Below are 112,019 nucleotides of genomic sequence, written 5' to 3'. Positions count from 1 at the left end.
CATTGTATGCAAAAAATGAACGCAAAATAAATCTGAACCCAATCAGGAGACAAGCGCAATGGATCTGGCGCAACAGTACATTCCCAATCTGCTCAATGGCCTGGAGTGGTCCGGCTGCGCGCTGGCGATGAGCGGCTCTTTGCTGGTGGCCTTGCACAACAAGGCGTCGCGCTGGGGCTGGATCGCCTACCTGTGCTCCAACATCGTGTGGAGCGTGTTCGCCCTGGTGACCGGCACCTACGGCCTGTTCGTGCAGCAACTGGGCTTTACCGCGACCAGCATCTACGGCCTGTACCGCCACACGCAATTTCACCGGCAGCAAGAGAGCGGGCAAGGTGCCGGACAGCCCACGCCTGATCCGGCCTGAGGCACTGACCTCGGCTACCCCGTTGGTAACCCCGTTGGCAACCCCGCCAGCGGCATCGTCCGCGCGGCAATAGCCGCGCCTAGCCTATCGCCCGCGCCGAACTGCTCACTGCCCGTGCACACTGCAACAGCGGCGGCCCGAGCTTGCGCTCCGCTTCCTCGCGGGTCCAGCGCCCGGTGGGCGCCACCAGATGGATCGCGCCAAGCGGCCGTCCATTGCCCCCGATCACCGGCGCGGCGAGGGTCATGTCGCCAAGGAACAGTTCCTCGCTGTTGACCGCGTACCCGCGCTGCCGGGTCTCACGCAGCTTCTCCATGATGTCCTGCACTGCAGTGCAGGTGTGGACCGTATGCGCGGTCCGCGCCGAGCGCTCGATCATGGCGCGCGCTTCGTCTTCCGGCAGCGCGCTCAGGTAGGCGCGCCCCGAGCCGGTGCAGTACATCGGGATACGGCTGCCAATCGGCATATGCACCGGCACGAAGTGGGCGCTGACAAAGCGCGCGATATAGACCATGTCGAGCAGGTCCGGCTCTGTCAGGCACGAAGTCTCGGTGGTGACCTTGGTCAGCTCGGAAAGGAAAGGGTTGGCCACTTCGATCAGCGGGTTGGCGGCCAGGTAGTTGAAGCCGATTTCCATCACGCGGGGCGTCAGCTGGTAGCGCCGCGTCTGCGGATGCTTACGCAGATAGCCGAGCTGCTCCAGCGTAAAGACCATGCGCTGGGCCGAACTCTTGTTGATGCCGGCCGCATCCGCCACGTCCGCGATCGTCATGGTGCGGCGCTGCGCGCTGAACGCGCGTAGCACGGCAAGCCCTTTCTCCAAAGACTGGTTGAACAGGAGGCTGGCGGAATCGTTGGCTTCAGATTGCGACATATTTGTGCTGCAAAAGTCATTTTATCGTGATATAGAATCGCATATCGATTTCAATAAAGCAATTACTGGTTAACGACAATTAATTTTCGAGCATCTGTAATTGAAAATTGGCATGCTCATTGCATAAGTCGGTGGGTCGCCCCATCCGGGCGCCTTTTGTTCCCTTCCGCTAGGAGTGTCCGCATGTCTCGATTCACCATGTCCCGCCGCGCCGCACTCATCCTGTGCGCCGCCAGCACCGTTTCGCTCACCTGGGCCCAGGGGGCAGCGCCGACCTACAACGTGGGCGCGACGGCCACCGGCGTGCCGTTTACCTTCCTGGACGTGAAGACCAACACCATCCAGGGCATGATGGTCGATACGGTCACGGCCGTTGGCAAGGCGGGGGGCTTCAACGTCAATGTGCAGCAGACCGTTTTCTCCGCGCTGATCCCGTCGCTCACCTCCAGCAAGATCGACATCATCTCGGCTGCCATGCTCAAGACGCCGGCGCGCCAGCAGGTGGTGGACTTCAGCGATCCGGTCTATGCCTACGGCGAAGGCCTGATCGTCAAGGGCGACGACAACAAGCCCTATGCCTCGCTGGACGAACTCAAGGGCGAGGTCGTGGGGGCCCAGGTGGGCACGGTCTTTCTCGACATGCTCAACAAGAAGGGCATCTTCAAGGAAGTGCGCAGCTACGACTCGGTGGCGGACATGACGCGCGACCTGACGCTGGGCCGCATCAAGGCTGGCCTGGGCGACCAGCCCATCATCGCCTACCAGATCCGCCAGAATGCCTTCCCGGGCGTGAAGCTGGCCGCCAGCTACAAGCCGGTCAACGTCGGCGACGTTTGCCTGGTCGTGCGCAAGGGCGACACCGAGACGCTGGCCCGCATCAACAAGGCCATCGCCAAGATCAAGGCCGATGGCACGCTGGCCGGCATCATCCAGAAATGGAACATGTGAGTTCCCATGGATGCCAACTTTTTCCAGCACGCGCAGGAGTTCCTGCCGATCTTGTTGCAGGGCGCGGTGGTCACCGTCGAGGTGACCGTCCTCGCCTTTGTGCTCAGCAGCTTGCTCGGGCTGGCGCTGGCGCTGATGAAGCTGTCGCCTGCGCGTACGCTGTCGTGGGGCGCGTCCGGCGTGATCAACGTGATCCGCGGGCTGCCCATCATCGTGCAGCTGTTCTACATCTACTTTGTGCTGCCGGATGCGGGCATTCACCTGACGGCCTTCCAGGCCGGCGTGATCGGCCTGGGCATCGCTTACTCTGCCTACCAGGCTGAGAATTTCCGCGCCGGCATCGAGGCCGTCGACCCGGGCCAGCGCGAGGCCGCGCAGGCCATGGGCATGCGCCCGGCGCTGGTGATGCGCCGGGTGATTTTGCCGCAGGCGTTGCGCATCTCGCTGCCGCCGTACGGCAACACGCTGGTGATGATGCTTAAGGACTCGTCGCTGGTGTCCACCATCACGGTGGCGGAGATGACGCGCGCGGGCCAGCTGATCGCCTCGTCCACATTCCAGAACATGACGGTGTACACGCTGGTGGCGCTGCTCTACCTGCTGATGAGCTTGCCGCTGGTGTTCGGGCTGCGCCGGCTTGAGCGTCGCCTTGGCGTGGGGAGGAAAAAGCCATGATCCGGATCGACAACCTGCAAAAGTACTTCGACGACCACCACGTGCTGCGCGGCGTGAGCCTGCATGTCGACGCGGGCGAGGTAGTCTGCCTGATCGGCCCGTCCGGCTCCGGCAAGTCCACCGTCCTGCGTTGCATCAATGGGCTGGAGTCCTACGAGGGCGGCGAGATCCGTGCCTTTGGCGAGCGCGTGGACCGCGGCGGCAAGGACATCCACCGGCTGCGCAGCCGCATGGGGATGGTGTTCCAGCGCTTCAACCTGTTCCCGCACCGCAGCGTGCTGGAAAACGTGATGGAAGGCCCGGTGTACGTGAAGGGCGAGAGCCGGGACAAGGCGCGCGGCGAAGCCATGGAACTGCTGGAAAAGGTCGGCCTGGCCGCCAAGGCGCAGGCCTATCCGCCTCAGCTCTCCGGTGGACAGCAGCAGCGCGTGGCGATTGCCCGCGCGCTGGCGATGCGGCCCGAAGCCATGCTGTTCGACGAGCCCACCTCGGCGCTCGACCCGGAGCTGGTGGGCGACGTGCTGGAAGTCATGCGCAACCTGGCGCGCGAGGGCATGACGATGATCGTGGTGACGCACGAGATGGGGTTCGCGCGGGAAGTGGCGGACCGTGTGTGCTTCCTGCACAGCGGGACCATCGTTGAGGAAGGCGCCGCCGCGCAGGTGCTGGGCGCGCCCAGCCACGCCCGCACGCAGGATTTCCTGCGGCGCGTGTTGCACAAGCCAGTGGAAGCCGCGGGGGACCTGGCGCTATGACCTCCAGCCAGTTCACGGCAAACCGGCCGGCCCCGGCCACCGCGATGCCTTTGCCGTCCTCCCTGTGGGCGGCTACGGCCCCGCCTGCGCCGCCCACGCCCGCGCTGCGCGAATCGCTCGCCACCGACGTGCTGGTCATCGGCGGCGGCTTCACCGGCCTGTCGACCGCGCTGCACCTGGCCGAGGGCGGCGCGCGCGTGTGCGTGCTGGAGGCCAACGAGCCGGGCTGGGGCGCGTCCGGGCGCAACGGCGGCCAGGTCAATCCCACGCTCAAGCATGATCCCGACGAACTGGTGCGCCTGTTCGGCGCCGCCCGGGCCGAGCCGTTGCTCGATGCGGTGTCGCGTTCGGCCGACCTGGTGTTCGACCTGATCGCGCGTCACGGCATCGATTGCCAGCCCGTGCGCAGCGGCTGGCTGCAGCTTTCCTATTCACCAGGCGCCGTACCCGCCATGCACGCGCGCGCCGAGCAATGGGCGCGCCGCGGGGCGCCGGTGGAAGTGCTGGACCGCGCGGCGGTAGCACGGCGCGTGGGCACGCAGGCCTTCGCCGGCGGCTGGCTGGATGGGCGCGCTGGCGCCATTCAGCCGCTGGCCTATACGCGCGGGCTGGTCAGCGCCGCGCAGCAGGCGGGCGCCACGGTGCATGGCGGCACCCCGGTGACGGCGCTGGTGCGCCAGGGCACGCACTGGGTGGCGACGACTTCCTTGGGCACCACGGTGACGGCCACGCAAGTCGTGATCGCCACCAACGGCTACACCGGCCCGCTGTGGCCCGGCCTGGCGCAAACGGTACTGTCGGCCAACAGCTTCATCGTGGCCACGCAACCGCTCCGGGATGCCGAGGCGCACGGCATCCTCACGCAAGGCGAGACGGCATCCACCTCGCAGCGGCTGTTGCTGTATTTCCGCAAGGATGCGCTGGGGCGCCTGCTGATGGGGGGCCGAGGATTCTTCGCCGATCCGCGCGGGCCGCAGGACTTCGCACACCTGGAGCGCTCGCTGGAGCTGCTGTTTCCGCAACTCGGTCCGCTCTCCTACGAGTACCGCTGGGCTGGGCGTATCGCGATCACGCGCGATTTCATGCCCCACGTGCATGAGCCCGCGCCGGGCGTCGTCATGGCGCTGGGCTGCAATGGGCGGGGCATCGCGCTGTGCACCAGCCTGGGCCAGCATATCGCGGCACGGCTGGCGGGCAAGGGCGGGGATTTCCCATATCCCATCACGCCCGTGGCCGGGATACCGCTGCATGGCCTGCAGCGCTTCTACATTGCAGCGGGGGTGGCCTGGTACAGCCTGCTCGACAAGCTGGGCGCCTAAAGCAGCAGCGTGGCCAGGGCCGGCACCAACGCCAGTGGCATCACCAGCGCGCCGATGCGCAGGAACTGCAGCGCGCCGACGTGATGGCCCTCGCGCCGCAGCGCGGTCAGCCATAGCAGGGTCGCCAGCGAGCCCGTCACCGACAGGTTGGGCCCGAGGTCGATGCCGATCAGCACCGCGTCGGTGACCTGCGTGGAGGCATGGCTGGCCGCCAGCGCCGAGGATGCGAACAGCCCGGCCGGCAGGTTGTTGACCACGTTGGACACCAGCGCCACCGTGCCGCCGGTTACCCAGACACCGGCCGTGGGCGACTGTTGCGACAGCGCCTGCACGACGTGGGCGAGCTTGCCGATCAGGCCGGTCTGCTCCAGGCCCGCCACCAGCACGAACAGCCCTGCCACCAGCGGCAGCACGCCCCAGGAAATCTCGCGCAGCGCCGGCAGGCACAAGCCGGGCCGGCAGGCGCAGACCAGCAGCAGCGTCGCCACGCCGGCCAGGCAGGTCGGCCAGCCCAGGTCGGCGCCCAGCAGCGAGGCCGTCAGCAGCACCAGGCCCATGACCACGATGCCGGCGGCGGTCAGCTTGGCCTCCAGCGACAGCGGCGGCACCGGCACGTCGGTCGCGATGCGCTCGCGCAGCGCGTCGCGCTGGGTCCAGTAGAGCGCGGCGAAGGTGGCCACGATGGCCACCAGCGATGGCAGCGTGAAGCGCGCCAGCCAGCCCATCAGCGACGGCATGTGCTCGCCGAAGATGACCAGGTTGGCGGGGTTCGAGATCGGCAGCACGAAGCTGGCGGCGTTGGCGATGAACGCGCAGCTGTACAGGTAGGGCAGCGGATGCTTGACCTTGGCGGCGCGGGTGGCAGCCAGCACCGCCGGCGTGAGCACCACGGCGGTGGCATCGTTGGACATGAACACGGTGACCAGGGTGCCGAAGCCATAGACCAGCAGGAACAGCCGACGTGCCGATCCGCCGGCCTGGCGCACCGCCACGCCCGCTACATGGTCGAACAGCCCGGTCTTGCGCGCCAGTTCCGACACCAGCATCATGCCGCCGAGAAAGAGGTAGACGTCATACCCGCGCGCCACGGCGGCCATGGCATCGGGCACGGCAAGCAGGCCGGTGACGCACAGCAGCAGGGCGCCAGCTACCGCCCAGAAGGCCTCCGGGAGCCGGAACGGCCGCGTGATGACGCCAATGGTGGTGGCGGCTGCCACCGCCCAGATCAAGGGGCCGCTGTATGGGGAGAATGGCATCGGAGCCTTGCTTGTGGCGGGTGGTGGTTCAGGTTGTGGGCTGCGACGCGCGGGGCGGCACCCCGGCCGGGGCAGGGCTCAGCGCTCTGACGGACTCGGTGCCGCCGGTGGTGCCCGCGGTGCTTGTCACGCCGGTCGCACTGGTTGCACTGGTCGCGGCGGTAGTGCCGCTAGTGCTGCTAGTGCCACCACCGCCGCTAGTGTCGGTCAGTGCCGTCGCCGCCCCCGGATCGGCGTCCGCCGGCGCGGACGGGAAGCCAAGCGCGGCAATGCCGTGGCTGCCGTCGGCGTATTCCGGGTAGACCCAGTCGTCGCCGTTGCGCACGAGGTTCTTGGGCGCAACGAATTCCGCCTCGGGCTGGCCCGCCAGGCGGCCTTCCATATAGCTGGCCCAGATCGGCAGGGCCGTGGTGGCGCCAAACTCGTGCCGGCCCAGGCTGCGGTTGTCGTCGAACCCCATCCACGCCACCGTGACGATGCCAGACGCGTAGCCGGCAAACCAGCCATCGACCGAATCGTTGGTGGTGCCGGTCTTGCCTGCCACGTCCGCGCGCCGCAGGTAGCGTTCCAGGCCTGCGCCGGTGCCGCTGGTCACCACGCTGCGTAGCAGGCTGTTCATCACATAGGCATTGCGCTCGGGAATCACGCGGTGTGGCTGGGGTTCGCTGTCGGCGGTAAACAGCACGTTGCCCGCGCCGTCGCTGATGCGCTCGATCAGGTAGGGCTCGGTGCGATAGCCTTCGCTGGCGAAGACGCCATAGGCGGCGGCCAGCCGCAGCGGCGTGGTGGTGCCGGTGCCCAGGGCCATCGGCAGGTAGCGCGGCAGGCGCTGCTCGGAGAAGCCGAACTTGCCCGCATAGTCAACCGCATAGGGAATGCCGATAGCCTGCAAGGTCCGGATGGCAGGCAGGTTGCGTGACTGCGCCAGCGCCTGGCGCACGCTCACGGCGCCAAGGAAGCGGCCATCGTCGTTGCCCGGCTGCCAGCGCGACGAGGCATCCAGCGGCGCATCGTTGATCAGCGTGGTGGCCGACACGCCGCGCTCGAGCGCGGCGGAATAGATGAACGGCTTGAACGTCGAGCCCGGCTGGCGCAGCGCCTGCGTGGCATGGTTGAAGCGGCTGGTGGCAAAGTCCGCGCCACCGATCATGGCTTCGATGGCGCCCGATTTGCTGTCCAGCGAAACCAGCGCGGCCTGCGGCGCTGCTTGCTGGCCATGGCGCTTGCCATACTGGTCCAGGCCCGCGTGCACGGCCTCATAGGCCAGGCTTTGCCGCACCGACGATACCGTGGTGTAGACATTGAGGCCGCGGGTATAGGCGGCCTCGCCAAAGCGGTCGTAGGCGAGCTGGCGGGCCAGCTCCGCCACGTACTCGGCGTGCCCGTCAAAGCGGCCGTTATGCGAGCCGGCCACCTTCAGCGTTTCCGCGCGGGCCGCCTGGTACTGCTGGTGCGAGATCATGCCGAGCGCTTGCATGCGCCCCAGCACATATTGCTGGCGCAGCTTGGCGCGCGGGAAATTGACCACGGGATTCATGGTCGACGGCGCCTTGGGCAGGCCGGCCAGCATCGCGGTTTCCGCCAGCGACAGCGCATCCAGCGGCTTGCCGAAGTACGCCTGCGCTGCGCTGCCAAAGCCATAGGCATGCTCGCCCAGGTAGACCTGGTTCATGTACAGCTCGAGGATGCGGTCTTTCGGCAGGGAGCGATCGATCTTCCAGGCCAGCAGGATTTCATACCATTTGCGCGAGAGCGTTTTCTCGCGCGACAGGTAGAAGTTGCGCGCCACCTGCATGGTGATGGTGGAGGCGCCCTGGGCGTAGCCCTCGCCGATATTGGCGAGCGCGGCGCGGAAGATCCCGGGGACATCCACGCCGGCGTGCTGGTAGAACTGATCGTCTTCCGCCGCCAGCAGCGCGTTGGACATCTGCTTGGGCATGCGCTCCAGCGGGACGAATTCGCGGTGCTCGTTGCCGAACTCGCCAATCAGCACGTTGTCGCTGGTAAAGATCCGCAGCGGCAGGTCGGGGCGGTAGTCCCGCAGCGCATCGACGGCGGGGAGTTGACGAAGGCTCACCACGGCGGCGAACCCAACTAACAGGGTGGAGGCTGCAGCCAGCGCCAGAGTGACGCTTGCTGCCTTTACAACGACTCTTTTCATGCGCGCATTCTACCTTGGGGCGAAGATCGGGAAGCCGGGCATGCCATCCGGGGCTTGCGCCGCTGCCGGCTCCACGCCATCGGCCCGGGGCACTTCCGGCGTAACCGGCCGGGCGCCGGGCCGGCCCACCTGCTGTGCGAACTCCGCCAGCGCGCGCCAGGTCTCGGGCTGCTCGATGATGGTGAAATGGTTGGTGCCCGGCATCATCTGCTGCGCTACGTGGCCGGGCCAGGCCGCGATCAGGCGCTCCGAGCATTCGTGGGGCACTACCTCGTCGACCTCGGCCAGCAGCACCTTGGTGCTCTGCACCACCTTCTTGCAGTGGGAGATCGAGTCGAAGTGATGGCGCATCAGTTGCCGCAGCGGCACCAGCGGGAAGCGCTTGCGCACGATCTCCAGCAAGGAGTCGTAAGGCGTGATCAGCTGCAAGCTCTCGAAATCCTGCAGGTCCGCCAGCTGGATGGCTACGCCGGTGCCGAGGCTGCGGCCGACCACATGCACGCGCGTGCCGGGGAACCTGCGGCGCAGGTGCAGCAGGAACTGGCTGGCGTCCGCCACGGCGGCTGCTTCGGAGGGCTGGCCGTCCGAGTGGCCCAGTCCGCGGTAGTCCATGGTGGCAAAGCCCACGCCCGGCGGCAGCCAGGCCAGGTATTGCATGGTGTCCAGTACATCCTCGCCGCGCCCTGGCAGGTAGAACAGCAGGTCGCGCGCGGTTTGTGCGTTCCGCACGGTTTCCCCGGTTTCCGCGTCCTGGACGCCTTGGGCGCCGTAGACATAGCCGCGCAGGAAACCGCCCGGCACTTCGTGCGAGTAAGCGGAAATGCCCTCGGGCAGGTCCCGCGGCGGGCGGCGGCGAGCGTCGAACAGCAGCCTGTCCTGGTTCAGCGTGAGGTAGGTCCAGTAGCAGGTGAAGCCGCCTGCGGTCAGCAGGACGGCGGCGAGGGCCTTGCGTGAATGGGGTGGCATGAGGTTCGGAGGGTATGTTCTGCCTGGCTTTACAGCGCAATGCGTGGGGGCGTTTCCTGGCGCTTCCTGGTGTTTCCCGGCGTCCCCCGGATCATTTTACGGGGGGGCACGGCATTCGACCGGGCAACCCGTGCGCAAGTTCTTGTCCGATTCTTGTACGATACGCCTCACATCAATGGCGGCCGGTGCGGCCGCGCACGGAGCCAAGGGCATGACCGAACAAAACGACCAGAAAGACCAGCAAAACGACCTAGATAACCGCGCGGAAGAAGCCCAGGCGATGGAGCGTGTCGTCAACGCCACCCGCCAGGTGCAGGTGGCCTTTACCGCGCTGCAGGGGCAGTTTGCGCCGCAGGGCAGCGGCAAGCCGTCAAAGATGGCGCTGCAGACCTTCGATGCGTCGCTGCAGGCGCTGGAAGATGCGCAAGCAGCATTTGACGACGTGCTGAACGACCTGCTCGACGGCAAGCGTTGATTCCGGAGGGCGCCGCTTGCGGCGCTCACTCAGTGTGCTGGATAGGCCGCCACTTCGATCAGGTTCCCGTCCGGGTCCCGGCAATAGACCGAGGTCATCGGGCCGAGCGCGCCGGTGCGCGCCGCCGGTCCTGCCTCGATCGGCACATGGTGCGCAATCCAGTGCGCGATCACGCTCTCCAGCGTGTTGTGGGTGATAAAGCAGAGATCGTCGCTGCCGGTGGTCGGGTGAACGCCGGTGAACCACGCCACGGTGTCCGTATCGATCGGGCGCAGGTTGATCTTCTGCTGGCCAAAGCGCACCGAGACCCGCTTGCCGGTGCGCGATTCGAAGTCCTCGCGCTGCATGCCCAGCACGCTCTCGTACCACGCCGCGCTGGTCTCCACGTCCTTCACATTCAGGACGATATGATCGAAGCGATCTATCACAATGCTCATCGTGCGCCTTCCGAGGGAGTGAAACGGCAGAGGCCGGGCGCGCAGCGCGCGTGCGGCAAACATGTACTTTACACCCGACTTCCGGGTGGGGCGTGCGCGTTGCGCGGCCGGCATGTGATAAGGTTTGGCGGCAAGGTCGCCATGCCGCCAGACGGGCCGGCACGAAAGACGGCCTGACCCGGCCACGCCGGGATCCAGAACAGGAGACCTGCCGCCATGAGCAGCACGCTTGCCAGCCGCGCCGCAACGCCGGACGCCGATCCGGAGCGCCGCATCCTGATTGCCCGCGCGCACGCGCGCTCCACCAGTTTCGGCCTCGAAGCCACCCATGCGGCGGACTATCAAACGCTGGGCACGCGCGCGCTGCACGAACTGGTCGACACCAACCAGATGCTGTACAAGCACGCGCTGCCGGTCATGGAAACCCTGCACGCGCAGATCGCCAATACCGAGAGCATGGTGCTGCTGACCGACAGCGGCGGCGTGATCCTGCACAGCCTGGGCGACGGCGATTTTGCCGACCGGGCCAGGCGCGTGGCCTTGGCGCCGGGTGTCTCGTGGGCGGAGTCGAGCAAGGGCACCAACGCCATCGGCACGGCGCTGGCCGAGGCCCAGCCCGCGGTGGTCCACGCCGACGAGCATTTCCTGCGTGCCAACCGCACGCTGACTTGTTCTTGCGTGCCGATCTCCGGGCCGTTTGGCCAGGTGCTGGGGGCGCTCGACGTCAGCGGCGATCATCGCGGCTTCCACAAGCACACCATGGCGCTGGTGCGCATGTCGGCGCAGATGATCGAGAACCATCTGTTCGCCACGCATTTCACCGATGCCGCGCTGGTGCGCTTTCACGCGCGGCCGGAGTTCGTCGGCACGCTGTTCGAAGGCATGGCGGCGTTCTCGGCCGATGGGACCTTCCTGGCGGCCAATCGCAGCGGGCTATTCCAGCTCGGCATGTCGCCCGATACGCTGAACCACCAGAGTTTTGCCGCCTTGTTCGGCATGCCGCTGGGCACCGCGCTCAAGCAGGGCGTCGATGCGTCGGGCCAGTTGCTGACGCTGACCCTGCCAAGCCGTGTGCTGGTGTTCGCGCGGATGTCGCTGCTCGCGCCGCCGCGCCGCGCGCAGGCCGCGCGTGCACCCAAATCGGCAACCACCTCGGCGCTGGCCGCTCTCGATACCGGGGACGCCCGCATGGCCGCCGTGCTGCAGCGGGTCGACAAGGTGCGCGGACGCGATATTCCCATCCTGGTGCTGGGCCGCACCGGTACCGGCAAGGAGTGGCTGGCGCGCGCCATCCATCGCGATTCGCCACGCGGCGCCGCGCCATTCGTGGCCGTGAATTGCGCGTCGATCCCGGAGTCCCTGATCGAGGCGGAGCTGTTCGGTTACGAGGACGGGGCCTTCACCGGCGCGCGGCGGCGCGGCAGCCCGGGCAAGCTGGTGCAGGCGCACGGCGGCACCTTGTTCCTTGACGAGATTGGCGACATGCCGCTGGCGCAGCAGGTGCGGCTGATGCGGGTGCTGCAGGAGCGCGCGGTGACCCCGCTGGGCGGCGCCCACGCGATTCCCGTGGATTTGCGCATCATCTGCGCCACCCACCGCGACCTGCGCGCCATGATCGCGGCAGGCACCTTCCGCGAGGATCTGTACTACCGCATCAATGCGCTATCGGTGACGCTGCCGGCGCTGCGCGAGCGCACGGACTTGCCGGTGCTGGTGCAGCGCATCCTGACGCAGCAACTCGCGCAGGCGGAGCATGGCGAGCACGGTGACGCGCATCCAACCCGCGTTGCCGCGGACGTGCTGGCGCATTTTCAGCGCCATCCCTGGCCGGGCAACCTGCGCCAGATGGTCAACGTGCTGCGCACGGCGGCCATCATGGCCGAAGGCGAAGAAGAGATTCGCGTGGAGCATCTGCCGGAGGATTTTGAGCGCGAGCCAATGTTCGCGCAGGACAGGGACGCCGCGCCAGCCTTCATGCCCCCAACGCCGGTGATGCCAGTGACGTCCGCCGGTACCCCCGAGCGCTTGCGCGATCGGGAAGCCGCCATGATCCACCAGGCGCTGGCGCGCCACGGCGGCAATGTCAGCCTGGCCGCGCGCGAGCTTGGCCTGTCGCGCAATACGATTTATCGGCGATTAAAGCGTGGCTAAAGCGTGGCTAAAGCGTGGCTAATGCGCGGCTAATGCGCAGGTTTCACGTCATGCCGGCGCTTCACGGCGCCGGCTCCCGCTCCAGCCGCGCCGCCTCTTCGTCGCTGAACAATTCGGAGCGCGTCAGGAACCGCAACCCGGTCGGCCCTTCCAGCGAAAACATCCCGCCCGATCCGGGCACCACGTCGATCACCAGCCGCGTGTGCTGCCAGTACTCGAACTGCGCACGCGTCATGTAGAACTTCGCGCCACCGATCTCGCCGAGGCAGACATCGGCCTCGCCAATGATCAGGTCGCCGTCCGGGTAGCACATCGGCGCGCTGCCGTCGCAGCAGCCGCCCGACTGGTGGAACATCAACGCACCGTGCCGCGCGCGCAGGCGCTCGATCAGTGCCAGCGCGGCAGGCGTGGCGACGACGCGCTGCACGGCGTCAGGTGACTGGGGGGCGGGCATCGGGCGGCTCCTTGCCTTCAGATGGCAACTTCAGATAGCAAACGTCAAGCAGCAAAGTCCATCACGACCCGGCCTTCGATATCGCCGGCGCGCATGCGCGTGAAGATCTCGTTGATCTTCTCCAGCGGCGCGGTGGACACGGTCGCCTTGACAGCCCCATGCGCGGCGAAGTCGAGCGACTCCTGCAGGTCGCTGCGGGTGCCGACGATGGAGCCGCGGATGGTAATGCCCTTGAGCACCACGTCGAAGATCGGGGTGGGGAAGTCTCCCGGCGGCAAGCCGTTGAGCGCCACTGTGCCGCCCCGCCGGACCATGCCGATCGCCTGGCCGAATGCCTTGGGCGATACCGCCGTCACCAGCGCGCCGTGCGCGCCGCCGATTTCCTTCTGCAGGAACGCCACGGGATCGGTGGTGCGCGCATTGACCGTGACCTCGGCGCCGAGCTTGCGGGCGAGTTCGAGCTTCTTGTCGTCGATATCCACCGCCGCGACGCGCAGCCCCATGGCGCGTGCATATTGCACCGCCACATGGCCAAGCCCGCCGATGCCGGAGATCACGACCCATTGGCCGGGCCGCGTGTCGGTCACTTTCAAGCCCTTGTAGACGGTCACGCCGGCGCAAAGGATCGGCGCGATCTCCACGAAGCCCACGCTGTCCGGCAGCAGGCCCACGTAGTTAGGATCGGCTACCACGTATTCGCCATAGCCGCCGTTGACCGAGTAACCGGTGTTTTGCTGCTTCTCGCACAGGGTTTCCCAGCCTTGCAGGCAGTGCTCGCAGTAGCCGCAGGCGCTATACAGCCAGGGCACGCCGACGCGATCGCCTTCCTTCACGCGGCTCACGCCCGCGCCTACCGCCGAGACATAGCCCACGCCTTCGTGGCCGGGAATAAAGGGCAGGGTCGGCTTGACGGGCCAGTCGCCTTCGGCGGCATGCAGGTCGGTGTGGCATACGCCGGAAGCTTCAATCTTGACCTGGATCTGGCCGCGCCCGGGCTGCGGCACGGGCACTTCATCGATCGTGAGCGGGGCGCCGAACTCGCGCACCACGGCGGCTTTCATCATCGCTGTCATCTCGACTCCTGATTCTGTTGGCAAGGACGCCCGCGCCGCGCGGCGGTAAGCCGGCGGGGGGGCGGGCGCCATGCCGATCATGTCATGGGCGCGAGCGCCCATTCTTGCGCTGTATCAAAAGAAGCCGAGCGCGTTCGGGCTGTAGCTCACCAGCAGGTTCTTGGTCTGCTGGTAGTGGTCCAGCATCATGCGATGGTTCTCGCGCCCGATGCCGGATTGCTTGTAGCCGCCAAATGCCGCATGCGCCGGGTAGGCGTGATAGCAGTTGGTCCACACGCGGCCGGCCTGGATGCCGCGGCCCATGCGGTGCGCGCGCGCGCCGTCTCGCGTCCATACGCCGGCGCCTAGTCCGTACAGCGTGTCATTGGCGATTTCCAGCGCTTCCTCCTCGTCCTTGAACGTGGTCACCGACACCACCGGGCCAAAGATCTCTTCCTGGAAGATGCGCATCTTGTTATGGCCGGAGAACACCGTGGGCTTGACGTAGTAGCCGCTCGCAAGGTCGCCACCCAGCGCGTTGCGCTCGCCGCCGATCAGGCATTGCGCGCCTTCCTGCTTGCCCAGGTCGATATACGACAGGATCTTCTCAAGCTGCTCCTGCGAAGCCTGCGCGCCGATCATGGTGGCCTTGTCGAGCGGGTGGCCTTGCTTGATCGCTGCCACGCGCTTGAGCGCGCGCTCCATGAAGCGCTCGTAGATCGACTCCTGGATCAGCGCGCGCGACGGGCAGGTGCAGACCTCCCCCTGGTTCAGCGCGAACATGGCGAAGCCTTCCAGTGCCTTGTCGAAGTAGGCGTCGTCGGCGGACAGCACGTCTTCGAAGAAGATGTTGGGCGACTTGCCACCCAGTTCCAGCGTGACCGGGATCAGGTTCTGCGAGGCGTACTGCATGATCAGCCGGCCGGTGGTGGTCTCGCCGGTAAAGGCGATCTTGCTGATGCGCGAGCTGGAGGCGAGCGGCTTGCCTGCCTCGAGCCCGAAGCCGTTGATCACATTGAGCACACCCGGCGGCAGCAGGTCGCCGATGATTTCCATCAGCACCAGGATCGAGGCCGGCGTCTGCTCCGCGGGCTTGAGCACCACGCAGTTGCCGGCGGCCAGCGCGGGCGCGAGCTTCCACGTGGCCATCAGGAGCGGGAAATTCCACGGGATGATCTGGCCGACCACACCCAGGGGCTCATGGAAGTGATAGGCCACGGTGTCGTGGTCGATCTCGGAGATGCCGCCTTCCTGCGCACGGATGCAGCCGGCGAAGTAGCGGAAATGGTCCACCGCCAGCGGCAGGTCGGCCGCCGTGGTTTCGCGGATGGGCTTACCGTTGTCGATGGTCTCGGCCACCGCCAGCGTGACCAGGTTGGCCTCGATGCGCTCGGCGATGCGGTTCAGGATGTTGGCGCGCTCGGTGGTGGAGGTACGGCCCCAGGCGCCCTTGGCGCGGTGCGCGGCGTCCAGCGCGGCGTCCACGTCCTTCTGGTTGGAGCGCGGCACGCGCGTGAAGGGCTTGCCGGTGACCGGCGAGATCGCTTCAAAGTACTGGCCATCGGCCGGGGCCACCCAGGCGCCGCCGATATAGTTTTCGTACTGTTCCTTGTAGGGATACGCAACGCCCAGCTGGGCGATTTCCGCCATGTTCATGTCTGTCTCCGTCTCGTGATGTCTGTCGTGCCGCGTTGTTCGCGCACAAGCATCCATCCGCAAAAGCTGTGCCTGGCGGACACGGCGCAGCGAGAACGGCGAAACCACGTAAAACCTGGCAAGCAGGGGGCTATGCAGGCGGCCGCCAGTGTGCCGCGGTGCGCCAAGGTGTACCAATCTGGAGCAGCGTGTGGCGCCTTGGCACAGGGGATTGCCGCCTAGCTGCCGCTGGCATGGATCAGGAACTCCCGCAGCGCATCGGCTGGCTTGTCCAGCTTGCGCCCCGGTTGCCACAGCAGCCCCAGTTCCATGTCCGGCACGCCTTCGGCGATCGGCCGCGCCTCGATCTGCTTGCCTTCCAGCGACCACGGGCGGTACACCATGTCGGACAGCACGGTCACGCCAAAGCTGTGCGCCACCAGCCCGCGCAGCCCCTCCATCGAACTGGTGCGAAACGCGATCGATGGCGCCAGCCGCTTGCTGCGCCAGTAGCGCAGCGTGGAGCGCTCGCCTTCATCCACCGTCAGCAGGATGTAGGGATGCGCCGCGATGTCCTTCAGCGTCAGCCTGGGCAGCGCCAGCAGGGGATGCGACGGCGACGCCCATAGCTGGCGCCGCGAGCGGATCAGCGTGTGATGGGCAAAGCGTTGCAGCCTCTCGATATTGGACAGCAGCCCGATGCCAAGCTCGATCTCCCCGGCCAGCACCGCGCGCTCGATGCCGGGGCGGTCCATGTCGTGCAGGTCGAAATCGATATCCGGGTAGTTGGTGCGAAACCGCGCCAGCAGGCCCGGCAGCAGGTAGCCCAATACCGTGTAGGACGCCGCCAGGCGCACCGTGCCGCTCAGGTTGTGCGCCTGGAAGCGCGGCTCGCGCAGGGTGTCCTGCACGGCGTCCAGGATTTGCCGGGCGCGCTGATGCAGCCGGTGACCCTCCGCCGTCAGGGCCACGCCGTGCGGCAGGCGGTCAAAGAGGCGCACGCCAAGCTGCTGCTCCAGCATCAGCACGGCATTGGTAATGGCCGATTGCGACACATGCTCGGCCGTGGCGGCCATGGAGAACTGGCCGGTCTCCGCCGCCGCGGCGAAATAACGGAACTGCCGCAGGGTGATTTCCTTGGCGATACGCTGCCCGCCGTCTTCCTTCCCATGCCGCTCTTTCGCCATATGCCACTCCGCTATGTGTTTTTCGGATACCAGCTCTCTGAATTCATGATTTTACGATATCGGCCAGCCTTCCTACACTCAGTGACAGCCCACAAGAGCACACGGAGACAGCATCGATGAATGCCCCCCTATCCTCAGCCCAGCAAGATGCGCTAGCGTCGGTTTCCCTTGACGATAAATACACCCTGGAAAAAGGCCGCGTGTATCTTAGCGGCACCCAGGCGCTGGTGCGCCTGCCCATGCTGCAAAAGGCGCGCGACCTTGCCGCCGGACTGAATACGGCGGGCTTTATCTCCGGCTACCGCGGCTCCCCGCTGGGCGGCGTGGACCAGGCGCTGTGGAAGGCCAAGAAACACCTGGCCGCCAGCGACGTGGTGTTCCAGCCCGGCGTGAACGAAGACCTGGCCGCCACCGCCGTGTGGGGCACCCAGCAAGTCAACCTGTTCCCGGACGCGACCCGCGACGGCGTGTTCTCGATGTGGTACGGCAAGGGCCCGGGCGTGGACCGCTCCATCGACGTGCTCAAGCACGCCAACTCGGCCGGCTCCGCCAAGCACGGCGGCGTGCTGCTGCTGGCGGGCGACGACCACGCCGCCAAGTCGTCCTCGGTGGCGCACCAGTCCGAGCACGTGCTGCTGGCCTCCGGCATTCCGGTGCTCTATCCGTCCAATGTGCAGGAATACCTCGACTACGGCCTGCATGGCTGGGCCATGAGCCGTTACTCCGGCCTGTGGGTGTCGATGAAATGCGTGACCGACGTGGTGGAGTCCACCGCCTCGGTGGAGGTCGATCCTGATCGCGTGCGGATCGTGCTGCCGGAGGACTTCGCCATGCCCGAGGGCGGCCTCAATATCCGCTGGCCAGATCCGCCGCTGGCGCAGGAAGCCCGCCTGCTCGACCATAAATGGTATGCGGCGCTGGCCTATATCCGCGCCAACAAGCTCAACCGCGTGGTGCTGGATTCGCCCAACGCGCGCTTCGGCATCATGACCGCCGGCAAGGCCTACCTCGACGTGCGCCAGGCGCTGTCTGACCTGGGCCTGGGCGACGATACCTGCCGCCGTATCGGCATCCGCGTGTTCAAGGTGGGCTGCGTGTGGCCCCTGGACGCGCACGACGCGCGCGAGTTCGCCACTGGCCTGGAAGAGATCCTGGTGGTGGAAGAAAAGCGCCAGATCCTCGAATACGCGCTCAAGGAAGAACTCTACAACTGGCGCGATGATGTGCGCCCCAAGGTCTACGGCAAGTTCGACGAGCGCGGCAACCACGGCGGCGAATGGTCGCTGCCGCGCGGCAACTGGCTGCTGCCCGCGCACTACGAGCTATCGCCCGCGCTGATCGCCAAGGCCATTGCCACCCGGCTGGAAAAGAGCGACCTGCCCACCGACGTGCGCGAGCGCATCGCCGCGCGCGTGGCGCTGATCGAGGCCAAGGAGCGCGAAGCCGCGCGCCCGCGCATCTCGGTGGAACGCAAGCCCTGGTTCTGCTCGGGCTGCCCGCATAACACCTCCACCCGCGTGCCCGAAGGCTCGCGCGCGCTGGCCGGCATCGGCTGCCACTATATGGCGATGTGGATGGACCGCAATACCGACACCTTCAGCCAGATGGGCGGCGAAGGCGTGGCATGGACCGGGCAGATGCATTTCACCGGCGAGAAGCATGTATTCGTCAACCTGGGCGACGGCACCTATTTCCACTCGGGCCTGCTGGCGGTCCGCGCGTCCATCGCGGCCAAGGCCAATATCACCTATAAGATCCTGTTCAACGACGCCGTGGCGATGACCGGCGGCCAGCCGGTGGACGGCGTGCTGACGGTGCCGCAGATCGCGCACCAGGTGCTGGCCGAAGGCGCCAGCAAGATCGTGGTGGTCACCGACGAGCCCGAGAAATACGGCGACGGCGGCATGCTGCCCGCCAGCGTGACCGTGCACCACCGCGACAAGCTCGATGAGATCCAGGTCCAGCTGCGCGATACCGCCGGCGTCACCATCCTGATCTACGACCAGACCTGCGCCACCGAAAAGCGCCGCCGCCGCAAGCGCGGCACCATGGCCGACCCTGCCAAGCGCGCGTTCATCAACGACGCGGTCTGCGAAGGTTGTGGCGATTGCTCGGTCAAGTCCAATTGCCTGTCCGTGGAGCCGCTGGAGACGCCGCTGGGCACCAAGCGCAAGATCAACCAGTCCTCCTGCAACAAGGACTTTTCCTGCGTGAACGGTTTCTGCCCGAGCTTTGTCACGGCTGAGGGCGCACAAGTGCGCAAGCCGGCCGCGGCGGGCGGCAAGGGTGCGATCGCCGATTTCAGCGCGCTGCCGCAGCCGGCGCTGCCCACGCTGGAGCGGCCCTACGGCGTGCTGGTAACGGGCGTCGGCGGCACCGGCGTGGTCACCATCGGCGGCCTGCTTGGCATGGCTGCCCACCTGGAGCAAAAGGGCGTGACCGTGCTCGACATGGCCGGCCTGGCGCAGAAGGGCGGCGCGGTGATCAGCCATGTGCAGATCGCCCCGACCCCGGCCGCGCTGCACGCCACCCGCATCGCCACCGGCGAGGCACGGCTGGTGATCGGCTGCGACGCGATCGTCTCCGCCTCGCCTGAGGTCTTGTCCAAGACCCGGGTCGACGTGACGGCAGCCGCCATCAACAGTGCCAATACGCCTACCGCAGACTTCATCAAGAACCCGAACTGGAAATTCCCGGGCGCCTCGGCCGAGCAGGACCTGCGCGCCAGTGTCGGCGACGCCTGTGCCTTTATCGATGCCAATGCGTGGGCCGTGAAGCTGCTGGCCGATTCGATCTACTCCAACCCGCTGCTGCTGGGCTTTGCCTGGCAAAAGGGCTGGGTCCCGTTGCGGCGCGATAGCCTCGTGCGTGCCATCGAGCTGAACGGCGTATCGGTGGAGAAGAACCTGCTGGCCTTCGACTGGGGCCGCTATCTGGCGCATCACGGCGAGGCTGCGCTCGCAGCGCAATTGCAGACCACGCCGCGTGCCCAGGTAGTGGCCATGCCGGAGACGCTCGACAGCGTCATCCGCCAGCGCGAAGCCCTGCTCACGGCCTACCAGAACCCGGCGTACGCGGCCCGGTACCGCGCCGCAGTCGAAAGCGTGCGCGCTGCGGAGAAGCGCGTGGGCGCCAACCCGCGCTTGCCGCTCGCCGAAGCCGTGGCGCGCAACCTCGCCAAGCTGATGGCCTACAAGGACGAGTACGAAGTCGCCCGCCTGTACGCCGACCCCGCCTTCCTGGACAAGCTGCGCGCGCAGTTCGAAGGCGAACCTGGCCGCGACTACCAGCTCAGTTTCCACCTGGCTCCCCCGCTGCTGGCAAAGCGGGACTCGCATGGCCACCTGGTCAAGCGCCGCTTCGGCCCGGCCATGCTGACCGCCTTCCGTCTGCTGGCACGCGCCAAGGGCTTGCGCGGCACCGCCTTCGACGTGTTCGGCAAGACCGCCGAGCGACGCGCGGAACGCAAGCTGATCGAGGACTACATCGCGATGGCGGCGGAGTTCGGCGCGACGCTGAATGCGGACCGGCTGGATACGGCGGTGGCGCTGGCGAGCTTGCCCGACGACATCCGCGGCTTCGGGCATGTCAAGGAAGCCAATATGGAGAAGGCGGCGGCGCGGCGGGTGGCGCTGCTGGCGCAGTATCGCGGGGCGGCGGCGCGGGTCGCGGCCTGAGCGGCGCGGGCGCAATGGCTGGCTGGGCGCGGATCGGGAGGGCGGGCGCTAGCCGTAGCGCAAGCGCTCCATCACGCTCCGCGCTGCTTCAACGCGGCTGAAAAACAATCATCGCCATCCCGGCAATCGCCACCGCCACCCCCGCCAGATCCCAGTGGCTAGGCTTCACCCCATCCACCAGCCAGAGCCACAGAATAGCCACCGCAATATAAATGCCGCCATAGGCCGCATAAACCCGCCCGGAAGCATCCGGGTGCAGCGACAGCAGCCAGGCGAACAGCGCCAGCGACAGCGCGCCTGGCACCAGCAGCCACACGCTGGCCCCCTGGCGCAGCCACAGGTAGGGGAAATAGCAGCCCAGGATTTCCGCGCAGGCCGTGATGAGGTAAAGGGCGAAGGTCTTCATGCGGCGCTGATGGGTGCGTTGCCGGCCTGGCCGGCGGCATCGGTGTCGTCGTTCCTGGCGCGCTTGCGCGCGGGCCTGCGTTTGCCGCCGCCCAGCTCACCACCTTTGTATGGCACCCGCCCCGACGGCACCACCGCCGACGCCAGTTCCACATGCCCTTCCTGGTCGTCGAAGAACATATGCGCGCCGAACGCCTGCAGCACTTGATCCTTAGGCAAGCCGCCGAGGAAAAAGGCTTCATCGATGCTGACGTTCCACGCGCGCAGGGTATGCACCACCCGTGTGTGCGCCGGGCTGTTGCGCGCCGTCACGATGGCGATGCGCACCGGGCATTTCCCGGGCGGGAAGTGCGACTGGATCTCCGCCAGCCGGAGCAGCAGCTTGGCGAACGGCCCTTCGGCCATGGCCTTGTGGCGGTGTTTTTGCTCATGCCGGACGAAGGCTTCCAGCCCTTTTTGCTTGAAGATCTGCTCGGACTCCGGCGAGAACAGCACGGCATCGCCGTCAAAGGCTATACGGATCTGGCCGGCGGGGGCGTGATAGTCGGCGGGCGCGGCGTACAGCTGGGCCGCGGCCACGCCGCCGTCGATGGCGGCCTGCACGTCGGTGGCCTCGCGCGAGAGGAACAGGTCCACCTTGAAGGCTTGCAGGTACCGCGAGATCGATTCGCCGCCGGTGAATGCCGCGCGGGTGATGTCGAGCCGGTGGGTCTCGATGGCGTTGAACGCGCGCAGCCCGGTGTCCGGTGAATTGCGCGAGATCACCACGACCTCGACCAGCCTTCGGTCCGGGATCAGGTGATTGAGTCCGAGCAGCGCCTGCACCAGCGGAAAGGCCGTGCCCGGCAGGAGGGGTTCGTCCTCATGCTGGCGCTGGTAGGCGGAGTAGGACGCCACCCCCTCGGATTGATAGATGCCGTTCTCGTGCTCGAGGTCGAACAACGCCCGGGACGAGATGCCGATGACGAGTTTGTCTGTGAGATCGTAGGCCATGCCGCAGTATAAAGGCAGACGATTCGGTGCTGGCGACGCGCCGGGTGGATGCGCCGCTCACCGGATGCATCCAGCGCACGCTGTCGTTCTTACAATCTTTGACATTTCTGCGCTTTGCGACGCAAGTGCGCGCGCGTATGCTGGCCCGCATTTGCGAATGCGCCGGGCATGCCGGGCATAGCCTTCCCCGATTTTCCATCCCCCAACGATGACTCCTGATTCCCTCCGCGCGCGGCCCGGGACCGGCCTGCGCGGCCCGGCCGCGCTTGCCGCCGCGATTGCCCTTTGCTTATCCGCCACGGGCTGCAGTTCCTTGCTGAGCGAGGGCACGGCGGCCGGTGCGGGCATTGCCGGCGCCAGCATTGCCGGTGCGCTGACCGACAACGCGGCGGTGGCGACCGGCATTGGCCTGGGTGTGCAAGCGGGCGCCAGGGCCGCCTTGCAGTACAGCCAACGCAAAATCCACGCGGCGGCGCAAGACCGCATCGCCATGGCCGCCGGCCCGCTGGCGGTGGATGCGGTGGCGGACTGGAGGACCGATCACGCCGTGCCGCTCGAGCCTGCGGAGCATGGCCGGGTCACGGTCAGCCGGGAGATCGGCGGCAAGTCCCTGCAGTGCAAGGAGATCGTGTTCTCGGTGGACGACGAAGCGAAATCCAGCGCGTTCTATATCGCGGCGATCTGCCGGGACGGCCAGACGTGGAAGTGGGCGTCGGCGGAGCCGGCGACCGAGCGGTGGGGGGCGCTGCAATGAGCGGCCCGCACCGGTTGCGGGTCATCGTGCCCGTGCTTGCGGCCGCCCTGGCCACTGGCTGCTCGTCGGTCGGCGACCTGACCGGCGCGGTGGCCGGCGTGGCGACCGGCGCGGTCACCGGCAACCCGGCCCTGGCCGCCGGCGTGGCCATCGGCGTCAGCGCCGCCACGGATGCCGGCGCCAAATACGTCTTGCGCAACTGGCAGCAGGCGGAGCAGGACAGCATCGCCGCCACCATCGGCGCCATGCCGGTCGATGCGCAGCAGCGCTGGGAAATCCGCCACCCCTTGCCCTATGCCAACGAGCATGGCTGGGTGCGGGTGGTGCGCGTCATCCGCACGCCGCTGACGGAATGCCGGGAGGCGCTGTTCTCGGTGGACGACGACGCCAGGCAACAGCGCGCCTGGTTCCTGACCACCGCCTGCCGGCAGCCCACCGGCTGGAAATGGGCGGCGGCGGAGCCGGCGGTGCCGCGCTGGGGCAACCTGCAGTAAGGCCGGGCTTCAGCCCATCGTGAAGCCATCCTTCAGCGTCTCGCGCAGGTAGTCCACAAACACGCGCACGGCGCGCGGCAGGTAAGGGCTGTAAGGGCGGATGGCGAACAGGTGGTCGCCAAAGGCCCCCGCCGGGCGCCAGTTGGGCAGGACCTTGACCAGCCTGCCGGCGGCCACGTCCGCCTGGGCGGTGAAGTCCGGCAGCAGGGCGATGCCCAGTCCGCCCAGCGCCGCCTCGCGCAGGGCCTCGCTGTTGTTGGCGGCAAAGCTGCCGTGGATGGCCACGCTGCGCCGGGGGGCGGCGCCGCGCAGGGGCTCGAAGCTCCAGGTGGGCGATTCGCCCCGCCGGAAGTAATGCAGGCAGGCATGCTCGGCCAGTTCCTCCGGGGTTTCGGGCGAGCCATGGCGCTTCAGGTAGCTGCGCGTTGCCACCAGCACCGTGTTCGTGCGGCATAGCGTCCAGGCGATATGCGTATCCGGCGCTACCGAGGCATGCCGGATCGCCAGGTCGAAGCCCTCCTGCGCCAGCGCGGTGAACTTGTCGGAAAACTCCATCTCGATCCGCACCTCCGGATAGGCCTTCAGAAAGGCTGGGATGCGCGGAACGATCTGCTGCCGGCCCAGCGCCACTGGCGCCGTGACCCGCAGCAAGCCGCGCGGCTCGCCGGCAAGATCGCGCACGCCTGCAAAGCTGCGCTCGATGTCCGCGAAGGCGTTGCGCGTGGCGTCCGCGAGTTGCTGGCCCGCTTCGGTCAGCCGGACGCTGCGGGTAGTCCGCTGCACCAGCGGCACCCCGGCGCTGCGCTCCAGCTCCGCGATGCGCTGGCTCATGGCCCCCTTGCTCAGGCCCAGGCGCACGGCCGCGGCCGTGTAGCTGCCAAGCTCACCCAGCACGACCAGCGAGTAAAGGTGCGCCCAGTTGGGTTCTTTATTTTCGTCTTCCATCGCGGCATTGTTTACTTTGCTAAACAATGAGTCAAGCCGCGCGGCATTGATGGGGGAAGGGGCCGTGACTACACTCGTCGCATTGGCTAATCCCTCTCTTTCCTTGAAGGCAGCAACGTGAAGACTCCCATCGCATACACCGAAGGCGGCCAGCTCGGCCACTACATCAACGGCAGCCGGGTTGCCAGCGCCAGCGGACGCGCGCAGGATGTCTTCAATCCCGCCACCGGCGCCGCCGCGCGCACCGTGGCGCTGGGCTCGGTCGACGAAGCCGGCAGCGCGGTTGCCGCTGCGGCCGCGGCCTTTCCGGCCTGGGCGGACACGCCCCCGATCCGCCGCGCGCGGGTCATGCAACGCTTCCTGCAACTGATGAACCAGAATCGCGACACGCTCGCGGCGATGATCACGGCGGAACACGGCAAGGTCTTTTCCGACGCGCAGGGCGAAGTCTCCCGGGGCATCGACATCATCGAGTTTGCCTGCGGCATCCCCCAACTGCTCAAGGGCGACTACACGGACCAGGTCAGCACCGGCATGGACAACTGGACGCTGCGCCAGCCGCTGGGCGTGGTGGTTGGCATCACGCCGTTCAACTTCCCCTGCATGGTCCCGTGCTGGATGTTCCCGATCGCGCTGGCGGCCGGCAACACCTTTGTGCTCAAGCCCAGCGAGCGCGATCCCAGCGCCAGCCTGTTCATGGCGGATCTGCTGACCGAAGCCGGCTTGCCGGCCGGCGTGTTCAACGTGGTGCAGGGCGACAAGGTCGTGGTCGACGCACTGATCGAACATCCTGACGTCAAGGCAGTGAGCTTTGTCGGCTCTACCCCGATCGCCCAGTACATCAGTGAGCGCTCGGCGCATTTCGGCAAGCGCGTGCAGGCGCTCGGCGGCGCCAAGAACCACCTGGTGGTCATGCCCGACGCGGACATCGAACAAGCCGTGGACGCCTTGATCGGCGCCGGCTACGGCTCGGCCGGCGAGCGCTGCATGGCGATCTCGATCGCCGTGCTGGTGGGCGATGTCGCGGACAAGATCCTCCCGCTACTGGCCGAGCGCGTGAAGGCACTGGTGATCGGCAATGGCATGAACGCCGAGGCCGAGATGGGTCCCATCGTCACGCGCCAGGCCCTGGAGCGGATCGAAGGCTACGTCGGCATCGGCGTGGAGGAAGGCGCCACGCTGGTGGTGGACGGACGCGATTGCCGCGTGCCCGGCCATGAAGCGGGCTTCTTCACGGGCGGCACCTTGTTTGACAACGTGACCCCCGCCATGCGCATCTACAAGGAAGAAATCTTCGGCCCGGTGCTGGGCTGCGTGCGCGTGAAGGATTTTGCCCAGGCCGTGCAACTGGTCAACGACCATGAGTTCGGCAACGGCGTGGCCTGCTACACCAGCGACGGCGGCGTGGCGCGTGAGTTTGCGCGGCGCATCCAGGTCGGCATGGTCGGCATCAATGTGCCTATCCCGGTGCCGATGGCCTGGCACGGCTTTGGCGGATGGAAGCGCAGCCTGTTTGGCGACACCCACGCGTATGGCGAGGAAGGCGTGCGCTTCTACACCAAGCAGAAGTCGGTCATGCAGCGCTGGCCCGACAGCATCGGCAAGGGCGCCGAGTTCGCCATGCCGACGGCGAAGTAATTTTCGGGTAACTACACCGGATGCATCAGGTCCGGTCAGCCCCACTGATTGCAGTTTGAGGGTGCTGAGTACCCGCCTCATCAGGCGCGCTTTGCGTTGAGCCACGCTGGAAGCACCCGGCATGATCATCGTCCCCGCCGGTTTTTGCCGCGTCCGGGCAATCGATAGGCGCGCCGGCGATACGCCAAGCCCATCTGCCACCACTTGCAGCCGGCGTGCCCGTCCCCACAGCACATTGCGCTGCCAGCCGCCCAGCCGCAGCACGCTACGCTGCCGGCGGCCGGCTTCGCCTGCCAATTCGGCAGCTTCTGCCGCGGTCTCCTCCCTACAATCCAATAGAGAAGAACAAAGCCCACGGAGACCGCAATGCGTGCCCTGCCAAAGACAGACGCCATCCAGATTGCCCCTGGCGAAGGGCACGACCCCGACGTTGAGGAAACCAGCGAATGGCTCGACGCCCTGGCCGGCGTCTTTCGCACAGGCGGCGCGCCGCGTGCGCGCTTCCTGCTGGAGCGCCTTGCCGAGCATGCCAGCCATCTCGGCCTTGGCGAACGGGCGCATCCCTACTCGGCCTACCAGAACAGCATCGGCGTAGGCGAGCAGCCGCGCTATCCCGGCGACCTTGCCATGGAGCAGCGGCTGACCTCGATCATCCGCTGGAACGCGCTGGCCATGGTGGTGCGCGCCAACAAGGCCTACGGCGAACTTGGCGGCCACCTTGCCAGCTATGCCTCCGCCGCCGAGATCTTCGAGGTGGGTTTCAATCACTTCTTCCGCGCCGACGATGGGGACCACAAGGGCGACCTGGTCTACTTCCAGCCGCATTCCGCGCCGGGCGTCTATGCACGCGCCTTCCTGGAGGGGCGGCTGTCCGAGTCCCAACTGGCGAGCTACCGGCAGGAAACCGGCGGCGGTGGCCTCTCCTCCTATCCGCATCCCTGGCTGATGCCGGATTTCTGGCAATTCCCGACCGGCTCCATGGGCATCGGCCCGATCAGCGCCATCTACCAGGCCCGCTTCCTGCGCTATCTCGGGCATCGCGGCATTGCCGATACCGCTGCGCGGCGCGTGTGGGGCGTGTTCGGGGATGGCGAGATGGACGAGCCGGAGTCGCTTGCCGCGCTCTCGCTGGCGGCGCGCGAGAAGCTCGACAACCTCACCTTCGTCATCAACTGCAACCTGCAGCGGCTCGATGGCCCGGTGCGCGGCAACGGCCAGGTGATCCACGAGCTGGAGGCGCTGTTTGGCGGCGCCGGCTGGCACGTCGTCAAGGTGGTCTGGGGTTCCGAGTGGGATGCGCTGTTTGCGCGCGACACCAATCACGCGCTGCTGCGGCGCTTTGCTGCGATGGTGGACGGCGAGTACCAGAACCTCGGGGCCAAGGATGGCGACTACAACCTGGCCCACTTCTTCAACACGGACCCCGAGCTCAAGGCCCTGGTCGCCAGCATGAGCAGCGCGGATATCGATGCGCTGCGCCGGGGCGGCCATGACTTTCGCAAGCTGTACGCCGCGTTCCAGGATGCGCAGGCGCACAAGGGCAAGCCCACCGTGATCCTCGCCAAGACCAAGAAGGGCTACGGCATGGGCGAAGCGGGCGAATCCCGCATGACCGCGCACCAGCAGAAGAAGCTTGATATTGACGCGCTGCGTGCCTTCCGCGACCGCTTTGCGCTGCCGCTGGACGACGATGCCGTGGCGGAACTGCGCTTCTACAAGCCGGCTGACGACAGCCCGGAGATGACCTACCTCCATGCGCGCCGGCAGGCGCTGGGCGGCTACCTGCCAGCCCGCGCGCGCACCGCGCCCGCGCTGCGCATGCCCGACCTGATGCAGTACGGTCGCTTCGCCATGGAGCCGGACGAGCGCGCCGTCTCCACCACCACGGGCGTGGTGCGCCTGTTCACCAACCTGATCAAGGACAAGGACATCGGCCCGCGCGTGGTGCCCATCGTGGCCGACGAGGCGCGCACCTTCGGCATGGCCAACCTGTTCCGGCAGATCGGCATCTACTCGCCGGTGGGCCAGCTCTACGAGCCGGAAGATGCCGGCTCGATGCTGTACTACAAGGAAAGCCAGCAAGGGCAACTGCTGGAAGAAGGCATCACCGAAGCGGGCGCGCTGGCGTCGTGGACGGCCGCGGCAACGTCATACAGCGTGAGCGGCGTCGCCATGCTGCCGTTCTATATCTATTACTCGATGTTCGGCTTCCAGCGCGTCGGTGACCTGATCTGGGCGGCGGCGGACCAGCGCGCGCGCGGCTTCCTGATCGGCGCCACAGCCGGGCGCACCACGCTTGCCGGCGAAGGCCTGCAGCACCAGGATGGCACCAGCCAGCTGATCGCCGCCACGGTGCCGAACTGCCGCGCCTACGATCCGGCCTTCGCCAGCGAAGCCGCGGTCATCATCCACCACGGCGCGCGCAGCATGCTGGAAGCGCAGCGCGACGAGTTCTACTACCTGACCGTCAACAACGAGAACTACGTGCAGGCGCCGCTGCGCGAGGACGCGCACGACGACGTGATCAAGGGCATGTACCTTTTCGGCACGCGCGGCCCCGAAGGCGCTGCCACCAGCGTGAGGCTGCTCGGCTCGGGCGCCATCCTGCGCGAAGTCATCGCCGCCGCGGACCTGCTGGCAAGCGACTGGGATATCAAGTCAGAGATCTGGAGCGTGACCAGCTTCTCCGAGCTCGCCAGGGACGCCCGCGAATGCGAGCGCGCCAGCCTGTTCGCCAGCGGCGGCGAAACGCAAAGCCATTTGCAGCGCTCGCTGCCGGGCGCTACCCCGGTCATTGCCGCCACCGACTACGTGCGGGCCTATGCGCAGCTCATCGCCTCGTACCTGCGCGCGCCGTTCACCGCGCTTGGCACGGACGGCTTCGGGCGCAGCGATACGCGCGCCGCGCTGCGCCGCTACTTCGAGATCGACCGCTACCACGTGGCGATTGCCGCGCTGCGGTCGATTTCTCCGGCGCTGCATGCCAAGGGGCTGGAGCGCTATGGCGTGAGGACGGAGGTGGATGCGCCCTGGGCGCGTTAAGGCAGCGCCTGGGCGATAGCCGCCAGCAAGTCTGTGGCGAAGATGCGCGTGGTCGGGGCATGGAGCAGGTTGCGGTCTTCTTGCCGGTGGCCCCTGCTTCAGCCTGCCTCGTCCCTATGGCCCGCCGCCAGCTCGCTCATGACCTGCGCTTCCCGTGCAATCCCGGCTGCCAGCGACAGCACGTCGCTCTGGAACTCCGGATTCAATGCGCCAAAGGTGTCGCTGCAAGCGGCATAGTCGCTGAGCATGAACAGCAGGCTGTGGAGTTGCGCGGCCTTTTCGGCGGCAGCGCTCAAGGGGCTTTGGCAGGGGAAATGCGTGATGAGGAAGAGGGCGGAGCCGGTTTGTTCGGCGGTGATACGGAAGCGGGTGTGCTTAGCCACGGGGCGTTCTCCTCTGCGTGATGGTCTCGGGCCCTCTTGCTCCGGCTCTCACCCCGGGTCGCTGTGGTTGCAGCGACATGCCTAGTATAGCGTGGGTGGCGCATCCTCTTTCAAGTGGCCGGCCTCTCCCTGTGCCTGGAAGCGCCCCGGCTACTTGCGTACTTGATGCGATAGGTGTGGTCGAGGATGTCGTTGTAGCACCGGGTCTCATTGCCCAGCGCATCGGTGATGTAGGTCAGGCGGATGTTCTCGTCCCACGCCAGCTGGTCGCCATCCAACCCATGGAGCGTGAAGGCGCAGCCGTGTGCCTTTTTCAGCCGCGCCCGCTCGTTGATCCGGTAGCCCTTGCCGTCATGGGGGTTGTCGAAGTAGACGGCCGACGACGACTTGCTGAGCCGCCGCCCCAGCGCATCGTACCGGTAGCGCACTTGCAGCTCCGGATTGTAGTAGCCCACCAGTCGGTTGAATCTGTCCCAGATAAAGCGCGCGCCCGTGCCGTTGGTCATGCGATGGGTAAGGTTGCCGCGCTCGTCCCAGCGGTAGTGGGTTCCGGCAGATTTCTTGAAACGCCCCGCTGACATACCTCAACGCTAGCGCTGCACCTGGGCAAGTGGATTGCCGGCGATCAGAGTGGCCCCGCACGCCGTTTTCATTCCATGTAACGCGACCGGCGTCCCACCAATGGTGTAGGCACGGTTGCCTTCGCTGATCGGAAACACGCCTTTGCATTTGGGACACGAAACCATGTGGCCACGTCCGGCGATCTGCCTGCCGTTTAGATTGGTGCCAGCGAATCCCTCCAGCACCACGCCACCGTGGTCGGTCATATCGCCGACGCAAGCAATGCCGTCCATCATGCGTTACTCCCGGAGGCCATCATTCTGCCAACAAACTACGACGAGCTTGCGCCAGCGCTGCCCGGAGCTTCTGCTGACTTTCTGGTGAGACTTTGAGCTTCGGCATCAAATCAACAGACCGGTTCAACGCGTCGAAGATCATCGTCATCTGCTTTCCAGGGCTAGCCTGCTTGAACTCAGCGTGAAGAATGTGCAGGCGAAATTCCAGCGTCCGTCGCTTCAACGACCTTCGTACTATCTCTGGATATGCGTCCAAGAATTTTTCAGAAAGAATGATGGCGATAAACGACCACCTTTCCATATCATCGGAAAACGACAGATCACCCAGCATCCGGTTAACTTCCGGCTCAATTATATTAAACCGTTTTCTGTAATCCTCCGCAATGTCATCCTCCGTTTCTCCTGATATCCACAATTTCATTTCCGCTCCTCAATAGTCATTTTTGTTCAGACGTGGCCGTTCGCCGCCATGCGCGGCCTTGTACTCCAGAATTTTCTTATGCTGCCAACAGTGCATCTCTCGCTTGGTACCTGCTGCCACAGGGATCATTTGGGCGTTCTCACTATTGAGATACTGATCCGTATATCTTGCTTTGCCGCGAGTGGTTTCCCCATACTTGAGGATTTCCCCTGTTGTCCGGTCTCGCAATATGTAGCCGATCGCCGGCACCTTGCTGTCCAGATCATTACCGTGAAGGTCGCATCCCTTTGGCGGTAGTGGGGGCTTGTTCGGGTTCTGGCCCGAGCCAAACCGGCCATTCGAGCTTCTGGGCTGCCCTGGCCACAATCCTAATGGATCAACCCACTCGGTCGGATTGGGTGCATATTGGTGGACGTTAATCCCACCAACCAACCCAATCGGATCCTTGCTAACGAACCGTCCCGACACCGGATCATAATACCGATGCCGGTTGTAATGCAGCCCCGTCTCATGATCGTAATACTGCCCCTGGAACCGCAACGGGTTATGAATCCCCGCCTTGCGCGCCGCATCCGTTATCACCTCCTGCGCCGCACCCCAGGCCTTGTACTGCACACTCCATGCAATCTCACCCGCCTCGTTCGTCAACTCCTGCGGCGTGCCCAGGTGATCGCACTGGTACCACGCGATCGCGTCGAACGCCTGCGGCTCAATGGCCTGCGTCCACAGCGGATCCTCGTCAAGATCATAGTCCTCCGCATAGGCTGGCTGCACTGGCAGGGTGATGGCTTCGCGGCGCACCGCCTGTGCCAGCGGCACGAAGCTGCCCGGCTCATACAAATAGTGCGTGGTGCGTGCCGCGCCCGCAATGACCTGGAAATGATCCCCCACGCCCGCCTCCGGCTCCTGGCGGCTTTCCCATGCCAGTTGATCCCCGTCCCAGCCGTACATCGTGAAGGCGCAGCCGCGTTCCTTGTTCCGCCGCGCCCGCTCGTTGCGCCGGTAGATCGAGCCATCGAAGGCGTTTTCGAAGTAAATGGCTGACGACAACTTGGTGAGCCGCCGCCCTAGCGCATCGTACCGATAGCGCACTTCCAGTTCCGGATTGTGGTAACCCGCCAGCCGGTTGAAGCTGTCCCAGATGAAGCGTTCCCCCTTGCCGTTGGTCACGCGTTCGCTCAGGTTGCCGCGCTCGTCCCAGGTGTAGTGGGTGCTGGCAGATTTTTTGACTAGTTTGACACTAGAATGAGTTCGCTTTCACAACGTAAGGGCATCATAGACTCTGACCTTAACATCGGTATCATTTTTGTATGCAAAGTAGATTATCGTCATGTCACTTTCGGCCCCATCCAAAATCAAATTTAGTTCAATTTTTTTTCTTTTTTCAGATGGCGCCTTTGGATCTATATTCAAAATGTTAGCGTGAATTTTTATATATTCATCATCCGGGCTATTTATCCTGGAAAGATCATCTTCATTAAGAATGTCGCCGCAAAGATACTCCAATATTGCTCTTTTTACGTCGCTAGCAGCACTAACCTCAAAATATCCATCCTTATCGAGAGAATCAAAATTATTCTGCGAAATCAAGTCGCATATTTTTTTTATTTCAGATTTTATTCCAGAATCAATCCACTCGTTCACGTTACCATCTCCTAGTTGAACTGTTTCGGTTTCCTGGCATCCGGGTTACTGTAGAACCACCGACCCCCAAGCCTGAAAAATAGCTATCGCTATGCATGATGTGACACCGAGCTTCTTCAGTCGATAGCCCTGCACGCCTCATCGCTCGATATGCGACCATTCGTTCCGCGGCATAGGTTCCTCCGACACCCTTTTGGCGTTGGGACTGAGTTGCAATATAGTGTTCTGATCCGACCTTACTGGAAGGCCCGCTTAGTTGGATGGCTGGCGCCGCATTCTCATCGTAATCGTTAATGCCTTTTACGGCAGCATTTTGAATAATATGGTGAGAATCTTTCGAAACTTCGTCGTGTCGCCCGTACTCTCGGCCCGCCTGGGATAGAATCTTCGCGCAATCAGCGGGACACGGGCGACATTTGGCTAGGCCAAGTGGATCAACCCAACCCACCGGATTCGGCGCGTACTGATATACGTTGATCCCACCAGCCAACCCAATCGGATCCTTGCTAACGAACCGTCCCGACACCGGATCATAATACCGATGCCGGTTGTAATGCAGCCCCGTCTCATGATCGTAATACTGCCCCTGGAACCGCAACGGGTTATGAATCCCCGCCTTGCGCGCCGCATCCGTTATCACCTCCTGCGCCGCGCCCCACGCCTTGTACTGCACACTCCAAGCAATCTCGCCCGCCTCGTCGGTCAACTCCTGCGGCGTGCCCAGGTGATCGCACTGGTACCACGCGATTGCGTCGAACGCCTGCGGCTCAATGGCCTGCGTCCATAGCGGATCCTCGTCAAGATCATAGTCCTCCGCATAGGCTGGCTGCCTTGGCAGGGTGATGGCTGCGCGGCGCACCGCCTGTGCCAGCGGCACGAAGCTGCCCGGCTCATACAAATAGTGCGTGGTGCGTGCCGCGCCCGCAATGACCCGGAAATGATCCCCCACGCCCGCCTCCGGCTCCTGGCGGCTTTCCCATGCCAGTTGATCCCCGTCCCAGCCGTACATGGTGAAGGCGCAGCCGCGTTCCTTGTTCCGCCGCGCCCGCTCGTTGCGCTGGTAGATCGAGCCATCGAAAGCGTTTTCGAAGTAAATGGCTGACGACAACTTGGTGAGCCGCCGCCCTAGCGCATCGTACCGATAGCGCACTTCCAGTTCCGGATTGTGGTAACCCGCCAGCCGGTTGAAGCTGTCCCAGATGAAGCGTTCCCCCTTGCCGTTGGTCACGCGTTCGCTCAGGTTGCCGCGCTCGTCCCAGGTGTAGTGGGTGCCGGCATATTCCCTGAGCAGGTTGTCCACCAGCCTCGGCCGCCCCGACAGGCGGCTGTGGAACTCGGGCCTGCCGCGCGCCGGGTCGGCTGCGAAGGTGCGCGTGGTGGGGTCATGGAGCAGGTTGCCCGCGGGATCGAAGTCGAAGGTTTCTTCGCCAAGCGCGCTGTTGGCGCTCAGCAGTCGGCCCACCGGGTCGTAGCGGTATTGCAACTCACCGCGCCGGGTGTCGCCGATGCCGCAGAGTTGCCCCGCTGCATCGTAGTAGTACCGCCGGTGCACCATCCGCTTGCCGCCCCGGGCTTGATCCGCTTGCGAAAGCGTCTGCTCCAGCAGCCGCCCGGCCGGGTCGTATGCCTGTTCCTGCGCGAGCCGGTTGCCCTGGGTACGGAACACTTCGCGGTGCAGGTTGTCGCGCTCGAACTGCACGAGTTCGCGGTCATCCAGCATCATGCCGTGCACATGGCCACTGCCATAGGTCAGCATGCCGATTCGGTGCCCGTCCGGGCGCACGGTGGCGATACGCTGGTTCAGCGCGTCATACTCATGCCGCCAGACGGCCACCAGGGGCGTCTTCAGGCAGAGGTAGTGCTGGTGCTCGCGTGTCACGTTGCCGCAGGCGTCGTGGAACCATTGCAGCCGGCTGTCGGCGTTCTCCGCCAGGATCAAGCGCCCGTTGCCGTCGTAGGCAAAGATTTCCACTTGCGGCTCGGCGACCATGCCTTCCTTGTCCTGCAGGCCGGCGCGGCGGCGCGTCAGGCGGCCCGATGCGTCGAAGTCGAACGCCGTCAACAACAGGTCAGCGTCGGTGGCCTGCACAAGCACCCCGCTGGCCGGATCGTAGTGGTAGCGGGTTGCCTTGCCGTCGAACCCGGTCTCGTGCAACAGCCGGCCCACCGGGTCGTACTGGAACGCCGTCCTGGCGGCGTTCTCGTTGGTGAGCGCAGCCAGCCGCCCTAGCTTGTCCCACTGGTAGCCCAGCGTCTGGTTGGCGGCGTCGGTGCGTTCGGCAATCAGGCCCGCGTCGTTGTAGCGCCACACGGTGCGCCGGTGCAGCGCGTCGGTGTGCGCCAGCAGCCGCCCCTCGGCGTCGCGCTCGAAGCGTTCCACCCGCTCGTCGGGGTGAACAATGCGGGCGAGCTGGCCGGCTTCGTAGTGGTACTGTGTGATGGCGCCCGCCGCATCGGTGAACCGGATCAGCTCGCCGCGCTCGCCGTGCTTCCAGGCGCTGGTCTTGCCCGAGCAGTCGGTATAGCTGGCAAGCTGCCCCGACGGGGTGTAGGCCAGTTTCGTCATGCCGCCCTTGGCGTCCGTGATCCCGACCAGCAGGCCCGCCTTGTTGTAGGCGTACGCCGTCTTGTGGCTCAATGGGTCGATCTCTTCGGTCAGGTTGCCGTGCAGGTTGTAATCGCGCTGCCACAGGCCGCCCTCGGCGTCGCGGATCTTGATGAGCTGGTTCTTGTCGTCCCAGGCGTAGTGCACCGCGCTGTCATCCGGGCGGATGTGCTCGACGAGGTTGCCGTTGGCATCGTAGGCATAGCGCTCGACCGCGCCATCCGGGTGCACGTGCTTGACGACGTTTTTCGCATCGTCGCGGAAGAACCATTCGGACAGCCCGTCGGGGTACTTGATGCGATAGGTGTAGCCGAGGATGTCGTAGTAATGCCAGGTCTCGTTGCCCAGCGCATCGGTGACGTAGGTCAGGCGGATGTTCTCGTCCCACGCCAGGCGGGTATCGAAGCTGCCGTCGTCGGCCCATTCGCGCACCGCGCGGGCGTCCGGGCCATCGCCCAGCCACTGCAGGTTCATGCCGCGCCCGGTGCGGTCGGTGTAGCGGGTGACGAGGTGGTGCCGGTAGGTGTAGTCCCAGTGCGCGGCATGCTCATCCTGCGCCATCACCAGATCGCCGGCGGCGTCGTAGGTGTAGCGCGTGAGCTGGCGCACCAGCTGGCCGCCTGCGATCTGCCACAGCTCGGCGATGCGCCCCGCGTCATCCAGGCGGATGCCGACGTGGGCGAGCACGGTCTCGCCCTGGTAGGCGATCACCTCCGAGAGTACCGTGTCACCCGCCGCGTCACCGCCCACGCGATGGTCATAGTGCAGCGCCACCCCGGCGCCGCTGCGCAGCGTGATGCCGGTGAGCCGGAAGCGCTGGCCGTGGCGCTGGTACGCTTCCTGGCTCTCGAAGCCCCGCGCCAGCGTCAGGGTCTGCTCCGAGACCCGCACCAGGGTGACGTCCTCGATGGGATCATGGTGGAACTTGCCGACATCCGGCAACGGATAAGCGTGGCTGCGGCCGTCCGCGCCGTGGTAAAGCACCCCGTCCTTGACGATGTCAAAACGCGTCGTGTAGGGCGTGATCCAGCGCGCGCCGGATTCGCCGTGGTCATAGGCGGCCAGGCTGGAGCGGTAGGTGCGCGTCCATGCGATGGGCAACAGCCCCGGCAGCACAAAATCGGTGTGCGACAGGGTTTCGTCGCCGGTGGCAAAGCTGATGCTGGGTCCGGTCCCGGCTGGTGCCGGGCAGTTCTTGCAACCGGGCGCGCCCTTGGCCGGCGCCTGGTTGTTGACCGTGCCCAGTTCGCCGTCGTGCGCCCGCTTCCTGGCTTCGCCGGTTTGACGGGCAGGCACGTTGGTGCTTTGCCCGGCGCCTTTCTTCTTGCGCCAGCGCGCCACCGCCTGGGCCAGCACCGCCAGCAGCCAGCCAATGCTTTGCTGCGCGGCCGGGTCCCCGAGCTGGGCCATCTGCGCGCGCAGCAGCGGCCCCATCTGGCGAAGTTCGGCCGCGCTGGCGACCACCTTGCGCTGGACTTCGTCCGGCACGGCCAGCCTGACCGCGGTATTCGCGGCGGCCTTCCCGGCCGCCTTGTAGACGTTCCACGCGGCACCGAAGATGTTGACGATGGCCGCCTTGGGATCGTTCACGATCTGCTTGATGGCGGTGCGGGCCTGCTTGCCCGCCCCCTGCGCGTTCCCCGCCGCGTCGAGTTTGCCCAGCGCCGCCCGCTCCAGGCCGCTGGCGATCTCCAGCGTCATCTTCTCGCCCAGCACGCCGGCGTCGTCCAGGATGCCGGCCAGCTTGCCTTGCGCCTTTTGCACGAAGTCGTCGATCTCGCCGACGATGGTTGCATTCAGGTGCCCCACCAGCACGTCGATCAGGCCATCGCCCAGCACGGCCCTCGCGCTCTGGCGCAGCTCCTGGCGCACCAGCGCCAGCGTGGGCCGCAGGCTCATGCGCGCCGCCGCCATGGTCGGCGGCGCGGGCAGCACGCCGATCAGGTTGATGCCCAGGCTCACCCAGTCGACGAGGTGCCGCGACTTGCTGCGCGCGAGCGTCATCACGTCGCCCAGCGCGTCCACCAGCGCCATGATGTTGCCCACCACCGGCAGGCCGCCCGCCACCATCTTGATGCGCGCCAGCGTCACCACGCCGCCGCTGGCGCTTTGCAGCCAGGCATCGACCTTGGCGGCGCCCTTGCCGACGTCCTCGACGGCGATCGTGTTCAGGGGGGCGACTGCGGATTGCGGCTCGCGCGGCTTGGCTGCGGGGGTCGGGTCTGCCATGGATTCAATGCGAAGACGTGAAGGGGGAAGTGAAGGGGGCGCGTCGCTCAGGCGAAGCCGGGCGTGTGCAGGGAGGGGAGCCTGGGATGTTGCGTTGCCTTGGCCAGCGCCGGCGTGCCTGGCGCCGGCATGGCGCCGAGCAGCGTTTGCACACCGGACAGGCCGAGCGCGGCGGGCCCGGCCTTCACCGCCCCCGCTACCTGTTGCGCTACCTGTTGCGCCCCCTGGACCGCTTGCGTGGCCTGCCTGGTGGTGGTCAGCAACTGGCTGGCCAGGGCGTTCGCAGCCGGCGCCGGCACGCCGCCGGTGAGCGCCTGCGCCGGCGGCCACGTCGGCTCGGCGACGTAGCTGCCTTCGGCCCAGGTGTCCGCCGGGTCGATGCCAAAGACCACCTTGGCGGGCCCTGGCGCGATGCCGCTGGCAACCGCGAAACCCTGTGCGTCGAGCTTGCCGACGGTCACCTGGCCCAGCGCGTCCTCGACCCGGAAGTCGCCGCCCTGGATCCCGCGCCGGTTGGCGTAGTGGTTGAACAGTTCCAGGTTGCCCTTGCCCGGCTTGGGCGCGTCGGGGAACTGCGCGGCGTGCGTCTGCGCGCCGATGAAGGCATAGCTGCCTGCGTGGATCGTGTAGGCCGCACCCGTGCGGTGCGTGATGCCGCCCCCGTTGTAGGTCGTGGCGCTGCCGCCCCCGCTGACGACCAGTTCCTCCTTGGCCGACAGCGTGATGCGGTTGGCCGTGGCCGTGACATTGAGCTTGGCAAGCAGCTTGATGCTGTCCTGCAGCGCGCGCAGCTCGATGTCGCCGCCCGCGGCCACCAGGCGCCAGCCCATGCTCTGGATGAAGACGCGCACCCCGCGGCTCACGCTGGCCAGCAGGCGCTGGCCAACGGCAAGGCTGGTGTGGCCACCGCTGGTCAGCGCCAGGTGCTCGCCCGAGGCCAGGTGTGTCGAGCGCGCCGTGCTGGCCTCGATGCCGGCGGGGCTGGCCAGCACCAAGTGGGGCGCTGCCAGTTCGGGGAAACTGCCGGCCTCGCCGCTGCCGCGGATGTCGTCGTTCTGCGCCTTGATGGTCTTCGCCACCTCGGCCTGGTCGGCACGTTCCTGCGCCTGGTTTTCCTGCGCCAGCTCGGCCAGCGTCGCCTGCTGGCCGCGCGCCTGCGTCAGGCGCTCGAGCGTTTCGCCCATGTCCTTGTGGTGGGCGCTGGCGTTGCGGCGCGCCTCGGTGGTGATCAGCATGCCGTTGGCACGCACCACGCCCTGTCCGTCGGTGCGCAGCTCGAACCCCTCGCCGCGCTTGTCCTTGCGCCCGCTGCCGCGCAGCACACGGGTGAGAAAGCCCAGGCCCAGCCACGAAGTCTGGTGGTCGCTCTGAAGCTGGGTCTGGATCTCGCCCTCGGTGTCGTCCTGCACGAAGGTGTTGGTGCGCTCGCCGCGCAGTTCCTTGCTGACGAAGCCCGAGAGCGCATGCTGGCCGGGCATCGGCCACTGCGGCATGTTCAGCTGGTTCGGCACACTGCCCGTTACCAAGGGGCAATCGGGGTCGCCATTCAAGTGTTCAACGATGACCTCCTGGCCGATGCGCGGCACGTGCATCGCGCCAAAGCGCTCGCCCTGCCACGACGAGGACACCCGCACCCAGCAGGAACTGTCGGCGTCGCGCTTGCCCTGGCGGTCCCAGTGCATCTGGACGCGGATGCGCCCGTATTCGTCGGTCCATGTCTCCTCCCCGGCGGGGCCCACCACGGTGGCCGTCTGCGGCCCGTTGGTGCGCGGCTTCGGCTGGGTGCGTTCCGGGCGGAACAACGCGTTGGAAGGCTGGGCGGTGAAGTCCACTTCGCAGCGCCAGGACTGCTGGCCGCCCGAGGCCTCGGGCACCTCCTCGATCCACAATCGCGCAAAGAGAATCAGGTACTCGCGGTTGGCCTCGCTCTGGATGAAATTCGTGAGATGGAAGGTGCAGCCCGGCACCATGGCGCGCACGTTGCCACGGCCACGCGCGCGGGTGCCGTGCTGGCGCAGCGTCTCCATGCGGATGCGGGCAATCTGGTCGCCTTCCTGCCACGGGTCGTTGCCGGTGGCGGCCTGGCTGTGGTCGCCAGGGAACGCATAGATTTCCGCGTTGGCGTGCGCGGTATCGAGCGGATCGCAGGCCCGTACCGTCAGGTCGGCGCGCGGCCTGACGAAGTCGTAGTCCGAACTGGTCCACTGGCCCGATACCATCCGGTCGTGCAACTCGAACTCATGCAGGTGTTCTTCGTCGATCCGGTCGACGGTGCCCTGCCAGCGGATGTCGTGATAGGCGGGGCTGGCAAAGGGCGCGAAGGCGCTGTTGCCATCGGTCAATACAAGCCGGTGCCGGCTCTCGCTGTGTTCAATGTGCCAGGCAATCCCCCACTCCTGCGTCAGGCGCTGGAAGAAATCGAAGTCGCTCTCGCCGTACTGCACCTGGTATTCGCGCTTGGGGTAGCGCGCCACATCCAGGCGCCGCTCCACCGGGAAGGTGTAGTCGGACAGCAGCGTATCGAGGATTTGCACCACGCTTTGCTGCTGGAAAATACGGAAATCCGTGGTGAGGGTCGTCAGCCACAGCCACGGGCGCAGCGTGAGGCGATAGGCAATCTGCCGGCCCATCGGGATCGGGCCGCGCACGTCGGTGACAAGCCCCGTGATCTCGCGCTCGCCCGCACCCACACCGCCGGACGATCCGCTGCCGCTGCCATCGAGCGCAATCGTTACCGTCAACTCCTGTCCGCGCAGCGCCTTGGTATCGAGATCCGCCGCGGGGCCAAAGTGCGCATTGCGATCGTCGGGGGTCTTGAGTTCCAGTTCGTATTCGAACAGGCTGCAGATCCCTTCGTTGCCAGACAGTTTGGAGAAAACCAGGGCGGGTCGCCCAAGGATTTCCGGTATGCCCGGACCCGTCACGCGGACAGTACGAGTGGAAGCCGATGGCAAACGAATACCCATGCGAAAACGCTCCGCCGCAGGTGAAGTAGCAAGATACGCAAGGCCATGAGGCTTGAACCTGATGCGCCTTGCGCCAGTGCTGGCGCACCGATCCGCAAGTGATTTTCATAAACACCAGGACGGTATCGTGCAGCGAGAAACGCTATGCCGCAATCGGACAAGTACGAAATTCGATGAGAAATTTGGCGATGAGGATGGCTATGAAACAATCAGAAAAGCGGCTACCGTTCGGTTCATTCAGCACACTGTGGGTGCTCAGACGCGAGCCGGCATGCTGCACCATTGAGGATGTGGAAGCGTTCTAACCTCCTACGGAACACCCTGCCCCTCACAAATGCGCAGGCGCTAGCTATTCACCGATGGCGCCTGCTTGCGCAACATCGGTTGCACGGCCACTGCCTTGCACCAGGGCACGAACCAGCCCCGGCTCGGTCCGGCTGAGCTTGCTGTACAGCGCGGTGATGGAAACCGGCAGCGCCGGACTGGCTTTGGCATGCCGCATACACCGACGGGCGCAGCCCCACGGCGACCAGCGACATGGTTTCCACCGTCGTCTAGAACAATTGAGAACGCATGACTGCGCCTTGGCGATGTGGGTTCGATAGCCATCCGGGTCTTTCCCGGAGACAGGAAGACTATGCTTCTCGCTGAAAACCGCGGCCGGCTGCCCTGGTGCGTGGGCCGATGCCTGCCTTGCGCATCGGCGCGCGCGAAATGCATCACTCGTTCGCTGGCGACGGCAGCCGTGCAATATCGCGGATGCACTCGGCGATGATACGGCGCAAGGGGGCCGATGGCAGATCGATGAAGGAGGCGAAGTATGTCTGCTTCGGGAACGGCCGGGAGAGCCCGAGCATTCTTAGCGTTCCCGTCTCGAGCTCGTTGCGGATGAGGTCAACCGGTAGCACCGCGTATCCAACGCCAGCGCAGGCGAGACGCAGCATCACGGACAAGGAACTGAGAACGTTCAGCTTGAAGCCGGCCAGGTGCGGCGTGTCAAAGTAGGTGGCAACCGAGGCGAAGAGGTCCGAGTCGACCGGATACGAGAGCAACATCTGCCGTCTTAGCTCCTCGACCGATGGCGATACGTTGCCGGGAATCAGGCGCGGGCTGGCCACCCAGGCGTAGTCAAGCTCCAGCAGTTTCAAATTGACCACGTCCGGTTCGTTGACGCTGCCGAGGAGAAGGCCAATATCGAGCGCGCCGCTCAGCAGCCTGTGCCGAATGTCGGTGCTGGTGAGAGATGGCAGATGGATATTGACGTCAGGCCATCTGGCATAAAGTACGTCAACCAGCGGCTCGAGTATTGCCCCGGCGACCGTGCCGCTCATGCCGATGGTGATCTGGCTGGGCAAGGCATCCCTTGCGGCAAACCGGTGGGTGAACGCGTCCGCAAGGGCAAGCAATTCCTCCGCGGGCGCCAGCATCTCGGCGCCCTCCGGGGTGAGGCACAGTTGCTTTCCCTTTTCCCGGACAAAGACCTTTACGCCCAACTCTGCTTCGAACGCGGCGATGCGCGCGGAGATGGTGGCATCGGTGGCGTGCAGCCGCTGCGCAACCAGGGTCATCCTGCGCAGCCGGGCTGCCCAGACGAATGTTTCAAGAAATCGAAGGTTCATGGGCTGGCATCCTGCGCATGGCTTTCGGCTTACGCTTCCCCGCCTGGCTGCCTCAGGCCTGGAAATTGACCGATGTCTTCGGCCGTTCGTCAACCGTCATTGAAAAGACATCCGGGCGAGAATAATGGCCGACCACGTCAAAGTCGTAGCGTGCACGCACCAACTCGCCGGTATCGATCTCGGCGGCTACCAGGCCTTGCGCATTCAGCAAAGGCCCGGCGATGATGTCGCCCATCGGGCCAATGACCACGCTGCCGCCGCGGATCAGCGGGCGATCTGCCTCCCAATGCGGTATGTCGATGCCGAGCTGCCGTGGCGAGGCCTGGACCCAGCAGATCGCGGCGCCCACGCGCCCGGCGGATGTCTGCAAGACTGGCAACGTCGCGCCGTCTCCCTGGCCCCAGATGAGTCGCTCCGTTCCCGTCGGCATCAGCTTGCGGTGCTTCGCGGCGAGACCAGCGGCGGGATCGAAGAACAGAGCCGTACAGTACAGCGTATTGCCGTCTCGTTCAATGACCCCCACCACGAGGCTCGCGTCCGTGCGCGTGGACAGCGCCGCCAGCGCTTGCGTTTCGGGGCCGGGTACATCGATGGCGTTTTCGAAGTAGCTGGCGAATGCGTCGCGGCCCTCGGGCAGGCGATAGCCCAGCCGCGTACCGAAGATCTCGCCTTTGGGATACCCGCCCAGGAGTGCCTCCGGCATGACGACGACGCTTGCGCCGGATGCGAGGATCTTGTCCTCGAACGCCAGGATCCGGGCCAGGGTTTCGGCCTCTCCCGAGGGGGAGGAACCAATCTGGAGGGCGGCGACGATGGAAGCGGGCATGAGGTATGGCTCCGGGAAGCGGGTTGCGCTATGTTCACGCCCACGCCATCTTGAATCAAGATGGATATGGATGTATCTGATATGAATGCCGTAAATATCGAGGCGATGGACCTCAACCTGCTGAAGGTCTTCGAAGCGCTCTACGAAGAGGGCGGCGCTAGCCGCGCCGCGATCCGGTTGGGCCTGACGCAGTCCGCGGTGAGCGCGGCGATCGGCCGCCTGCGTCGCGTCTATGGGGACCCGCTGTGCGAGAGAGCCGGCCGTGGCATGCGCCCCAGGGCGCGCGCGCAAGAATCGAAGCCCGTGGTCGGTGAAGCGCTGAACCACTGCCGCAAGAGCCTTTCGATGGTGGCGCCTGGCGGCAACGTCTTTCACGAAAGGACGATCTCCATCGGGCTATCGGATGACTACGAGATCGCCGTGGGGCGCCGCTTCGTTGGCCGCCTGGCGGAAACGGCGCCCGGCATCCGCTTGCTGTTTCGGCAGACACACAGTCAAAAGGCCGTGGAGATGCTGGTGGATCGCTCCGTGGACCTCATCGTGGCAGCGGGGGGAAGAGGAAGCCAAAATTTCTTTGTCTGAGCGTAATTTTTATTTGATTTACCAGCGCACCGGCTTACGGCACGATCTCACTCGTCAAGTGTGTTGCTTCATCACACTCATGTCACCGAGATGCCGCATGCCCCAATTGTCCCGCCTCGCCGTCGCCAGTCTCGCTGCGCTGTGCTGTGCGGCGCCAACCCTTGCCGTGTCGGCCGAGTGGCCGGCCAAGCCCGTGACGCTCGTTGTGCCATTTCCCGCGGGAGGAGGAAACGACGTGGTCGCGCGCCTGATCTCCGCCGCCATGAGTACGGCGCTCGGGCAGTCCCTCGTCATCGACAACCGGCCCGGTGCCGGTGGCACGATCGGTGCGGGATTCGTCGCCAAGGCGCCGCCGGATGGCTACACCTTGCTGCTTTGCTCCACCGGGAACCTGGCGGTCGCTACGGCGCTATACCCAAAGCTGTCCTATGGGATCAAGGACCTGGTCCCGGTGAGCCATGTCGTCAATACACCGACCATCTGGGTGGCAGCCCCCCAAATTCCCGCCAACAGCCTCAAGGATTTCATCAACCTGGCCAGGCGCGAGCCCGGCAAGTACAACTTCGCATCCGGCGGCAACGGGACGACACCGCATCTCGCCGCAGTGGCCATGAAAATGCGGAACAACCTGGACATGCAGCACGTGCCTTACAAGGGCTCGACGCCCGCCTATACGGACCTTACCGCCGGCCGCGTCAGCTTGATGATGGATAGCGTCATCTCCGCGTTGCCTTTCGTTGAATCCGGCCGCGTCAAGGGCCTCGCGATAGGGACGGCCAAGCGCTTGCCGCAGCTTCCCGCGGTGCCCACACTGGCCGAGCAAGGCCTGGGCGAGCTGAGCTTTACGGGGTGGGTAGGCATTTGCGCCCCCAGTGGAACGCCGGCCCAGGTGGTGTCCAAGGTCAGCCAGAGCGTGAAGGAGGTACTTGCGCGGCCGGAGGTGCGCGATGCCTTCGCCAGGCAGATTGCCGAGCCGGTTGGCGATGGCCCCGCGAAATTCGCGGAGACGATCCAGCGCGATGCCCTGACCTGGCGAAAGATCGTCGCCACGTCACATGCGGAAATGGACTGAAGCGCAGAGCCGGAAAATGAAAATCGCTGCCATTCAGATGGTGTCTTCGCCGAGCCTGGCGGACAACCTTGCCGTTGCGGAGAACCTGATCGATGAAGCCGTGCACGGCGGTGCCACGCTTGTCCTGTTGCCTGAGTACTTCTGCCAGATCGGTCTTCACGAGACCGACAAGTTCGCGATTGCCGAGGCGTTTGGCGAAGGGCCAATCCAGGCTTGCCTGGCCGCCAAGGCAAGGCAGCACGGCGTATGGATCGCGGGTGGCTCGCTCCCGCTGGCTACCACGCAAGCGCCAAAGGTTACCAACACGACATTGTTGTTCGGGCCCACGGGAGAGGTCAAGGCGCGCTACGACAAGTTGCATCTCTTCAGCTACCTGGATGGCACTCGCGACATCGACGAGAGCCGGACGATGGTTGCGGGCACCGAAATGGTCACGGCGCAGACGGAGTTCGGCCGCGTGGGGCTATCCATTTGCTATGACCTGCGCTTTCCGGAGCTCTACCGGGCCATGCAGCAGGTGGATCTCATCCTCGTGCCGTCGGCATTCACGCAAACCACCGGCCGTGCGCATTGGGAGGTCCTGCTCCGCGCGCGCGCGATCGAGAACCAGTGTTATGTGCTGGCTGCCGCGCAAGGCGGGACGCACGCCAATCAGCGGCAGACGTTTGGCCACAGCATGTTGATCGACCCGTGGGGAGACGTGGTTGCCAGCCTGCCCCAGGGCGAAGGCGTTGTCATCGGCGAAATGAGCCAGGACCGTTTGCGCTGCGTCCGCGAAGCCATTCCGGCGCTCAAGCACCGACGGATTCCGGGGCCGACGGCCCTCGGTTTGTAATACAGCAGGCCGCGCCGGCGCACCTCAAGCGTTCCAATCAAGCGTGCCAATTCTTCCCGCACTCGTTCAAGACGAGGGTGTGGTCCTCGCATTGCCTAACGGTTTGAAATCCATGAAGACAAATACCGCAGCATTGGCTGCAGTGACGGGGCTGAGCATCTCGGTCTGCACCTGGGACGCAAAGGCCGAATCAACGGTCTTTGGTGTCGTGGATATGGCGCTCGATATCTCGAAGCAAGGACTGGGAACGCTGACCCGCCTGCAGAGCGGCAGCGACTGGGGCTCACGTTTCGGCATCAAGGGGGACGAGCGCATCGCGCCGGGCCTGAGCGCCGTTTACTGGCTGGAGAGCGGCTTTGGGGCAGATGACGGGATGTCCCAGCAAGGCGGGAGGCTGTTCGGACGCCAGATCTACATGGGGCTTGCCAGCGAGCAGGCGGGCCGGCTCACGTTCGGTCGCCAGTACTCTCCCGAGAACCGGATGTTCTGGAACATCGATGCGTTCAACGCGGGGCTGGCCGGCGGCCTGCCGGCCATCATTCCCGCCGGTGTGGCGCGTGCAACGCTCGGGCGGGTCGACAATTCCATCCTATGGACGTTCCCGGATCGCTGGCCCGGTGTCACTTACGTGATGTACGCGCCGGGAGAGGTCACGGGGAACCAGCGGGCCGGGCGGATGTGGGGCGTGTCCACGCGGCAGAAGAACGAGGTCGTCGACTTCAACATCGGCTTCGTGACACAGCGCAACGCGACCGACACGGGAAGGCTGCAGGCCTTCACCATCGGGGGAAACTACACGGTGGGGCCGGTGAAGCTGTTCACAGGCTGGCACCGCGACTGGAATAGCCAGGCGAACACGCCGGCAACAAAGGGCCCGGAGCAGGTCTACGACATGTTTCCCTTCGGCGTGAAGTACGGCGTCGGTGCGCACACCACGCTCATCGCCCAGTTCGTGCTGGTCAAGGACCGTACGCAAGGCGTGGCAAACAGAAGCACCAATCTCATTGCTATCGGCGGCCACTACGCGTTATCAAAGCGCACTGTCCTGTTCGCGGCGGCAGGGCGCATTCTCAATAAGAACGGATCACAGTACTCCCTTGGCGGTGGCTTGTACGCCGGCGGCACTGTCGGACCGGGTAACCCAACGGCACGCACTGTCCAGATCGGCATGCGGCACAACTTTTGAGAGATTCCATGATTTCAAACTGGATCGCACAGCATGCAGGATGCATCCGCGTATTTAGATTCGAGGTGTTGCCCGGCCAGGAACTGGCCTACCAGGAATACTTGCGGGATGTGGTGGAGCCCATCGACGAGGTTGCTTTTGCCGATGGTGCCTTCCTTGAGGTGCTTAGCCTGACCCAAGCCCATCCGCGCGCCAAAAGCGCGGTGCAATGCCGTGTGTTCACGTTCCGGGATGTGGCGCAACGCGATGCCTTTCCCGGGCTGATTGCCGAAGCTGCCAGGCAGTTCGATCAGACCGAGGAAGCACGCGATCTACGCAAGGCCTACGCCGATACGCTTCGGACCGTGGTCGGGGTCGACGACTACGAATTGAGCGCGTAGGAAGGGACGCCATCCCGCGACAAGGGGACCGCCGACGCGCGGCGTAGATCAATCCCCGCTCGCATCCTCTGAACGTTCGTGCAAGACGTGCCCGAACTCATCCAGTTCCTTCTGGATCCTCGCCATGCTGGCGTCAATGGTCTGCTGCGTAACTTCACCATCGACGAACTCAACCGAGACGCGGGTAACACGGGAATCCTTGTCGACGATGCCCTGCAGCACCTTGTCAAATAGCTTCTCCCCGGCACGCAAGCCGAGCGGGCGGGGAACAAGCACCTTGACCAGCAGGATCTCCGCCTCACTCTCCGATTTCTCCGTTTGCGCCAGATCGGCAAAGGCAGTCCGCAGATACGATTTGAGTTTCAAGACACTCAGGTTGCCGGGAACACCGATATGCGACACCCGAACCTTTTTCTCAGCCATGCTAGCTCTCCGCCGAAATTGAACGCGAGGACTATACCGCAGGCGGCGTCGGAATTGACGCGAAGCTTGCAAGGCTCGCGCCGCAGAGGATGGGGTGCACAACGGGCGCGCGCGGATAACGCGCCTCGGCGTCGATGGCAACGCTGGTAAATGACTGTTGCAAAATCAAACAAATTGTCAGGTGCCTCGGCGCTACAGTGGTCCTTCCCATGCCTGAAGGCGTTTTTAGGAGGTACACGAATGAAGCAACATCTGGCGAAATCCCTGTTGATGGCTGGCGCGATGATCGCGTCCTACCCGCTGTTCGCGCAGCAGGCCCAGCCCATCCAGCCGGCCCAGCCGATGCCGATGACTCAGCCGATGCAATCCCCCCAGCCTATGCAATCCGCCCAGCCGGTGCCATCCGTGCAGCCTGTGCAAGCCATGCCGGCGGCAGCGCCGTCGGCCCAGGCGACGCTGCCGGCCGCACGCGACCCTTATGCGCAAAGCGCCGAACAGCCGGTTCAGCCGGGCATGGCGAGCGCACCGGTCGACCCGACGCTGGCCCGCAGCCCCAGCCCGGCAATGGACGCCGCCAGCATGAGCCTGGCTCCCGATGCGCTCGGGACGCGTCTGGGCCAGCGCAATCCTTTCCTCGACGGTGCCTGAGCGCCTGTCAGCCTTCCTGAGGCCCAGTCCTTCGGAGTGCAACGTCCCGTGAACCGGGCAGCGCGCCGGCACGTCCGCGCCGGCGCCCTCCCTCAATGGCCCTTGCCCGCTTCCGCGCGTAGCGCCTTCACCTTGTCCGCGCTCACGTCGCCGGGCTGTCCGCCATAGCTTGCCCGCAGGTAGTTAGCCAGGTCGGCCAGTTCCGTATCGCTCAGGCGCGAGGCAAAGCCCGGCATGTCCTGCATGCTCTCCAGCCCGGGGAATTTCTGCGCTTCGATGCCGTCGAGCATGGATACGATCAGGTTGTGCGGGTCGGCGTTGCGCACGGTGGAGTTGCCCAGCATCGCCACCGCCACGTGCGGCTTGCCCTCGCCCTCGCGGCCGTGGCAGCCGGCGCAGACGGCCAGGTATTGCTGGCGGCCGGGCTTGAACCGGGCCGCATCCGCGTTGGCCGGCTTGAGTGGCTGGGGCCGTGGCGGCTGGTCGCCAAGCAGGTAGGTCGACATGGCGGCAAGGTCGGCCTTGTTCAGGTACTGGCTGCTGAGATGGACCACGGGGAACATCTCGCCGTAAGCCGAGCCTTGCGGCGCCATGCCGGTGGCGAAGAAGGTCTGCAGGTCGGCGCCCGTCCAGCCCCGCGCGGCCAGGCCCGCCGGCGTGATGTCCGGCGCGGCCACGCGGCCGAGCGCTGCGCCGGCCAGTGGCTTGGCTGCGTCCAGGCGGCCGAACATGGCGCGCGGCGTGTGGCATTCGGCGCAGTGGCCCAGCGCGTTGGACAGGTAGCGGCCGCGCTGCCAGGCCGAGGTCTGGCCGGTGGAGGCATCGGGCAGCTGGTCTTTCAGGAACAGCAGGTTCCAGCCGACCAGCGCCACGCGCATGTTGTACGGGAAGCTCAGGTCGTGCGGCCGGTTGGCCACGGCGGCTGGCTTTAGCTGCATCAGGTAGGCGTACATCGCATCGGCGTCGCCGCGCGACAGGCCGCGGTACGAGGTATACGGCATGGCCGGGTAGAGGTGCTTGTCCGGCGTGACGCCATCATGCAGCGCCTTGTAGAAATCGTCGGCGCTCCACTTGCCGATGCCGTGGTCCTTGTCCGGCGTGATGTTGGTGCCGTAGAAGGTGCCGAACGGCGAGGCCAGTTCCACCCCGCCGGCAAACGGCGCACCCTGGGCGCTGGTATGGCAGGCGGCGCAATCGGCGGCGCGTACCAGGTAGCGCCCGCGCGCGATCTGGTCGGCGGGCGAGAGCCTGGCGGCGGGCTGCTGGTCGGCGGCAGTGTCGATCGGGGCGCCGTGGTCGCCGCAGCCAGCCAGCAGGGCCGCGCCCAGCGTGGCCAGGGTCGCCAGCGTGGTGCGCGCGTGTCGGAGGAAGTCGGGCTGGCTCATCATACTCATCATCACTTGTCTTCCTTTACCAGGCCCGGGGTGTTGACCACCACGTCCTTGACGGCTTCGAAGTAGCGCACATAGCCGGTGCAGCGGCAGATATGGTCGTTGAGCGCCGCGGTGATGGTCTCATCCACCTTGCCTCTGGCCACCGGCTGGCGCTTCAGGCGCTCCACCAGGATGGTCGCGCCGTTGACGAAGCCGGGCGTACAGTAGCCGCACTGGAAGCTGAAGTGCTCCAGGAACTTCTGCTGCACGAGCGACAGTTCCACCACCTCGCCCTTGTCGTTGCGCTTGGCGTGGCCCTCCACCGTGCGCACCTTCTTGCCCTGGAAGTAATGCGCGCCGGTGATGCAGGCGCGCACTTCCTCGCTGGTGCCGTCGGCCTTGTCGTGGATCACCACGCAGGCGTGGCAGATACCCTGGCCGCAGCCCAGGCGCGACCCGGTGAGCGCAAGGTACTCGTGCAGGAAGTCGATCATCATCAGGCCTTCCGGCACATCGATGGGGCCAACGTCCTTGCCGTTGATATTGAGGGAAAGCGGTTGGGTGGCGAGGCTCATGCCAGGATCTCCTGAATCTTTTCGGCGCTGACCGGCAGGGCGGTGAAGCGATGGCCGATGGCATGCGCGATGCCGTTGACGATGGCGCCCACCACCGGAATCATCACCACTTCGGCGATGCCCTTGGGCGGATCGGTTTCGGATACGGGCGGCAGGACCGTCCCGGTTTGCGTCCATACGGCCACGTCGCTGGCGCGCGGCAACGCGTAGCGGTTGAAGTTCCAGGTGCCGTTGCCGGGCCCGTCCTCGTACAGCGGCAGGAACTCGTGCAGCGCATGGCCGATGCCCATGGCGAGGCCGCCCTGCAATTGCCCGGACACCAGCGCCGGCGACAATTGCGAGCCGCATTCCATGATGGAGTGATGGCTGAGGATTTCCACCTTGCCGCTGGCCGCATGCACGGACAGCTCCACCAGCGTGCCCACCGCGCTGTAGTAGGTCACGCTGGCGTTGTTGCGCTGGGTCGGCGCGATGTAGACCTTCTTGCGGTCCAGCACCTGGTAGCCGCCGCTGGTGGTCATGCGCGCCTTGCGCGCGGCGTCGGCGCCGTCGCCGTAGCGCACCGACAGCCCGTCGATGGGCAGCCGGGTGGCCGTGCCGTCGACGTCGAAGTCGGCTTCGGTCCATTGCCAGCGATTGAACACGTGCACCGTGGCGCCCGTGACCAGGCCGAGCTCGTGCGCCTTCTTGGCCAGTTGCTCGTAGGGCAGGGCTTGCAGGCCGCCGGCGGTGAGCTTGCCTTCGACCCAGCGCGCGTCCTCCACGCGCACCACCAGCGAGGCCGCCTGGCCGCCGCCAAAGCCCTGGCTCCAGATTGCCATGGCCGCCGGCCACAGCCCGTGCATGAAGACCACGCGGGCGGCTTCACGGGTGCTGTGGGTGAAGTAGTAGGCCGAGTTGGTCGCACTCGATGGCGACGCATACGCCGGCGACCAGCGTGGGTTGGCCGACAGCTTGTCCTGGTCGGCCTGGCTCATGATGTAGGGATCGCCGGTGGCGGTGACGGGCAGGTCGGGCCAGTCGGTGAGCGCCACGCGCACCTCGGTGGCGGGCTTGCCCAGCCAGCGCGCCACGGCCACCGCTTGCGAGGTGGACATGCCGGTGCCGATCTCCGCGCCGCAGTGATGCAGCGCGATGGTGCCGTCCGCGCGCATCTCCACCTTGGCGAACGAGGCCTCGGCGCCGGTGCCGAAGTCCTTCTGCACGCAGGCAAAGCCCACGCCGTAGCGCCGGCCGGGATGGCTGGCTTCAAAATCCGCTTTGCGCTTCGCGCGGTTGGTCCACAGCGGATGGGCCTTGGCCGCCTGCAGCACCTCATCCACGCGAATCGCGCCGGCAGGGATCGCGCCCTGCGTGTTCTTCATGCCAGAGCGCAGCGCGTTTTTCAGGCGGAACTCGATCGGGTCGAGCTTCAACTGCTCGGCGAACTCGTCGACCATCATCTCGGTCGCCGCCATGCTCTGCAGCGTGCCGTAGCCGCGCGCGGAGCCCGCGTCGATGGCGCGCGTGGCGATCGCCACCGCGGTCAGGTCATTCTTCGGGAAGTAATAGATCGACTGCGCCGCGGTGGCGCCCACCATCGCCACGGACGGCGAGAAGTTGGCGCGTCCGCCACCGTTGGCCTCGAAGTCGCCCTGGAACGACTGGAACAGCCCGGTGTTCTTGTCCACCGCAATGCGGTAGCGCATCTTGAAGGCGTGGCGCTTGATCGAGGTCTGGAACTGCTCATAGCGGTCGTTGGCCAGCCGCACCGGCTTGCCGTCGGCGTAGAGCGCCGTCACTAGGCCGTAGAAGGGGAAGTTGTAGTGATCCTTGGAGCCGTAGCCCACGGTGTAGCAGGGATGGACAAACACCTGCCTGACCGGGAACGCGCCTTTGGCCTTGGCCATCATCTCCGCCGTGCTGTCGCCGACTTCGATGGGCGACTGGGTCGGCACCACCATGTGCAGCGCCTGGGTGCTGGCGTCGTACCAGCAGTTGGCGTTGTCCGGTTCCAGCGCGGCGGTGTCGATGGACTGCGTGTTGTACTCGCGCTCCAGCACCAGCCAGTCAGCCGGCGGCTGGTCCAGCTGCTGGCGGATCTGCCCGGCATGGAACATGCCTTGCTCGCCAAGCTGGCCGTGGTCCTTGCCATCGGGCCAGACCGGCTCGTGCTTGCGCATCATGCTGGGGAACAGCGGCGCGTTTTTCAGGCTGGAGAACACGTCGTCGTCGAACGGCGTCTCGCCGCCCACCCGCACAAAGCGGAACGTGCCCCACGGATCGCGCTCCAGCGGGCCGGTCTCGGCGCCGTAGCGGATGATCTCGTCGTGGAACTTGAGCTTGTCCTTGGCAAAGCGGAAGCGGGCGAAGTCGTGATAGATCAGGATGGCCACGGCGTGGCCGAGATAGGCCGGCGTCTTGCCTTCCGGCAGCAGCATGTCCTCGCCGTAGAAGGCGGGAAAGGCCACGCCGTCGCGCGCCAGGTCGGCGGCGGTGACCACGCGGTCGGGCTTGAGATCGTCACCCAGCAGCGCCAGGTCGAAGCCCGCATAGCTGCGGTCCGCCCTGGTGGCGCGCAGGATGAAGGCATGCGATTGCGCCTTGGGCCAGTGCGGCATGTCGCGCGAGCGGATATCGCGCGCGAAGACCTTGTCGCCGGTGACCTTGGCCATGCCGTCGATGCGGAACCTGGGGGCGCCGGTCTTGGGGTCCCACTGGACCGGGGTCAGGATTTTTTCTTCGAACAGGGCTGCGAAGGCCTTGCCGCCGATCGGTGCGATATACACCGACACCCCGGCCACGACGCTGGCTTTCAGGAAAGTGCGGCGCGTTGGGCTGAAGTTAGCCATGGATTTTCCTTGAGAATGCGCGGATGCCGCCGCAGCGGCGTCCGGGCGAGATACGCGGCCTGATGCGTCCGGCCTGGGCGGCCGGGCGAACGAGACGGGAGAAACCGGAAGGCGGGGGGCAGCGGCAATCGAGGTCTCCGTGCATGAGGGCGCGGGCACGAAGTACGGCACCGGCGCGGATTACGACGCAAGACTGGGCTGGTGATCTGTGGGGCAATGCAAGGTTTTATTCTAGGCGTGGAAGTGCACGCCGGGGCGCGGATTCTGCGCCGTCAGGGGTGCGGTAGCAACAGGGCGGGCTGAATAATGCTTATCACGGTCGTGTCATTCCGTTTGGGGTGACATTGAGGTAGCGCATTGTGCGGAGCACAAATCCACGTCGCGCCGGCGTGCCACGCCTGCGATCGCCGTCCGCCGTCGCCTGCAATGCCTGATCGTTGTAGCATCGCTGCCATGGACAACCTGCTCAGAAAACTCGACCTGACCTCGCTGCGGCTGTTCGTTGCCGTTTGCCAGGAACAGAACATTGCCCGCGCCGCCGAGCGCGAATTCATTGCGCCGTCGGCGGTCAGCCGCCGCATTGCCGAAATCGAGGCGCTGATCGGCTTGCCGGTGATCGAGCGGCATCCGCGCGGCATCACGGTGACGGCGGTGGGCGAGACGGTGCTGCGGCATGCGCTGGCCATCATTGGCAATATCGAGGCGCTCGGCGCGGAACTGTCGCGTTTTACCTCCGGCGCGCGCGGCAACGTGCGCCTGGTGTGCAACCTTGGCGCCATCGTGCAGTTCCTGCCTGAGGACCTGGCTGCCTTTGGGCGCGTGTATCCCGATATCGGCATCGAGCTGGAGGAGCAGCACAGCCCCGAGGTGCTGCGCATGGTGGGAGAGCGCAGCGCGGACTTCGGCATCTGCAATGCGATCCAGGGCGTGGAGCAATTTGTCTCGCTGCCTTACCGGGAGGACCAGCTTTGCGTGCTGGTGCCGCGCGGGCATGCGCTGGCATCGGCGCAGCAGGTGAGCTTTGCGGACTTGCTGGGCGAGACCTTCGTCGCGCTGCGCGATGAGAGTGCGTTGAGCCGCCTGCTGGCGGAGCAGGCGGCGCGCTTGAACGAGGCGCTCAAGATCAAGATCCGGGTGGCGAGCCTGGATGCCTTGTGCCGCATGGTGCACGTCGGGCTAGGGATTGCTGTCGTGCCGAGGCAGGTGGGCGAGCTTTACCTGAACACCCTGGACGTGGTGGCGCGGCCGCTATCGGACCCCTGGGCGACACGGCAACTGGTGGTGGTGTTTCACTCCCGGGAGCATCTCTCGGCGAGTGCCTTGGCCTTGGTCGGCTTTCTTTGCCGGGAATAGGAGCAAGGTGGGAATAAGGTAGGAATAAGGTGGGCAAAGCGAAGCGAGCGTGGGCAAATAGCCAGCCGTCGCAAACCGAGATGCCTGCCATGCCGACTGCGCACTTTGCCCCGGCGGCGCCAAACCATATAGTGGGATCACCACAACGAGAAACCCCGCAATGGAAGCCACCATCCGCTTCGATGGCCGCGTGCTGTACCTGTCGCAAGACCCCGCCTGCGTGCGCGCCCAGCTCGACGGCAAGCCGATGACCCGGGCCGAGGCCGGCCCGCTGCGCGACAACATCTCCACCGATGAGATCACGCCCGTCACGATCATGCTTACCTACGATGAGCGTCTGGGGCAATTCCCCTACGTGGGGTTCCAGGCGGGGGGCGAGCAGCCGATCGGCCGCGATGCCATCCGCAACGGCGGCTTTGCCGTCACGGTGGCGGGCAAGCGCTATGGCAAGGGCTCCTCGCGCGAGTCCAGCCCGCTGGCGGAGCTGTCGGCCGGCATCCGCCTGATCGTGGCGGAGAGCTTCGAGCGCATCTACCAGCAGAACTGCGACAACATCGGCATCCTGACCACCACGGATTTCACCGTGCTCGACCGCGTGCTGGCGGGCGAGGCGATTCCCATCGAGGCCTTCCTGACCGGGCGCGATGCGCTGACCCAGCAGGTGATCCGTGCCGGCGGCCTGCTGGCCTATAGCCGCGCGGCAAGCTGGCCGGCGGCGGGCGAGGGCGCGCAGGGCACGGAGGCAACTGAGGCAACCGGCAACGCCGCACCGCGCACCTTGGTGGAAAAGATCATCGCCCGCCATCTGCTCCCTGGCACGCCGAGCGCTGAGCGCGGCCAGGGCGTGTTCGTCGCGGCGGACTGGCGCTTCTCGCACGATTACTTCACCGGCATGTGCGCGCACCTGATGCACCGCGCGTTCGGCAAGCCGGCAACGTTGCACGAGCCGGATCACATCATCGCGTTCCAGGATCACCTGGTGCTGGCGGCCCAGAGCTTCCCGCATGTGCGCGACGGCTTGTTGCCAGGGGTGGCCAACCTGATGCAGGGACATAGCCGTTTTGCGCACGACTACCCGGTGCGCTCGCATCACGCGCTTGCGGGCGAAACACCGGGCTCGGAAGGCATTTGCCATGCGCTGATGGCCGAGCAATACGCGCTGCCGGGGCAGGTGGTGGTGGGCACCGATTCGCACACGCCGCATTCCGGCGCGCTCGGCTGCCTGGCGTTCGGCGCGGGCGCCACCGATGTCGCCAATAGCTGGGTCACGGGCTACGTGCGCTGCAAGGTGCCGGAAACCCTGCGCGTGGAGGTGGAGGGCGAGCTCGCCGAGGGCGTGACGGCCAAGGACATCGTGCTCTACCTGCTGCAGATGGAAGCAATCCGCTCGGGCGGCGCCATCGGCGTGGTGTTCGAGTATGCCGGCAGCACGGTGCGCGCCTTGTCAATCGACGAGCGCGCCACGCTGACCAATATGGTCGCCGAGCTGGGCGGCTTCACCGGCATCGTCGAGCCAGACGACAAGACCGTGGCCTTCCTGAAGGCGCGGCGAGGCGTCGATTTTGCGATCGAGGACTGGATGCGCAGCGACGCAGGCGCGACCTACCGCGACGTGATCCGCATCGACGCCGGCGTCATCGCGCCCATGGTGGCGCGCCCCGGAGACCCCGGCAATGGCATCGCGGCCAACACGCTGGATGCGCCGGTGCCGGTGGACATTGCCTACGGTGGGTCCTGCACCGCAGGCAAGCGGGAGGATTTCGACTACTACCACGAGGTGCTGCGCTGGGGCCTGGAGCATGGCCTCAAGGTGTCGCCCCGCACCCAGCTGTTCCTGCAGTTCGGCACCCTCGGCGTGAAGGCCTACTGCGAAGCGCGCGGCTATATGGACACCTTCGCTGCCGCCGGCGCCACGCTGGTCATGCCGGGATGCGGCTCGTGCGCCAACTGCGGGCCGGGTGCTTCCACCACCAGCGAGCAGGTCACCATCAGCGCCATCAACCGCAATTTCCCCGGCCGCTCGGGGCCGGGCCAGGTCTGGCTGGCCAGTCCTTATACGGTGGCCGCGAGCGCGCTGGCGGGGCAGATCAGCACATTCGGGCAATTGCAGGCAAGCCGCGCCGCCCCCGCACCCTAGCAGCACACCCCGGCGTCCACGCGCAAGCGGGGGCGCGGCGGCATCCATAGCCGGGCGACAGATCCCGGCAGCCATCCACAGGAGACAACGATGTTCCCCAATACCTCGCGCGTCCTGCGCGCGGCGGGGCGGCTGCTTGCCGTCGCCGCCATCGCATTCCCCGTCATCGGCGCGCACGCCGTACATGCAGCGCACGCTGCGGACAAGTATCCCGCCAAGACCGTGCGCCTGATCGTGCCGAACTCGCCGGGCTCCACCGCCGACGTGGTGGCGCGCGTGGTGGCCGAGGGCATGGGCCAGGACCTCGGGCAACCGTTCTACGTGGAGAACCTTCCCGGTGCGGCGGGCATCCCCGGCACGCGGCAACTCGTATCCGCCGCTGCGGACGGCTACACGCTTGCGGTGGTGTCGTCCAACCATGCCATCAACCCGGGCCTGTACCGCAATATTCCCTATGACAGCGTGAAGGACATCACTGCCGTAGGGCTGATCGGCACCACCCCGCTGGTGCTGGTGGTGGGCGCGGGCTCGCCGTACAAGACCGTGCAGGAACTGCTCGCGGCGGCGCGGGCGCATCCGGGCAGCCTGAGCTACGGCTCGTCAGGCAAAGGCAGCGTGCTGCATCTGGCGGGAGAGCTGCTTAAATCGAAGGCCGGCATCGATATGCTGCACGTACCCTACAAGGGCGTGAACACGTTGATGACCGATGTGCTCGGCGGACAGATCAACGCTGCGTTCCTGGCCACGCCGTCAGCCCTGCCGCAGATCAAGGCCGGCAAGCTGCGGGCGCTGGCGGTCAGCACGCCGGCGCGGCTCGACAGCCTGCCGGCGGTGCCGACCCTGGCGGAATCGGGCGTCAAGGACTATGCCTACGATGCCTGGATCGCGCTGGTCGGTCCCGCCGGGTTGCCCAAGGACGTCGCCGCCCGGCTACAGCAGGCGCTGGTCAAGGCGCTGGCCGCGCCCAAGGCGCGGGAGCTGTTCGCCGCGCAGGGCTTTGTCGTGAAGAACGGCAATGGCGAAGAAACCGCCCGTCTCATCCGCGACGAACTGGGCAGGAGCCAGGCGCTGATCAGGAGCGCGTCGATTGCGGTGGAGTGAAGGCGCAGCGGGAATCTCTCAATTCAAGCCGTCATTCGCTCGCGTAGTGGCCAGCCACAAAGTTGCAAGCGATGCCGGCTTCTTCGTGGGGGTCGGTGGCACCGTATTGAAGAGTCTGAGGGCTTCACCACCGCGTCCACCCAACACGAAACCATCACGACGTGATGTGTCGTGAATGGGCAAGAATTCTGCTACCGGGGTCGTACCGCGAGACCAGAGTCGTTTGCATGAACGTGGTCATTCGAACCGGTAACGGCATGAGGCTGGTAGAACTCGGGGCGGTACGACGAAACCGGAAAGGCATCCCCACGCCGCTACGCCAACCTCCGGTAAGGATCGTTATTTTGGTTAAATTTCTCCATATCACGCAATGCCTAGCCGCTACAGCGCAACAATTCTAGTAGCGGCGATTGTTACTGCCCAATGCGTAAGAATTGTCGCCACTAACGCCAGGGCTAGCAGGCCGGTTCTCTCGACGCGCGTGCTGAGCACGAACCCCAACGCGCCAAACAGAACCGGTGGAACGGGTATCAGCAGGATCAAGCCAAACAGCATCCGTGCATCAGCAGGGCACACGTCTATTCCAACGCATGTCCCAGGTCGCGGCGTGCATAGGCGCAGGAACAGTTCACAGAGGTGCGCATCGATGACGGAACATGCGACTACACTGGCCAAGCCGACGCCGGAAAATGCTGCCGTCACAACGAAGCGCCGCCAGCCTACTTGATTTCCCAAAATAGTATCTCCGTTGATCGCCCGAGGTCCGACCACCCATAATGGGTGCCGGGAAAGAATGCATCCCATCCCAAGCTGCGACCGAATGTTGAAACGACGCCGGGAGTGCTGCTGATCGTCAGCCGCGACCCATTCCACAGGTCAATGTGACCGCCGCTGGCGTTGCCAGCCGTTTCGCCATCGCGCCTCCAATAGTTCATGAACGCGACGATGCCAGTGCGTCCCGCGATCTTCTTTTGCCAATCAGACCCGGTGATGCTTTCCGGCGCGCCGATGCCAGCCATGGGCTTAAGCCGCAGCCAGTTCGCCATCTCGGAAGCCAGAACAGCGGTGCGCTTTCCTTCCAGGCGAATCTGGCCCTTGCCGCGGAACGACTTCATCTCGATGCCAACCTTGTGCAGGGTGACGCTCATCCGAATCGCACATTGATTTTCAAAGCCCGCCGGCACGTCTCCTGTCTTGGGATCGACGTATGGCGTTCCTCGCGGATAGGCCGCCCACAATTCGGCAAATGTGACCCTCCTGAGCGATACTTCGGCCTTAGAGTCCACTTTTTTATTGGTTGGCACCTCCTTTTTCTTGTTAGCCATCTTCACCTCCAAGGTGCTTGGCGAGCGCTTCATCCCCCCAATAGACCGTCAACAAACCGCTGTCCGTCGTAGCAATGCGAGGCAGCCGGCCCTGCTCATCCGTGTGGCCGAACAATCCGCGGCCATCTGTCGTTTCCACAAAATACGGGTAATCGGCAATTGGTCCGCTCGGGCTCACCGCAATCACCAGCTCGTCGAAGCTCTCCGATACCGGCCCTCCCGTAGCTGTGAATCCCGCATTACCGGAGCCAGGCAACTCGTATGCCCCATCGCGTGTCCATATCCTCAAACCAATTTTCGCCGGCAACCAGAGCAACAACGCGTGGCGGCGTGGGGCACTGGCACAGGACAATATCGCCGTCCAGGGCAATCTCGCCCATGAACTGCATCCGGCGCGGCCCGCCGGACTTAGCGATCGTGCCGGTGCTCTTGCAGGTTTCGCAGTAAGCCTGGCCTCCGATCAGTGCGGCCTGGTGGCCTGGGTCGCCAAAGGTACAAACTGGGCCCGCATAAGGCAGGATCTTCCCGCCGCGCGCCAGTACGTCGCCAACGCAGGCAATTCTTCGCATCATGGTCGAGCCTCCCAAATGTCGATGGGCTGCTTGTCTTCCTGCATACGATCTCCCTCAAGATGGGCTATGTGCGCAAATCGCCCCCCCAATTGTGCCTAGTGCCTCGTCGAGGTCAATGAGACAAGTCCTAATGTGTGATGATTTTTTTTATTAGCAGTGCTGCGCAATTTCTATTTTGCCGCGGGCGCGGTGGCACCGCTTTGACAATCCCGAGACCTTGACCACCGCGCCCGCCCCACCACGAAACCATTGGCGGGCGCAGTGTCGTGGTGCTTCGCGCCGGTAACGGCAGATTGGCGAATGGGCACGGATTCCGCTACCGGGGGCCGCACCACGCATCCCGGAAATTGGCAGCGTCGTGGCCCTTCAAACCGGTACCGGCAGATGCCAGCAGAACGATGGCCATACGACGAAACCAGCGCCCTGTGCCCTCGCGATTGCTCTGCGCCCGGCAGGGTCGGCTTTCTTCTCGTTAGTCTTCTTTGCCGACGCAAAGAAGAGTGACCGGCAGCCCCCGCAGGGGGATGTCGTATGGCACTTGGGTGCTTAAACCAACGCCGACGAAGTAAACAGCGACACCCCCAGCAGGGCAATGTCGTAAGGCACCTTGGGCGCAAAATGCCAACACCGCTCAAAAAAACAGCAACACCCTCTATACCTCCACAAACACCTCCCCATTCTCAACCCTCACATCAAACACCTCAATATCACTAGTCAGCGGCTCACACATCGCCCGCCCGGTGCGCACATCGAACTTGCCCTGATGCAGCGGGCATTCGATTTCGTGCCCATCGAGAAAGCCATCGCACAGGCGCGCGTTGCCGTGGCTGCAAGCGTTGTCCGTAGCGTAGACTTCGCCGTCCACGCTATACAGGGCGATCTCCCTGCCCCCCGCATTGACTGCCACGACATCATCCTTGGGAATTGCGACCAGCTGTATCACTTGAATCCACTGCTTCGACATGGCACACCTCAAATCGGATAAATGATGGAATTGGCGATCATTTCGCTATCGAATACACATAGCCGGGACTCGAACTTCAAGCCCTCCCCGGTGCGCCGGATCACATCGATATAGCGGCCCACGTTGTACACGGTGGATTGCCCATCCGGCTTGATGCGAAAGACGGCGTAGCTGGCCTCGGCGTCGATCCGCTCCGCATCGGCCTTCAGGATGCGCGGGATGCCGACCACATGCCGCTGATAGTAAGGATCATGGAAGATGGTTTCGGTCGCCCCGTAGATGCGGTCCTTGAGCATGCCGCGGCTCTCGAAGGAAAGCGTGGCAAGCGGAAAGCCGCCATCGTAGTTCTCGCGCGGTTGCAACTTGTAGACGCACGCCTCGGTGAAAAAGTCCGGCCACTTCTCCCATTCATTGTTGTCAAGCGCCGCAGCGTAATCCGCATACAGCGCCAGCACTTGCGAGTAGGTTTCAAAGTCGAGCATGTCTCAGGCCTCCATCACGCGGCGCCAGTAGTTGTACATCCCGCGGATCAGCGTCTCGGTCACCATGTGGTCCGTGTCGCCGATCTCGCGCCCGCCGAGTTCCGCCACCGTCCGGTGGAACGGCTTTTGCTCGAAGCCTTGCTGGGAGAACTCGATCACCTCGCCGTCGTCGGCCGAGACAAAGCCGGCCGGGCCGAACAGGTTGGCCTGGCGCAGCCGGCGCCGGGTCATGTCGGCATCGTCGCCCTCGAAGCCGAAGTGCGTCCACACGAAGTTGAACGAGCCGTGGCCGGTGGGCTGGATATGCCGCGTCGACACCGAGTTGACCTGCTGCTGGATGATCACGCTGGGGAACAGCGTCATCATCACCGCCGTGGGCTCTCCCCACCAGGGTTCCTGCACCACGTCGAGGAAGCGGTCGTCATGCAGGCTCATCTGCTCCTTGAAGCTGGACACGCCGCTGGTGACATCGCCCTTGCCGCCCTGGCCGCGCGTGGAGATCATCGCGGCGTGGCGGAAATGCTCGTCCATCTTGAGCGCCGACTTGTTGTCGGCGCGCCAGAGCCCGAAGGTCACGAACCACGTGTGCAGCAATCCCGGGTGATACGGGTCTTTGATGTTCTCCTGCATCAGCTTCCAGTTGCCGGGAATCTGCTGGCGGCTATAGCCGAGGATGGTCAGCTTGCGGCCGTCGAAGACACGGTCGAAGTAGGCCAGGATGGTCGGGCCGAGATAGTCCTCCAGTGCCGGCACCTCATGGTCGAACGAGGCGAAGATCACGCCGTTGCGGCGCGCCACCTTGAGCTTGGTCAGGCCGTGTGCCTTCGGGTCGAAGTCGGCAGGCATGCCGCCATTGACTTTGCCGTCGAGCTTGACACCGCGCCGGAACGGCACGCCGACCAGGTTGCCCTTGAGGTCATAGTTCCACTGGTGATAGGGGCAGGTGAAGTCCTTGCGGTTGCCGGAGCGCTCGCGGCAGAACTGCACGCCGCGATGCGCGCATACGTTCTCCACCACGTAGATATTGCCATCCGCCGCGCGGCTGGCAATGACCGAGCGCTCGCCGATGACGGTGCGCTTGAAGTCGCCGGCGTTCGGGATTTCCGCTTCCAGCCCGATGTAGCACCAGTGGCCGGAGTAGAAGAAGCGCTCCAGCTCCTGCCGGTAGACGTCGTCATCGGTATAGGCCCAGAAGGGGATCCGGCTGGAGCCTTCGTCCTTCCATTCTTTTTTCTTGAATACAACAGCTTGCTCGCGCATGGTTTGTCTCCGCGATGTTCGTGATGTGGGGCTCAACGGGTCAGACGCCGCTGGCGTGGAAAGCGTCGGCATGGATGTGGTCGGGGTCCATGCCTCTTTGGCGGAGCAGGATGGAGGCGGCGTCGACCATGACCGGGGCGCCCGCCAGGTAGGCGCGCCAGCCCTGCATGTGCGCCCAGTCGTCGGCCACCGCCTTGGTCACCACGCCGCCCCGGTAGCCGTTGCCGTCGCCGGCCGATGCCACCACCACGTGCACATGCATTGCCGCATGGCGCGCCTGCAGCTCGCGCAGCCATTCCAGGCCATAGAGGTCGGCATGCGTGCGAACACCAAAGTAGACGTGCACCTCGTTGCGCATGCCGCCGTCGAGCATGCCGCGCAGGATCGACAGGATCGGGGCTAGCCCGGTGCCGCCCGCGATGCAGATCACGGGCCCGTCGAACTTGCGCCGCAGGTACGCCGTGCCCAGTGGGCCGGCAACGCGGATGGCGTCGCCAACCTTGAGTTCCGACGCCACATAGGACGTCACGCGCCCGTCGGGCACCAGCCGGATATGGAATTCGAGCTCGTCGGCGCCGTGCGCCACCGCCATCGAATAAGGCCGGATATGGCGCGGCGTGAACTGCAGCGTGGCGTACTGTCCCGGCGAGAAGTCGAGCGGCTTGGGAATCGCCACGCGGACCCGCTTGATGTCATGGGTCAGGTCGTCCAGGGCGGTCACGGTGCCCTTGAGGATCCTGGCGGGATGCACCACGACCTCGTCGAGTTCCGGGATCTCGATCGCGCAGCTCTCCACCAGCGTGGTCTGGCACGCCAGCACCGACGCGCCGGCGGCCATGGGCGCGCGCGAATCCTCGGGGCCGCTCGCCTGGGTGCGGCCGGCCAGGACCTTGCAGCGGCAGGTGCCGCAGCGCCCCGCCATGCAGCTATATGAGATGGGCACCTGGTTGGCCCGCAGCACGTCCAGCAGGTTGTCGCCGGCTTGCGCGTGCAGCGTCCTGTCCAGTGGGTGGATGGATACTTCCATGGGGGGCGTCTCCAGCTAGTTCTTCTTGGCATCCGTTTGCCGATGGGCGTATGTTGGCGCCGCAGGTAGAATTAATAAATAGAAGGAAGGTGATACGTCATATCACTGTGAGTGATAAAGGGGGCTGGGATGGAGTTGCGGGAGATCGACCTGAACCTGCTGGTCGTGTTCAATGAACTGCTGCGCCTGAGGCGGGTGTCCGCCGTGGCCGAAACGCTAGGCACTTCGCAGCCGGCCATCAGCAACGCGCTCAATCGCCTGCGCAAGCTGCTGGGCGACGAGCTGTTCCTGCGGACCTCCAAGGGCATGGTGCCCACGCCGTTCGCGGAGAACCTGGCGGAGCCGATCGGCTACGCGCTCGGCGCCATCCACAACACGCTCAATGCGCAGTCCGTGTTCGAGCCGGCCACCAGCGCGCGCGGCTTCACCATCGCCATGACGGATATCGGTGAGATCTATTTCCTGCCCGACCTGATGAAACGGCTGTCCGAGGTGGCGCCCGGCGTGACCATCAGCACGGTGCGCAACCACACGGTGAACTTGCGCGAGGAAATGGAAAGCGGCCGCGTCGACCTGGCGATCGGCTTCATGCCCGACCTCAAGGCCGGCTTCTTCCAGCGGCGGCTGTTCCGCCAGCGCTACGTCTGCCTGTTCCGCCAGGGCCATCCGCTGGCCCGAGAGGGCATGACCCTCAAGTCATTCAGCAGTGCCGAGCACGTAGCCATCGTCGCGGCAGGCACCGGGCACAGCATGGTGGACGAAGTGATCCAGCGCGCCGGCGTGCCGCGCCAGGTCCGCCTGCACGTCCCGCACTTCGTGGCGGTGGGCCATATCCTGCAGACGACCGACCTGATCGCGGTGGTGCCGCAGGCCTATGCCGAGCGCACGTTAAAGCCCTTCGGGCTGGAGACGGCGCCGTGCCCGGTGAAGATCCCCGATATCGTGATCAACGTGCTCTGGCACGCCAGGAACAATCGGGAGCCGGCCAACCAATGGTTGCGGCAAGTGGTATTTGAGGAATTTTCGAGGTAGCGGTGCGAATACCAACGTTACGTACGTTTGTCACGCCCCCAGCACTTCCTCGCAAACCGAAAACCACGCCCGCGCCGCATGCGATAGGTAGCGGCCCGGCGACCAGATATGGGCGAGCGCCCAGTCCATGGCCGGCTCCGTCAGCCGTGCCACGGCGAGCTTGTCGCGGATATCGAGCTTGTCCAGCAGCGGTTGCGGCAGGAAGGTGGTGCCCAGCCCGGCCGCGGCCATCGAGGCGAGGAAGTCCCAGTGCCCGCTTTGCGCCACGATGCGGGGCTCAAGCCGGGCGTCGAGAAAGGCCTGCCGCAGTTTTCGGGTCAGGGAGAAGTCTTCGGTCAGCATCAGCAGGGGCTCGTCGCGCAGCGCGGCCAGGGTGACGGTCTTGCCCTTGGCCCAGCTGGCCTTGCGGGGGCCCGCGACCCAGATCGGGTATTTGGCGAACTCGCGCGTGGCCAGTTCCAGGCCGCTGTCCCGGGGCAGTACGGTGGCGCCGACTTCGAGTTCGCCACTGGCCACTTGCTGCTCCACCATATGGCCGCCGTGTTCGGCCAGGCTGAGCTCCAGGTTGGGATAGCGCTGGCGGAAAGCGCTGACGGCCGGCGAGAAGAACAGGTTGGCCATGGGCGGAATCCCCACGGTCAGCTGGCCACGGCCTAGCGACGAGAGATCGGCCACTTCCAGCGTAAGCCGGTGCACCACGCCAAGCGCTTCCTGCCCGCGCTCATAGACCACGCGCCCCACGTCGGTCAGCCGCACCTGCTTGCCTTCGCGGATCAGCAGTGGCTGGCCGATCTCGTCTTCCAGTTGCCGCACCATCTTGCTGATGGTGGATTGTGTGACGAACAGGGACGTCGCCGCCTGGGTGAAGCTTTTCAGGCGAACGGTTTCAACGAAGTAGCGCAGGGCGCGGATGTCGATGGGCATTGGGTGCTTCCTTTCCCATGAAAAAAGCGAATGTGATTTGCAATTTTAAATCATGTGAGGAATGTCTGCCAGTTGGCTACACTTCGGGCCTACGCTCTTTCCAATGGATATTCGCGTCATGGCTAGCTGGCCCAGCGCACGACAGTGGCTCTTTTCACTGAAGGCGTTTGCCGCCTCGATGCTAGCGCTCTATATCGCGCTCGCGCTGGGTTTGCCCCGCCCTTACTGGGCCATGGCAACCGTCTATTTTGTTTCTCACCCGCTGACCGGCGCCACCCGCTCCAAGGCCGCTTATCGCGTGGCGGGCACGGTGCTTGGCGCGACGGCCGCGGTGGTCACGGTGCCCTTGCTGGTCAATGCGCCGGTGTTGCTGATGGCCGCGATCGCCCTGTGGACGGGAGGCTTGCTCTATTTCTCGCTGCTGCAGCGCACGCCGCGCAGCTATGTCTTCCTGCTGGCCGCCTATACGCTGCCGATCGTGGCGCTGCCGGCGGTCAGCGAGCCGGCGCAAGTCTTCGACATCGCCGTGGCGCGCATCGAGGAGATCGTCATCGGCATCCTGTGCGCCGGCATGGTGGGCGCCATCGTCTTCCCGGCCAAGGTAGCGCCCGCGCTGCGCGCCCGCTCCGCCACCTGGCTGGCCGACGCGGCATTGTGGGCCACCGACATGTTGTCCGCCGATCCTGATGCCAATGCCACGCGCCACGGCAGCCGCCACCGGCTGGCCGCCGACATCCTCGCGCTGGACCAGCTCATCACCCAGCTCTCCTACGACACGGAAAGCGCGCACACGCTGCGCCACGCCCGCGCCTTGCGCGAGCGGATGACGATGCTGCTGCCCGTGCTGTCCTCGCTGGCCGGCGTGCTGCAGGCATTGCGGCGCCACGCCGAGGGCATACCCGATAGCCTGGCGCGCCATATGGCCGCCATGTCTGCGTGGATTCGCGCGGGCTTCGACGGCCCGGCGCCCGCGCTGGAGCCGGAAGCGCTCCCGTGGGCGGACTATGCGCGCGCGCCGGGCTGGCATGGCGGGCTGGTCGCCACCGCCAACGATCAGCTGCGCACGCTGGCCGCGCTGTGCGAAGACTGCCACGCCCTGCAGCATGGCATTGGCGACCAGGCGGCCAGCGCCGCCGCGCCCTCCGTGCGCGCGCTTGGGCGCGGCGCCGAGCGCGCGGACCGGGCGCATCACCACGATCACGCCATGCTGCTGTTCTATGCCTGCTCCACCAGCCTGGCGGTGTTTTGCGCGGGCATGCTTTGGATCGCCTCGGGATGGGAGGACGGCGCGGGATCGGTCGCGGTGGCGTCCATCGCCTGCTGCTTCTTTGCCACCATCGAGGAGCCCCGGCCGGTCGCGCATTCGTTCTTGCGCTGGAGCGGATTCTGCTTTGCCGTATCGTCGTTCTACCTGTTCCTGGTGGTGCCGAACGCGCACAACTTCGAAACCCTGGTGGGTATGCTGGCGTTGCCCTACATGGGTATCGGCATGCTGATATCGCGGCCCGGCTTCAACCTGATCGCCATGCTGCTGTCGGTCAATACGGCGTCGTTCGCCAATGTGCAGAGCGTCTACGACACGAATTTCCTGACCACCTTCAACGGCAGCCTGGCCAGCATTGGCGGCATGCTGTTCGCGCCTTTGTGGGCCATGGCGACGCGGCCGTTCGGCGCGCGCGTGGCGGCGCACCGGCTGATCCGCGCGAGCTGGAAGGACCTGGCGCAAGCCGCCACGCGGCGCGAGCCGGACGAACACGCCCGGCTCGGCGGCCGCATGCTGGACCGGCTCAGCCAACTGGTGCCACGACTTGCGGCCAGCGATGACAAGATGGCTTCGGATGGCTTTGCCGAGTTGCAGGTCGGGTTTGGCGCGCTGGCGCTGCAGCGCAGCCTGCCCGGGCAGCGCCCGGCCGCGCGCCGCGCCGTGGCCAGGGTGCTCAACGCGGTTGCCTTGCATTTCCGCGCGCGCCTGAAGGCCGGCCACGCGATGGCGCCGCCGGATGCGCTATCCGAGCGGATCGACAAGGCGCTGCGCGAGGTGGCCATGCAAAGCGGCGCGTCGCAAAGTCCCGGCGAGCATGCGCGCAGTGCGCTGGGCGCGCTGATTGCGTTGCGGGTCACGCTGTATCCGACGCAGGCGCAGGCACTGCCGCAAGCCGCGGCGCCGCAGGTGCAGTTGTCGCGGGCCGTGCCAATCCCGTTACGCGCGGAGCCCCGATGCTAAGCGCGGAAATCGATCTCTACGGCGTCTTCGTGCCCGGCTTGCTGGCGTTGATGCTCCTCACCTTCGTCATCACCGCCTGCCTGCGTGCGGCCCTTGCGCGCGCAGGCTTTTACCGGCTGGTCTGGCACCGGTCGCTTTTTAATCTGGCTCTTTACGTCATCGTGCTGGGTGGCGTGGCCGCCATGGCCCGCTGGCCGCAATCATGAAATTCAAGTTCCGTTTGCTGGTCCCCGTGATGTTGACGCTGCTGGCCACCGTGGCCGCGCTCTTTGTCGGCAAGCATCTGTGGGATTACTACACCGTGGCGCCATGGACGCGCGACGGCCACGTGCGGGCCGACGTGGTGCAGGTTGCGCCGGATGTCTCGGGGCTGGTGACGCAGATACTCGTCAAGGACAACCAGCGCGTGCGGCGCGGGCAGGTGCTGTTCGTGATCGACCAGGACCGCTACCAGCTGGCGTTGCAGCAGGCCATGGCGGGTGCCGCCGCGCAGCGCGCCACGCTGGCGCAGGCGCGCCGGGAGGCCATCCGCAGCCACGCCTTGTCCGAGGTGGTTGCCACCGAGGTGGTGGAAGAAGGGCAGGCGCGGGTGCAGCAGGGCGAGGCAGCGCTGGCGCAAGCGGAGGCGGCGGTGGCGCTGGCCAGGCTCAACCTCGCCCGCACCCGGGTGGCCAGCCCGGTGGATGGTTTTCTCAACGACCGCCTGCCGCGCCTGGGCGACTACGTGGCTACGGGCCGGCCGGTATTGTCGATGGTCGACCTGAACTCCTTCCACGTCGAAGGCTATTTCGAGGAAACCAAGCTGGGGGGCATCCGCATCGGCAACCCGGTCTCCGTGCGCATCATGGGCGAGCGCACGATCCTGCACGGCCATGTGCAGAGCATCGCCGCCGGCATCGAGGACCGCGACCGCAGCAATGGCGCCAACCTGTTGCCCAATGTGAACCCCACGTTCAACTGGGTGCGGCTGGCGCAGCGTGTGCCGGTGCGCATCGCGCTGGATGACGTGCCGGCGGATGTGCGGCTGGTGTCGGGCCGCACGGCGACGGTCTCCGTGGCCCAGCCGCGCAAGACCATCGCCGTGCTGCGCGACGAGACCACGGAGGAGGGCGCGCAATGAGCAAGCTCAGCCTTGCCCTGCTGCCAGCACTGGCCCCGTTGCTGTTCGCCTGCACCACCGTGGGCCCTGACTACCACGTGCCGGAGCAGGCGGCCGTGCGTGCGCCCGAGGCCAACGGCCCCTTGCTCGGCACGGAGGGCCCGGCCGTCTCGGTGGCGCCGGTCCCGGACGACTGGTGGCGCCTGTACGACGACCCCAAGCTCGATGCACTGGTGCAGCAGGCGCTCAGCGCCAATACCAGCCTGCGCGTGGCCGCCGCCAACCTGCGCCGGGCGGTGGCGGCCTATCACGAGGTGGAAGCGGAGAACCTGCCGCAGGCGGCCTTCTCCGCCAAGGCCGAACGCGCGCAGATCGCGGGCGAGAGCTTCCTGCTCAAGGAGAAGGTGCCGGTCTTCAACCTGGGCGATGTCGGCTTCTCGGTGTCGTATCTGGTGGACTTCTTCGGCAAGCTGGCCCGCGCCGACGAGGCCGCGCTGGCCAGCGCGCAGGCAAGCCAGGCCGCGCTGGACATGGCGCGCGTGAGCGTGGTCGCGCAAACCGTGCGCGCCTATGTGCAGGGTTGCGCCGCCACGCACGAGCTGGCGGTGGCGCAGCAGCAGCTCGCGCTGCAGACGCGCGGCGTGGAGATCGCCGGCAAGATGGTAGCCGCCGGCCGTGGCCAGCCTGCCGACATGCTGCGCGCCCGCGCGCAGGCCGAGACCTTGCGCGCGGCATTGCCGCGTTTCAAGGCGCAGAAGGAGGGCGCGGCCTACCGGCTCGCCGTCATGCTGGGCCAGCCGCCGGCAGCGTTGCCGCAAGCCGTATCCGAATGTCATGAGGAGCCGACGCTGCGCCAGGCGATGCCTGTTGGCGACGGTGCCGCGCTGCTCAAGCGCCGCCCCGATATCCGCCAGGCGGAGCGCGAGCTTGCAGCGGCCACGGCGAAGATTGGCGTGGCCACCGCCGATCTCTATCCCTCGGTCCGCATCGGTGCGTCGGCCGGCCTGAGCGGCATCCTGAGCGATCTCGGCACCGGCCCGACCGCGCATTGGGGCATGGGCCCGCTGATCACCTGGAACCTGCCCACCAATGGCGTGCGCCCGCGCATCCACGGCATGGAGGCTGGCGCGGACGCGGCACTCGCCCGCTTCGACGGCGTGGTGCTCAAGGCGCTGGAGGAGACGCAGAGTGCGCTAAGCGCCTACACGCGCGAGCTGGAGCGCAACCAGTCCTTGCGCGTGGCGCGCGACGATGCCAATGAGGTTGCACGCCAGCACCGGCTGCTGTACCAGTCCGGCCGCGTGCCGTATTTGTCCAGCCTGGATGCCGACCGCACGCTTGCCGGGGCCGAGGCAGCACTGGCGGCGTCGGACAGCCAGGTGGCCCTCAACCAGATCAACCTGTTCCTGGCGCTGGGCGGCGGCTGGCAGAACAGCCCGAAGGTGGCAGAGCGTGCCCCGATGGAATAGGGTTTGACAAAGACTACCCTCCTCTTGTCTGCGGCACGGAAATGCGTACTCTCCGCAGAATCTGCTCTGTCGAGTGCTCGGGATGCTTAGCGGAATCCTTCATTTGCTGGAACTTTTACCCGAACATAGCTCAGTCAGCGCGTTTCCATACGATTTTCCGGGTTCCGCCCGTTGCCACCAATAGTTAAGTATCCCTCTGGTGCAGGGCCGTAAGGCTCCGATGGCTTGTCTGCGTCAATACTCCTGACCGACACCAACGTCCAGCCACCAATGAGTTGCTGTCTCAACGAGCTGGACTTTTCCGCCACAGAGCATGACAACATCACTGGCAGCAGAATGCTCACCAGCCATACGATGCCGTGACGTTTGGCAATGAATGTCGTCATAGCGTTTTCCGTGAGCATCTGAACGTTGAACTGACTTGTCGCCAGCACGCTATGATCGAATCGGCGGAACGATCGATATCCTCTTCGGTCGTCGCCCAGGAAATGACAGAGAAGCGCATCACAAGACGATCATGCCAGGTAGCCTCGGCAACGTAGCAAGTCCCTGCAGCCTGGATGTTTTCGATGGTGGCCCTCGTCAAATGATCACGGCGCTCAAGTGGCTCCCCCACGCCGAACTGTACGACAAACTGATTCAGCTCCACCTGATTGAGTACCGACACACCGGCTTCGGATGTCAGGCGCTTCGCCATGCGTCTGGCGAAAAGACAGTGCCGTTCGATCATTGCTGCAATGCCACGCCGTCCGAACGCGCGGATAAGTGCCCAGGTCGCGAAGCCGCGCGCACGTCTTGAAAGTTCGGGTACGTAGTGAAAGGGCTCCCTGCATTCCCCGCCTGCTGTCGGCAGATAGCTCGCTTCGTACGCCATCGCGCGCCGATGGGCATCCGAGTCCCGGACGATCGCGTACCCACAATCGTAGGGTGTCTGAAGCCACTTGTGGCCATCGGTCGCCCAGGAGTCCGCTTGCTCAACGCCCGCGGTCAACTGGGCTAACGCCGGGCACGCGCGCGCCCACAAGCCAAACGCACCGTCGACGTGAAGCCATCCACCATAGCGATGAACGACGTCCGCAATTTCATTGAACGGATCGAATGCACCTGTGTTGATTTGACCGGCCTGCGCGATGACGATGAGCGGCCCGCCGCACAATGCCAACGCACTGGACAGGGCGGGAACCAACATGCGGCCTGCATCATCCGTCGGGATTCGCATGACACGATCGTGGCCAAGTCCCAGATAGCGCAACACGGCAAAGATCGCGGCATGCGCATCGTTGCCGATGCATACATCGACCGGCGGCGCGCCGAACAAGCCATCTGCGTCGGCATTCCAGCCCGCCAGGCGCAATACTTTGCTCCTCGCCGCAGCGAGGCAAACGAAACTTGCCATCGTCGCACCCGTCGTGAAGCCTATCGAGCAGTCCGTGGGTAGCGCTAGCAAATCCAGAAGCCATGCTGACGCGACTTGCTCGGCGACGGCACCTGCGGGGGACCCGTGGTAGCTCCCACTGTTCTGCCCCCACATACTTGTCATCCAATCGACCGCAACGCCGACTGGATGAGAGCCTCCCATGACCTTTGCAAAGAACCGAGGCCCTGCCGCCCCCATGAGGCCGGCATCTACCCCTGCGGCCAGTTGCTTGATGACTTCGGTAGCTGTCACCCCCTCTTCCGGCGTTGGTACGTACAACGCCGCCCACAATTCTTCGAAGCTAGCTGTCGCCGCGGGGTTTCGGGACGCGCGGGAGTCATGAAAAGCGAGGGCCCGCGAATACGCCTGATCGAATGCGGCGCGAAACTCGTCTGTCATGGTGCCCCCCCTTGCGCGTCAAGCCTTTTATTTATAGCCGCTGGGGAATGCAAATTATAGGCAATTCTGCCCGCCAGGAATGTTGGGTATTGGCCGATGCAGCCGCCCAATCCGGCGACCGCTTTCGACCGAGGCACGGTCAGTTGACAGCCAATAGCGAATGACGTTTCCCGACTGCGGATTCAACCGGTCGAGCCGTCAGAAGTTCAACGGCAGGTTTGAACCCCACACCGGACACGTTCGAGAGGGAGACGCACACGTGCCTTGCTTCGTTTCGTCCATCTGGCCTGATATTTGTTAGACATTGGCGCAGCACCTGCCATCGGCGCCGTTACCGAAGTGATCGTCCTCCTGAAAAAAAATGCTTAAAGGTCTCCGGGGGGGGCTTATTCGGTGCGGCGGACTCCGCCTTACTGGCCCTCGATCCACTGAATGGCGAAGCGCATCAGCTCCTTGCCGCTAGGAATATCCAGCTTTTCCTTAATGTTGGCCTGATGTGCCTCGATGGTCTTGACGCTCCGACTCAGTTTCTCGGCGATCTCGCGGGTGCTGAAGCCGAGTCCGATCAGGTGCAGGACCTCGAACTCCCGTTCCGAAAGGCTCGCGATTGAGCCCGCCGGAATCTTCTGGGGAACCGTCAGAGTCCGCGCCAGCTTTTCATGCATTGCGGCGCTCAGGTAGATATTGCCCGCCAGCACCTCGCGGATGGCGTTCATAATCTGCTCTGTGGCCTCGAGTTTCATCAGGTACCCGTTTGCTCCGGCCCGCAGCGCGCGTTCGGCAAACAGGGTTTCGTCATGCATGCTGAGGATGAGGATTGCCAGCTTTGGATAGTGTTGCCGGAGCGTCTTGACAAGATCCAGACCGGAGTTCGAGTGCAGACTGAGGTCCACAATGGCCATATCAGGCTGGCAGGCCATCACCGCCAGGGCATCTTCGGCACTGCCGGCCGCACAGCAGACGTGCAGATCCTCATGCAGATTCAGCAAGTGTGTTAACCCCTCCCGGACGATGGGATGGTCATCCACGATCAGGATCTGAGTCGCGTGGCCCGGGCTAGATGGCTTCATGTCCCGGACTCTCTGGTATCGGATAGCTGATGGCAACCGTGGTGCCGCCCAAAGCATTGCGGGTGACCATGCAAGAGCCGCCCAGGAGGCTCGCCCGGTGGCGCAGGCTGTGAAGTCCCAGTCCCGAAGCACGCTCCATTTGTTCCAGATCGACCCCCATCCCGTCGTCACTGATGGAAAGCCTCTGCATGCCGCCGTCGCGCTCCAGGTCGATCCAAATGTGGCGGCCCTGGCTATATTTCAGCGCGTTATTGACGGCTTCCTGTGCCGCACGGTAAAGGTTAATCTGCATCGGCGGATCCAGTAAGTCCACATTTGACTCGATGCGGAGCGTGCAGCCTATGCCATTCAGCGCGCGGGTCGTCTGCGCCAGCCCTTGCAAGGCGACCGTGAGGCCACCAGATTCCATGGCGACCGGGTCCAGGCCATGGGCAATCTTGCGGGTCATCAAGGACGCCTGCTTCACCAATTCGACGATGGTAGCCGCCTTCGCGGCGGCTGGGTGGCTATGCTTCTGTAGTTCTTGATTCAAGGTGGCGCAATAGAAGCCCAAGCTGGTGAGGTGCTGCCCGAGGCCGTCATGCAGTTCTCGGCCGATGAGTCTTTGCTGCTGATCGCCGAATCGGATCAGTTCTGCTTCCAATAGACGACGTCGCGCCATCTCCTGCTTCAGTTCATGGTTTGCTAGCTGCAAGTCCTGGGTTCGCTCTTGCACGCGTCGTTCCAACTCGACATGGGATGCCAGCAGGAGGCTATGGATGCGCTTTTCCTGAGCATGTGCCGCCACCAGCAGCAGTCCGGTTACTGCCACGACATTCGCGAAGGCGCACCATCTCACGAGGCTATCGACCGGAGATTCAGCGGCAAAGGGACCGGTGCCATTCGTGGTGCCCCAGATGGCCACGATTGAGGCCAGCAAGGTTAGGAGGCTGGTGCCCAAGTGATCGAAGCGCAGAGCCGCCCAGATAATGAACGGAAAAATCGCCAGGGCTGCCGGATAGTAGCTGTGCCCGGCAAGTTCGGTGGCGCCGAAAATGACGTAACTCACCCAGAAGATCGCAACGGTCAGTCCGCACGCTTCCACGGCCTGCTTTGCGGAGCGGATAGGGCTCGGATACGTGAACAAGCTGAGCAGCGGCGGGGCCACCACGAGCACCCCCATCATGTCACCGAGCCACCATTTCACAAAGGCCGCGCCGTACTCGGCCACTGACACCAAGCCCCCTCCAAAGAGGGCGGTCGCACCGATCAGCGCACTCACTGCCGTGCTGACCGTCGCAGCCAGGATGATGAAAGCTAACACATCCTTGATGCGGTCCAGGGTGTTCTGGAATCGGGCTACCCGCTTTAACAATAATGCAGCCGTCAAGGCAGCAGTCGTCGCGCCCAGGCCAATCACCGCGGCCACTGGCAGGGGCACCCCCGCCGACATGTTGGCCAAAATGGAACCAATGGCAATGCCGGGGGCAACGGCGAAGCCCATAACGAGCAGCGCAACGAGGGCGATGCCGCTGGAAGGCCACACCAGGGACACCGCACCGCCCACTACCGCATAAGCAAGTCCCAGCTTTGCACCTGCGTAGTACGCCAATGCGACAAATCCGGTGTGAACGAAGAGGCTAAGCCTCGAGTTGCTCGGAATGATGACCATGGTTCGCTTCAAATTCTGGGGACAGTCCCTGCCACATCCAGCCGTTTTCTCGTTAGCCGCAGTGACAATACGCTTGCGAAAGTTGGTGTCCGATGCACCTGTGGCAAATCACTAGTTTGCCCCGAATCGGTGCTAGGCGAAGTGCTGGGACGATCCGTTGAATTCACCCTATGAATCTACGTCAGAACTCTCCTGTGCGGTAAGCGTAGCCGATGGATTCGATGAGATACAGCCCGGGTTGGACGCCAGATTCCGTATGAGCGCGAGCATTGTCGTGCCGGGTTTCGGGTCCTCGGCCAGAATCCAGGCGCAGTTGGCCCTTGGCACCCGGATGCGGTCGACGTCGTATCACCCGCAGATTGCTCAGGACAGATAGCACATGCAGTTGCGCATGGGCGAACGGATCGCTCCCCTCGCCATGCAGCAATGTACGCGGCTGCGTGACATCGTTGACCATGGCTGCCGTGCCCAATAGGGCAATCCCCTAGGCCCTTTTCGGAAGAAGACCTTATTCATGCGCTTGCCTTCAGCGCATACATTGGAGTCGTACAAAGTGGCGGCACTGGAGCGAAAAGGAATGCGTTTCGGTGTTCTTGCAACCACCTGAAAAGGAGGTGAAAGAAATGGTAAAAACAGTCTTACTGCTCGCTGCGGCGGGTGCGGCGCTTGGCGCCGGCGTAGCCTATGCCGGCATCGGGGCGCGAGATGTCTACACCGACGGCGCCAGTGTGTTGGGGCCGCGAGACCCATACTCAGATGGGGGGATGAGCACAAAGTTTGATGTCTATTCAGATGGGGCGAGAGTCACAGATAGACGAGACGTATTCACCGATGGCGCGAGAATCACCAACCGCGATGGGCTGGTTGAGGACAGCATGTAAGCAATGGCAGAAGGGTCCGCAAAAGAACACGTCGTCAGCGCTCAGCGTTCACCGCCGCGAATCAAGCATCTCCCCCGAATAACAGCCTCGGGGGATTCCTTTTTTTACAGCGCCCCCCCCCGCCGGAGACAGGTCAAACCAGCAGACCGCTAGCGTTTGCGGCGTGCCTATTTCGTCAGTTACTGCACCAAGCTGTTGCAGGACTGAAACAGCTTGTGCGGTGAGCCAAGCCACTTGTGGCTCCGGAATGAGTTGCTGGCGACTGCTGCACGCGTGGCAGAAGCCCGGCGTTTGGGATCGTCTCCACCAAGTGTTGTTGGCCATGTTACGTGCGGTGGATAGCATCGACGGGTCACGTGTGATCGCCGATTCCTCTTCCGTTCGTGTATGACTGCTTGATGAAAATCGCAAGCCTTCGTATTACCGCATGATTCCGCTAGAGGAAGGAAGCGGCTACGTGCCATACCCGCTTGCGCAGAAGCAGAATGGACGCAGGCAAGTTCTGATTCTTCCTGGGGGCGCGCAAATCTCGCAAGCCATGTGCGACACGCAGCAGGTGGTGGCGGACACCTGGAGTCACCGGCGTATGGTTGCCGAGAGAGCCTGGAGGTTTTTACGATCTGTATTCCTCCGGGGTAGGCAGAGCACAGGATCAGCGAGGCACACTGAGTGGCTGCGGCCCTATGGCTTGCCGCGTGCGTGTTTTGCCTTGGTGCAGGTGACATGCCGGACCGATTCGATAAAGCGTTGCACGCGTGGCGAGCGGTGCGCTGCCGAATATACGAACTCGATATCGACACCATCGGTCAGGTCGGCCAGCGCGATGAAGGCGATGGTGGGCGGCGCGTGCAGTTGTGAGCTGGCGGGCACCAGCGCGCAGCCCATGCCGGCGGCGACCAGCCCCAGGATGGTTGGCGTGTCGGTGCCGATCTGGACGATATGCGGCGTGAACCCGGCCTTGGCGCACGCCGCAATCAGCAGGCTGTGCTGCGCGCTCGACTTCTCGCGGTTGAACCACACAAAGCGTTCGCCGGCGATGTCGGCCAGCCGCCGCGCGCGCTTCGCCGGCGAGACATGCTGCGCCGGCACGGCCAGCACAAAGCGCTCCCGGTACAGGGCGATGCCGCTCAGGCTGGCATCGTCCGGCGTGCGCCAGGCCATGATGCCGCCGTCCAGCTCTTCGCCGCGGATTGCCTGTGCCTGCTGCAATGACAACAGCGGCTCGATGGAGAGCAGGATCTCCGGGTTGTGCTCCCGGAAGTGCGCAAGAATCGCCAGCGTCACCGGCGAGGCCAGGTAGCTGGGCATGATGCCGAGCGAAAAGGAGCCGGTCTGGCCCTGTGCAATGCGATAGGCCCGGTCGCGTGCCTGTTCCAGCTGCAGCAGCGACTGCTTCGCGTCGTGCAGCAAGCTGGTGCCGGCATCGGTGAGTTGCACGCCCTTGGCATGCCGCTCGAACAACGGGGCGCCGATCACCCCCTCCAGATCCTGGATCTGCCGCGACAAGGCCGGCTGCGTGATGTTCAGCGCCCGGGATGCCGCGATGATGCTGCCTTCTTCCGCGACGGCGATGAAGTAGCGCAAGTGCCGCGTTTCGATGTTTCGCATGCTCTGCCAGTTGCCCTCTGAATATTGCCATGCCTTGCAAGTATAGCCTTCGGGATTGATAGGCATTTGACCGCATAGGCGGCAGGCTTCTAACATTCAAGGTTCTTCATGCCAGAACCAAGAAGCGCCACCATGCCCCATGCTGAAAAAGCCCTGCCCGTGAGCCTGCACATCGTCACCCCGCTGCTGCGATCCACGTCCTACTCGGCACGGCTGGGGCGCTCGGTGTGGTTCAAGATGGAGGCCTTGCAGCCCCCGGGCTCGTTCAAGGCGCGCGGCGTCGGCCATGCATGCCAGACCTACAAGGAGTGGGGCGCAAAACGCTTCGTGTGCTCGTCGGGCGGTAATGCGGGCATTGCCGTCGCCTACAGCGGGCGGCTGCTTGGCGTGCCGGTGACCGTCGTCGTGCCCGAGACCACCTCGGCCGCGGCGCGAGAGCGTATCGCGGCCGAAGGCGCCGATCTGGTCGTGCACGGACGCGCATGGAGCGAGGCCAACGATCACGCGCTTTCGCTGATGCGCCCGGAGTATGCGTTTATCCATCCGTTTGACGATCCCCTGCTGTGGGAAGGCCACGCGACGATGATCGACGAGGTGGCCGCCGCCGGCGTCAAGCCGGGCGCGGTGCTGCTATCGGTAGGCGGGGGCGGCTTGCTGTGCGGCGTGCTGGCCGGGCTGGAACGCAATGGCTGGCACGATGTGCCCGTCATCGCGGCCGAGACCGTTGGCGCGGATTCCTACGCCGCTTCGCTGGCGGCCGGCGCGCAGGTCGAGCTGCCCGCCATCACGAGCATCGCGACCTCGCTGGGTGCCAAGAGCCCTTGCGCCAAATCGCTCGAGTGGTCAAAACTGCATCCGATCGTCAGCGAGGTGGTCACGGACAAGGAGGCGGTGGGCGCGTGCCTGCGTTTTTTGGCCGAGCACCGGATCGTGGTGGAGCCGGCATGCGGCGCGGCGCTGGCCGCGCTGGAGCGCAAGCCTGCCGCGGTGACGGCGGCGAGCGACGTGCTGGTCATCGTCTGCGGCGGCGCCGGTGCCACGGCCGAACAGCTGCAGGCCTGGGATCGCGCCGCCTGACCGAAGCCCGGTGTATGGCCCTGGCGCCTCAATACTCGTGGCGCAGGTGCCTGGCCTGGCGCGGCAGGCGCAGGCTGACCCCGAACGCCAGCGCCATCATCGCCGTCACATACCAGTAGAACACCGATTGATGGCCGGCTGACTTCAGCGCCAGCGCCACGTACTCGGCCGAGCCGCCAAAGATCGCATTGGAGATCGCGTACGCAAGCCCCACGCCCAATGCGCGCACTTCCGGGGGAAACATCTCCGCCTTCACGATGCCGCTGATCGATGTGTAGAGACTCACGATTGCCAGTGCGATCGAGATCAGCACGAAGGCCGCGAGCGGCCTGGAGACAATCTGCAGGGCGCTCAGGAGCGGCACGGTGGCAACCGTCCCCAGCGCGCCAAAGGCAAGCATATTGCTGCGCCGGCCCATGCGATCGGACAATGCGCCAAACAGCGGCTGCATGCACATATAGACAAAGAGGCAGCCGGTCATCACCGTGCTTGCCGTCTTGATGGACATGCCGGCGGAGTTCACCAGGTACTTCTGCATATACGTGGTGAACGTGTAGAAGATCAGCGAGCCACCGGCGGTATAGCCCAGTACGGTAAGGAACGCCGCCTTGTGATGCCGGAACAGCGCGGCGAGGCTGCCTGCCTCCTTGTTGCCGCGCGTAGCCGCGGATGACGTTTCGCGCAGCGTGCGGCGCAATGCCAGTGCCACCACGGCGGTGAGCGCGCCGATCACAAACGGAACGCGCCAGCCCCAGCTCCGCAGCTGCGCCTCATCCAGCAGTTGCTGAAGCACCACCACCACCAGCACGGCCAGCAACTGGCCACCGATCAGCGTGACGTACTGGAACGATGAGAAGAACCCGCGCCGCCCCTTGAGCGCGATCTCGCTCATGTACGTGGCCGTGGTGCCATATTCCCCGCCGACCGACAAGCCTTGCAGCAGCCGCGCCAGCAACAGCAGCGCGGGCGCCCAGTTGCCAATGGCGCCGTAGGTGGGCAGGCAAGCGATCAGCAGCGAGCCGAAGCACATCATCAGCACCGAGATCAGCATCGAGTTCTTGCGTCCGTGGCGGTCCGCAATCCGCCCGAACAGCCAGCCGCCGATCGGCCGCATCAGGAAGCCCGCGGCGAAAACGCCGGCGGTATTCAGCAGTTGCGCAGTGGGGTCGGACTTGGGGAAGAACGAGGGGGCGAAGTAGATGGCGCAGAACGCGTAGACGTAGAAGTCGAACCACTCGACCAGGTTGCCGGAGGATGCGGCAACGATGGCGTAGATGCGCTTGCGGATGTCTTCAGGGGAGGGCCGCTGGAGCGGTGCAGGGCGAGGAGAGTCTGTCATTCGGGGGCGGCCGGGAGTGTTCTGTTTCTTGTGATGGCAGTCTGGGGCCAGGGGAAGGGCGTGCAGAGTGTACCCATGCCATACGCGCGGACAACATGATTTAAAGTCGCGCGGGCCAGTCGGGTTTTGCATGCGCCGATGCGGCCATGGCGCGATCCATCACCGTACACGCGCGGCTCGTGCGGTTTTGTGTTGTGAAAAATTCGACTGGAAGTGAGACGTTTAATTCATCCCAGGAATGATTCGCCGTGGCTACACTGTGTGCTTGTACCGCGCTGCTCAACGCATCGAACGCATCGAACGCATCGAACACGCGGTGCAGATCAAAAGGCGAAACAGACGACATGCGGGACGCAAGAATCCGCCTATCCCGCTCCACACCCAGTGGAAAGTGCCGCCCAATCTGGAATTAAGCAGCAATCATGAATAAGAAGCGCTTCACGACCCTTGTTTCCGCAGCCGCCTTCGGCGTCTGCCTCCTGGCCGCAACGCAAGCCGGTGCAACGGGTCCGAAAGATAGCACCAACGCCGGCGACAAGTACGGCTACGCACTCCACAATGGCAAGCGCGACCCCTTCACCGACGGTGCCCGCGTTGGCGACCGCCGCGATCCCTTCACCGATGGCGCTCGCGTTGGCGACCGTCGCGACCCGTTCACGGACGGCGCGCACGGCAGCGCAGCTGCGGCACTGAACCTCGCCGGGCGCGACCTGACCGGCGTGTCGGCCCCGCCGGCGCATGGCGCGGCTGACAACCGCCAGGCCAGCGCCTGATACAGCGCTGCCGGTCCGGCCCCGGGACCCCTCCACCCACGGCCGGACCGGCAAGTATGCAAATATCAAGATCCTCCACGCATTGCCATTGCCATTGCCATTGCCAATTCTGTCTCAAGACAAATCATGAAAACCATCGTGCTGGCGCTGCTGAGCGTCACGACCCTCGCTGCCTCGCTGCCCGCCTTTGCCGGTCCCGACTGGAGCGTTATCGAACGCGCGCGCGCCCAGAAGCAGGCGCAGGCAAAGCAGCAAGCGCAGACGCCTTGCGCACTGAAGTCCAACCAGGCAACGGCCACGTCCGGCCCCGACGGCAAGCAAGGCTGAGCCTTACCGTTATCGCTAGTTATCGCTCCCCCGTGGGCCGGCTCTGCAGCAGCGCCAAGCCCACCGGGCAACCGAGCGTATGCCCGAAGGCCGCCGAGGTGACAAAGCCCGCCGGGCGCACCGCGCCGCCGCCGCTTCAGCAGTGCCTCGCGGCCACGGAACGGGATCGGCTTGTCGAGCTTGCAGGCGAAGGATAGCCCCGCCTCGAAGGGGTTGATGTCGGTGGTCAGCTCGCAGCTCCAGGCGCGGTAGCCTTTCTCGATGCGCAGGGATTCGATGGCGTAGTAGCCGGCGTTGGCCAGGCCAATAAAAGACACAATATGCAGCATAACGAGCAATGAAAAAAGCCACGCCGGAATGACCGGCGTGGCTTGGCTCAGTCTGATGCAGCGCGGCTCAGGACTCCAGGACGATGACCATCCACATCAAGCCGAAGCGGTCGGCCGTCATGCCAAAGCGTGGCGAATAGAAGGTCTTGCCCAGTGGCATCATCACCTGGCCGCCCTCGGCCAGGGCGTTGAACACGCGGTCGGCGCTGGCCACATCGGGCACGGTCACGGACAGCGAGAAGCCCTGGAAATCGGGCTTGCCCGTGCACCGGCCATCGGACATCATCACCGTGGTCTCGCCGATGCGCATGGACATGTGCATGATCTTCTCTTCGGTGCCGGCCGCGGGCGCGCAAGCGCCTTCGGGCGGGGGAGACTCCGGCGGAGGCGCCTCCTTGAAGCGCATCATCATGACCACCTCGGCGCCGACGGCGCGCTTGTAGAACTCAGCCGCCTCCTCGCAACGGCCTTCAAAGAACAGATAGGGTTGGACTAGCATCTTGTCTCCTTTCCACTTCCAGGGTTGAAACGCGTCAGGGGTTGAAACTCACCGGCATCGATGCGTGCTCATGCACTACCAGCCATCGGCCAGCGATCTTGCGAAAACAAATGGTGGCGCGCACCCAGGGTCCGCAAGTGCGCGGGCGGCGCCACATCGAAGATGACCACGTCTTCAGCATAGTTGCGCATCATGGCAACGGCGTCTTTCGCGCGCATGGCGTTGACCCAGGTGTCGACCAGGGCACGCACTTCGGCTTCGCTGGCAAGGTGCGAAGAGGACGAGGGCGAGGGCGACGAGGGGGACGATGTGGAGTTTGCCATCCTTGCTCCTTGAGCGACGGGGGGCCGCAGGGTCATGGCGACGATCCGGTCAATCATTGTGTACACTGTCCACTACAATAGTAAAGAAAATGGACGCTGTCCACATGGTGAGGAAATGACCGGCGCAAAGCGCTCTTCAAGTATCCCGCGCACCACGCGCATCGCGAGCCCAACGGATTCGGCCGACGCCGGCGGCACTGCCGTTCCCGCCGTTCCCGCGGATGCGGCGGCAGCCACCACCCCAGCGCTACGCAGCACCTACCGGCACGGCGACCTGCGCCGCGCGTTGCTGGAAGCCGGCATGGAGCTGGCGCGCGATGGTGGCCCGGATGCGGTCGTGTTGCGCGAGGCCACCCGGCGCGCCGGGGTCGTGCCCAATGCCGCCTACCGCCACTTCGCCGGCCGCCAGGACTTGCTGCAGGCGGTACGCGCCGCTGCGCTGGCGTCGCTGGCGCAGGCCATCGAGGCTCAACTCGCCGCGCTGGACGCCAGCGCGGCGCCCGCGGACTTCGCGCGCGCCAGCCTGCGCGCGGTCGGCACCGGCTACATGCAGTTCGCGCTCGCCGAGCCCGGCCTGTTCCGCACGGCATTCTCGGTGCCGGACGAACTGGAAGGCGTGCCGGTCCCTGACAAGGCGGGCGACAGCGGCCTCAACCCCTACCAACTGCTCGGCGCGGCGCTGGACCGGATGATGGAGGCCGGCGTGCTGTCCGCCGCGCGCCGTCCCGGCGCCGAATACCTCGCGTGGTCCGCCGTGCATGGCTTGTCGATGCTGGTCATCGACGGGCCGCTGCGCATGGTGGCGATGTCGCCAGGGCAGGCACACCAGATCGGGCAGCGGTTGCTGGATATGGTGGAGAAGGGGCTGCAGGCGGCCGATGAGCTGTGACCGGTAACCGGTAACGCGCCGGGATTGCCTCGCGCATTGGCGCAGCTTGTCCGTTCCCGACCTGAAAGCGGCGCGACGCCAGCGTATCCGGCGCAGCAGTCCTTTCCCTCCTCCGGGAACCAAGTGCTAAGAAGCCCTAACAAAATGCGCATCAAGGTGTTAACTTCAAATATCTTTTGTTAGCCTTTGCGTTGCTTCGCGCGCAAAGGACGTGGCCAAACCAATACTTGACGACGGACCGTGGGCGCTTATCCAGCCACCGCTATCGCCGGCTTGTCAGGGATGGAAGGGGAGCATCGCATGAGTCCTGACAATGGGGAACAGAATGGGGAACAGAAAGCTGTGGCCCTTGCATTGCAGGGCGGTGGCATGCATGGCGCGTTTACATGGGGGGTCCTCGACCGGCTGCTCGAGGACGGGCGACTCGGCATCGAGGGCGTCAGCGCGACGAGTGCGGGCGCCATGAATGCCGCCGTGCTGGCTTACGGGCTGTTGCAGGGAGGGCGCGACGGCGCGCGCCAGGCGCTGCATGACTTCTGGCTCGCTATCGCCCAATCGGCTGAACGATACAGTCCATTGCGCTGGGTGCCGTGGATCAAGGGGACACACACCCTGGGCCTGGACCATTCTCCGCTGTATGCGATGGCCGACATCGTTCTGCGTCTCCTGTCGCCATACCAGTTCAATCCCAACAACATGAACCCGCTGCGGGATGTGTTGGCGAAGCAGGTAGATTTCGAAGCGTTGCGCCAGCGCTGCCCCATTCATCTTTACCTGTGCGCGACCAATATCGAGACCGGAAGGATACGCATCTTTTCAGGCGAGGACCTGTGCATCGACGCGGTACTGGCATCAGCCTGTGTGCCAACGCTGTTCCAGGCAGTGGCCATCGATGGCCAGCACTATTGGGACGGCGGCTATGTTGGCAACCCGGCAATTTTCCCGCTGATTTATCACTGCAATACCCACGACGTCGTGATCGTGCACATCAACCCGATCGTGCGCCGTGGCGTGCCGACCACGGCCGCGGACATTCTCAATCGCGTCAGCGAAGTCAGCTTTAACTCATCCCTCATCCGAGAGATGCGCGCCATCGCATTCGTGACTTCGCTGATCCAGCAAGGCAAGATCGACCGGAGCGAAATGAAGGAGATGATGATCCACTCGATCCGGTCGGATGAGACGATGGCCGCGCTGGGCGTGTCGAGCAAGTACAACGCTGACTGGGCCTTCCTTTGTTCGCTGCGTGACAAGGGAAGGACTGAGGCCGGGACGTGGCTGGAGGCGCACTACGACCACATTGGCCAGCGTTCGACCATCGATATCAGAGGGGAATTTCTTTGATGCAAGACGAGGCCCCGGATGCCGCCGGCTGCGCAAGCCGCCACGCCAGGTTGCGGCGTGCGCGCGCTTCATAGCGAGCATGGAACAGATCGGTGTGATAGATGCGAGGGCGATCAAGCAGGGCGCGCAGGAAAGCCCGTTCGGCGCAATCATAGGCAACCTCATCCAGGTCAGGACGCTCGGCCCGCAAGTGCGCGCCGTTCTGGCGAAAGCGCGCGCGGGCACAACCCAGCACGGCAAGGTCGATGTCGGCGGTAAATTGGCCTGCCAGATTCGCGGCCATGCCGGCATGTGAGGTGCACAGGATCATCCCGGCGATGCGCTCCGTTGCGGCAATCCGGCCTCCGGCCCAGTAGCGGAGCCACTCAACGCTGCGTTGCTCATTGTCTTGCGCCCCGGGAATATAGATGACGTCGTGGCACCAGAGCGCCAGCTCGACGGCGTCAGTATCGGGAATCGCGCTGCGCGCCCAGTCCAGATCGCGCAGGCAGCGGCGAACATGGTGGAGCGTGTGATAGTGCCGTGCCGGCTCGGCATAGCAGCGCGCAAGATCCGCATAGGCCTCGACAGCCTGCGTGCCGCCCGAACGCGACCACAGTGCCAGGAAGCGGGTTTGCATCTGAGTCATTCGGGAGAAGGCACCGGGGTCGTGCCATCCTGCCGCGTCAGATCATCCAGGAGGGCTTTGGCCTCTTGCCAGTCTGCGGTATCGGAGCCCTCGCGGAAGCTGCCATGGATTACCGCCAGCGCACGGCGCGCCGCGCTCAGCTTTCCTTGCCGGCGCCATAGGCCGGCCAGGCTCAGCACGGCTTGCAGTTCCAGTGACCGGGCACCCTGGTCGCGGGCGACCGCGATCGCTTTCTGAAAGCACGCTTCGGCTTCATCGCTGCCGGTGGGCGACAAGGGTGCCAGGCTTGACTGCCGGAGTATCAGTTCTCCCTTGAGGCGATACAGCGTCGCTTCGTCAAGCCGCTCTCCCGTCTCTTCTGCCAAGGCTTGCGCCTCGGCCAGCGCAGCTAGTCCGGCATGGATTTGCCCCGCCTTTCCGTAGGCATCCGCGAGCAGGGCCAGAAGATTTGGCTGTCCCAGCGCTGCGCCGGTCTCCTGATAGGCGGCCAGGCCCCGCTGTATCTGGGCTATCCCCTCCGCATGATTCCCCTGTTCGGCAAGCACCCAGCCAAGCAGGACGGTTCCCCACGCCAGGTAGATCGGGAATCCCTGCTCGCACGAGACCGCGATGGCGGCCTCAGCGTACTCGCGGGTCAGTTGCACCTCCCTGCGGCACAGGTGCACTTCAGCCGCAAAGACAAGGCAAAGTGCGAGGTTAAAGGCGTCCGGGCGTGTCCTGGCCATCGCCAGGGCCTCCTGGCTGCGCGTGCGGGCCTGATCCGGCATGCCGAGGTACCACAGGATCCAGCCCAATGTGCTCGTGGCGTGGACGGCCGGATCCCGCCCGTATCCGAGGAGAAAGTCATACACGGGCGGGTCCGGGCGCTGCAATGCCAGCACCTGTTCTATATGGTCGCGGGCCATGTCCAGCTTGCCAAGGCGGAACACCGTGGCGCCGATCGCGCGATGCGCCTCGGCAAGCTGCTTAGGCTTCTGCGTTTCCAGGGCGAGGCCAAGCAACCGTTCCCCAAGGGGGTGTGCAATCTCGTACTGCGCACGCAGCTGATAAAACGCCCACAGTCCGAGCTGAGCCGAGAAGGCGTATGGTGTTTGCCTCTCCTGCTCGCACAAGGCCAGCGCGCGCTTGTAGTTTGCCTCCACATCCGGGGAGGCCTGACCGCGAGCGGCCATCAGGGCCGGGCCGAGGGTGAGCAGCAGCGTGAGTTCCTGGCGCGTGCGTTCGGGGTTGTCCGGCATCCGCTTGAGCAGTTCGATGGCGGTACTCAGGTGCCGGATCGCTTCAGCCTGGGCCGAACGCTGGAGGGCCTGCTGGCCGGCACAGTGGAGGTAGGCAACAGCCTTTGGAATATTGCCACTACGGCTGTAGTGGTGCGCGAGCTCGCTGCAGTAGTCTTTCAGCCGACCATGGAAGAGGGCCTCGATGGCCTGGCCCGTACTCTCATGCAGCGCGCTGCGTCGCTCGGTGAGCAGCGAATTGCCGGCAACCTCCTGCGTCAGGGCGTGCTTGAAGGCGTACTCGATTTCCGGGAATGCGGGCCGCTCGTAAATGAAATCCGCCGCCTGCAGGTCGGCCAGAAGCGGGCGCAGCTTGTCTTCGGCCAGGCTGGTGACGTGCAGGATGAGACTCAATGGAAACTCCTTGCCGATTACGGCCAGGGTTTGCAGCAGTTCTTTCTGGGCGAGCGGGAGCCGGTCGATACGGGCCGCGAGCACGCCTTGGACGGTGGTCGGGATGTGCAGCAAGGCGGGCGCCTTCTCGATGCGGTAGCAGCCGGGCTGGCCGAGCAAGGCGGTCTCCTCGACCAGAGTCTGGACCACTTCCTCCATGAAAAACGGATTGCCTTCGGTCTTGTCCAGGATGCGTCGCTTCAGCGGCACCAGGCTGCGATCATCACCGAGCAGCGCGGTGAGCAGTCCCTGGGCTTCGGTCGGGCCCAATGGCTGCAGGCTCAGCTGGGCGTAGTTGTCTTTGGAGCCCCAGTCATGGGAATACTCCGGGCGGTAATTGACCAGCAGGATGATCCTTGCCCCCGGCACATGGTCGATAAGCAGATTGAGGAAGGCCTCGGTTTCGCTGTCCAGCCATTGCAGATCCTCGAAAATGACCTCGAGGGGCTGATTCAGGCTCTCGCGGACCAGCAGGCAAGCAATCGCTTCGAAGGTGCGTTGACGTCGGATCGAAGCGTCCATGGTCGGCAGTGCCGAGCCGGGTTCGATGCTCCCGAGCAGATAGAGCAAGTAGGGCAGATGACTTTCCAGGGAGCGCTCCAGCGTGAGCAGCCTGCCGGTCACCTTCTCGCGGCAGCTTCGGTCGCTGTCCTGTGCGGTGATCTGAAAGTAGTTCTTCAAGAGCTCGATCAACGGTAGATAGGCGAAGGCCTTGCCGTGCGAAACCGAGAAGGTCTCCAGCGCCAGGCAGTCCGCCTGCGATCTCGCTTTGAACTCATGGAACAGCCGGGATTTTCCGACCCCGGCCTCGCCAACCACCGCAACGACCTGCCCGCGGCCCGCCTTGGCCAGCGCCAGCGCGTTGTGCAACTGTTCCAATTCGGCCTGGCGGCCCACAAACCTGGCCAGGCCACGGTGCGCCGCGACTTGCAGGCGCGTGCGCATTGCCCCGAGGCCCATCACCTCATAGACCGCCAGCGCATCCCGGACGCCTTTGACATGTGTGGTGCCCAGGGCCTTGAACTCGAAATACCCCTCCGTCAGCTTATGGGTGGATTCGCTGACGAGGATGGACGCCGGCGTCGCGATACCTTCCATGCGCGAGGCGATGTGGATCGTATGCCCGACCGGATCGTAGTCCGTGTGCAAGTCATCCTTGCGAATCGAGCGCACCACGACCTCGCCCGTGTGGATGCCGATCCGGATCTGAAGCGGTATGCCTTGCTCCAGACGGACCCGGTCACTGTGCCGGCGCATCGCTTCCTGCATGCGCAGGGCTGCGTACAGGGCCCGCAGGGCATGGTCCTCGTGGGCAATGGGGGCGCCGAACAGCGCCAGGATGCCGTCGCCGAGGAACTTGGCCACGTAGCCTTCGTAGTGGTGCACGGCCTCCATCATCAGCGTCACCACGGGGTCGATGAGGCGGCGCGTTTCCTCGGGGTCCAGGTCCTGGGTCAAGGCCGTCGAGCCCGCCATATCGGCGAACAGGGCCGTGATGGTCTTGCGCTCACCGGCCGTTTCGCCCCGGGCCTCCATTGCCGCCTGCTCAGCCAGGATGCGCTCGGCCAGATGGGGAGGCGTGTAGTGGACAGGGGCCGGGACTGCTGGCCCGGAAGGCAGAGGCGATCCTGACGGGGAATCCATGAGCGGAACGCCACAGGCGCGGCAGAATTTGGCAATGGGGGTGGCCTCCGCGCCGCACTGCGGGCACATGCGCGCAAGCCGCGCCCCGCACGCCTCACAGAAGTTGGCGCCTGCGAGGTTCGCGTAGCCGCAATTCGTGCAGCGCATATCGCCCTCCTGCCGCCTCATCTTGAAACAGCCTCCAAATGATTAGACGCGCGATCGGCGCTTGTAGCAAGCCAGGCGTCTCGGCGGATCCGCGTCCCTAAGTCCCCATCTCCACCCGCTCCGCCAGGAAATCCAGCAGCGCCCGCACCCGCGCCGGCAAGTGGCGGCCCTGGCCCAGGTACACCGCATGCACCGCCTCCAGGTCGCCGGGGTTGAACGCTTCCAGCAGCGGCACCAGCCGCCCGGCGGCGATGTCCTCGCGGACCTGGAACACGGCCATCCTGGCCAGCCCCAGCCCGCCGACCACGATCCGCCGCAGCGCGTCGCCATTGCTGGTCATGGCATTGCCCAGCGGCGCCACCATGGTGGCTTGCCCGCCTTCGAGCATCGGCCAGCCTTCGATCGCGCGCGCGTAGCCTAGCTTCAGGCAGTTGTGCCCGGCCAGGTCGGCGGGCACGCGGGGCGTGCCGCAGCGCGCCAGGTAGGCGGGCGCGCCCACCACCACCATACGGGTCTCGCCCAGCTTGCGGGCCACCAGCTGCGAGCTCTTCAGCTCGCCGGCGCGGATCGCTACGTCTGTGCGTTCCTCCATCAGGTCGATGACCTGGTCGGTCAGCACGATATCGAGCTGGATGTCCGGATACAGCGCCAAAAATTCCGGCACCAGCGGCAGCAGGAAGTGGTCGCCAAAGGGCACGTTGGCATTGATGCGCACGCGGCCGTGGGGCACGGCGCTGGCGGCGGCACCGCGCTCGGCATCGTCCAGGTCCGCCAGCACGCGCACGGCGCGTTCATAGAAGGCACTGCCTTCCGCCGTGAGCTCGATGCGGCGCGTGGAGCGGTTGACCAGGCGCGCGCCGAGCCGGGCCTCCAGCCGCGCCACCAGCTTGCTCACGGCCGACGGCGTCATGCGCAACGCGCGCGCGGCGGCGGAGAACCCGCCCTGTTCCACCACCCGCACGAACACTTCCATCTCGCCGGAGCGGTTGACTTCGAGCCTCGACATTGTGAATTCAATTCATAAATGTTGTTCGTGTGGGCAGTCTACCGCACCAATCTCCCCGTCCCCATACTTCGCAGCATGCTGCTCCGGCTTCCTGGATTGCATGTAACCCATACCGCATACCGCATACCGCTTCACATACTCCCTATGCCACTCGCTCTCTATGCCTTGACCGCCGGCGCCTTCGGCATCGGCGTCACAGAATTCATCATCATGGGCCTGCTGCTGGAGGTCGGGACCGACCTCGGCGTCTCCATCGCGGCGGCGGGCCTGCTGATTTCCGGCTATGCGCTCGGCGTGGTGGCCGGCGCGCCGGTCATGACCGCGCTGACCGCCCGCTGGCCGCGCAAGACGGCGCTCCTTGGCCTGATGGTGATCTTCACCATCGGCAACGCGGCCTGCGCGCTGGCGCCAAACTATGCGCTGTTGATGGCCGCGCGGGTGCTCACCGCGCTGGCGCACGGCACGTTCTTTGGCGTGGGCTCGGTGGTTGCCACCGGGCTGGTGGCGCCGCACAAGCGCGCCTCTGCCATTGCCGTGATGTTCACCGGGCTGACGGTGGCGAGTGTGCTCGGGGTGCCGTTCGGCACCTGGCTCGGCCAGGCCTACGGCTGGCGCGCCAGCTTCTGGGCGGTGGCCGCCGTCGGCTTGGTGGCGGTGCTGGTGATTGCCTTGGCGGTGCCGGCCGAACGCGAAGCACCGCAAGCCCCGGACCTGCGCCGCGACCTGCGCGCGCTGATGCGCCGGCCGGTACTGCTGGGGCTGCTGACCACGGTGCTGGGCTATGCCGGCGTGTTTGCGGTGTTCACGTATATCGCGCCAATTCTGACGCAGATCACCGGCTTTGCCGACAGCGCCGTCTCGCCCATCCTGCTGGTCTTCGGCGTGGGCCTGGTGGCCGGCAACCTGCTTGGCGGCAAGCTGGCGGACCGCCATCTGCAGGCCACCGTGCTTGGCAGCATGCTGGCGCTGGCCGTGGTGCTCGGGCTGATGAGTTTTGTCCTGCACAGCAAGGTGCTGTCCGTGATCTTCATCGGCCTGCTGGGCGTGGCCGCCTTCGCAACCGTGGCGCCGCTGCAGATGTGGGTGCTGGAGCGTGCCCGCGGTGCAGGGCAGAGCCTGGCTTCGAGCTTCAATATCGCGGCCTTCAACCTGGGCAATGCCATTGGGGCGTGGCTGGGCGGGGTGGTCATCACGCGCGGGCCAGGGCTTGGCGCCGTGACCTGGGTGGCGGCACTGGTGCCGGTAGCGGCAGTGGCCGTGGCGCTGCTGGCCATTCGGCTTGATCGCGGGACGCCGGCGGATGGTGGAGTCAAGCTGGCCTCGCCGCCTTTGCATTGATTTCGGCGCATTGCGTTGCGGTCGCGCGGAGGGTCGCTTATGCTGGCGGCTGTCCTGCCAACGGCCATCCGCCCTTCGTTTGATGCAAACCGCTCTGATCGTGATTGACGTACAACGTGGCCTGTTCGACGACGCGCCACGGCCGGGCGATGCCGATGCCGTGCTCGGCCGCATCAACGGCCTCGCGGCACGGGCGCGCGCAGCCGGCGTGCCGGTGGTGTTCGTGCAGCACGAGCAGGCTGGCGGCGCGCTGTCGTTCGGTTCGCCAGGCTGGGAGTTGGAGCGCACGCTGGTCGTAGCGGCTGACGACCACCGCGTGCGCAAGACCACGCCCGACTCCTTTCTGCATACCGAACTCGCCGCGCTGCTGGACCGCCTCAGGGCGAAGCACCTGGTCATCTGCGGCTATGCCACCGAGTTCTGCGTCGACACCACCGTGCGCCGCGCCGCCGGGCTTGGCTATTCGATCACGCTCGCCGCCGACGCGCACACCACGCACGACAAGCCACATGCCAGCGCCGAGCTGATCCGGCGCCACCACAACGCCACGCTGCCAGCCATCACCAGCTTCGGCCGGCCAATCCGGGCGCTGGCGTCGGAAGTCATCGGGTTTGGCGGCGGCGCGGCGGGCGGCTAAGGTAAAAGACAGAAAAAGAGAAGGCAGCATCGTTAAAGCAAAATCAACCCAGGACAACCACCCCACCATGATCACCTGCTACCTGCGCTATATCGTCGACCCCAACAAGCTCAAGGAGTTCGAGCACTACGGCAAGCTGTGGATTCCGCTGGTCGAGAAATTCGGCGGCCAGCATCATGGCTACTTCCTGCCGTCGGAAGGCGCCAACAACGTGGCGCTGGCCTTGTTCTCCTTCCCCAGCCTTGCGCTGTACGAGGTCTATCGCAACCAGTCCTTCGAGGATCCGGCGTGCCAGGCGGCGTTCCGCTACGCGCAGGAAACGCAATGCATCGTCAGCTACGAGCGTAGTTTCTTCCGGCCGGTATTCGAGTAAGGCGAGTAAGGCGAGCAAGGCGAGCAAGGCGATTAAGGCGGGTAGGGCGGGTAGGGCGGAGCAAACCAACGCATCGCGTGCGCGGCCGCGCCGTGCGCCTTCACCGGGCCGTCACCGCACCATCGCCTGCCCGATCAACTGCCCCAGCAGCTTCACTCCTTCCTCGATCCGCTCTTCCGCAATGGCCGTATAGCCCATGCGCAAGTGCGGCGACGGCGCATCGGTAGAAAAGAACACGTCGCCCGGCTCGATGATGACGCCGTGCGTGAGCGCGATCGCGGCCAGCTTGCGGGCGTCGAGCCCGGGCGGGCCTTCCACCCAGAACGATGACGCGCCGGGCGAGTTGCGCGCGCGCGCCTGCGGCAGGTGGCGCGCCAGCATGTCGCGCAGGATCTCGGCGCGGCGCTGGAAGATGGGCGCCACGCGCCGCAGCAGCGCGTCGTGGTGGCCCAGCGAGATGAACAGCGCCGTGGCGCGCTGATTGTTGGCGGGCGGATGGCGCAGCATGAAGCGGCGCAGCGCGCGCGCCTGGCGGATCACGGCGGCAGGGGCGACGATGTAGCCGAGCCGGATGCCGGGCACGAAGGATTTGGACAGGCTGCCCACGTAGATCACGCGGCCATCGCGGTCCAGGCTTTTCAGCGCGGGGATGGGCTGGGTCAGCGCGGGGTTCTCGGTGTCGTAGTCGTCCTCGATCAGCACCACGTCGTGGCGGCGGGCTTCGCGCAGCAGCGTCTCGCGCCGTTCCAGCGGCATGGTGACCGTGGTGGGGCACTGGTAGCTGGGCGTGATGAAGGCGTAGTCGCACTGGGCCAGCGCGTCGTCGGGACACAGGCCGGACTCGTCCACCGCCAGCGGCACGACCTCGCGCGCGCGCATGCCGAAGATGTGGCGCGCATCGTTATAGCCCGGCTCTTCCAGCCCGACCCGCGCGCCTTGCATCAGCAGGTCGGCCAGCAGGTAGAGCGCGTTTTGCGCGCCCATGGTGACCATGATCTCGTCGGGGTTGGCCCACACGCCCCGGCGCGGCAGGATGTGCTTTTGCAACTGCTCGATCAGCAGTGGATCGTCGCGGTCGATCAGGTCCGATGCCCAGCCGCGGATCTCCAGCACGGCCAGCGCCATGCGCGAGCATTCGCGCCAGTCGGCGGTGGGAAACAACGCGGGGTCGAACTGGCCGTAGATGAAGGGGTAGGGATAGTTTTGCCACTCGCTGGGCTTGACGATCGCACGTTTGCCGGTCATGTCCGGCAGCCGCGCGTCCCAGTCCGGGCCGCCTTCGCCTGCGTCCTCGGGGATGGCCGCGCCAATGGCCCGGGCCTGCGCTGAGCCAGGCCTGGCGGCGCTGGGCAACTGTTCCACCACGAAGTAGCCGCGCCGCGGCTTGGTCTCCAGGAAGCGCTCCTCGACCAGTTGCTGGAAAGCCAGGATCACCGTGTTGCGGGCGATGCCCAGCGTGGCCGCCAGCTCGCGGCTGGAGGGCAGGGCGCTGCCTTCCGGCAACTGCCGGGCGAGAATGGCCGACACCAGCTGCTGGCGCAACTGCGCCTGCAGGCTGACGCCGGAATCGGAGGAAAGCTGCAGCAGCCGGTTCCAGAACGTGTTTGCCTTGCCTAAGCTTGCCATGCCGCTCCCGTTGCTGTGGCCATTGCCGTGGACGCCGTTGTGGAGGTGCGCCGGGCCGTTGTCATGTGCGGCAGATTATGGGCGAAGCCGCGCGCCGGGGAAATGCGGGTTGCCCGCAGTCCGGCGCCACGGCTTCTCAGCGGCCGAGGATCCATCCCGCCAGGCTTTGCAGGTCTTCCTTGGAGAGTGCGGCATAGGCCGGCATCGGCACTTGCCCCCACTTGCCCGCGCCGCCCGCGCGGATGTTCTGCGCCACCAGCGCCGCAGCGCCCGGCTGGTTCGCGTACTTTGCCGCGACCTCCTTGAACGCGGGCCCCACCACCTTCTTGTCGACGGCGTGGCAGGCGGTGCAGCCATTGGCCGCGAGCAGGGCCTGGGGATCATGGCTGCCGGCAATCAAAGCTGGGGCAGCCGGCGCTGGCGCGCTGCCTGGCGCCGCGGGCGCGGCAGCGTAGGCCGTGCGCTCCGCGCCGTAGGTCTTGGTCAGGTAGTCGACCATGGCAGGGATGTCTTCATCCGCGAACGGCGCGCCGAAAGGCTTCTTCATCTTCTTGACCGTCGCCTCCCAGTAGCCGCGCGGCGACGATGGCGGTTGCGTCAGCACGTACTGCGCGGAGTGGCAGGCCATGCAGTTCTGCTGCACCAGGCGATAGCCGGGCAGGTCGCTCGGCGTGTAGCGCGCGGTCTCTGGCGGCAGCGTGATTTCCAGTGCTAGCGCGGCGCTCGCCATGCCGGCAGCGCACAGGGCAAAGGCGACTATCCCGCCGTGGCGGCGCAAGGGCTTGGCGAGTTGCATGGCGGCCTCCTTCATGCTGCCACCACGCGCGTGGTTTCCACCACGTTGCGCATATAGCCGGCGGGGTTCCACAGCGCGGTGAGCGGCTGGCTCTGGCCGATGCGGTTGCTGGCGCGCACCTTCAGTTCGTATTCGCCCTTCCTTGGCGGTGTGAACGCCGCGGTCCATTCGCGGAAGGAGTAGCGGCCCAGATCCTTGCCCAGTTGCGCCGCGCGCCAGGTGCGCCCGCCGTCCGTCGACAGGGCCACCTCGTCAACGCCATGGCCGCCGTCGAAGGCGATGCCGCGCAGCACGGTCTGGCGCCCGGCCTGCACCCTGGCGCCATCGGCCACGCTGGTGATGAAAGAGCGCACATTGAAGCGGTTGATCGGCACCGTGCGCGCGGGGGCCGTGCCGGGCGCCACGCAGGCGCAGGGATTGTCGGGAATGCGATAGGCCGCGTTCATCCAGAACCCGTCGAACGGCTTGTCCAGCACCTGGATATCGGCCAGGTGCTTGACCCAGTAGGTGCCGTAGTAGCCCGGCACGATCAGGCGCAGCGGATAGCCGTTGAGCATGGGCAGGTCCGCGCCGTTCATGGCCCAGGCGAGCATGACCTCGCCGTCGAGCGCGTGGTCGATGGCCAGTGCCTTGACGAAGTCCGGGCTGCCTTCCAGCGGCGGGCGGTCCATGCCGTCAAAGCTCACCTGCATGGCGCCGGCTTGCACGCCGGCCTTGTCCAGCAGCGCTTTCAGGGGCACGCCGGTCCAGCGCGCATTGCCCATGGCGCCGTTGCCGAGTTGCCCGCCGTTGGCGCGCGGCGAGAAAAAGCCCCGGCTGTTGCCCGAGCACTGGTTGACCGCCACCAGGTCCACCGGGGTGGCCAGGCGCTTGATCTCGTCGAGAGAGAGTTCCAGCGGGGCGTTGACCTTGCCGCCCACGCGCAGCCGGTAGGTTTGCGGATCGATGCTGGTGGGGATGCCGCTCCAGTGGTAACGCACGAAGAAGGCATCGTTGGGCGTGATCGGGCCCTCGTTGAACACGCCAAACGGGGTCTCCAGCTGCGGCGGCCGGCTGGTCAGCAGGATCAGCGGGCGCTTCTGGGGGAAGGCCACCAGTTCGCGCTCGCCGTTCTCGAACGGCATCTCGATGCGCGCATCGGCGGCGGCCGCCAGCGCTTGCAGCGCCGGGTGGGTCAGCGCGGCGCCGGCGCCGAGTGCGCCGAGCGAGCGCAGCACGCCGCGGCGGCCTGGCTGCGGGGGTACGGATTGATGGCCTCGGCCCATGCCTGGCTCCTCGTCTTGAGTGGGATAGCGGTTCTTGGGGGACCCCGCATTTATTAACCTTCAACCTTCAACCTTCAACCTGCAGCCTTCCAGGTTCAGATCACTTCATCCTTCATGTGATACCAGCGATACAGGAACCACTGCCCGAAGCGGCGGAACGGCGCGAACGCCTGCGCTTCCACCATCTCGCGCACATTCGGGAACGGCAGCGCCGAGCGGAAGATAGGCAGTTCCGGCCCCGCGCTCTTGCCCGCGATCAGCGCCGCCATGCGCTTGCCCGCCTGCGCGGAATACATCACGCCGTTACCGCCGTAACCCATTGCGTAGTAGATGGTCTGGGCCGGGTCCGGCTGGAAAATGCGCGGCATCATGTCATGGCTCACGTCGACCCAGCCCCACCAAGAATAGTCGATCTGGATGCCTTCGAGCGCAGGGAACTTGCGGTGCAGGTCGGCAATGAGCTTGTCCTTGTACTTATGCTGCGGCGCATCGTTGCCGGTGATGGCGCTGCGGCTGCCGATCTGCAGGCGGCCGTCCGGCATCAGGCGGTAGTAGTGCCGCAGGATGCGGGTATCGGTGATGACCTGCGTCGTGCGGAAATTGCACGCCTCGCGCTCCGTGGGCGTCAACACGCGCGTGACGATGGAGTTCGACAGGATCGGGAACAGCCGGTTCTTGAGCTGCGCGTGCAGGCTCGGCGAGGTATAGCCGCCGGTGGCCACGCCCACCGCGCGGGCGCGCACGATGCCGCCAGGCGTCTTGAGGTAATGCACGCCACCGCGCGTCTCCCAGCTCAGCACCGGGCTGGAGGGATGCACCTTGGCGCCCAGCGCGCGCGCGCGGCGCAGGTAGCCGAAGGCCAGCTTGCCGGCATGGATGCCGATGCCTTCGGGCTCATGCATGGCGCCGGCGGCTTCCTTGTCGTCGACGTACTCGCGCTTGACGGTGTCGGCATCCAGGATGCGCGCGTCGTACTTGAACACGTCGCGCAGCACCTTGGCTTCCTTTTCCAGCGCGGGCATGACCTTGGCGCGGTGGGCGATGTAGAGGTGGCCACCGGGCTGCGGTTCGCAGTCGATGTCCTTGATCAGCCCCTTGAAGGTCTCCATGCCGTCGCACACTTCTTCATGCAGCCGCAGCGCGGTGTCCAGGCCGTAGCGCTGGATCCACTGCGAGCGCTTGAGCCGGCCCGAGGCGCATTGCGCCTGGCCGCCGTTGCGCGTGCTGCAGCCCCAGCTCACGCGGTTGGCCTCCAGCACGGTCGCCTTGATGCCGTGCTCCTGCGCGAGGAAGATCGCGCAGGTCAGCCCGGTGAAGCCGGAGCCGATGATGGCCACGTCCACGTCGATATCGTGCGTGATCGGGCCATCGTCGGGCGGCGGCTCGCCGGCCGTGCCGATCCAGTAGGTGGGAGCGTACTCGCGGCCCTGGCCGGGCGTGGGCGCGACCAGCGGGTCGTAGGCCGGGTCGTACGGCTTCGAAGGCGCGGTGGCGTGGCCTTCGGGCAGGATCAGTCTTGCGGCGGTGGCGTCCATGTTTGTCATCCTCAAATGCCCTCTGGCGGGGCTGGAATCAGTTGGCGGCGACGGAGCCGGCGGCGGCAACGGGCGGGCGATCCTTGCGGTACGCGTTCTTCACCGCGATCTTGCCGTCGCGGAAGGTGAACACGTCCACCATGCGCGCCTCGATGCGCGTGCCGTCCGCCTTGGTGCCGCGGAAGGTGGATTCGCTGACGCCGCGCTCGCCAGCGACGAAATGCTCGCCGTCGAGCCACGCTGCATCGGGAAACGCCTGCCAGGCCAGCTGGAAGCCCTCGCGCACGGCGGCGCGGCCTTCGAAGCTGCGGCCGAACAGTTCGCTGCCGGCCACGGCGTGGAACACGCAGTCCTCGGCCATGAAGCCCATCAGCGCTTCGATATCGTGGCGGTTCCACGCGTCGCTGAAAGCTTGCAGGGTGGCTGCGGTTACCTGGGGGTTTGCCATTTGCGTCTCCTTGATGTCCTTGTTGGTGCCGGTGATCCGGGTGCCGGACCTGTGCGGCTTATGACTGCAGCATAGAGAGGTGAAGCGCAATGCTGTAGGGCCAGATCCGATGAATCGTTTGGGCCAGTGCGCTCCTGGAATGCCGTGCATCAGGTACACGGCCGGGCAGGCGCGGGCGGGCGGGCGCGGAGGATGGCCGCGGCGGCCTGCAAGGCGTTGGGAGGCGTTGGGAGGCAGCGGGAGGCCGCGATGGCACGCATCGCGGCAAGCCGGTTCAGGCGCTGGGCGTGTCAGTCAGCCCGCCGCACCTCGCCCAGCGGCGCGGCGGCCGCGTGCTTTCGGAGCTGCTGGCGCACGGCGTACGCCAGCACCAGGATGCCAAGGCTGGCCACGCCGAGTAGCAGCGGGGTGCGCTGGTCGGGGATAAAGGCCATGGCCACCACGATCCCGACCATGCCAGCGATGGCGACCCAGGTCAGGTAGGGGAAGGCCCACATCCGCACCTTGAGCCGGTGCGGCGCCTCGCGCTCCAGGCGGGCGCGCAGGCGCAACTGCGAGATGGCAATCAGGATGTAGACAAAGATGGCGACGGTGCCATAGGAGTTGACCAGGAAGGCAAAGACCTTGTCCGGCGATACATAGGACATCACCACCGCGCCGTAGCCGAACAGCGTGGCGAACAGGATGGCCCTGACCGGCACGCCGTTGCGGCTCAGCCTGGCCAGCCCCTTGGGCGCATCGCCGCGCTTGGTCAGCGCGAACAGCATGCGCGACGAGGCGTACAGCCCGGAGTTCAGCGCCGACAGCACGGCGGTGAGCACGACCGCGTTCATGATCTGCGCAGCTGCCGGGATGCGCATGGCATTGAGCGCGCTGACATACGGCGTGGCGATGCCGGCGGAGTTCCACGGCACCAGGCACACCACCAGCAGCACCGAGCCCACATAGAACACCAGCACGCGGGTGATGACCGAGCTGGTGGCCCTGGCCACCGCCTTTTGCGGCTCGGCGGTTTCCGCCGCGGCGATGGTGACGATCTCGGCGCCGAAGTAGAACCCCGTCGCCGCTACCGCGCCTGTCAACACCGGCATGATCCCGTTAGGCGCAAAGCCGCCATGCACGGTGAGGTGCGCCACGCTGGCGGTAGCGCCCGGCCACATGCCGAGCACGAACAGCCCGGCCAGGAACAGGAACACGACAATGGCAGCCACCTTGATCGAGGCGAACCAGAACTCGAATTCGCCAAAGGACTTCACCGAGATCAGGTTGGTGAGCGTGAGCATCACCAGCAGCACCAGGCTGATGCTCCACGCGGGAACGTCCGGGAGCCAGAACTGCACCAGGCTGGCCCCGGCCACGGCCTCCAACGCGACCACGATCACCCAGAAATACCAGTACATCCAGCCGGTCAGGAACCCGGCCAGCTCGCCCATGGCCGGGCGGTCGCTCCAGGCTTCGCGGGCGTATTCGTAGAAAGAGCCCACGGTGGGCAGCGCGCACGCCATTTCGCCCAGCATGCGCATGACGAGCACCACCAGCAAGCCGGTGATGAGAAAGGAAATGACAGCCGCCGGGCCGGCAGACTTGATGACGACGCCACTGCCGACGAAAAGGCCTGCGCCAATGACGCCGCCCAGCGCGATCATGGTCATGTGGCGCTGTTTCAGCCCGTGCTTCAGGCCGCTGGATTGCTGCTGCTGATGGTGAATCACTTTGCTTGTCTCCTGCTCTGCCCAGGGGTCACGCGCCACGGCTTATATAGTAGTTCGTAGGTTGGCGAATGGCTCGCCGCCGGGTCCGGATCATCCCCTGCCCGGCATGTCCGGGCAAGGGATGGTCACGTGCTTGTCTGCTCAGCGCTCAAACGTAGTCCTTGTACTTGTCGAGCATGCGCACGGGCTTGGCCAGTGCGTCGCGGCGGAACGGGTCGCCGAGCTCACGGGTGCACATGATCTCGATGATGGTGGTCTTGCCGTGGTGCATCTGCAGGTCGATGGCGCGCTTGAGCGCCGGGCCGACGTCTTCCAGCTTGTCCACCACGATGCCCTCGGCGCCCATGGCGCGGGCGATCTCGGCGAAGCTCTGGTTGTCCAGCTCGCCGGCGACAAAGCGGCGGTTGTAGAAGTCCACCTGGTTTTTCTTCTCCGCGCCCCACTGGCGGTTGTGGAACACCACGGCCGTCACCGGGATGTTGTGGCGCACGGCGGTCATGGTCTCCATCAGGCTCATGCCCCAGGCGCCGTCGCCGGCGTAGGACACGGCCGGGCGGTGGGGTGCGGCCACCTTGGCGCCCATGATGGTGGGGAAGGCATAGCCGCAGTTGCCCCAGCTCATGGCGGCAAAGAAGCTGCGCGGCTTGTTGAAGCGCAGGTAGCTGTTGGCCACCGAGTTGATGTTGCCGATGTCGGTGGAGACCATCACGTCTTCGGGCATGGCCTTCTCCAGCTCGCGCAGGACCTGGCGCGGATGCAGGTAGTGTCCGCCGGTGGGCGTGCGCTCGTGCTTCTGCTCCTGGATCATGTCCAGGCTGTAGGGGTCGCGCTCGTGGGTCCACTCGTCGAGTTCTTTCTCCCAGGCGGCCTTCTCGGCGGCGATCTGTCCGGCGCGGTCTTCGCGGGAGGCGTCGCAGGCCAGCGTGCGGCCGGCCAGGCGCTCGGTCAGTGCCACGGCTGCGGCCTTGGCATCGCCGCAGATGCCCACCGAGATCTTCTTGACCAGGCCGAGCATCTTGTGGTCGGCATCGATCTGGATGATCTTGGCGTGCTTGGGCCAGTAGTCCATGCCGTGCTGGGGCAGGGTGCCGAAGGGTCCGAGGCGCGAGCCGAGGGCGATGACGACATCGGCGCGGGCGAGCAGCTTCATGGCCGCCTTGGAGCCCTGGTAGCCCAGCGGGCCGCACCACAGCGGGTGGCTGGCGGGGAAGGAATCGTTGTGCAGGTAGCTGTTGACCACCGGGGCGCCCAGCCGCTCGGCCAGCGCCTGGCATTCGTCGATGGCATCGGCCATGACCACGCCGCCGCCGGAGATGATGACGGGGAACTTGGCCTTGGCGATCAGCTCGGCGGCTTCGTTCAGGCGCTGGTCGCCGCCGGGGCCGCGGTCCAGGCGCTGGGGCTGGGGGATCTCGGCCTTGATCTGGCCGTAGAAGTAGTCGCGGGGGATATTGAGCTGGGTCGGTCCCATCTCGGCCATGGCGCGGTCGAAGCAGCGGCCGGTGTACTCGGCCATGCGCGCGGGGTGGGTGACGTGTCCCTGGTACTTGGTGAACTCCTGGAACATGGGCAGTTGCTTGGCTTCCTGGAAGCCGCCCAGGCCAATGCCCATGGTGCCGGCCTCCGGGGTGACGATGACCACCGGGCTATGTGCCCAGTAAGCGGCGGCGATGGCGGTCACGCAGTTGCTGATGCCGGGGCCGTTCTGTCCGATGACGACGCCGTGGCGGCCCGAGACGCGGGCGTAGCCGTCGGCCATGTGGCCAGCGCCTTGCTCGTGCACGACGGGGATCAGGCGGATGCCGGCGGGGGCGAAGATGTCCATGGCGTCCATGAAGGCCGAGCCCATGATGCCGAACATGTCGGTGACGCCATTGGCGGCCAGGGTCTCGACAAAGGCTTCCGACGGGGTCATCTCCTGCGGGCCGGTGGTGGCGGGCAGCGCGGTGGTCTTGAGGGCTTCAGGCAGGTGTTCGCTCATGGTGTGTCTCCGGTATGGTTGTCAAAACGGAACTAATCGTCCCGAAAAATGTAATTTCCAGAAATGTAGGACGCATAAAGTCGAAGGTCAATAGGTGAAACCAATAAACGAGATGATTTGTATCTAAAAACGAAACTGCTCTATCATGGCCGAAAGGGCGGCGCCCAAAGGAGACCAACGTGATGGATATCGTGACTGGCAAACCGGACAAGATGGTCGCGGCGCGCGCCCTGTTTGGCATCGACTCTGGCCTGATGGTGCCGGCATTCAGCGAGCGCGACGATCATGTGCCGGAGATCGACGAGGCCTACCGCTTCAACCCCGAAGTGACGCTGGCGATTCTGGCCGGCTTCACGCGGGATCGCCGCGTGATGGTGCAGGGCCTGCACGGCACCGGCAAATCCACCCATATCGAGCAGGTGGCGGCGCGCCTGAACTGGCCTTGCGTGCGTGTGAACCTGGACGGCCATATCAGCCGGCTAGACCTGGTCGGCAAGGACGCCATCGTGGTGCGCGACGGCCGCCAGGTCACCGAGTTCCAGGAAGGCATCGTGCCGTGGGCGCTGCAGCGCCCGGTGGCGCTGATCTTCGACGAGTACGATGCGGGCCGCCCCGATGTGATGTTCGTGATCCAGCGCATGCTGGAGCGCGACGGCAAGTTCACGCTACTGGACCAGAACCGCGTGATCCATCCGCATCCGGCGTTCCGCATGTTCGCCACCACCAACACCGTGGGGCTTGGCAACCTGAACGGCCTGTACCACGGCACCCAGATGCTGAACCACGCGCAGATGGACCGCTGGAACGTGGTCGCCACGCTCAACTACCTGCCGCGCGCGGAAGAGGCCGGCATCGTGCTGGCCCGCGTGCCGGAGCTGGCGGACGACGCCGGCCGCGCGCTGATCGCATCGATGGTGAGCGTGGCCGAGCTCACGCGCAAGGGCTTTGCCACGGGGGACCTGTCCACGCTGATGTCGCCGCGCACGGTGATCAGCTGGGCGGAAAACTGCCAGATCTTCCGCGATCCGGCGCTGGCGTTTCGGCTGAGCTTTCTCAATAAATGCGACGACGCCGAACGCCCGATCGTGGGCGAGTACTTCCAGCGCTGTTTTGGCCGGGAAGTGGAAGCCGCGCTCGGCGAGGCGCCGCAACCGTGCTGATGCCGCCGCCCCGGCAGGCAAGCCGCCGCGGCCAGCAGCGCGAGGCCCTGTGCGCGGCGGTGGTGCGCGCGCTCACGGGCGACCGCGCGCTGCATTATCGCGACGGCCGCCTGTGCCGCGACCTGCGGCCGCTGCCGCTGCATGCGCCGCACCTGCGCACCGACCCGCAGGCGGACGATTTTGCCTGCCTGCGCGGCGCGGCGGATGGGGCGGCACTACGGCTTGCGCATTCGGACGCGGATCTGCACAAGCAGTTGTGCCCGGCGGATCCGGTGGAAAGGCTGGTGTTCGAGCTGTTGGAACAACTGCGCTGCGAGTCGCAACTGCCAGCCGGCATGCCGGGCGTCGCGCAGAACCTGCGCCACCGCTTTGCGGCCTGGTCCCGCGACTTCCATCGCAGCGGCCTGGCCGAGAGCCACCTTGGCATCCTGCTGTACACCGTGGCGCAGATCGCGTGGTCGCGCCTGTCGGGCTGGCCGGTGCTGGAAGACACCGAAGACCTGATCGAAGCCACGCGCGCGGCCATCGTGCCGGTGCTCGGCGTGCCGCTGGCGGGCCTGCGCCGGCACCGCGCGGAGCAGGGCGCGTTTGCGATCCATGCCCTCGAACTGGCACGGCTGGTGGGCGAGATGCTGCGCGCCACCCGCACGCACGGGATGCAAGCCGATGAGCAAGAGGCCGAAGACAACGAAGCCGTGCGCGTGGCGTTCTCACTGGCGCTCGGGTGCGAGGATGATGAGCTCGAGGCCATGGCCATGGCGGCCACAGGCAACAGCCGCGTGCTGCATGCGTGCGGCCAAGGCTACCGCGCCTATACCACGCGCTACGACCGGGAGATCGCCCCCGGCACGCTGGTGCGCAAGGACCTGCTGGCGGAGTACCGCGAACGCCTCGACCGGCGCATCGCCGAACAAGGCATCAACGTGGCAAGGCTGGCACGCGCGCTGACGGCATCGTTCGCCGTGCCGCAGCGCGATGGCTGGTCCTTCGGCGAGGAAGACGGCCGCATCGATGGCCGGCGCCTCGCGCAGCTGGTCACCTCGCCGGCCGAGCGCCGTCTGTTCCGGCAAGAGCGGCACCGGCTGCAGGCGGACTGCGCGGTGAGCTTTTTGATCGATTGCTCGGGCTCGATGAAAGCGCATATCGAGCAGGTAGCCATGATGGTCGACATCCTCACGCGCGCGCTCGACCAGGCCGGCGTGGCCAGCGAGGTGCTGGGCTTTACCACCGGCGCGTGGAATGGCGGCCGCGCCCGGCTCGACTGGCTGGCCCGCGGCCGGCCCGCGCATCCCGGGCGGCTGAATGAAGCCTGCCACATGGTGTTCAAGGACGCCGCCACGAGCTGGCGGCGTGCGCGCGCCAACATCGCCGCGCTGTTCAAGGCCGACCTGTTCCGCGAAGGCGTGGACGGGGAGGCAGTCGACTGGGCGTGCGCGCGGCTGCTCGCGCGTGCCGAAACCCGCCGCATCCTGATCGTGGTGTCCGACGGCAGCCCGATGGACAGCGCCACGGGGCACGCCAACGATGCGTTCTACCTGGACAACCACCTGAAGGAAGTGGTGGCGCGCAACGAGACACTGCGCGACGTGGAGGTGCTGGGGCTTGGCGTGGGGCTGGACCTCAGCCCGTACTACCGCCGCTGCCTGGCGCTGGACTTGTCGGTGCCGATGGATATGCCGGTGTTTGGGGAGCTTGTGCGGTGGATTGGGGGGCGGCGATGAGGGGCCTTCTCACCGCTCCCGCCGCTTTGCCCTTCCGGGCGGCTACGGGCAGGCCATCTTCGTCGTGCCGGCGCCGGCCTCGTCGCCAGGCTGTTTATGCTTACCAAGATTACCAAGATGAGGTACCCCCACGTGCCCTAAGCAGTTTCCCTTCAAAGTGCGCAACGAGAAAGTCGAGGAACGCCCGGACCTTGGCCGACATGTTCAGCCGCTCCGGAAAGACGGCAAATATGTCGGCTGGTGGTAGGGCATAGTCTTCGAGCAGCAAGACTAGGCGGCCACTTCGGAGGTACTTGGCAAGGTCCCATTCCGCGCGCTGCAAGATCCCTTGCCCGGCCAAGCCCCAAGTCAGCGTCACTTCGCCGTCATTGCTGCTCAGGGCGCCGCGTACCTTTACCGTTTCCGTCTTCTTCCCCTTGGCGAAGCGCCAGATGCCATAGGCAGAGTCGTTCTGGCGCAGCACGATGCATTGATGCTGCGTCAGATCGTGCGGCGTGACCGGCGTGCCGTGGGTTTTCAGATACGAGGGCGCGGCGCAGACCAAACGCCGGTTGTCGGCGATCTTCCGCGCCATCAGGCGCGTGTCCGGGATCTCGCCGAACCGGATCCCTATGTCAAATCCCTCATCGCCCAGGTTCATTGGCCTGTCCGTCAGATGGAGTTGCACCTCCATCTGTGGATATCGCTTGGCGAAATCGGATATGGCGGGCGCAATGTAGGTGCGCCCGAACCCCAGCGGAGCGTTGACCCTCAGCGTCCCTCGCGGCGCCACATGGCTGCTGGAGATCAGCTGGTCGAGATCCTCGATCTCCGCGAGCAGGCGCCGGGCGTGCTCGAGGTAGACCTCCCCCTCGGCGGTCAGGCCAATGCGCCGCGTCGTCCGGTTCAGCAACCGCACCCCAAGCCGCTTCTCCATTTGAGCTAGCCGTTTACTGACGGCTGCGGGGGTGACGTCTTGCTCACGCGCTGCGGCCGACAGGCTGCCCGCCTTGGCCAGGCCGGCGAAGAAAGCAAGTTCCGAAGGCTGTCCCATCTTCAACCTCAAGTTAATATTAGTTTGAAATACAGTTCATCTTACTCCCTCGGTTTTCAACGATAGTTAGGTCACAGAAGGACGCCGGCATACCTGGCGGTGGAAAGCGGCCTTCGGTGTGTGGAAAACAACGAGAGGAGCAACGCGATGCGTGAATACAAGATTGCAGCCATCCCTGGCGATGGCATTGGCCCGGAAGTCATCTCTGCCGGTCTGCAAGTGCTGGAGACCCTGGCGGGGCAAGATGGCGGCTTCAAGCTGAGCGTCGAGCATTTCCCGTGGAGCTCCGACTACTATCTGGAGAAAGGCTACTACATCCCCGAAGGCGGGCTGGAGCGCCTGAAGCAGTTCGACGCCATCTTCTTTGGCGCGGTGGGCGCCCTGAACGTGCCCGATCACGTGTCGCTGTGGGGCCTGCGCCTACCCATCGCCCAGGGCTTCGACCAGTACGCCAACGTACGCCCCGCACGCGTACTGCCAGGGGTGAAGAGCCCGCTGGCCAATGGCAAGGACATCGACTGGGTCATCATCCGCGAGAACTCGGAAGGCGAGTATGCCGGCAACGGCGGTCGTACCCACCGTGGCCTGCCCATCGAGACCGGCACGGAAACCGCTGTCTTCACACGCGCCGGGGTCGAGCGGATCCACCGCTTCGCCTTCGAGATCGCGCAGAAGCGCCCCCGCAAACACCTCACCCTGGTGACCAAGTCGAACGCGCAACGCTTCGGCATGGTGATGTGGGACGAGATCTTCTATGAAGTCGCCAAGGACTATCCGGACGTCAAGGTTGACCGCGAACTGGTCGACGCCGTGACCACGCGCATGGTGTTGAAGCCCCATACGCTGGACGTAGTGGTCGCGACCAACCTGCACGCCGACATCCTGTCCGACCTGGCTGCGGCGCTGTCCGGCAGCCTCGGCATCGCACCGACCGCCAACCTGAACCCGGAACGCGTGTTTCCGTCGATGTTCGAACCGATCCACGGCTCCGCTTTCGACATCACGGGCAAGGGCGTGGCGAATCCCATCGCCACCTTCTGGACCGCGGCCATGATGCTCGAGCATCTGGACGAGAAGCCCGCGGCGGACCGCTTGATGGCAGCCATCGAGCAGATCACCGCCAACGGTGTCTTCACCCCGGACCTGGGTGGCAATGCGACTACAGCGTCCGTCACCGAAGCCATTTGCAAGGTGCTGGCCAATCAGGTCAGGAAGGCGGCCTGAGGCTAAGCAGGAAGCGCGGCTCGCCGCGCCGCAGCAAACAGCTAGCGGGTTAGCACCGGCACAGGTGACCCGCACCGAGTTGGCCCCGGGTGGGCCGGCCAAGAAAGTATTCCATCAGGAGACAGGCATGCAATCCGTGATCCGGACTGCGGTGATAGCGTTCGGCCTCGTGCTCGGCGCCGGCACCGCTTTCGCCCAGGCATATCCCACCAAGCCGATTCGCCTCATTGTCCCGTTTCCCCCGGGGGGCACCACCGACGTCCTTGCCCGCACCGTGGGACAAAAGCTCACGCAGGCGCTGGGCCAGCCCGTCATCATCGAAAACCGGCCGGGTGCCGGTGCCACCATCGGAGCGGACGCCGCGGCAAAGTCTGCGCCAGATGGCTACACGCTGCTTATGGGCGCGGTGCATCACACCATCGCACCGAACGTCTACAAAAAGCTCTCCTACGACGTCCAAAAGGATCTGACACCGGTCTCCGTCGTTGCCATCGTGCCGAACGTGCTCGTCGTCAGCCCAAGCTTCCCGGCCAGGAACGTGCAGGAACTGGTCGCTTATGCCAAGGCCAATCCCGGCAAGCTGACGTATGCGTCCAATGGCAACGGCACGGCCCATCACCTCATCGGCGAGCAATTCAAGGCACAGACCGGCACCCACATCGTCCACGTTCCCTACAAGGGAAGCGCCCCGGCTATCACGGACCTGTTGGGCGGCCAGGTATCGATGATGTTTGACACCGCGTCGTCCGCGCTGCCTTACATCAAGGCGGGCAAGCTCAAGCCGCTGGCGGTCGCCACGGCCAGGCGCTCTTCCGCACTGCCGGATGTGCCTACCCTTGCCGAATCCGGCTTGCCCGGCTTCGACATCGCGTCCTGGTTCGGCATCCTTGCCCCTACCGGCACGCCGCCTGAGATCGTGAACCGGCTTAGCACTGAAATCACCAAGGCCCTGGCACTCCCCGATGTGAAGAAACAATTCGCTGCCATCGGCGCTGAGCCGGTCGGCAATACCCCGGCCCAGATGACGGCCCAGATCAAGGACGAAGTCATCCGCTTCGGCAAGCTCGTCAAAGAGGCGCGCGTAAGCATGGACTGACCAAGCGGCACGGCCGTCGCGAAGACGTCGGCCGCATTCAGTTGATGAAGGCAAGACAGGCAGCGCTGCAAGTGCGTCGCCACAGGAGACATCATGAAAAGGCGACTCATAGGCTCACTGTATATCCAGGTGCTCATTGCCGTGGCGGCGGGCATCCTGCTGGGTATCTTCATGCCCCATATCGGCAGCGAGCTCAAGCCACTTGGGGATATCTTCATCCGCCTCATCAAGATGGTGTTTGCACCCATCATCTTCGCGACGGTCGTGCTCGGCATCGCCAAGATGGAAAGCATGAAAGACCTTGGCAGGGTAGGCTGGCGTGCCTTGCTGTACTTCGAAGTGCTGTCGACGTTTGCGCTGCTGCTCGGCGTCATCGTGGTCAACGTGGTACAGCCCGGTCATGGCATGAACGTCGACCCGGCGACGCTCGACACGAAGAGCATTGCCGCCTATACGGCACAGGTAAAGCACGAAGGCGTCATGGACTTCCTGCTCAACCTCGTGCCGATGAGCATTGTGGATGCGCTCGCCAAGAACGACATCCTGCAGATCCTCGTGTTCTCTGTATTCATGGGTGTGGCCCTGGCCCATCTGGGAGAGCGCGGCAAGCCGTTCGTCGCCGCCCTGGACGCGTTCGCCAATGCCATGTTCGCGATCGTCGGCATGATCATGCGTTTCGCGCCGGTTGCCGCGTTCGGCGCCATGTCATTCACGGTGGGCAAGTATGGCTTTGGCTCCATTGCATCGCTTGGCAAGCTGGTCGCCACCATGTATGGGACCTGCGCGCTGTTCGTGCTGATTGTGTTGGGTACGATTTGCCGCATCTGCGGATTTAGCCTGTTCAAATTCCTGAAGTACATCAAGGACGAAATCCTGACCGTGCTGGGCACGAGCTCGTCGGAATCCGTCATTCCGCAGTTGATGCGCAAGCTGGAGAACGTCGGCGTGTCGAAGCCCGTCGTCGGGCTGGTGGTGCCGGCGGGCCTCACCTTCAACCCCGATGGCCAGTGCATCTACTACACCATGGCAGCGATCTTTATCGCACAGGCAACCAACACGCCATTGACCCTCACCGACCAGTTCGTCGTGCTCGGTGTGCTGCTGCTGACTTCGAAGGGCTCCGCGGGCATCACCGGCTCGGGCTTCATCACGCTGGCGGCGACGCTCGCGTCGCTGGGGAAGATTCCGGTGGCTGGCATGGTTCTCCTGCTTGGGGTGGACCGCTTCATGTCGGAGGCGCGCGCCATCACCAACACCATCGGCAACGCGGTTGCGACCATGGCGATTGCCAAGTGGGTCGGCGCACTCGACGAGGACCGCGTCCAGCGCGTCCTCAATGGCGAAGCCGACCCGGAGGACCTGGAGCAACTCTACGAAGGTGTCGCGCCGGAACCCATCCCGCTGGTGCCGTTGCAGCCGAACTATGCCGCCGACGCCCGCAAGAGCGCCTGACACCAGAACGGAAACAGGTAGCGCATCGTGAAACACCTCACCATTGAAAACCCCCGTGCATTCCTGGCGTCGCTTTTCCGGACTGCGGTATCCGCGGCGGACCCGCAAGACTGCCTGGCGTGCGCATTACCCGAGCCGCCTGTCGGCCGCACCATCGTCGTCGGGGCCGGCAAGGCCGCCGCCAGCATGGCCCGGGCGCTGGAGCAGGCGTGGCCAGGCCCGCTCGCTGGCCTGGTTGTGACGCGGTACGGCCACGCCGCGCCGACCTCGCGCATCGAAGTCGTCGAAGCCGCGCATCCGATACCCGACGCGGCTGGCCAGCGTGCCGCGGTTCGCATGCTGGACATGGTCTCAGGGCTGTGCGAGGACGATCTGGTCATTTGCCTGATCTCCGGCGGCGGATCCTCGCTGCTTAGCCTTCCGTTGGCCGGCATAAGCCTGGAGGAAAAGCGCGCCGTCAACCAGGCGCTGCTGGCCAGCGGCGCGACCATCTCGGAGATGAACTGTGTGCGACGGCATCTCTCCGGCATTAAAGGCGGAAGGCTTGCCGCCGCGTGCCATCCGGCTCGCGTCGTGTCGCTGTTGATTTCAGACGTGCCCGGTGACGACCCGGTCAATATTGCATCCGGGCCAACCGTATGCGACGCGACCACATGCCAGGACGCGCTGGATATCGTCCGGCGCTACGGGATCCTGCTCCCGGCCAGCGCAGAGCGTCTGCTGGCGTCCGGCAGCGGGGAGTCCGTCAAGCCTGGCGACGAACGGCTCGCGCGCAGCGAGGTGCGCATGATCGCGACGCCTGCCATCTCCCTTGCCGCCGCAGCGCAGGCAGCCGCCGCCGCGGGCATCCAGCCCTATGTACTGGGCGATCGCATCGAAGGCGAGGCCGCCGACGTCGGCAAGGTGATGGCCGGCATCGCCTTCCAGGCCGCGCAGGGAACGGAGCCATTCCAGCTTCCGTGCGTGCTCCTGTCAGGGGGCGAGACCACCGTCACGGTCAAAGGCGATGGCCGCGGCGGGCGCAACGTGGAATTCCTGCTTTCCCTGGCCATTGCGCTGGACGGCCACCCGGGTGTTTTTGCGCTGGCCGCCGATACGGATGGCGTGGACGGCATCGAAGAGATCGCCGGCGCATTCGCCGACCCGACGACACTCTCGCGCGCCTGGCAAAGGGAGATGGCGCCGCACACCTTTCTCGCCAATAACGACGGACACACCTTCTTCGAGGCGCTTGGCGATTCCATCGTCACGGGCCCCACGCTTACCAACGTCAACGACTTCCGTGCCTTGCTGATTACCAGCCCGGCCGGGAAAGGATGCTAGATCATGCGCCGCACTCGAAATGCCAAGATTGTCGCCACCGTCGGACCGGCCAGCAGCGATGCTGCAACCCTTCGCCGCCTGTTCATGGCCGGCGCCGACGTTTTCCGGCTGAATTTCAGTCACGGCACGCATGCCGACCACAAGGCACGCCTCAACCTCATCCGGGATCTGGAGACGGAGCTGGGACGGCCAATCGGCATCTTGCTGGACCTGCAAGGGCCAAAGCTGCGCGTGGGGCAGTTCGCGAACGGTCCCGTTACGCTCGTGCAAGGCCAGACGTTCCGGCTTGACATGGATAAGGACCGCCCGGGCGACGCGACCCGGGTTGCGCTGCCTCATCCCGAGATCTTCGCGGCGCTGAAAGCGCAGACGGACCTGTTGCTCGACGACGGGAAGCTCCGCCTCCGGGTAAGGGCATTTGGGCCGGACCATGCCGAGACCGAAGTGATCGACGGTGGGGTGCTGTCCGACCGCAAGGGCGTCAACGTGCCAGGCGTCGTGCTGCCGCTGTCGGCCTTGACCGCAAAGGACCGCGAAGACCTGGACTACGGCTTGTCGCTCGGGGTCGACTGGATCGCCTTGTCCTTTGTCCAGCGCGCCGAGGATATTCGCGAGATCAAGCAGATTGTCGGAAACCGGGCCAGCATCGTCGCCAAGCTTGAAAAGCCTGCGGCCATCGCCGAGTTGCATGCCATTGTTGCCGAGACCGACGCAGTGATGGTCGCGCGAGGCGATCTTGGCGTCGAAATGCCCGCCGAGCAGGTGCCGTCGATCCAGAAGCGCATCGTGCAGGCTTGCCGCAAAGCGGGCAAGCCCGTCATTGTCGCCACGCAGATGCTGGAATCCATGGTGAGCGCGCCGGTTCCGACGCGCGCCGAAGCTTCCGACGTTGCCACCGCCATCTACGATGGCGCGGACGCCGTCATGCTCTCCGCGGAGTCGGCCTCGGGGAAATACCCTGTCGAAGCGGTGCAGATGATGAATAGCATCATCGTGCAGACGGAGGCGGACCCGTATTACAGGGAGGTCATGGAGGCATCGCAGACCCCGCCGGAGCCAGACATCGCCAACGCCATCGGCAGCGCAATGCGCCGCGTGGCCGGGCTTCTCCACGTAGCCACCACCGTGGCTTACACAAGCTCGGGCTATTCCGCCATGCGCATGTCGCGCGAGCGTCCCGATGCCCCCATCATCGGCATGACCCCGAACCTGCATGCTGCGCGTGCCATGGCGCTCGTCTGGGGTGTCCATGCGGTCATCATCCATGAAGTGGAGAGCGTCACCGAGATGACGAACTATGCCTGCGACACTGCCGAGAGCGAGGGTTTTGCCACTTCGGGGCAAGTCATCGTGATCTCCGCGGGCATGCCCTTTGGCACGCCTGGCACGACCAACCTGCTTCGCATCGCAACAGTTGGCCAGCCGGCCGCCTGAAGACCCTCGGCACCCGCGACATCAGTATTCGAGGCCCCACCAAGGGTGCTGTGGATTGAGGGGCGGTGAGTGGTTACCCCACCGCCGCCGGGCCGCGCGTGCTTGCCTGCGGCCCTTCGTTGCTCGTCAGCCTAGCCAGCCCTTGATGGTTGCCGCCATGACGTTGGCCGAGATGCCGTAGCGATCATGCAGCGTAGGCAGTGCGCCAGCGTCGAGGAACGCGTCCGGAAGGCCAATCTGCCGGAATGGCGCGCTGACGCCCGCGCGCATCAACGCCGCCGCCACGCCTTCGCCAAGACCACCGATCACCGTGTGGTTCTCGGCAACGACGACCAGCCGGCCGGAGCGCCTTGCCTCGCGCACGATGGTCTCGGTGTCCAGGGGCTTGATCGTCGGCACGTGCAGCACAGCCGCGCCGATGCGATCCGCCTCCAGCGCCTTGGCCACTTCGAGCGCGCGCATGGTCATGATGCCCGACGAGATCACGAGTACCTCCGCGCCGTCGCGCAGCAGCTTTGCCTTGCCAAGCTCAAAGCGATAGTCGTATTCGTCCAGCACCACGGGCACGTTGCCGCGCAGCAGCCGCGCATAGACTGGGCCGCGATGGGCCGCGATCGCCGGCACCATCTGCTCGATGTCCAGCGCGTCGCACGGATCGATGACGGTCATGTTCGGCATCGCGCGCATCAAGGCCAGGTCCTCGGCGGCCTGATGGCTTGGGCCGTAGCCTGTCGTCAGGCCGGGCAGCGCGCACACGATCTTCACATCCAGGTTGTCTTCGGCGATGGCCTGGTGCATGAAGTCATAGGCGCGGCGCGTGGCAAAGACCGCGTACGTGGTGACAAAGGGCTGTGCCCCCTCGTGCGCCAGGCCGGCGGCTGCGCCCATCAGCAGCTGCTCGGCCATGCCCATCTGGTAGTAGCGTTCCGGGAACGCCTTGGCAAAGAGATGCAGGTCGGTGTATTTGCCGAGGTCGGCCGTCATGCCGATCACGTCGGGCTTGTTGCGGGCCAGTTCCACCAGCGCATGTCCGAACGGGGCAGGGCGCGTCGCCTGGCCTTCTCCGGCAATCGAGGCGATCATCGCCGACGTCTTCAGTCTCGGCTTGGTCAAGGTTGCGTTGCTCATGCTTGTCTCCCGGCTTCCAGTGCTTCCAGCGCGAGCTGCCACTCGTGGGCGTCGACGCGGATAAAGTGGTTCTTCTCGCGTTGCTCCAGGAAAGGAACGCCGCAGCCCATGCGTGTATCGCAAACAATGATGCGGGGCTGCGCGCCCGGATGCGACCGCGCCGCATCGAACGCAGCCGCCACCGCCGCGATATCGTTGCCATCCACGCGCTGCGTGAACCAGCCGAACGCCTCCAGCTTTTCCACCAGCGGCTCGAACGCCATGATCTGCGTCGATGGCCCGTCGGCCTGCTGGTTGTTGACGTCGACAATCGCGATCAGGTTGTCCAGCTTCCAGTGGCTGGCCGACATGATCCCTTCCCAGATCGCGCCTTCATCCAGTTCGCCATCGGAGAACAGCGTATAGACAAAGGCATCGGAGCCCTTGCGCTTGAGGCCCAGGCAGCGGCCAACCGCAATCGTCAGGCCTTGCCCCAGCGAGCCGCCGGACATCTCCATGCCAGGCGTGTAACTTGCCATGCCTGACATCGGCAGGCGGCTATCGTCGCTGCCATATGTCTCCAGCTCGTCCGCAGGCAGGATGCCTGCTTCGAACAACGCGGCATACAAGGCGATGGCGTAGTGCCCGTTGGA

The 112,019-nt window shown here is 65.3% G+C and carries 100 protein-coding genes and 2 pseudogenes; 44 read left to right on the top strand and 58 right to left on the bottom strand.

All coding sequences use genetic code 11. The features are described from left to right. Window positions 1-58 precede the first annotated feature (58 nt). Window positions 59-367 (top strand): nicotinamide mononucleotide transporter, encoded by a 309-nt coding sequence (locus tag AC1RQC_RS17445; protein ID WP_150985017.1) that lies wholly within the window; start codon window positions 59-61, stop codon window positions 365-367. A gap of 79 nt (window positions 368-446) precedes the next feature. Here the strand turns inward: AC1RQC_RS17445 and AC1RQC_RS17440 are convergent, their stop codons facing one another. After that, window positions 447-1,241 (bottom strand): IclR family transcriptional regulator, encoded by a 795-nt coding sequence (locus AC1RQC_RS17440; RefSeq protein ID WP_492884136.1) that lies wholly within the window; start codon window positions 1,239-1,241, stop codon window positions 447-449. Window positions 1,242-1,424: 183 nt separating this feature from the next. On the opposite strand from AC1RQC_RS17440, the gene AC1RQC_RS17435 reads away from it, so the two are divergent. Genes AC1RQC_RS17435 through AC1RQC_RS17420 form a run of 4 tightly spaced genes read left to right on the top strand, consistent with a single transcriptional unit; the run spans window position 1,425 to window position 4,938 of the window. Next, window positions 1,425-2,189, top strand: coding sequence for an ABC transporter substrate-binding protein (locus tag AC1RQC_RS17435; RefSeq protein WP_492371791.1), 765 nt, complete (start codon window positions 1,425-1,427; stop codon window positions 2,187-2,189). Between the two features lie 6 nt (window positions 2,190-2,195). Further along, the gene (gene ehuD, locus AC1RQC_RS17430; RefSeq protein ID WP_492884134.1) at window positions 2,196-2,864 is read left to right on the top strand and encodes an ectoine/hydroxyectoine ABC transporter permease subunit EhuD; all 669 of its coding nucleotides are present in this window, start codon (window positions 2,196-2,198) and stop codon (window positions 2,862-2,864) included. Next, window positions 2,861-3,619, top strand: a complete 759-nt coding sequence (locus AC1RQC_RS17425) for an amino acid ABC transporter ATP-binding protein (RefSeq protein WP_492371790.1) — start codon at window positions 2,861-2,863, stop codon at window positions 3,617-3,619. The genes ehuD and AC1RQC_RS17425 overlap by 4 nt, the downstream gene beginning before the upstream one ends. Continuing rightward, a complete protein-coding gene (locus AC1RQC_RS17420) occupies window positions 3,616-4,938 on the top strand; it encodes an NAD(P)/FAD-dependent oxidoreductase (protein WP_492884131.1) in 1,323 nt (440 codons plus the stop codon). The genes AC1RQC_RS17425 and AC1RQC_RS17420 overlap by 4 nt, the downstream gene beginning before the upstream one ends. Here AC1RQC_RS17420 and AC1RQC_RS17415 read toward each other — a convergent pair. Genes AC1RQC_RS17415 through AC1RQC_RS17405 form a run of 3 tightly spaced genes read right to left on the bottom strand, consistent with a single transcriptional unit; the run spans window position 4,935 to window position 9,321 of the window. After that, entirely contained in the window at window positions 4,935-6,194 is a 1,260-nt protein-coding gene (locus tag AC1RQC_RS17415) for an arsenic transporter (protein ID WP_492371788.1), read from the bottom strand. The genes AC1RQC_RS17420 and AC1RQC_RS17415 overlap by 4 nt on opposite strands. Before the next feature lie 28 nt (window positions 6,195-6,222). Beyond that, window positions 6,223-8,355, bottom strand: coding sequence for a penicillin-binding protein 1A (locus AC1RQC_RS17410; protein WP_492884129.1), 2,133 nt, complete (start codon window positions 8,353-8,355; stop codon window positions 6,223-6,225). 9 nt (window positions 8,356-8,364) lie between these two features. Beyond that, complete coding sequence (locus AC1RQC_RS17405) at window positions 8,365-9,321, bottom strand: alpha/beta hydrolase (RefSeq protein WP_492830252.1); 957 nt, start codon at window positions 9,319-9,321, stop codon at window positions 8,365-8,367. A 211-nt stretch (window positions 9,322-9,532) separates the two neighbouring features. Between AC1RQC_RS17405 and AC1RQC_RS17400 the strand changes: the two genes are divergently transcribed. Continuing rightward, complete coding sequence (locus AC1RQC_RS17400) at window positions 9,533-9,796, top strand: hypothetical protein (protein ID WP_492371785.1); 264 nt, start codon at window positions 9,533-9,535, stop codon at window positions 9,794-9,796. A gap of 29 nt (window positions 9,797-9,825) precedes the next feature. On the opposite strand, the gene AC1RQC_RS17395 is transcribed toward AC1RQC_RS17400, so the two are convergent. Beyond that, window positions 9,826-10,233: a VOC family protein gene (locus AC1RQC_RS17395; protein ID WP_150985022.1), complete on the bottom strand. Its 408-nt coding sequence runs from the start codon at window positions 10,231-10,233 to the stop codon at window positions 9,826-9,828. A 216-nt stretch (window positions 10,234-10,449) separates the two neighbouring features. Here AC1RQC_RS17395 and AC1RQC_RS17390 point away from each other — a divergent pair, with 216 nt between their 5' ends. Next, window positions 10,450-12,384 carry a sigma-54-dependent Fis family transcriptional regulator gene (locus AC1RQC_RS17390; RefSeq protein ID WP_492884127.1) on the top strand — a complete coding sequence of 645 codons (1,935 nt, stop codon included), beginning with the start codon at window positions 10,450-10,452 and terminating at the stop codon, window positions 12,382-12,384. A 61-nt stretch (window positions 12,385-12,445) separates the two neighbouring features. Here the strand turns inward: AC1RQC_RS17390 and AC1RQC_RS17385 are convergent, their stop codons facing one another. From AC1RQC_RS17385 to AC1RQC_RS17370, 4 genes are all read right to left on the bottom strand, one after another. Then, entirely contained in the window at window positions 12,446-12,838 is a 393-nt protein-coding gene (locus AC1RQC_RS17385) for a DUF779 domain-containing protein (RefSeq protein WP_492811775.1), read from the bottom strand. A gap of 44 nt (window positions 12,839-12,882) precedes the next feature. Beyond that, window positions 12,883-13,911 (bottom strand): alcohol dehydrogenase AdhP, encoded by a 1,029-nt coding sequence (gene adhP, locus AC1RQC_RS17380; protein WP_174424598.1) that lies wholly within the window; start codon window positions 13,909-13,911, stop codon window positions 12,883-12,885. A 114-nt stretch (window positions 13,912-14,025) separates the two neighbouring features. Beyond that, entirely contained in the window at window positions 14,026-15,546 is a 1,521-nt protein-coding gene (gene adh, locus AC1RQC_RS17375) for an aldehyde dehydrogenase (RefSeq protein WP_492884125.1), read from the bottom strand. A gap of 218 nt (window positions 15,547-15,764) precedes the next feature. Further along, window positions 15,765-16,712 (bottom strand): LysR family transcriptional regulator, encoded by a 948-nt coding sequence (locus tag AC1RQC_RS17370; protein ID WP_416050785.1) that lies wholly within the window; start codon window positions 16,710-16,712, stop codon window positions 15,765-15,767. Window positions 16,713-16,828: 116 nt separating this feature from the next. Between AC1RQC_RS17370 and AC1RQC_RS17365 the strand changes: the two genes are divergently transcribed. Next, the gene (locus AC1RQC_RS17365) at window positions 16,829-20,389 is read left to right on the top strand and encodes an indolepyruvate ferredoxin oxidoreductase family protein (protein ID WP_492884123.1); all 3,561 of its coding nucleotides are present in this window, start codon (window positions 16,829-16,831) and stop codon (window positions 20,387-20,389) included. 88 nt (window positions 20,390-20,477) lie between these two features. On the opposite strand, the gene AC1RQC_RS17360 is transcribed toward AC1RQC_RS17365, so the two are convergent. Both AC1RQC_RS17360 and AC1RQC_RS17355 read right to left on the bottom strand, forming a co-directional pair. Beyond that, window positions 20,478-20,795 carry a YnfA family protein gene (locus AC1RQC_RS17360; protein WP_492811770.1) on the bottom strand — a complete coding sequence of 106 codons (318 nt, stop codon included), beginning with the start codon at window positions 20,793-20,795 and terminating at the stop codon, window positions 20,478-20,480. Further along, window positions 20,792-21,787, bottom strand: coding sequence for a 5'-nucleotidase (locus AC1RQC_RS17355; protein ID WP_492884121.1), 996 nt, complete (start codon window positions 21,785-21,787; stop codon window positions 20,792-20,794). Before AC1RQC_RS17355 ends, AC1RQC_RS17360 begins: the two co-directional genes overlap by 4 nt. Window positions 21,788-21,995: 208 nt before the next feature. Here AC1RQC_RS17355 and AC1RQC_RS17350 point away from each other — a divergent pair, with 208 nt between their 5' ends. Continuing rightward, window positions 21,996-22,541 (top strand): hypothetical protein, encoded by a 546-nt coding sequence (locus AC1RQC_RS17350; protein ID WP_492371778.1) that lies wholly within the window; start codon window positions 21,996-21,998, stop codon window positions 22,539-22,541. Next, complete coding sequence (locus tag AC1RQC_RS17345; protein WP_492884119.1) at window positions 22,538-23,035, top strand: hypothetical protein; 498 nt, start codon at window positions 22,538-22,540, stop codon at window positions 23,033-23,035. The genes AC1RQC_RS17350 and AC1RQC_RS17345 overlap by 4 nt, the downstream gene beginning before the upstream one ends. A gap of 9 nt (window positions 23,036-23,044) precedes the next feature. Here AC1RQC_RS17345 and AC1RQC_RS17340 read toward each other — a convergent pair whose 3' ends face one another. Further along, window positions 23,045-23,980, bottom strand: coding sequence for a LysR family transcriptional regulator (locus AC1RQC_RS17340; RefSeq protein ID WP_492884117.1), 936 nt, complete (start codon window positions 23,978-23,980; stop codon window positions 23,045-23,047). A gap of 117 nt (window positions 23,981-24,097) precedes the next feature. On the opposite strand from AC1RQC_RS17340, the gene AC1RQC_RS17335 reads away from it, so the two are divergent. Further along, complete coding sequence (locus AC1RQC_RS17335) at window positions 24,098-25,618, top strand: CoA-acylating methylmalonate-semialdehyde dehydrogenase (RefSeq protein ID WP_492884115.1); 1,521 nt, start codon at window positions 24,098-24,100, stop codon at window positions 25,616-25,618. Window positions 25,619-25,984: 366 nt separating this feature from the next. After that, a complete protein-coding gene (gene mdeB / locus AC1RQC_RS17330) occupies window positions 25,985-28,660 on the top strand; it encodes an alpha-ketoglutarate dehydrogenase (protein ID WP_492884113.1) in 2,676 nt (891 codons plus the stop codon). 98 nt (window positions 28,661-28,758) lie between these two features. Here mdeB and AC1RQC_RS17325 read toward each other — a convergent pair whose 3' ends face one another. The 8 genes from AC1RQC_RS17325 to AC1RQC_RS17290 form a co-directional block, all read right to left on the bottom strand. Next, window positions 28,759-29,043: a hypothetical protein gene (locus AC1RQC_RS17325; RefSeq protein WP_492830264.1), complete on the bottom strand. Its 285-nt coding sequence runs from the start codon at window positions 29,041-29,043 to the stop codon at window positions 28,759-28,761. Between the two features lie 110 nt (window positions 29,044-29,153). Next, window positions 29,154-29,624 carry a hypothetical protein gene (locus tag AC1RQC_RS17320; RefSeq protein WP_492884111.1) on the bottom strand — a complete coding sequence of 157 codons (471 nt, stop codon included), beginning with the start codon at window positions 29,622-29,624 and terminating at the stop codon, window positions 29,154-29,156. A gap of 9 nt (window positions 29,625-29,633) precedes the next feature. Continuing rightward, a complete protein-coding gene (locus tag AC1RQC_RS17315; RefSeq protein WP_492371774.1) occupies window positions 29,634-29,900 on the bottom strand; it encodes a PAAR domain-containing protein in 267 nt (88 codons plus the stop codon). A 19-nt stretch (window positions 29,901-29,919) separates the two neighbouring features. Beyond that, window positions 29,920-30,321 carry an Imm44 family immunity protein gene (locus tag AC1RQC_RS17310; RefSeq protein WP_492811758.1) on the bottom strand — a complete coding sequence of 134 codons (402 nt, stop codon included), beginning with the start codon at window positions 30,319-30,321 and terminating at the stop codon, window positions 29,920-29,922. Between the two features lie 9 nt (window positions 30,322-30,330). Continuing rightward, a complete protein-coding gene (locus tag AC1RQC_RS17305) occupies window positions 30,331-31,491 on the bottom strand; it encodes an RHS repeat-associated core domain-containing protein (RefSeq protein ID WP_492884109.1) in 1,161 nt (386 codons plus the stop codon). An 87-nt stretch (window positions 31,492-31,578) separates the two neighbouring features. Beyond that, entirely contained in the window at window positions 31,579-31,965 is a 387-nt protein-coding gene (locus AC1RQC_RS17300; protein ID WP_492815267.1) for a hypothetical protein, read from the bottom strand. Between the two features lies 1 nt (window position 31,966). Further along, window positions 31,967-36,799: an RHS repeat-associated core domain-containing protein gene (locus tag AC1RQC_RS17295; protein WP_492884107.1), complete on the bottom strand. Its 4,833-nt coding sequence runs from the start codon at window positions 36,797-36,799 to the stop codon at window positions 31,967-31,969. A gap of 47 nt (window positions 36,800-36,846) precedes the next feature. Then, window positions 36,847-39,765, bottom strand: a complete 2,919-nt coding sequence (locus tag AC1RQC_RS17290) for a type VI secretion system Vgr family protein (RefSeq protein WP_492884105.1) — start codon at window positions 39,763-39,765, stop codon at window positions 36,847-36,849. A 52-nt stretch (window positions 39,766-39,817) separates the two neighbouring features. On the opposite strand from AC1RQC_RS17290, the gene AC1RQC_RS17285 reads away from it, so the two are divergent. After that, window positions 39,818-40,051: a hypothetical protein gene (locus AC1RQC_RS17285; protein ID WP_492884103.1), complete on the top strand. Its 234-nt coding sequence runs from the start codon at window positions 39,818-39,820 to the stop codon at window positions 40,049-40,051. A 433-nt stretch (window positions 40,052-40,484) separates the two neighbouring features. Here the strand turns inward: AC1RQC_RS17285 and AC1RQC_RS17280 are convergent, their stop codons facing one another. After that, window positions 40,485-41,384, bottom strand: a complete 900-nt coding sequence (locus AC1RQC_RS17280) for a LysR family transcriptional regulator (protein WP_492371768.1) — start codon at window positions 41,382-41,384, stop codon at window positions 40,485-40,487. Window positions 41,385-41,436: 52 nt separating this feature from the next. After that, window positions 41,437-42,210 (bottom strand): nitrilase-related carbon-nitrogen hydrolase, encoded by a 774-nt coding sequence (locus AC1RQC_RS17275; protein ID WP_492884101.1) that lies wholly within the window; start codon window positions 42,208-42,210, stop codon window positions 41,437-41,439. A gap of 81 nt (window positions 42,211-42,291) precedes the next feature. Between AC1RQC_RS17275 and AC1RQC_RS17270 the strand changes: the two genes are divergently transcribed. The 5 genes from AC1RQC_RS17270 to AC1RQC_RS17250 all read left to right on the top strand — a co-directional run bounded on the left by AC1RQC_RS17270 (window position 42,292) and on the right by AC1RQC_RS17250 (window position 46,265). Continuing rightward, window positions 42,292-42,792, top strand: a complete 501-nt coding sequence (locus tag AC1RQC_RS17270) for a LysR family transcriptional regulator (protein ID WP_492884099.1) — start codon at window positions 42,292-42,294, stop codon at window positions 42,790-42,792. A 97-nt stretch (window positions 42,793-42,889) separates the two neighbouring features. Continuing rightward, window positions 42,890-43,864, top strand: a complete 975-nt coding sequence (locus tag AC1RQC_RS17265) for a Bug family tripartite tricarboxylate transporter substrate binding protein (RefSeq protein WP_492830691.1) — start codon at window positions 42,890-42,892, stop codon at window positions 43,862-43,864. Between the two features lie 16 nt (window positions 43,865-43,880). After that, a complete protein-coding gene (locus AC1RQC_RS17260) occupies window positions 43,881-44,699 on the top strand; it encodes a carbon-nitrogen hydrolase family protein (RefSeq protein ID WP_492884097.1) in 819 nt (272 codons plus the stop codon). A gap of 112 nt (window positions 44,700-44,811) precedes the next feature. Continuing rightward, window positions 44,812-45,885, top strand: coding sequence for a porin (locus AC1RQC_RS17255; RefSeq protein WP_492884095.1), 1,074 nt, complete (start codon window positions 44,812-44,814; stop codon window positions 45,883-45,885). A gap of 8 nt (window positions 45,886-45,893) precedes the next feature. After that, a complete protein-coding gene (locus AC1RQC_RS17250; protein ID WP_492884093.1) occupies window positions 45,894-46,265 on the top strand; it encodes a hypothetical protein in 372 nt (123 codons plus the stop codon). Window positions 46,266-46,313: 48 nt separating this feature from the next. On the opposite strand, the gene AC1RQC_RS17245 is transcribed toward AC1RQC_RS17250, so the two are convergent. Then, window positions 46,314-46,688: a hypothetical protein gene (locus AC1RQC_RS17245; RefSeq protein WP_492884091.1), complete on the bottom strand. Its 375-nt coding sequence runs from the start codon at window positions 46,686-46,688 to the stop codon at window positions 46,314-46,316. A 240-nt stretch (window positions 46,689-46,928) separates the two neighbouring features. Here AC1RQC_RS17245 and AC1RQC_RS17240 point away from each other — a divergent pair, with 240 nt between their 5' ends. Continuing rightward, complete coding sequence (locus tag AC1RQC_RS17240; RefSeq protein ID WP_492371761.1) at window positions 46,929-47,336, top strand: hypothetical protein; 408 nt, start codon at window positions 46,929-46,931, stop codon at window positions 47,334-47,336. Between the two features lie 92 nt (window positions 47,337-47,428). On the opposite strand, the gene AC1RQC_RS17235 is transcribed toward AC1RQC_RS17240, so the two are convergent. Genes AC1RQC_RS17235 through AC1RQC_RS17225 form a run of 3 tightly spaced genes read right to left on the bottom strand, consistent with a single transcriptional unit; the run spans window position 47,429 to window position 52,115 of the window. Next, entirely contained in the window at window positions 47,429-48,724 is a 1,296-nt protein-coding gene (locus AC1RQC_RS17235; RefSeq protein WP_492884237.1) for a c-type cytochrome, read from the bottom strand. An 8-nt stretch (window positions 48,725-48,732) separates the two neighbouring features. After that, window positions 48,733-49,284: a (2Fe-2S)-binding protein gene (locus AC1RQC_RS17230; RefSeq protein ID WP_441634108.1), complete on the bottom strand. Its 552-nt coding sequence runs from the start codon at window positions 49,282-49,284 to the stop codon at window positions 48,733-48,735. After that, a complete protein-coding gene (locus tag AC1RQC_RS17225) occupies window positions 49,281-52,115 on the bottom strand; it encodes a xanthine dehydrogenase family protein molybdopterin-binding subunit (protein ID WP_492811737.1) in 2,835 nt (944 codons plus the stop codon). Before AC1RQC_RS17225 ends, AC1RQC_RS17230 begins: the two co-directional genes overlap by 4 nt. A gap of 453 nt (window positions 52,116-52,568) precedes the next feature. Here AC1RQC_RS17225 and AC1RQC_RS17220 point away from each other — a divergent pair, with 453 nt between their 5' ends. The 3 genes from AC1RQC_RS17220 (at window position 52,569) to AC1RQC_RS17210 (ending at window position 56,706) form a co-directional block, all read left to right on the top strand. After that, complete coding sequence (locus AC1RQC_RS17220) at window positions 52,569-53,468, top strand: LysR family transcriptional regulator (RefSeq protein WP_492371759.1); 900 nt, start codon at window positions 52,569-52,571, stop codon at window positions 53,466-53,468. A 160-nt stretch (window positions 53,469-53,628) separates the two neighbouring features. Further along, window positions 53,629-55,605 carry an aconitase family protein gene (locus AC1RQC_RS17215; protein ID WP_492884089.1) on the top strand — a complete coding sequence of 659 codons (1,977 nt, stop codon included), beginning with the start codon at window positions 53,629-53,631 and terminating at the stop codon, window positions 55,603-55,605. Window positions 55,606-55,695: 90 nt separating this feature from the next. Then, window positions 55,696-56,706, top strand: a complete 1,011-nt coding sequence (locus AC1RQC_RS17210) for a Bug family tripartite tricarboxylate transporter substrate binding protein (protein ID WP_492884087.1) — start codon at window positions 55,696-55,698, stop codon at window positions 56,704-56,706. A 719-nt stretch (window positions 56,707-57,425) separates the two neighbouring features. Here AC1RQC_RS17210 and AC1RQC_RS17205 read toward each other — a convergent pair. From AC1RQC_RS17205 to AC1RQC_RS17180, 6 genes are all read right to left on the bottom strand, one after another. Continuing rightward, complete coding sequence (locus AC1RQC_RS17205) at window positions 57,426-58,031, bottom strand: type VI secretion system amidase effector protein Tae4 (protein ID WP_492884085.1); 606 nt, start codon at window positions 58,029-58,031, stop codon at window positions 57,426-57,428. A gap of 239 nt (window positions 58,032-58,270) precedes the next feature. After that, window positions 58,271-58,603, bottom strand: a complete 333-nt coding sequence (locus AC1RQC_RS17200) for a PAAR domain-containing protein (protein ID WP_492884084.1) — start codon at window positions 58,601-58,603, stop codon at window positions 58,271-58,273. Between the two features lie 652 nt (window positions 58,604-59,255). After that, a complete protein-coding gene (locus AC1RQC_RS17195; RefSeq protein ID WP_492371756.1) occupies window positions 59,256-59,567 on the bottom strand; it encodes a non-heme iron oxygenase ferredoxin subunit in 312 nt (103 codons plus the stop codon). 8 nt (window positions 59,568-59,575) lie between these two features. Then, complete coding sequence (locus tag AC1RQC_RS17190) at window positions 59,576-60,049, bottom strand: aromatic-ring-hydroxylating dioxygenase subunit beta (protein ID WP_492811731.1); 474 nt, start codon at window positions 60,047-60,049, stop codon at window positions 59,576-59,578. Window positions 60,050-60,052: 3 nt separating this feature from the next. After that, entirely contained in the window at window positions 60,053-61,309 is a 1,257-nt protein-coding gene (locus AC1RQC_RS17185) for an aromatic ring-hydroxylating dioxygenase subunit alpha (RefSeq protein WP_492811729.1), read from the bottom strand. A gap of 40 nt (window positions 61,310-61,349) precedes the next feature. Further along, window positions 61,350-62,336 carry a 2Fe-2S iron-sulfur cluster-binding protein gene (locus AC1RQC_RS17180; RefSeq protein WP_492884082.1) on the bottom strand — a complete coding sequence of 329 codons (987 nt, stop codon included), beginning with the start codon at window positions 62,334-62,336 and terminating at the stop codon, window positions 61,350-61,352. 129 nt (window positions 62,337-62,465) lie between these two features. Between AC1RQC_RS17180 and AC1RQC_RS17175 the strand changes: the two genes are divergently transcribed. Further along, entirely contained in the window at window positions 62,466-63,368 is a 903-nt protein-coding gene (locus AC1RQC_RS17175) for a LysR family transcriptional regulator (RefSeq protein WP_492884080.1), read from the top strand. A gap of 30 nt (window positions 63,369-63,398) precedes the next feature. On the opposite strand, the gene AC1RQC_RS17170 is transcribed toward AC1RQC_RS17175, so the two are convergent. Then, window positions 63,399-64,292, bottom strand: coding sequence for a LysR family transcriptional regulator (locus AC1RQC_RS17170; RefSeq protein WP_174424635.1), 894 nt, complete (start codon window positions 64,290-64,292; stop codon window positions 63,399-63,401). A gap of 118 nt (window positions 64,293-64,410) precedes the next feature. Between AC1RQC_RS17170 and AC1RQC_RS17165 the strand changes: the two genes are divergently transcribed. From AC1RQC_RS17165 to AC1RQC_RS17150, 4 genes are read left to right on the top strand one after another with little or no spacing between them, the layout of a single operon-like run. After that, on the top strand, window positions 64,411-66,516 hold the full coding sequence (locus tag AC1RQC_RS17165) for an FUSC family protein (protein ID WP_492884078.1): 2,106 nt from the start codon (window positions 64,411-64,413) through the stop codon (window positions 66,514-66,516). Then, complete coding sequence (locus AC1RQC_RS17160; protein WP_492371750.1) at window positions 66,510-66,722, top strand: DUF1656 domain-containing protein; 213 nt, start codon at window positions 66,510-66,512, stop codon at window positions 66,720-66,722. The genes AC1RQC_RS17165 and AC1RQC_RS17160 overlap by 7 nt, the downstream gene beginning before the upstream one ends. After that, window positions 66,719-67,636, top strand: coding sequence for an efflux RND transporter periplasmic adaptor subunit (locus tag AC1RQC_RS17155; RefSeq protein ID WP_492884076.1), 918 nt, complete (start codon window positions 66,719-66,721; stop codon window positions 67,634-67,636). The genes AC1RQC_RS17160 and AC1RQC_RS17155 overlap by 4 nt, the downstream gene beginning before the upstream one ends. Further along, on the top strand, window positions 67,633-69,084 hold the full coding sequence (locus AC1RQC_RS17150; protein ID WP_492371748.1) for an efflux transporter outer membrane subunit: 1,452 nt from the start codon (window positions 67,633-67,635) through the stop codon (window positions 69,082-69,084). Before AC1RQC_RS17155 ends, AC1RQC_RS17150 begins: the two co-directional genes overlap by 4 nt. Window positions 69,085-69,218: 134 nt before the next feature. Here AC1RQC_RS17150 and AC1RQC_RS17145 read toward each other — a convergent pair whose 3' ends face one another. From AC1RQC_RS17145 to AC1RQC_RS17125, 5 genes are all read right to left on the bottom strand, one after another. Continuing rightward, entirely contained in the window at window positions 69,219-69,470 is a 252-nt protein-coding gene (locus tag AC1RQC_RS17145) for a hypothetical protein (protein WP_492371747.1), read from the bottom strand. Beyond that, window positions 69,467-70,753 (bottom strand): pyridoxal phosphate-dependent decarboxylase family protein, encoded by a 1,287-nt coding sequence (locus tag AC1RQC_RS17140; protein WP_492884074.1) that lies wholly within the window; start codon window positions 70,751-70,753, stop codon window positions 69,467-69,469. Before AC1RQC_RS17140 ends, AC1RQC_RS17145 begins: the two co-directional genes overlap by 4 nt. Before the next feature lie 557 nt (window positions 70,754-71,310). After that, window positions 71,311-71,970: a response regulator gene (locus tag AC1RQC_RS17135; protein WP_492371745.1), complete on the bottom strand. Its 660-nt coding sequence runs from the start codon at window positions 71,968-71,970 to the stop codon at window positions 71,311-71,313. Next, complete coding sequence (locus AC1RQC_RS17130) at window positions 71,957-73,621, bottom strand: MASE1 domain-containing protein (protein WP_492371744.1); 1,665 nt, start codon at window positions 73,619-73,621, stop codon at window positions 71,957-71,959. Before AC1RQC_RS17130 ends, AC1RQC_RS17135 begins: the two co-directional genes overlap by 14 nt. 181 nt (window positions 73,622-73,802) lie before the next feature. Continuing rightward, the gene (locus AC1RQC_RS17125; RefSeq protein ID WP_492371743.1) at window positions 73,803-74,078 is read right to left on the bottom strand and encodes a hypothetical protein; all 276 of its coding nucleotides are present in this window, start codon (window positions 74,076-74,078) and stop codon (window positions 73,803-73,805) included. Between the two features lie 130 nt (window positions 74,079-74,208). Here AC1RQC_RS17125 and AC1RQC_RS17120 point away from each other — a divergent pair, with 130 nt between their 5' ends. Both AC1RQC_RS17120 and AC1RQC_RS17115 read left to right on the top strand, forming a co-directional pair. Next, the gene (locus AC1RQC_RS17120; protein WP_492371742.1) at window positions 74,209-74,502 is read left to right on the top strand and encodes a hypothetical protein; all 294 of its coding nucleotides are present in this window, start codon (window positions 74,209-74,211) and stop codon (window positions 74,500-74,502) included. Between the two features lie 235 nt (window positions 74,503-74,737). Next, a pseudogene (locus AC1RQC_RS17115) lies at window positions 74,738-74,887 on the top strand (IS5/IS1182 family transposase); the annotation flags it as partial. A 296-nt stretch (window positions 74,888-75,183) separates the two neighbouring features. Here the strand turns inward: AC1RQC_RS17115 and AC1RQC_RS17110 are convergent. Then, window positions 75,184-76,110 carry a LysR family transcriptional regulator gene (locus AC1RQC_RS17110; RefSeq protein ID WP_492884072.1) on the bottom strand — a complete coding sequence of 309 codons (927 nt, stop codon included), beginning with the start codon at window positions 76,108-76,110 and terminating at the stop codon, window positions 75,184-75,186. Window positions 76,111-76,269: 159 nt separating this feature from the next. Between AC1RQC_RS17110 and AC1RQC_RS17105 the strand changes: the two genes are divergently transcribed. Continuing rightward, window positions 76,270-77,187 (top strand): pyridoxal-phosphate dependent enzyme, encoded by a 918-nt coding sequence (locus tag AC1RQC_RS17105; RefSeq protein ID WP_492371845.1) that lies wholly within the window; start codon window positions 76,270-76,272, stop codon window positions 77,185-77,187. Between the two features lie 28 nt (window positions 77,188-77,215). Here AC1RQC_RS17105 and AC1RQC_RS17100 read toward each other — a convergent pair whose 3' ends face one another. Next, window positions 77,216-78,526 (bottom strand): MFS family transporter, encoded by a 1,311-nt coding sequence (locus AC1RQC_RS17100; RefSeq protein WP_492830715.1) that lies wholly within the window; start codon window positions 78,524-78,526, stop codon window positions 77,216-77,218. Between the two features lie 100 nt (window positions 78,527-78,626). Next, the gene (locus AC1RQC_RS17095) at window positions 78,627-78,872 is read right to left on the bottom strand and encodes a hypothetical protein (RefSeq protein ID WP_492884070.1); all 246 of its coding nucleotides are present in this window, start codon (window positions 78,870-78,872) and stop codon (window positions 78,627-78,629) included. 76 nt (window positions 78,873-78,948) lie between these two features. On the opposite strand from AC1RQC_RS17095, the gene AC1RQC_RS17090 reads away from it, so the two are divergent. Next, window positions 78,949-79,299, top strand: a complete 351-nt coding sequence (locus tag AC1RQC_RS17090) for a hypothetical protein (protein WP_492371738.1) — start codon at window positions 78,949-78,951, stop codon at window positions 79,297-79,299. A 126-nt stretch (window positions 79,300-79,425) separates the two neighbouring features. Continuing rightward, the gene (locus AC1RQC_RS17085) at window positions 79,426-79,626 is read left to right on the top strand and encodes a hypothetical protein (RefSeq protein WP_492371737.1); all 201 of its coding nucleotides are present in this window, start codon (window positions 79,426-79,428) and stop codon (window positions 79,624-79,626) included. Window positions 79,627-79,669: 43 nt separating this feature from the next. Here the strand turns inward: AC1RQC_RS17085 and AC1RQC_RS17080 are convergent. The 4 genes and pseudogenes from AC1RQC_RS17080 to AC1RQC_RS17065 all read right to left on the bottom strand — a co-directional run. Beyond that, window positions 79,670-79,931: pseudogene (locus AC1RQC_RS17080) on the bottom strand (glycine cleavage T C-terminal barrel domain-containing protein); the annotation flags it as partial. Window positions 79,932-80,022: 91 nt separating this feature from the next. After that, a complete protein-coding gene (locus tag AC1RQC_RS17075; protein WP_492371736.1) occupies window positions 80,023-80,454 on the bottom strand; it encodes a VOC family protein in 432 nt (143 codons plus the stop codon). Window positions 80,455-80,488: 34 nt separating this feature from the next. Continuing rightward, window positions 80,489-80,551, bottom strand: coding sequence for a hypothetical protein (locus AC1RQC_RS17070; protein ID WP_370565984.1), 63 nt, complete (start codon window positions 80,549-80,551; stop codon window positions 80,489-80,491). Beyond that, on the bottom strand, window positions 80,523-80,777 hold the full coding sequence (locus tag AC1RQC_RS17065; RefSeq protein WP_492371851.1) for a hypothetical protein: 255 nt from the start codon (window positions 80,775-80,777) through the stop codon (window positions 80,523-80,525). Before AC1RQC_RS17065 ends, AC1RQC_RS17070 begins: the two co-directional genes overlap by 29 nt. Window positions 80,778-80,892: 115 nt before the next feature. On the opposite strand from AC1RQC_RS17065, the gene AC1RQC_RS17060 reads away from it, so the two are divergent. After that, window positions 80,893-81,666 carry a TetR/AcrR family transcriptional regulator gene (locus AC1RQC_RS17060; RefSeq protein ID WP_492371735.1) on the top strand — a complete coding sequence of 258 codons (774 nt, stop codon included), beginning with the start codon at window positions 80,893-80,895 and terminating at the stop codon, window positions 81,664-81,666. A 300-nt stretch (window positions 81,667-81,966) separates the two neighbouring features. Next, entirely contained in the window at window positions 81,967-83,010 is a 1,044-nt protein-coding gene (locus AC1RQC_RS17055; RefSeq protein WP_492371734.1) for a patatin-like phospholipase family protein, read from the top strand. Here the strand turns inward: AC1RQC_RS17055 and AC1RQC_RS17050 are convergent. The 3 genes from AC1RQC_RS17050 to AC1RQC_RS17040 all read right to left on the bottom strand — a co-directional run bounded on the left by AC1RQC_RS17050 (window position 82,991) and on the right by AC1RQC_RS17040 (window position 88,105). After that, window positions 82,991-83,638 carry an HD domain-containing protein gene (locus tag AC1RQC_RS17050; protein WP_492371733.1) on the bottom strand — a complete coding sequence of 216 codons (648 nt, stop codon included), beginning with the start codon at window positions 83,636-83,638 and terminating at the stop codon, window positions 82,991-82,993. The two genes, AC1RQC_RS17055 and AC1RQC_RS17050, sit on opposite strands and share 20 nt — an antisense overlap. Next, window positions 83,635-87,099 (bottom strand): adenylate/guanylate cyclase domain-containing protein, encoded by a 3,465-nt coding sequence (locus tag AC1RQC_RS17045; RefSeq protein WP_492830719.1) that lies wholly within the window; start codon window positions 87,097-87,099, stop codon window positions 83,635-83,637. The genes AC1RQC_RS17050 and AC1RQC_RS17045 overlap by 4 nt, the downstream gene beginning before the upstream one ends. Window positions 87,100-87,196: 97 nt before the next feature. Then, window positions 87,197-88,105: a LysR family transcriptional regulator gene (locus AC1RQC_RS17040; protein WP_174424649.1), complete on the bottom strand. Its 909-nt coding sequence runs from the start codon at window positions 88,103-88,105 to the stop codon at window positions 87,197-87,199. 144 nt (window positions 88,106-88,249) lie between these two features. Here AC1RQC_RS17040 and AC1RQC_RS17035 point away from each other — a divergent pair, with 144 nt between their 5' ends. The 3 genes from AC1RQC_RS17035 (at window position 88,250) to AC1RQC_RS17025 (ending at window position 90,453) form a co-directional block, all read left to right on the top strand. Then, the gene (locus AC1RQC_RS17035; RefSeq protein WP_492371731.1) at window positions 88,250-89,443 is read left to right on the top strand and encodes an MFS transporter; all 1,194 of its coding nucleotides are present in this window, start codon (window positions 88,250-88,252) and stop codon (window positions 89,441-89,443) included. Between the two features lie 82 nt (window positions 89,444-89,525). Next, window positions 89,526-90,080 (top strand): cysteine hydrolase family protein, encoded by a 555-nt coding sequence (locus AC1RQC_RS17030; protein ID WP_492884068.1) that lies wholly within the window; start codon window positions 89,526-89,528, stop codon window positions 90,078-90,080. A gap of 67 nt (window positions 90,081-90,147) precedes the next feature. Next, entirely contained in the window at window positions 90,148-90,453 is a 306-nt protein-coding gene (locus tag AC1RQC_RS17025) for an NIPSNAP family protein (RefSeq protein WP_492371729.1), read from the top strand. A 111-nt stretch (window positions 90,454-90,564) separates the two neighbouring features. On the opposite strand, the gene pdxR is transcribed toward AC1RQC_RS17025, so the two are convergent. From pdxR to xsc, 7 genes are all read right to left on the bottom strand, one after another. Further along, window positions 90,565-92,079: a MocR-like pyridoxine biosynthesis transcription factor PdxR gene (gene pdxR, locus AC1RQC_RS17020; protein ID WP_492371728.1), complete on the bottom strand. Its 1,515-nt coding sequence runs from the start codon at window positions 92,077-92,079 to the stop codon at window positions 90,565-90,567. 136 nt (window positions 92,080-92,215) lie between these two features. After that, window positions 92,216-92,875, bottom strand: coding sequence for a SorB family sulfite dehydrogenase c-type cytochrome subunit (gene sorB / locus AC1RQC_RS17015; protein ID WP_492884066.1), 660 nt, complete (start codon window positions 92,873-92,875; stop codon window positions 92,216-92,218). An 11-nt stretch (window positions 92,876-92,886) separates the two neighbouring features. After that, entirely contained in the window at window positions 92,887-94,140 is a 1,254-nt protein-coding gene (sorA, locus tag AC1RQC_RS17010) for a SorA family sulfite dehydrogenase catalytic subunit (RefSeq protein WP_492811696.1), read from the bottom strand. A 95-nt stretch (window positions 94,141-94,235) separates the two neighbouring features. Next, window positions 94,236-95,675, bottom strand: coding sequence for an NAD(P)/FAD-dependent oxidoreductase (locus AC1RQC_RS17005; RefSeq protein WP_043356390.1), 1,440 nt, complete (start codon window positions 95,673-95,675; stop codon window positions 94,236-94,238). Window positions 95,676-95,712: 37 nt separating this feature from the next. Then, complete coding sequence (locus tag AC1RQC_RS17000) at window positions 95,713-96,123, bottom strand: nuclear transport factor 2 family protein (RefSeq protein ID WP_492811694.1); 411 nt, start codon at window positions 96,121-96,123, stop codon at window positions 95,713-95,715. A gap of 290 nt (window positions 96,124-96,413) precedes the next feature. Then, window positions 96,414-97,775 carry an amino acid permease gene (locus AC1RQC_RS16995; protein ID WP_416053301.1) on the bottom strand — a complete coding sequence of 454 codons (1,362 nt, stop codon included), beginning with the start codon at window positions 97,773-97,775 and terminating at the stop codon, window positions 96,414-96,416. A gap of 208 nt (window positions 97,776-97,983) precedes the next feature. Beyond that, entirely contained in the window at window positions 97,984-99,816 is a 1,833-nt protein-coding gene (xsc, locus tag AC1RQC_RS16990) for a sulfoacetaldehyde acetyltransferase (protein WP_492884064.1), read from the bottom strand. A gap of 182 nt (window positions 99,817-99,998) precedes the next feature. On the opposite strand from xsc, the gene AC1RQC_RS16985 reads away from it, so the two are divergent. Together AC1RQC_RS16985 and AC1RQC_RS16980 are read left to right on the top strand one after the other, a co-directional pair. Continuing rightward, window positions 99,999-100,976 carry an AAA family ATPase gene (locus tag AC1RQC_RS16985; RefSeq protein ID WP_492815138.1) on the top strand — a complete coding sequence of 326 codons (978 nt, stop codon included), beginning with the start codon at window positions 99,999-100,001 and terminating at the stop codon, window positions 100,974-100,976. Further along, on the top strand, window positions 100,976-102,697 hold the full coding sequence (locus tag AC1RQC_RS16980) for a cobaltochelatase CobT-related protein (RefSeq protein WP_492830733.1): 1,722 nt from the start codon (window positions 100,976-100,978) through the stop codon (window positions 102,695-102,697). The genes AC1RQC_RS16985 and AC1RQC_RS16980 overlap by 1 nt, the downstream gene beginning before the upstream one ends. Before the next feature lie 109 nt (window positions 102,698-102,806). On the opposite strand, the gene AC1RQC_RS16975 is transcribed toward AC1RQC_RS16980, so the two are convergent. Continuing rightward, window positions 102,807-103,730 carry a LysR family transcriptional regulator gene (locus AC1RQC_RS16975; protein WP_492376438.1) on the bottom strand — a complete coding sequence of 308 codons (924 nt, stop codon included), beginning with the start codon at window positions 103,728-103,730 and terminating at the stop codon, window positions 102,807-102,809. A gap of 147 nt (window positions 103,731-103,877) precedes the next feature. Here AC1RQC_RS16975 and AC1RQC_RS16970 point away from each other — a divergent pair, with 147 nt between their 5' ends. The 5 genes from AC1RQC_RS16970 to pyk all read left to right on the top strand — a co-directional run bounded on the left by AC1RQC_RS16970 (window position 103,878) and on the right by pyk (window position 110,259). Further along, on the top strand, window positions 103,878-104,954 hold the full coding sequence (locus AC1RQC_RS16970; protein WP_492884062.1) for a tartrate dehydrogenase: 1,077 nt from the start codon (window positions 103,878-103,880) through the stop codon (window positions 104,952-104,954). Window positions 104,955-105,081: 127 nt separating this feature from the next. Continuing rightward, complete coding sequence (locus AC1RQC_RS16965) at window positions 105,082-106,050, top strand: tripartite tricarboxylate transporter substrate binding protein (protein ID WP_492884235.1); 969 nt, start codon at window positions 105,082-105,084, stop codon at window positions 106,048-106,050. 93 nt (window positions 106,051-106,143) lie between these two features. Further along, complete coding sequence (locus AC1RQC_RS16960) at window positions 106,144-107,502, top strand: dicarboxylate/amino acid:cation symporter (RefSeq protein WP_492884060.1); 1,359 nt, start codon at window positions 106,144-106,146, stop codon at window positions 107,500-107,502. A gap of 27 nt (window positions 107,503-107,529) precedes the next feature. Then, a complete protein-coding gene (locus AC1RQC_RS16955) occupies window positions 107,530-108,825 on the top strand; it encodes a glycerate kinase type-2 family protein (protein ID WP_492830725.1) in 1,296 nt (431 codons plus the stop codon). Between the two features lie 3 nt (window positions 108,826-108,828). Next, the gene (gene pyk, locus AC1RQC_RS16950) at window positions 108,829-110,259 is read left to right on the top strand and encodes a pyruvate kinase (protein ID WP_492830726.1); all 1,431 of its coding nucleotides are present in this window, start codon (window positions 108,829-108,831) and stop codon (window positions 110,257-110,259) included. Window positions 110,260-110,385: 126 nt separating this feature from the next. On the opposite strand, the gene AC1RQC_RS16945 is transcribed toward pyk, so the two are convergent. Both AC1RQC_RS16945 and AC1RQC_RS16940 read right to left on the bottom strand, forming a co-directional pair. After that, window positions 110,386-111,387, bottom strand: coding sequence for a transketolase family protein (locus AC1RQC_RS16945; protein ID WP_492830727.1), 1,002 nt, complete (start codon window positions 111,385-111,387; stop codon window positions 110,386-110,388). Next, the coding region (locus tag AC1RQC_RS16940; protein WP_492884058.1) for a transketolase at window positions 111,384-112,019 on the bottom strand (636 nt) is incomplete at its 5' end. The genes AC1RQC_RS16945 and AC1RQC_RS16940, both read right to left, overlap by 4 nt.

This window comes from Cupriavidus sp. GW822-FHT03E04, from assembly GCF_058801495.1.
This window is presented reverse-complemented; position numbering and strand designations above follow the sequence as displayed.

What these genes read in the sequence shown, in the direction of transcription:
- AC1RQC_RS17055 (WP_492371734.1), top strand. Translation starts at nt 81,967, where the DNA reads ATGAGTCCTGACAATGGGGAACAGAATGGGGAACAGAAAGCTGTGGCC.
- AC1RQC_RS17220 (WP_492371759.1), top strand. Translation starts at nt 52,569, where the DNA reads ATGGACAACCTGCTCAGAAAACTCGACCTGACCTCGCTGCGGCTGTTC.
- AC1RQC_RS17155 (WP_492884076.1), top strand. Translation starts at nt 66,719, where the DNA reads ATGAAATTCAAGTTCCGTTTGCTGGTCCCCGTGATGTTGACGCTGCTG.
- AC1RQC_RS17180 (WP_492884082.1), bottom strand. Translation starts at nt 62,336, where the DNA reads ATGGAAGTATCCATCCACCCACTGGACAGGACGCTGCACGCGCAAGCC.
- AC1RQC_RS17415 (WP_492371788.1), bottom strand. Translation starts at nt 6,194, where the DNA reads ATGCCATTCTCCCCATACAGCGGCCCCTTGATCTGGGCGGTGGCAGCC.
- AC1RQC_RS17100 (WP_492830715.1), bottom strand. Translation starts at nt 78,526, where the DNA reads ATGACAGACTCTCCTCGCCCTGCACCGCTCCAGCGGCCCTCCCCTGAA.
- AC1RQC_RS17355 (WP_492884121.1), bottom strand. Translation starts at nt 21,787, where the DNA reads ATGGCCTACGATCTCACAGACAAACTCGTCATCGGCATCTCGTCCCGG.
- AC1RQC_RS17370 (WP_416050785.1), bottom strand. Translation starts at nt 16,712, where the DNA reads ATGGCGAAAGAGCGGCATGGGAAGGAAGACGGCGGGCAGCGTATCGCC.
- AC1RQC_RS17360 (WP_492811770.1), bottom strand. Translation starts at nt 20,795, where the DNA reads ATGAAGACCTTCGCCCTTTACCTCATCACGGCCTGCGCGGAAATCCTG.
- AC1RQC_RS17250 (WP_492884093.1), top strand. Translation starts at nt 45,894, where the DNA reads ATGATTTCAAACTGGATCGCACAGCATGCAGGATGCATCCGCGTATTT.
- AC1RQC_RS17240 (WP_492371761.1), top strand. Translation starts at nt 46,929, where the DNA reads ATGAAGCAACATCTGGCGAAATCCCTGTTGATGGCTGGCGCGATGATC.
- AC1RQC_RS17075 (WP_492371736.1), bottom strand. Translation starts at nt 80,454, where the DNA reads ATGCTAGTCCAACCCTATCTGTTCTTTGAAGGCCGTTGCGAGGAGGCG.
- AC1RQC_RS16985 (WP_492815138.1), top strand. Translation starts at nt 99,999, where the DNA reads ATGGATATCGTGACTGGCAAACCGGACAAGATGGTCGCGGCGCGCGCC.
- AC1RQC_RS17170 (WP_174424635.1), bottom strand. Translation starts at nt 64,292, where the DNA reads ATGCCCATCGACATCCGCGCCCTGCGCTACTTCGTTGAAACCGTTCGC.
- AC1RQC_RS17230 (WP_441634108.1), bottom strand. Translation starts at nt 49,284, where the DNA reads ATGAGCCTCGCCACCCAACCGCTTTCCCTCAATATCAACGGCAAGGAC.
- AC1RQC_RS17040 (WP_174424649.1), bottom strand. Translation starts at nt 88,105, where the DNA reads ATGTCGAGGCTCGAAGTCAACCGCTCCGGCGAGATGGAAGTGTTCGTG.
- AC1RQC_RS16970 (WP_492884062.1), top strand. Translation starts at nt 103,878, where the DNA reads ATGCGTGAATACAAGATTGCAGCCATCCCTGGCGATGGCATTGGCCCG.
- AC1RQC_RS17035 (WP_492371731.1), top strand. Translation starts at nt 88,250, where the DNA reads ATGCCACTCGCTCTCTATGCCTTGACCGCCGGCGCCTTCGGCATCGGC.
- AC1RQC_RS17200 (WP_492884084.1), bottom strand. Translation starts at nt 58,603, where the DNA reads ATGATGCGAAGAATTGCCTGCGTTGGCGACGTACTGGCGCGCGGCGGG.
- AC1RQC_RS17175 (WP_492884080.1), top strand. Translation starts at nt 62,466, where the DNA reads ATGGAGTTGCGGGAGATCGACCTGAACCTGCTGGTCGTGTTCAATGAA.
- AC1RQC_RS17205 (WP_492884085.1), bottom strand. Translation starts at nt 58,031, where the DNA reads ATGGCTAACAAGAAAAAGGAGGTGCCAACCAATAAAAAAGTGGACTCT.
- AC1RQC_RS17315 (WP_492371774.1), bottom strand. Translation starts at nt 29,900, where the DNA reads ATGATGGACGGCATTGCTTGCGTCGGCGATATGACCGACCACGGTGGC.
- AC1RQC_RS17280 (WP_492371768.1), bottom strand. Translation starts at nt 41,384, where the DNA reads ATGAACCTTCGATTTCTTGAAACATTCGTCTGGGCAGCCCGGCTGCGC.
- AC1RQC_RS16965 (WP_492884235.1), top strand. Translation starts at nt 105,082, where the DNA reads ATGCAATCCGTGATCCGGACTGCGGTGATAGCGTTCGGCCTCGTGCTC.
- AC1RQC_RS17090 (WP_492371738.1), top strand. Translation starts at nt 78,949, where the DNA reads ATGAATAAGAAGCGCTTCACGACCCTTGTTTCCGCAGCCGCCTTCGGC.
- AC1RQC_RS16975 (WP_492376438.1), bottom strand. Translation starts at nt 103,730, where the DNA reads ATGGGACAGCCTTCGGAACTTGCTTTCTTCGCCGGCCTGGCCAAGGCG.
- adhP (WP_174424598.1), bottom strand. Translation starts at nt 13,911, where the DNA reads ATGACAGCGATGATGAAAGCCGCCGTGGTGCGCGAGTTCGGCGCCCCG.
- AC1RQC_RS17405 (WP_492830252.1), bottom strand. Translation starts at nt 9,321, where the DNA reads ATGCCACCCCATTCACGCAAGGCCCTCGCCGCCGTCCTGCTGACCGCA.
- AC1RQC_RS17060 (WP_492371735.1), top strand. Translation starts at nt 80,893, where the DNA reads ATGACCGGCGCAAAGCGCTCTTCAAGTATCCCGCGCACCACGCGCATC.
- AC1RQC_RS17045 (WP_492830719.1), bottom strand. Translation starts at nt 87,099, where the DNA reads ATGCGCTGCACGAATTGCGGCTACGCGAACCTCGCAGGCGCCAACTTC.
- AC1RQC_RS17030 (WP_492884068.1), top strand. Translation starts at nt 89,526, where the DNA reads ATGCAAACCGCTCTGATCGTGATTGACGTACAACGTGGCCTGTTCGAC.
- AC1RQC_RS17345 (WP_492884119.1), top strand. Translation starts at nt 22,538, where the DNA reads ATGAGCGGCCCGCACCGGTTGCGGGTCATCGTGCCCGTGCTTGCGGCC.
- AC1RQC_RS17290 (WP_492884105.1), bottom strand. Translation starts at nt 39,765, where the DNA reads ATGGGTATTCGTTTGCCATCGGCTTCCACTCGTACTGTCCGCGTGACG.
- AC1RQC_RS17365 (WP_492884123.1), top strand. Translation starts at nt 16,829, where the DNA reads ATGAATGCCCCCCTATCCTCAGCCCAGCAAGATGCGCTAGCGTCGGTT.
- AC1RQC_RS16995 (WP_416053301.1), bottom strand. Translation starts at nt 97,775, where the DNA reads ATGACCATGATCGCGCTGGGCGGCGTCATTGGCGCAGGCCTTTTCGTC.
- AC1RQC_RS17265 (WP_492830691.1), top strand. Translation starts at nt 42,890, where the DNA reads ATGCCCCAATTGTCCCGCCTCGCCGTCGCCAGTCTCGCTGCGCTGTGC.
- AC1RQC_RS17160 (WP_492371750.1), top strand. Translation starts at nt 66,510, where the DNA reads ATGCTAAGCGCGGAAATCGATCTCTACGGCGTCTTCGTGCCCGGCTTG.
- AC1RQC_RS17190 (WP_492811731.1), bottom strand. Translation starts at nt 60,049, where the DNA reads ATGCTCGACTTTGAAACCTACTCGCAAGTGCTGGCGCTGTATGCGGAT.
- adh (WP_492884125.1), bottom strand. Translation starts at nt 15,546, where the DNA reads ATGAACATGGCGGAAATCGCCCAGCTGGGCGTTGCGTATCCCTACAAG.
- AC1RQC_RS17295 (WP_492884107.1), bottom strand. Translation starts at nt 36,799, where the DNA reads ATGGCAGACCCGACCCCCGCAGCCAAGCCGCGCGAGCCGCAATCCGCA.
- AC1RQC_RS17245 (WP_492884091.1), bottom strand. Translation starts at nt 46,688, where the DNA reads ATGGCTGAGAAAAAGGTTCGGGTGTCGCATATCGGTGTTCCCGGCAAC.
- AC1RQC_RS17130 (WP_492371744.1), bottom strand. Translation starts at nt 73,621, where the DNA reads ATGGTCATCATTCCGAGCAACTCGAGGCTTAGCCTCTTCGTTCACACC.
- AC1RQC_RS16980 (WP_492830733.1), top strand. Translation starts at nt 100,976, where the DNA reads ATGCCGCCGCCCCGGCAGGCAAGCCGCCGCGGCCAGCAGCGCGAGGCC.
- AC1RQC_RS17275 (WP_492884101.1), bottom strand. Translation starts at nt 42,210, where the DNA reads ATGCCCGCTTCCATCGTCGCCGCCCTCCAGATTGGTTCCTCCCCCTCG.
- AC1RQC_RS17260 (WP_492884097.1), top strand. Translation starts at nt 43,881, where the DNA reads ATGAAAATCGCTGCCATTCAGATGGTGTCTTCGCCGAGCCTGGCGGAC.
- AC1RQC_RS17420 (WP_492884131.1), top strand. Translation starts at nt 3,616, where the DNA reads ATGACCTCCAGCCAGTTCACGGCAAACCGGCCGGCCCCGGCCACCGCG.
- AC1RQC_RS17215 (WP_492884089.1), top strand. Translation starts at nt 53,629, where the DNA reads ATGGAAGCCACCATCCGCTTCGATGGCCGCGTGCTGTACCTGTCGCAA.
- AC1RQC_RS17210 (WP_492884087.1), top strand. Translation starts at nt 55,696, where the DNA reads ATGTTCCCCAATACCTCGCGCGTCCTGCGCGCGGCGGGGCGGCTGCTT.
- AC1RQC_RS17235 (WP_492884237.1), bottom strand. Translation starts at nt 48,724, where the DNA reads ATGATGAGCCAGCCCGACTTCCTCCGACACGCGCGCACCACGCTGGCG.
- AC1RQC_RS17150 (WP_492371748.1), top strand. Translation starts at nt 67,633, where the DNA reads ATGAGCAAGCTCAGCCTTGCCCTGCTGCCAGCACTGGCCCCGTTGCTG.
- AC1RQC_RS17195 (WP_492371756.1), bottom strand. Translation starts at nt 59,567, where the DNA reads ATGTCGAAGCAGTGGATTCAAGTGATACAGCTGGTCGCAATTCCCAAG.
- AC1RQC_RS17410 (WP_492884129.1), bottom strand. Translation starts at nt 8,355, where the DNA reads ATGAAAAGAGTCGTTGTAAAGGCAGCAAGCGTCACTCTGGCGCTGGCT.
- AC1RQC_RS17000 (WP_492811694.1), bottom strand. Translation starts at nt 96,123, where the DNA reads ATGGCAAACCCCCAGGTAACCGCAGCCACCCTGCAAGCTTTCAGCGAC.
- AC1RQC_RS17165 (WP_492884078.1), top strand. Translation starts at nt 64,411, where the DNA reads ATGGCTAGCTGGCCCAGCGCACGACAGTGGCTCTTTTCACTGAAGGCG.
- xsc (WP_492884064.1), bottom strand. Translation starts at nt 99,816, where the DNA reads ATGAGCGAACACCTGCCTGAAGCCCTCAAGACCACCGCGCTGCCCGCC.
- AC1RQC_RS17135 (WP_492371745.1), bottom strand. Translation starts at nt 71,970, where the DNA reads ATGAAGCCATCTAGCCCGGGCCACGCGACTCAGATCCTGATCGTGGAT.
- AC1RQC_RS17025 (WP_492371729.1), top strand. Translation starts at nt 90,148, where the DNA reads ATGATCACCTGCTACCTGCGCTATATCGTCGACCCCAACAAGCTCAAG.
- AC1RQC_RS17435 (WP_492371791.1), top strand. Translation starts at nt 1,425, where the DNA reads ATGTCTCGATTCACCATGTCCCGCCGCGCCGCACTCATCCTGTGCGCC.
- AC1RQC_RS17440 (WP_492884136.1), bottom strand. Translation starts at nt 1,241, where the DNA reads ATGTCGCAATCTGAAGCCAACGATTCCGCCAGCCTCCTGTTCAACCAG.
- AC1RQC_RS17095 (WP_492884070.1), bottom strand. Translation starts at nt 78,872, where the DNA reads ATGTCGTCTGTTTCGCCTTTTGATCTGCACCGCGTGTTCGATGCGTTC.
- AC1RQC_RS17350 (WP_492371778.1), top strand. Translation starts at nt 21,996, where the DNA reads ATGACTCCTGATTCCCTCCGCGCGCGGCCCGGGACCGGCCTGCGCGGC.
- AC1RQC_RS17385 (WP_492811775.1), bottom strand. Translation starts at nt 12,838, where the DNA reads ATGCCCGCCCCCCAGTCACCTGACGCCGTGCAGCGCGTCGTCGCCACG.
- AC1RQC_RS17320 (WP_492884111.1), bottom strand. Translation starts at nt 29,624, where the DNA reads ATGTCAGCGGGGCGTTTCAAGAAATCTGCCGGAACCCACTACCGCTGG.
- AC1RQC_RS17425 (WP_492371790.1), top strand. Translation starts at nt 2,861, where the DNA reads ATGATCCGGATCGACAACCTGCAAAAGTACTTCGACGACCACCACGTG.
- AC1RQC_RS17065 (WP_492371851.1), bottom strand. Translation starts at nt 80,777, where the DNA reads ATGGCAAACTCCACATCGTCCCCCTCGTCGCCCTCGCCCTCGTCCTCT.
- sorB (WP_492884066.1), bottom strand. Translation starts at nt 92,875, where the DNA reads ATGCAACTCGCCAAGCCCTTGCGCCGCCACGGCGGGATAGTCGCCTTT.
- AC1RQC_RS17110 (WP_492884072.1), bottom strand. Translation starts at nt 76,110, where the DNA reads ATGCGAAACATCGAAACGCGGCACTTGCGCTACTTCATCGCCGTCGCG.
- AC1RQC_RS17125 (WP_492371743.1), bottom strand. Translation starts at nt 74,078, where the DNA reads ATGGTCAACGATGTCACGCAGCCGCGTACATTGCTGCATGGCGAGGGG.
- AC1RQC_RS17270 (WP_492884099.1), top strand. Translation starts at nt 42,292, where the DNA reads ATGAATGCCGTAAATATCGAGGCGATGGACCTCAACCTGCTGAAGGTC.
- AC1RQC_RS17255 (WP_492884095.1), top strand. Translation starts at nt 44,812, where the DNA reads ATGAAGACAAATACCGCAGCATTGGCTGCAGTGACGGGGCTGAGCATC.
- AC1RQC_RS17185 (WP_492811729.1), bottom strand. Translation starts at nt 61,309, where the DNA reads ATGCGCGAGCAAGCTGTTGTATTCAAGAAAAAAGAATGGAAGGACGAA.
- mdeB (WP_492884113.1), top strand. Translation starts at nt 25,985, where the DNA reads ATGCGTGCCCTGCCAAAGACAGACGCCATCCAGATTGCCCCTGGCGAA.
- AC1RQC_RS17145 (WP_492371747.1), bottom strand. Translation starts at nt 69,470, where the DNA reads ATGACGACATTCATTGCCAAACGTCACGGCATCGTATGGCTGGTGAGC.
- AC1RQC_RS17085 (WP_492371737.1), top strand. Translation starts at nt 79,426, where the DNA reads ATGAAAACCATCGTGCTGGCGCTGCTGAGCGTCACGACCCTCGCTGCC.
- sorA (WP_492811696.1), bottom strand. Translation starts at nt 94,140, where the DNA reads ATGGGCCGAGGCCATCAATCCGTACCCCCGCAGCCAGGCCGCCGCGGC.
- ehuD (WP_492884134.1), top strand. Translation starts at nt 2,196, where the DNA reads ATGGATGCCAACTTTTTCCAGCACGCGCAGGAGTTCCTGCCGATCTTG.
- AC1RQC_RS17445 (WP_150985017.1), top strand. Translation starts at nt 59, where the DNA reads ATGGATCTGGCGCAACAGTACATTCCCAATCTGCTCAATGGCCTGGAG.
- AC1RQC_RS17005 (WP_043356390.1), bottom strand. Translation starts at nt 95,675, where the DNA reads ATGGACGCCACCGCCGCAAGACTGATCCTGCCCGAAGGCCACGCCACC.
- AC1RQC_RS16960 (WP_492884060.1), top strand. Translation starts at nt 106,144, where the DNA reads ATGAAAAGGCGACTCATAGGCTCACTGTATATCCAGGTGCTCATTGCC.
- AC1RQC_RS17340 (WP_492884117.1), bottom strand. Translation starts at nt 23,980, where the DNA reads ATGGAAGACGAAAATAAAGAACCCAACTGGGCGCACCTTTACTCGCTG.
- AC1RQC_RS17390 (WP_492884127.1), top strand. Translation starts at nt 10,450, where the DNA reads ATGAGCAGCACGCTTGCCAGCCGCGCCGCAACGCCGGACGCCGATCCG.
- AC1RQC_RS17050 (WP_492371733.1), bottom strand. Translation starts at nt 83,638, where the DNA reads ATGACTCAGATGCAAACCCGCTTCCTGGCACTGTGGTCGCGTTCGGGC.
- pdxR (WP_492371728.1), bottom strand. Translation starts at nt 92,079, where the DNA reads ATGGCAAGCTTAGGCAAGGCAAACACGTTCTGGAACCGGCTGCTGCAG.
- AC1RQC_RS17225 (WP_492811737.1), bottom strand. Translation starts at nt 52,115, where the DNA reads ATGGCTAACTTCAGCCCAACGCGCCGCACTTTCCTGAAAGCCAGCGTC.
- AC1RQC_RS17400 (WP_492371785.1), top strand. Translation starts at nt 9,533, where the DNA reads ATGACCGAACAAAACGACCAGAAAGACCAGCAAAACGACCTAGATAAC.
- pyk (WP_492830726.1), top strand. Translation starts at nt 108,829, where the DNA reads ATGCGCCGCACTCGAAATGCCAAGATTGTCGCCACCGTCGGACCGGCC.
- AC1RQC_RS16945 (WP_492830727.1), bottom strand. Translation starts at nt 111,387, where the DNA reads ATGAGCAACGCAACCTTGACCAAGCCGAGACTGAAGACGTCGGCGATG.
- AC1RQC_RS17310 (WP_492811758.1), bottom strand. Translation starts at nt 30,321, where the DNA reads ATGAAATTGTGGATATCAGGAGAAACGGAGGATGACATTGCGGAGGAT.
- AC1RQC_RS17395 (WP_150985022.1), bottom strand. Translation starts at nt 10,233, where the DNA reads ATGAGCATTGTGATAGATCGCTTCGATCATATCGTCCTGAATGTGAAG.